Source organism: Xenorhabdus hominickii (assembly GCF_002632725.1).
Classification (GTDB): Bacteria; Pseudomonadota; Gammaproteobacteria; order Enterobacterales; family Enterobacteriaceae; genus Xenorhabdus; species Xenorhabdus hominickii.
Genome location: NZ_NJAI01000001.1, coordinates 230,687 through 340,932 on the forward strand (window position 1 = coordinate 230,687; position 110,246 = coordinate 340,932).

91 protein-coding genes and 3 pseudogenes (1 of these 94 cut by a window edge) are annotated in these 110,246 nt (G+C 45.6%); 35 read left to right on the top strand and 59 right to left on the bottom strand.

All coding sequences use genetic code 11. From position 1 onward, the window contains the following. From Xhom_RS48305 to Xhom_RS48315, 3 genes are all read right to left on the bottom strand, one after another. Positions 1–266: the 5' portion of a TIGR03745 family integrating conjugative element membrane protein gene (locus Xhom_RS48305; RefSeq protein WP_232326369.1), read on the bottom strand. 67 nt of this gene lie to the left of the window's left edge; only the first 266 of its 333 coding nucleotides appear in the window; its start codon is at positions 264–266; the stop codon falls past the left edge of the window. A gap of 79 nt (positions 267–345) precedes the next feature. Then, positions 346–582 carry a TIGR03758 family integrating conjugative element protein gene (locus tag Xhom_RS48310; protein WP_069317018.1) on the bottom strand — a complete coding sequence of 79 codons (237 nt, stop codon included), beginning with the start codon at positions 580–582 and terminating at the stop codon, positions 346–348. Continuing rightward, the gene (locus tag Xhom_RS48315) at positions 579–908 is read right to left on the bottom strand and encodes an integrative conjugative element protein, RAQPRD family (RefSeq protein ID WP_069317019.1); all 330 of its coding nucleotides are present in this window, start codon (positions 906–908) and stop codon (positions 579–581) included. The genes Xhom_RS48310 and Xhom_RS48315 overlap by 4 nt, the downstream gene beginning before the upstream one ends. Positions 909–1,194: 286 nt before the next feature. On the opposite strand from Xhom_RS48315, the gene Xhom_RS48320 reads away from it, so the two are divergent. Further along, entirely contained in the window at positions 1,195–4,797 is a 3,603-nt protein-coding gene (locus tag Xhom_RS48320) for an AAA domain-containing protein (protein ID WP_069317020.1), read from the top strand. A 17-nt stretch (positions 4,798–4,814) separates the two neighbouring features. Beyond that, complete coding sequence (locus Xhom_RS48325) at positions 4,815–4,952, top strand: hypothetical protein (protein WP_157104623.1); 138 nt, start codon at positions 4,815–4,817, stop codon at positions 4,950–4,952. On the opposite strand, the gene Xhom_RS48330 is transcribed toward Xhom_RS48325, so the two are convergent. The 6 genes from Xhom_RS48330 to Xhom_RS48355 all read right to left on the bottom strand — a co-directional run bounded on the left by Xhom_RS48330 (position 4,949) and on the right by Xhom_RS48355 (position 9,967). Continuing rightward, positions 4,949–5,707 carry a TIGR03747 family integrating conjugative element membrane protein gene (locus Xhom_RS48330; RefSeq protein ID WP_069317021.1) on the bottom strand — a complete coding sequence of 253 codons (759 nt, stop codon included), beginning with the start codon at positions 5,705–5,707 and terminating at the stop codon, positions 4,949–4,951. The genes Xhom_RS48325 and Xhom_RS48330 overlap by 4 nt on opposite strands. A gap of 9 nt (positions 5,708–5,716) precedes the next feature. Continuing rightward, positions 5,717–7,780, bottom strand: coding sequence for a type IV conjugative transfer system coupling protein TraD (gene traD, locus Xhom_RS48335; protein ID WP_069317022.1), 2,064 nt, complete (start codon positions 7,778–7,780; stop codon positions 5,717–5,719). Then, positions 7,777–8,316 carry an integrating conjugative element protein gene (locus Xhom_RS48340; RefSeq protein WP_069317023.1) on the bottom strand — a complete coding sequence of 180 codons (540 nt, stop codon included), beginning with the start codon at positions 8,314–8,316 and terminating at the stop codon, positions 7,777–7,779. Before Xhom_RS48340 ends, traD begins: the two co-directional genes overlap by 4 nt. Next, the gene (locus Xhom_RS48345) at positions 8,292–8,990 is read right to left on the bottom strand and encodes a TIGR03759 family integrating conjugative element protein (RefSeq protein WP_069317024.1); all 699 of its coding nucleotides are present in this window, start codon (positions 8,988–8,990) and stop codon (positions 8,292–8,294) included. The genes Xhom_RS48340 and Xhom_RS48345 overlap by 25 nt, the downstream gene beginning before the upstream one ends. After that, positions 8,990–9,535, bottom strand: coding sequence for a PFGI-1 class ICE element type IV pilus protein PilL2 (gene pilL2 / locus Xhom_RS48350; protein ID WP_069317025.1), 546 nt, complete (start codon positions 9,533–9,535; stop codon positions 8,990–8,992). The genes Xhom_RS48345 and pilL2 overlap by 1 nt, the downstream gene beginning before the upstream one ends. A gap of 150 nt (positions 9,536–9,685) precedes the next feature. Beyond that, positions 9,686–9,967: a helix-turn-helix domain-containing protein gene (locus Xhom_RS48355; protein WP_069317026.1), complete on the bottom strand. Its 282-nt coding sequence runs from the start codon at positions 9,965–9,967 to the stop codon at positions 9,686–9,688. A gap of 452 nt (positions 9,968–10,419) precedes the next feature. Between Xhom_RS48355 and Xhom_RS48360 the strand changes: the two genes are divergently transcribed. Together Xhom_RS48360 and Xhom_RS48365 are read left to right on the top strand one after the other, a co-directional pair. After that, on the top strand, positions 10,420–11,511 hold the full coding sequence (locus Xhom_RS48360) for an AAA family ATPase (protein ID WP_069317027.1): 1,092 nt from the start codon (positions 10,420–10,422) through the stop codon (positions 11,509–11,511). Beyond that, a complete protein-coding gene (locus tag Xhom_RS48365; RefSeq protein ID WP_232326116.1) occupies positions 11,472–12,161 on the top strand; it encodes a DUF4276 family protein in 690 nt (229 codons plus the stop codon). The genes Xhom_RS48360 and Xhom_RS48365 overlap by 40 nt, the downstream gene beginning before the upstream one ends. A 68-nt stretch (positions 12,162–12,229) precedes the next feature. Here the strand turns inward: Xhom_RS48365 and ssb are convergent, their stop codons facing one another. The 16 genes and pseudogenes from ssb to Xhom_RS48445 form a co-directional block, all read right to left on the bottom strand. Beyond that, complete coding sequence (gene ssb, locus Xhom_RS48370) at positions 12,230–12,742, bottom strand: single-stranded DNA-binding protein (RefSeq protein ID WP_069317029.1); 513 nt, start codon at positions 12,740–12,742, stop codon at positions 12,230–12,232. A 16-nt stretch (positions 12,743–12,758) separates the two neighbouring features. Then, positions 12,759–13,064, bottom strand: a complete 306-nt coding sequence (locus Xhom_RS48375) for a hypothetical protein (protein ID WP_418384607.1) — start codon at positions 13,062–13,064, stop codon at positions 12,759–12,761. Continuing rightward, complete coding sequence (locus tag Xhom_RS48380) at positions 13,045–13,509, bottom strand: STY4534 family ICE replication protein (protein ID WP_069317030.1); 465 nt, start codon at positions 13,507–13,509, stop codon at positions 13,045–13,047. Before Xhom_RS48380 ends, Xhom_RS48375 begins: the two co-directional genes overlap by 20 nt. 312 nt (positions 13,510–13,821) lie before the next feature. Then, positions 13,822–15,809: pseudogene (locus tag Xhom_RS48385) on the bottom strand (DNA topoisomerase III). A 14-nt stretch (positions 15,810–15,823) separates the two neighbouring features. After that, a complete protein-coding gene (locus tag Xhom_RS48390; protein WP_069317031.1) occupies positions 15,824–16,537 on the bottom strand; it encodes a PFL_4669 family integrating conjugative element protein in 714 nt (237 codons plus the stop codon). Between the two features lie 378 nt (positions 16,538–16,915). Then, positions 16,916–17,638 (bottom strand): arsenical resistance protein ArsH, encoded by a 723-nt coding sequence (gene arsH / locus Xhom_RS48395; protein WP_069317032.1) that lies wholly within the window; start codon positions 17,636–17,638, stop codon positions 16,916–16,918. A 6-nt stretch (positions 17,639–17,644) separates the two neighbouring features. Next, positions 17,645–18,079 carry an arsenate reductase (glutaredoxin) gene (gene arsC / locus Xhom_RS48400; RefSeq protein ID WP_069317033.1) on the bottom strand — a complete coding sequence of 145 codons (435 nt, stop codon included), beginning with the start codon at positions 18,077–18,079 and terminating at the stop codon, positions 17,645–17,647. A gap of 52 nt (positions 18,080–18,131) precedes the next feature. After that, entirely contained in the window at positions 18,132–19,415 is a 1,284-nt protein-coding gene (locus Xhom_RS48405; protein WP_069317034.1) for an arsenic transporter, read from the bottom strand. 60 nt (positions 19,416–19,475) lie between these two features. After that, on the bottom strand, positions 19,476–19,829 hold the full coding sequence (locus Xhom_RS48410) for a metalloregulator ArsR/SmtB family transcription factor (protein ID WP_069317035.1): 354 nt from the start codon (positions 19,827–19,829) through the stop codon (positions 19,476–19,478). 196 nt (positions 19,830–20,025) lie between these two features. Further along, positions 20,026–21,249 carry an STY4528 family pathogenicity island replication protein gene (locus Xhom_RS48415; RefSeq protein ID WP_069317036.1) on the bottom strand — a complete coding sequence of 408 codons (1,224 nt, stop codon included), beginning with the start codon at positions 21,247–21,249 and terminating at the stop codon, positions 20,026–20,028. A 108-nt stretch (positions 21,250–21,357) separates the two neighbouring features. Next, a complete protein-coding gene (locus tag Xhom_RS48420) occupies positions 21,358–21,612 on the bottom strand; it encodes a ParE family toxin-like protein (protein WP_069317037.1) in 255 nt (84 codons plus the stop codon). A 35-nt stretch (positions 21,613–21,647) separates the two neighbouring features. Then, positions 21,648–22,223, bottom strand: a complete 576-nt coding sequence (locus Xhom_RS48425; RefSeq protein WP_069317038.1) for a DUF2857 domain-containing protein — start codon at positions 22,221–22,223, stop codon at positions 21,648–21,650. Between the two features lie 76 nt (positions 22,224–22,299). Then, complete coding sequence (locus Xhom_RS48430) at positions 22,300–23,874, bottom strand: ParB family protein (RefSeq protein ID WP_069317039.1); 1,575 nt, start codon at positions 23,872–23,874, stop codon at positions 22,300–22,302. A 3-nt stretch (positions 23,875–23,877) separates the two neighbouring features. After that, positions 23,878–25,242 carry an SPI-7-type island replicative DNA helicase gene (gene dnaB-PI / locus Xhom_RS48435; RefSeq protein WP_069317040.1) on the bottom strand — a complete coding sequence of 455 codons (1,365 nt, stop codon included), beginning with the start codon at positions 25,240–25,242 and terminating at the stop codon, positions 23,878–23,880. Next, positions 25,226–25,615: a hypothetical protein gene (locus Xhom_RS48440; RefSeq protein WP_069317041.1), complete on the bottom strand. Its 390-nt coding sequence runs from the start codon at positions 25,613–25,615 to the stop codon at positions 25,226–25,228. Before Xhom_RS48440 ends, dnaB-PI begins: the two co-directional genes overlap by 17 nt. Continuing rightward, the gene (locus tag Xhom_RS48445; RefSeq protein ID WP_069317042.1) at positions 25,612–26,499 is read right to left on the bottom strand and encodes a ParA family protein; all 888 of its coding nucleotides are present in this window, start codon (positions 26,497–26,499) and stop codon (positions 25,612–25,614) included. The genes Xhom_RS48440 and Xhom_RS48445 overlap by 4 nt, the downstream gene beginning before the upstream one ends. Positions 26,500–26,784: 285 nt before the next feature. Here Xhom_RS48445 and Xhom_RS48450 point away from each other — a divergent pair, with 285 nt between their 5' ends. The 3 genes from Xhom_RS48450 to Xhom_RS48460 all read left to right on the top strand — a co-directional run bounded on the left by Xhom_RS48450 (position 26,785) and on the right by Xhom_RS48460 (position 30,611). Continuing rightward, positions 26,785–28,056, top strand: a complete 1,272-nt coding sequence (locus tag Xhom_RS48450) for a tyrosine-type recombinase/integrase (protein WP_069317043.1) — start codon at positions 26,785–26,787, stop codon at positions 28,054–28,056. A gap of 136 nt (positions 28,057–28,192) precedes the next feature. Beyond that, positions 28,193–28,399, top strand: coding sequence for a helix-turn-helix transcriptional regulator (locus tag Xhom_RS48455; protein WP_069317044.1), 207 nt, complete (start codon positions 28,193–28,195; stop codon positions 28,397–28,399). Positions 28,400–28,505: 106 nt separating this feature from the next. Beyond that, positions 28,506–30,611, top strand: a complete 2,106-nt coding sequence (locus tag Xhom_RS48460; protein ID WP_084023153.1) for an AAA family ATPase — start codon at positions 28,506–28,508, stop codon at positions 30,609–30,611. A 357-nt stretch (positions 30,612–30,968) separates the two neighbouring features. Here Xhom_RS48460 and Xhom_RS48465 read toward each other — a convergent pair whose 3' ends face one another. The 6 genes from Xhom_RS48465 to Xhom_RS48490 all read right to left on the bottom strand — a co-directional run bounded on the left by Xhom_RS48465 (position 30,969) and on the right by Xhom_RS48490 (position 38,063). Next, positions 30,969–31,163 carry a CPCC family cysteine-rich protein gene (locus tag Xhom_RS48465; protein ID WP_069317045.1) on the bottom strand — a complete coding sequence of 65 codons (195 nt, stop codon included), beginning with the start codon at positions 31,161–31,163 and terminating at the stop codon, positions 30,969–30,971. Positions 31,164–31,262: 99 nt separating this feature from the next. Beyond that, entirely contained in the window at positions 31,263–31,532 is a 270-nt protein-coding gene (locus Xhom_RS48470; protein ID WP_069317046.1) for an immunity protein, read from the bottom strand. 12 nt (positions 31,533–31,544) lie between these two features. Continuing rightward, positions 31,545–33,467: an S-type pyocin domain-containing protein gene (locus Xhom_RS48475; RefSeq protein ID WP_069317047.1), complete on the bottom strand. Its 1,923-nt coding sequence runs from the start codon at positions 33,465–33,467 to the stop codon at positions 31,545–31,547. Positions 33,468–33,487: 20 nt separating this feature from the next. Next, on the bottom strand, positions 33,488–34,258 hold the full coding sequence (locus tag Xhom_RS48480; RefSeq protein ID WP_069317048.1) for a DUF4123 domain-containing protein: 771 nt from the start codon (positions 34,256–34,258) through the stop codon (positions 33,488–33,490). After that, entirely contained in the window at positions 34,255–36,261 is a 2,007-nt protein-coding gene (locus Xhom_RS48485; protein ID WP_069317049.1) for a type VI secretion system Vgr family protein, read from the bottom strand. Before Xhom_RS48485 ends, Xhom_RS48480 begins: the two co-directional genes overlap by 4 nt. Positions 36,262–36,305: 44 nt before the next feature. Next, positions 36,306–38,063 carry a type VI secretion system baseplate subunit TssF gene (locus tag Xhom_RS48490; protein WP_069317050.1) on the bottom strand — a complete coding sequence of 586 codons (1,758 nt, stop codon included), beginning with the start codon at positions 38,061–38,063 and terminating at the stop codon, positions 36,306–36,308. A 149-nt stretch (positions 38,064–38,212) separates the two neighbouring features. Between Xhom_RS48490 and Xhom_RS48495 the strand changes: the two genes are divergently transcribed. Then, the gene (locus tag Xhom_RS48495; RefSeq protein ID WP_145957421.1) at positions 38,213–38,578 is read left to right on the top strand and encodes a hypothetical protein; all 366 of its coding nucleotides are present in this window, start codon (positions 38,213–38,215) and stop codon (positions 38,576–38,578) included. 836 nt (positions 38,579–39,414) lie between these two features. Then, positions 39,415–39,684 (top strand): helix-turn-helix domain-containing protein, encoded by a 270-nt coding sequence (locus Xhom_RS48500; protein ID WP_069317051.1) that lies wholly within the window; start codon positions 39,415–39,417, stop codon positions 39,682–39,684. A gap of 364 nt (positions 39,685–40,048) precedes the next feature. On the opposite strand, the gene Xhom_RS48505 is transcribed toward Xhom_RS48500, so the two are convergent. Further along, positions 40,049–40,291, bottom strand: coding sequence for a hypothetical protein (locus Xhom_RS48505; RefSeq protein WP_069317052.1), 243 nt, complete (start codon positions 40,289–40,291; stop codon positions 40,049–40,051). 38 nt (positions 40,292–40,329) lie between these two features. After that, positions 40,330–40,503 (bottom strand): annotated as a pseudogene (locus Xhom_RS48510) (site-specific integrase); the annotation flags it as partial. Between the two features lie 464 nt (positions 40,504–40,967). On the opposite strand from Xhom_RS48510, the gene Xhom_RS48515 reads away from it, so the two are divergent. Together Xhom_RS48515 and tssI are read left to right on the top strand one after the other, a co-directional pair. Then, the gene (locus Xhom_RS48515) at positions 40,968–42,710 is read left to right on the top strand and encodes a type VI secretion system baseplate subunit TssF (RefSeq protein ID WP_069317053.1); all 1,743 of its coding nucleotides are present in this window, start codon (positions 40,968–40,970) and stop codon (positions 42,708–42,710) included. A 12-nt stretch (positions 42,711–42,722) separates the two neighbouring features. Next, positions 42,723–44,732, top strand: a complete 2,010-nt coding sequence (gene tssI, locus Xhom_RS48520; protein ID WP_069317054.1) for a type VI secretion system tip protein TssI/VgrG — start codon at positions 42,723–42,725, stop codon at positions 44,730–44,732. Here tssI and Xhom_RS48525 read toward each other — a convergent pair. Next, positions 44,721–44,999, bottom strand: coding sequence for a hypothetical protein (locus Xhom_RS48525; RefSeq protein ID WP_169928387.1), 279 nt, complete (start codon positions 44,997–44,999; stop codon positions 44,721–44,723). The genes tssI and Xhom_RS48525 overlap by 12 nt on opposite strands. Here Xhom_RS48525 and Xhom_RS48530 point away from each other — a divergent pair. The 5 genes from Xhom_RS48530 to Xhom_RS48550 all read left to right on the top strand — a co-directional run bounded on the left by Xhom_RS48530 (position 44,984) and on the right by Xhom_RS48550 (position 52,303). Continuing rightward, entirely contained in the window at positions 44,984–45,943 is a 960-nt protein-coding gene (locus Xhom_RS48530) for a DUF4123 domain-containing protein (protein ID WP_169928390.1), read from the top strand. The genes Xhom_RS48525 and Xhom_RS48530 overlap by 16 nt on opposite strands. Positions 45,944–45,961: 18 nt before the next feature. Beyond that, positions 45,962–49,087, top strand: a complete 3,126-nt coding sequence (locus Xhom_RS48535) for a toxin VasX (RefSeq protein WP_069317056.1) — start codon at positions 45,962–45,964, stop codon at positions 49,085–49,087. Then, entirely contained in the window at positions 49,088–50,038 is a 951-nt protein-coding gene (locus Xhom_RS48540) for a hypothetical protein (RefSeq protein WP_069317057.1), read from the top strand. Positions 50,039–50,239: 201 nt separating this feature from the next. Next, a complete protein-coding gene (locus Xhom_RS48545) occupies positions 50,240–51,220 on the top strand; it encodes a hypothetical protein (protein WP_069317058.1) in 981 nt (326 codons plus the stop codon). 385 nt (positions 51,221–51,605) lie between these two features. Continuing rightward, positions 51,606–52,303 (top strand): IS1 family transposase gene (locus tag Xhom_RS48550; protein ID WP_232326118.1). Its coding sequence is split into 2 segments (ribosomal slippage): positions 51,606–51,855 and positions 51,855–52,303, totalling 699 coding nucleotides; the frame shifts between segments, so codons are not numbered across the junction. A 165-nt stretch (positions 52,304–52,468) separates the two neighbouring features. On the opposite strand, the gene Xhom_RS48555 is transcribed toward Xhom_RS48550, so the two are convergent. The 5 genes from Xhom_RS48555 to fes form a co-directional block, all read right to left on the bottom strand. Further along, entirely contained in the window at positions 52,469–55,606 is a 3,138-nt protein-coding gene (locus Xhom_RS48555) for an autotransporter domain-containing protein (RefSeq protein ID WP_069317061.1), read from the bottom strand. Between the two features lie 444 nt (positions 55,607–56,050). Continuing rightward, positions 56,051–57,322, bottom strand: a complete 1,272-nt coding sequence (entS, locus tag Xhom_RS48560) for an enterobactin transporter EntS (protein ID WP_069317062.1) — start codon at positions 57,320–57,322, stop codon at positions 56,051–56,053. A gap of 38 nt (positions 57,323–57,360) precedes the next feature. After that, positions 57,361–65,937, bottom strand: a complete 8,577-nt coding sequence (locus Xhom_RS48565) for an amino acid adenylation domain-containing protein (RefSeq protein WP_069317063.1) — start codon at positions 65,935–65,937, stop codon at positions 57,361–57,363. A gap of 159 nt (positions 65,938–66,096) precedes the next feature. Then, on the bottom strand, positions 66,097–66,309 hold the full coding sequence (locus Xhom_RS48570; RefSeq protein WP_069317064.1) for an MbtH family protein: 213 nt from the start codon (positions 66,307–66,309) through the stop codon (positions 66,097–66,099). A 45-nt stretch (positions 66,310–66,354) separates the two neighbouring features. Next, positions 66,355–67,656: an enterochelin esterase gene (fes, locus tag Xhom_RS48575; protein WP_069317065.1), complete on the bottom strand. Its 1,302-nt coding sequence runs from the start codon at positions 67,654–67,656 to the stop codon at positions 66,355–66,357. A gap of 308 nt (positions 67,657–67,964) precedes the next feature. Between fes and Xhom_RS48580 the strand changes: the two genes are divergently transcribed. From Xhom_RS48580 to Xhom_RS48605, 6 genes are all read left to right on the top strand, one after another. After that, positions 67,965–70,154: a TonB-dependent siderophore receptor gene (locus tag Xhom_RS48580; RefSeq protein WP_099139631.1), complete on the top strand. Its 2,190-nt coding sequence runs from the start codon at positions 67,965–67,967 to the stop codon at positions 70,152–70,154. Positions 70,155–70,319: 165 nt separating this feature from the next. Further along, the gene (locus tag Xhom_RS48585) at positions 70,320–71,510 is read left to right on the top strand and encodes an isochorismate synthase (protein ID WP_069317066.1); all 1,191 of its coding nucleotides are present in this window, start codon (positions 70,320–70,322) and stop codon (positions 71,508–71,510) included. Further along, complete coding sequence (locus tag Xhom_RS48590; protein WP_069317067.1) at positions 71,507–73,135, top strand: (2,3-dihydroxybenzoyl)adenylate synthase; 1,629 nt, start codon at positions 71,507–71,509, stop codon at positions 73,133–73,135. Before Xhom_RS48585 ends, Xhom_RS48590 begins: the two co-directional genes overlap by 4 nt. Then, the gene (locus tag Xhom_RS48595; RefSeq protein ID WP_069317068.1) at positions 73,132–74,007 is read left to right on the top strand and encodes an isochorismatase family protein; all 876 of its coding nucleotides are present in this window, start codon (positions 73,132–73,134) and stop codon (positions 74,005–74,007) included. Before Xhom_RS48590 ends, Xhom_RS48595 begins: the two co-directional genes overlap by 4 nt. Further along, positions 74,007–74,765: a 2,3-dihydro-2,3-dihydroxybenzoate dehydrogenase gene (gene dhbA, locus Xhom_RS48600; RefSeq protein WP_069317069.1), complete on the top strand. Its 759-nt coding sequence runs from the start codon at positions 74,007–74,009 to the stop codon at positions 74,763–74,765. The genes Xhom_RS48595 and dhbA overlap by 1 nt, the downstream gene beginning before the upstream one ends. A gap of 266 nt (positions 74,766–75,031) precedes the next feature. After that, the gene (locus Xhom_RS48605) at positions 75,032–75,526 is read left to right on the top strand and encodes a TIGR00645 family protein (protein ID WP_069318492.1); all 495 of its coding nucleotides are present in this window, start codon (positions 75,032–75,034) and stop codon (positions 75,524–75,526) included. Positions 75,527–75,588: 62 nt separating this feature from the next. Here the strand turns inward: Xhom_RS48605 and Xhom_RS48610 are convergent, their stop codons facing one another. From Xhom_RS48610 to Xhom_RS48630, 5 genes are all read right to left on the bottom strand, one after another. Then, positions 75,589–76,074 carry a tellurium resistance protein TerW gene (locus Xhom_RS48610; protein WP_069317070.1) on the bottom strand — a complete coding sequence of 162 codons (486 nt, stop codon included), beginning with the start codon at positions 76,072–76,074 and terminating at the stop codon, positions 75,589–75,591. A gap of 160 nt (positions 76,075–76,234) precedes the next feature. Next, positions 76,235–77,173 (bottom strand): HpcH/HpaI aldolase/citrate lyase family protein, encoded by a 939-nt coding sequence (locus Xhom_RS48615; RefSeq protein ID WP_069317071.1) that lies wholly within the window; start codon positions 77,171–77,173, stop codon positions 76,235–76,237. After that, a complete protein-coding gene (locus Xhom_RS48620; protein ID WP_069317072.1) occupies positions 77,173–78,264 on the bottom strand; it encodes a cysteine protease StiP family protein in 1,092 nt (363 codons plus the stop codon). The genes Xhom_RS48615 and Xhom_RS48620 overlap by 1 nt, the downstream gene beginning before the upstream one ends. Further along, positions 78,257–79,057 (bottom strand): hypothetical protein, encoded by an 801-nt coding sequence (locus Xhom_RS48625; RefSeq protein WP_069317073.1) that lies wholly within the window; start codon positions 79,055–79,057, stop codon positions 78,257–78,259. The genes Xhom_RS48620 and Xhom_RS48625 overlap by 8 nt, the downstream gene beginning before the upstream one ends. After that, the gene (locus Xhom_RS48630) at positions 79,050–80,189 is read right to left on the bottom strand and encodes a phosphoribosyltransferase domain-containing protein (protein WP_069317074.1); all 1,140 of its coding nucleotides are present in this window, start codon (positions 80,187–80,189) and stop codon (positions 79,050–79,052) included. Before Xhom_RS48630 ends, Xhom_RS48625 begins: the two co-directional genes overlap by 8 nt. Positions 80,190–80,614: 425 nt before the next feature. Between Xhom_RS48630 and Xhom_RS48635 the strand changes: the two genes are divergently transcribed. The 5 genes from Xhom_RS48635 (at position 80,615) to Xhom_RS48655 (ending at position 84,619) form a co-directional block, all read left to right on the top strand. Further along, complete coding sequence (locus Xhom_RS48635; protein ID WP_069317075.1) at positions 80,615–81,202, top strand: TerD family protein; 588 nt, start codon at positions 80,615–80,617, stop codon at positions 81,200–81,202. Continuing rightward, the gene (locus Xhom_RS48640) at positions 81,202–82,368 is read left to right on the top strand and encodes a TerD family protein (RefSeq protein ID WP_069317076.1); all 1,167 of its coding nucleotides are present in this window, start codon (positions 81,202–81,204) and stop codon (positions 82,366–82,368) included. Before Xhom_RS48635 ends, Xhom_RS48640 begins: the two co-directional genes overlap by 1 nt. 105 nt (positions 82,369–82,473) lie before the next feature. Beyond that, entirely contained in the window at positions 82,474–82,929 is a 456-nt protein-coding gene (locus Xhom_RS48645) for a tellurite resistance TerB family protein (RefSeq protein WP_069317077.1), read from the top strand. Between the two features lie 27 nt (positions 82,930–82,956). Further along, positions 82,957–83,985, top strand: a complete 1,029-nt coding sequence (locus tag Xhom_RS48650) for a TerC/Alx family metal homeostasis membrane protein (protein ID WP_069317078.1) — start codon at positions 82,957–82,959, stop codon at positions 83,983–83,985. A 55-nt stretch (positions 83,986–84,040) separates the two neighbouring features. Then, positions 84,041–84,619, top strand: a complete 579-nt coding sequence (locus Xhom_RS48655; RefSeq protein WP_069317079.1) for a TerD family protein — start codon at positions 84,041–84,043, stop codon at positions 84,617–84,619. Positions 84,620–85,128: 509 nt separating this feature from the next. Here the strand turns inward: Xhom_RS48655 and Xhom_RS48660 are convergent. Both Xhom_RS48660 and tnaA read right to left on the bottom strand, forming a co-directional pair. After that, positions 85,129–85,755: a tyrosine-type DNA invertase gene (locus Xhom_RS48660; RefSeq protein WP_069317080.1), complete on the bottom strand. Its 627-nt coding sequence runs from the start codon at positions 85,753–85,755 to the stop codon at positions 85,129–85,131. A gap of 761 nt (positions 85,756–86,516) precedes the next feature. Continuing rightward, positions 86,517–87,923: a tryptophanase gene (tnaA, locus tag Xhom_RS48665; RefSeq protein WP_069317081.1), complete on the bottom strand. Its 1,407-nt coding sequence runs from the start codon at positions 87,921–87,923 to the stop codon at positions 86,517–86,519. Between the two features lie 687 nt (positions 87,924–88,610). Between tnaA and Xhom_RS48670 the strand changes: the two genes are divergently transcribed. Next, the gene (locus Xhom_RS48670; RefSeq protein WP_069317082.1) at positions 88,611–88,961 is read left to right on the top strand and encodes a SymE family type I addiction module toxin; all 351 of its coding nucleotides are present in this window, start codon (positions 88,611–88,613) and stop codon (positions 88,959–88,961) included. 175 nt (positions 88,962–89,136) lie between these two features. Here Xhom_RS48670 and Xhom_RS48675 read toward each other — a convergent pair. The 3 genes and pseudogenes from Xhom_RS48675 to Xhom_RS48685 form a co-directional block, all read right to left on the bottom strand. Next, a pseudogene (locus tag Xhom_RS48675) lies at positions 89,137–89,792 on the bottom strand (SDR family oxidoreductase). A 106-nt stretch (positions 89,793–89,898) separates the two neighbouring features. Further along, positions 89,899–90,918 (bottom strand): 5-bromo-4-chloroindolyl phosphate hydrolysis family protein, encoded by a 1,020-nt coding sequence (locus tag Xhom_RS48680; RefSeq protein ID WP_232326372.1) that lies wholly within the window; start codon positions 90,916–90,918, stop codon positions 89,899–89,901. 101 nt (positions 90,919–91,019) lie between these two features. Continuing rightward, complete coding sequence (locus tag Xhom_RS48685) at positions 91,020–92,123, bottom strand: toxic anion resistance protein (RefSeq protein WP_069317084.1); 1,104 nt, start codon at positions 92,121–92,123, stop codon at positions 91,020–91,022. 354 nt (positions 92,124–92,477) lie between these two features. Here Xhom_RS48685 and Xhom_RS48690 point away from each other — a divergent pair, with 354 nt between their 5' ends. From Xhom_RS48690 to Xhom_RS48715, 6 genes are all read left to right on the top strand, one after another. Then, entirely contained in the window at positions 92,478–92,951 is a 474-nt protein-coding gene (locus Xhom_RS48690) for a DUF3761 domain-containing protein (protein ID WP_232326120.1), read from the top strand. Between the two features lie 193 nt (positions 92,952–93,144). Then, entirely contained in the window at positions 93,145–93,963 is an 819-nt protein-coding gene (locus tag Xhom_RS48695; RefSeq protein ID WP_069317086.1) for a hypothetical protein, read from the top strand. Between the two features lie 428 nt (positions 93,964–94,391). Further along, the gene (locus tag Xhom_RS48700) at positions 94,392–95,165 is read left to right on the top strand and encodes a protein bax (RefSeq protein ID WP_069317087.1); all 774 of its coding nucleotides are present in this window, start codon (positions 94,392–94,394) and stop codon (positions 95,163–95,165) included. A 407-nt stretch (positions 95,166–95,572) separates the two neighbouring features. Continuing rightward, complete coding sequence (locus Xhom_RS48705; protein ID WP_069317088.1) at positions 95,573–96,994, top strand: MBOAT family O-acyltransferase; 1,422 nt, start codon at positions 95,573–95,575, stop codon at positions 96,992–96,994. Beyond that, a complete protein-coding gene (locus tag Xhom_RS48710; RefSeq protein ID WP_069317089.1) occupies positions 96,981–98,120 on the top strand; it encodes an SGNH/GDSL hydrolase family protein in 1,140 nt (379 codons plus the stop codon). Before Xhom_RS48705 ends, Xhom_RS48710 begins: the two co-directional genes overlap by 14 nt. After that, a complete protein-coding gene (locus Xhom_RS48715) occupies positions 98,107–99,330 on the top strand; it encodes an SGNH/GDSL hydrolase family protein (protein WP_069317090.1) in 1,224 nt (407 codons plus the stop codon). Before Xhom_RS48710 ends, Xhom_RS48715 begins: the two co-directional genes overlap by 14 nt. A gap of 230 nt (positions 99,331–99,560) precedes the next feature. Here the strand turns inward: Xhom_RS48715 and gntU are convergent, their stop codons facing one another. The 8 genes from gntU to Xhom_RS48755 form a co-directional block, all read right to left on the bottom strand. Beyond that, the gene (gene gntU, locus Xhom_RS48720; protein ID WP_069317091.1) at positions 99,561–100,898 is read right to left on the bottom strand and encodes a gluconate transporter; all 1,338 of its coding nucleotides are present in this window, start codon (positions 100,896–100,898) and stop codon (positions 99,561–99,563) included. Next, complete coding sequence (gntK, locus tag Xhom_RS48725) at positions 100,895–101,452, bottom strand: gluconokinase (protein ID WP_069317092.1); 558 nt, start codon at positions 101,450–101,452, stop codon at positions 100,895–100,897. The genes gntU and gntK overlap by 4 nt, the downstream gene beginning before the upstream one ends. Positions 101,453–101,712: 260 nt before the next feature. Further along, positions 101,713–102,708 (bottom strand): gluconate operon transcriptional repressor GntR, encoded by a 996-nt coding sequence (gntR, locus tag Xhom_RS48730; protein ID WP_069317093.1) that lies wholly within the window; start codon positions 102,706–102,708, stop codon positions 101,713–101,715. Between the two features lie 147 nt (positions 102,709–102,855). Beyond that, positions 102,856–103,827 carry a LacI family DNA-binding transcriptional regulator gene (locus tag Xhom_RS48735; protein ID WP_069317094.1) on the bottom strand — a complete coding sequence of 324 codons (972 nt, stop codon included), beginning with the start codon at positions 103,825–103,827 and terminating at the stop codon, positions 102,856–102,858. Positions 103,828–103,864: 37 nt separating this feature from the next. Continuing rightward, positions 103,865–105,172: a 6-phospho-beta-glucosidase gene (locus Xhom_RS48740; protein WP_069317095.1), complete on the bottom strand. Its 1,308-nt coding sequence runs from the start codon at positions 105,170–105,172 to the stop codon at positions 103,865–103,867. Beyond that, positions 105,159–105,518, bottom strand: a complete 360-nt coding sequence (locus Xhom_RS48745; protein ID WP_084023161.1) for a PTS lactose/cellobiose transporter subunit IIA — start codon at positions 105,516–105,518, stop codon at positions 105,159–105,161. The genes Xhom_RS48740 and Xhom_RS48745 overlap by 14 nt, the downstream gene beginning before the upstream one ends. 16 nt (positions 105,519–105,534) lie before the next feature. After that, a complete protein-coding gene (locus Xhom_RS48750; RefSeq protein WP_069317096.1) occupies positions 105,535–106,833 on the bottom strand; it encodes a PTS sugar transporter subunit IIC in 1,299 nt (432 codons plus the stop codon). Positions 106,834–106,856: 23 nt separating this feature from the next. Beyond that, the gene (locus Xhom_RS48755) at positions 106,857–107,162 is read right to left on the bottom strand and encodes a PTS sugar transporter subunit IIB (RefSeq protein ID WP_069317097.1); all 306 of its coding nucleotides are present in this window, start codon (positions 107,160–107,162) and stop codon (positions 106,857–106,859) included. A 585-nt stretch (positions 107,163–107,747) separates the two neighbouring features. Here Xhom_RS48755 and Xhom_RS48760 point away from each other — a divergent pair. Further along, positions 107,748–108,194 (top strand): GNAT family N-acetyltransferase, encoded by a 447-nt coding sequence (locus Xhom_RS48760; protein ID WP_069317098.1) that lies wholly within the window; start codon positions 107,748–107,750, stop codon positions 108,192–108,194. Between the two features lie 170 nt (positions 108,195–108,364). Here the strand turns inward: Xhom_RS48760 and ghoS are convergent, their stop codons facing one another. Beyond that, positions 108,365–108,682, bottom strand: coding sequence for a type V toxin-antitoxin system endoribonuclease antitoxin GhoS (ghoS, locus tag Xhom_RS48765; protein ID WP_069317099.1), 318 nt, complete (start codon positions 108,680–108,682; stop codon positions 108,365–108,367). A 480-nt stretch (positions 108,683–109,162) separates the two neighbouring features. Continuing rightward, complete coding sequence (locus tag Xhom_RS48770; protein ID WP_099139632.1) at positions 109,163–109,615, bottom strand: hypothetical protein; 453 nt, start codon at positions 109,613–109,615, stop codon at positions 109,163–109,165. Between the last annotated feature and the right edge of the window lie 631 nt (positions 109,616–110,246).

The following is a 110,246-nucleotide window of genomic DNA, read 5'->3' on the forward strand; positions in this document are numbered from 1 at the left end:
ACAATAATCGAGCCAAACTGGGTCCACGTGGCTTTGCCATCGCGCACTTCGGAGAAGGTTTCCACCGCAGCCGAGGCCACTTTAAAGAACGCCACTGCGGAGAGGATAAGCCCGCCAATCACAATGCCATCCTGCGCATACCCTTTTACCTGCCCCATTAATCCGCCACGGCCCCCACTTGTGGGCGGTTCAATCGAAGGCAAATCGGCCCAGGCCGATTCACAGGAAAAACCCAGCAGCAACAGAAAAGTGCTGACCCGGGTCATCAGGTTTGTGCTGAACTGACGGCAAGTGGTAAAAATTCGTTTCATAGTGATTCAGTTCCTTTTTGTTATGTTCATTGACTCAACTGGCAAACATCCAGACCGCCACGACCAGCAATACTGCGGTTCGAAGAGCAAACTGACTGAGGGTCTGATTACGCACTTTTTCATTCGCCCAGCCGTTCCAGACCTCCACCGCCGCCCAGGCCGCCCACAAAAACAACGTGGCCAGAAAAAAGCCGACACACACCAGAGACAGAAAATAAATATCAAAGTGTCCTGAAGCCGCTTCAAAGGCATGGCGCTGGGCAGGGGTCATTGCGGATGTTCCTGGCGGTAATCGCCGGAGAGGGGGACGGGAACACGGGGCTGATCGCGGGAAGGACTCAGGTAGCGGTCGATACCGGCTTTGAGGGTATGGAGGTCGGCCCTGATGCGTGAATAATCAAAGTTATAACGAGGATGTTCTGACATGTCAGACTGCTTTTCGGCGATGTTTGCGCGTTCCAGTGCCATCTGAACCTGATCAATCAGACGTTTGGCACTGGCCAGCTCATCTTTCTCAGCCGCATAAGCCAGTGGCATACACAATACAGTCAATCCCAGCAAACAGACAGAACCGGATATCGAAAAGCAACAACGCATAAAGACTCACCTCATCATAGACTCCGAGTGCGAGGATGCGGTGTTTTCTAAATCAGATCAGCAATAAACTCTTTATTCTTGGGTGAGAATTAGGTAAGTGGCCTGACTAATTTATTGGGTTAATGGTTTCATTATGTAGGAATAGACATGCTGCGGATTAATTTGAACGTTTCATCTATACACTTTGGTTAAGTTGACAAGAATCACAGACCCGCCTTATCCCTTCTATGTTATTCTATTTACATAAATTTAAAGGAAAATGGATTGACAAGGCATATCCAGTATAATGAAAAATTCTTCGAAAGTTATCCTTACAGCATGGCAAGATTATCTAAAATGCAGTGGCGCAGAGAAGAGTAAAATATCGGCCAGTTTAGTGCATGAAGATCACCAGCTCGTACTCAATAAAGACAATTGTAAGGAGACGCCAAACGGCGTGCTCCTCCACATATCGCCTGAAATGTATGAAAACTGGCGCAGGCATTTTGTTAAATATGGCAACAAGGGTGAGATTACCCATATTGAGCCGGTCAACCTGCTATTTCCACTGTTGCGCTGTATCGAGTATGACCGTGATAAAGCTAACGTTAAGTACCTGCCATTATTTTCTTTCCCTCTGCCAAAATCGTTTTTTGAACAAAATAGCCATTCTCTATTGCTACCGGTTAAAGACGGACAGCAGGTCAGCGCGTTACCCTCTGCCTTCCGTGACATGTTTGGCATTCAACTGGCTGAGTTGGGTGAAAATCGCCATATGATGAGTCTGGTCAGCGCTCTGACTGGTTGTAAATATGACACCTTCCTTGAAGCGTTTGAGGCACTTCAATGCTGGGTCACCACGCAGCCTGACGGTAAAAATAGAGAACTGGAAACCGCATTCAACGCCCTCGTGGCTCCGCTACATAATGAAGATTACAACCTGAAACGTGATATCGAAGATTTCAGTTGGTTATGTGGCAATACCAACGATGCGTTTCCTCTGCTGGAACAATACCTCAATCATGCTCACAGTGAGGAAGAACCTCCAGAGCAATATGAGCGAGTAACCGGAGGATTGTTTGAAACACACTATCCGCTTGGGCATGGGCAGATGGAAGCAATACAAGCGATTAATCAGGATGAGCCCCTGATTGCCGTACAGGGTGCCCCGGGAACAGGCAAAACTACACTGTTTAAATCGCTGATTGCCCAGCAACTGGTCGCCCGGGCATTACTCATTGCTGACGGCAATGACCGCAATTTAGGTATGCTGGTGACATCTACCGCAATAAAAGCGGTGGAAAATATTATTGATGATCTTCGTAATGACCCGCTGACTCAACAGCTTGACTGGCTCTGGTTTCACGGTGGCTCTAAGAAGAAGATACAAAATGAGCTTGTACGGCTAGAGAAACTCATTAGCCGCTGGCGACAAGAACGTTATGAGGAACACATTCAGCGTGACTATTTAGCGATTTTGCATCGGCATTACAATGAGCTGAATATTTGCTATCAGACATACTTGAATGATAAAGCCGCCGCTCTACAATCTGTTACCGACTGCAAGCTGGATACAACAAGCGTACAGGAGCTTCCCCGACGTTTCGCGGAAAAACTCACTGCATTTGCTGCTCATGCACAACATCAGGGTATTGATGCTTCGTTTAGTCATCCTGACGATCTTAATGATTTTTCCTGTCAGCTAGTCCAACGTCTTCAGGTATTACGCCAGAAAAAGGCATTATATCAGCAGGCAGGAAAAGTTTATCAAATCCTGCAAGCGACTTGGCCTCAACCCTATAACGTAAAACAAATTCTCCGCTGGATGGATTCACCACTGCGTCCAGCGCTTGAGCTACATTACCGTGACTATCCACGCACAGGTATCTGGCGGCATCTCACTCGTCTGTTTGAAGGAAAATACCGGGCACGATTACAGCAAATGTATACTGCCGCTTCAGAGGATTTTCAATATTTCAATCTGACTGAACTTTCCCATCAACAGTTAGCCGCATTGGCAGATGCGAGCGAATCTCTGTCGCAACAGATAGAAAATCTCCGGCTTCTGAAACTGCTCCTACAACCTGAGCCTGATGTGCAGCAAGAAGATAATTTGCTCAGCCTGAGTGTCGAAGTGGCAGATTTGCAGACTCAATGGAATAAAGTCGTATATGCGCAACAAATGGTGACTCAGTATCAGCAGCGTTATCCTGAAGGTAACTGGAATGACATACTGCGCAAACGCTTTGTGCGTCAGCATCGGGAAATGTTTGAAGCGGCTATTGGCTATCTTTGGCAGGAACAATTAAAACGGAAAACCGAACTGGAAGAGGTGCTAACACTCTGGCAGACTATGTTCAGTAAACGCTATCCCCCAGGCTTTCTTCGCTGGTTGGATAAGTTGGATGAATTCTACTGTGCATTGTCGCTGGTATATCCGGTAATGGCGACGACACTGGTATCCGCCAGGAAGATGGCCGGATATTGTAAGCTTAGTGACCTAAAGGGCCATAAACCTTGGCATCTGGCACTTTGCGATGAGGCAGGCATGGTTTCAGTTGAGTCGCTGGTCCCACTATTAAGCCGCAGTGAGAAAGCTATGATTGTCGGCGATCCGTTGCAGATTGAACCGATCCGTAATCTCTCTGAAAATCTGAAGACACAACTGCGTGAACGTCACTTTACAGATAACAACACGCTGTATGAGCGGGTTTCGCCGGCAACCGTCACAGGCTGGCATCGAGCCGCTGGCTCTCTTTCAGGCCGGGTAAATGATATCGGCCGCGGTATTATTCTTGATGAACACCGTCGATGTCAGAAACCGATTGCTGACCTCTTTATCCGGCTGGCAGGTTACCGTGGTGTCACGGTGGAAACTACACCGCCCTCTGAACGTATCAATAGCGCCTTTGAAAAATCAGGCGGTCACCATTTAATGTTCTATAGCATAGAAGGTCAGAAAGGCAATCTCGTTAATACTAACATTGATGAGGTTAACGCTATTGAAGAGTTATTGGATAAGCTGGAAGAGTCGGGTTATGATCTGACCGCAGATATCGGTATTGTCACGCCTTATACAAATCAAAAGTCATTGCTGATTAAGCGCCTCGCTCAACGTATGAATCACGAACAGAAGAACTGTATCGGTACCGTGCATCAGTTCCAGGGTGTCGGATTTGAGGTTATTATTTACAGTCCGGTGATTTTTCATCCTCTTGACACCTCGGGTTTTCAAAATGATGCACCTAATATGCTCAACGTCGCGGTCTCACGTGCCAAACAGCAATTTATCGTTGTCGGCAATTATCGCCGTCTGCGACAAGCGGGTGGATATCTCAAGGTGCTTGCCGATAGCGTTGCGGAAGATTTTCTTCTTGAGCAAGGAAGTCAGCCTCCTCAATTTACAACCCTGAGCAAAACACCATGCTTACAGCGTTATTATCGTGACTGTGAACATATTACCGCATTCAGTGCGCTGGCTGCACGGAGTGAAAAGGAAATGATTGTGATCGCACCGTGGATAAGACGAAGCGGTAAAGAATATCAGAGACCTGAATTGGCACAGCTTGTAGCAACACAGCAACGGGGTGTTAAAGTAAAAGTTTATTATGGTTATTATCATCAACGTTTTGAGCAAGCTGATGATAATGATGCGTCTTTGGTTGCCGAGTACCGTGACAAGCTTGGAAAAGAGAATGTGATACGCCTGATAGAAGGTACCCATGAAAAAGTGGTCATGATTGATGGTCGTTATATCGTTTTAGGTAGCTGGAATTGGCTATCTCATGGTTACCACTATAGCTGCCAGCGCAGTGAGAAGTTCAGTCATGCCATTCGTCATGAGATAAGTGCTGAACTTGATGATACTTCGTTGATTAAGGAAATGAGAGCTCGCCTGAGTCTGGAATAACTATCACAGACGCCATATTGTGTTCAGCATCTAAACTGGCAAAAAACAGCCTCAAAGACGGAGAGCAATCACTGACGCGCCGCCGTGCGGCTTGTCTGCTGACGATGGCCTATAAAACAAACAACCGTTTTGTAGGCCATCGTCCAGCAATTTAAAGGTATTTCTTAAACATCGATGTCGTGATCACCACCGCCATTCCCAGCAAGAGTGCCGCAGGCAACAATATCACCGTGGGATACACCACATCCGGCCAGGATAAATACAGTACACAGGGAATGGTGCAGGCGGGTTTAATCCCCCGTTTGGCATGATGATACACAAAACTCGATTCATAGCCTGCGCCGTACCGGCGTAAATCCCGCCGTCCCAGTCCGTCAACCAACGCGACCAACACCACCATCACAAACAGCGGAACAGACAGCGCCAGAATAGCCAACCTGATTAACGTGACCATCGTGATAAATACCGTCGCCAGCGCATATTCCCGCAAATAACCCGATATGCTATGTAATACTGTATTGAATTCACGCAGAAAGTCATTGCGGCTATTAAGCTGAGAGTGCGATTTCTCCTGTATCCAGTGCAGAAAACCACTGTCAACAAACAGCCATTGATACGCCTGCATCAACCACTCAGAGACCGTCTGTGAAGGTTCTGACAACAACAGACTCCGGGTAAATTCCGAGGATAAAAATTGCAGCTCGGTTTTCATCATCGTCTGGCTGTGAGCCGCGCCCTCGTCCGGCCAGAAAAAAATCATCCCAAGATATTCCAGTAACAGACTGAATAGCCAAGACATCACAACAAACCCGATAAGTTGCCACGGCCATTCCCATAACACACGATACAGCAACCCATGCTTACGGGATGGTTGGGAAGGCTGACGGGATGGGTTTTCTGACGGTGCCATGACGTGAAATTACCCCTTCTCTTCCCACCAGTTTTCACTGGTGCGGTAGTGCCGTCGCATCTGCTCGGCGATGTTCTGCAAACTCGCCGGCATCAGGGCATCATCGTCATCACCGGTGGGCAAAGGCATGCGAATTTTCCACAACTGCCCGCCCTCCAATAAGGCGAATGCCTGTCCTTTCGGCAGGTTAATCATCTCAGCCGGCGTCACCAGCGGTGTTTTGACCGTGCCGACCCTGTCCTGTGTAGACGAGGTAAAATCCTGTCCCTGTTCAACATCGGCAATATCCGAATGCCCTGAGACCAATGTCTTGCTGTAGATTTCCACTTCCGGCAGCTGGCTGGTGAGTAACTCGGCTGTCCGGTTATCCCGTACCCGCAGCATAATCAGGGTGTTGAAGTTACCAATCACCTGCGCGGTTTTGGCCGGGCTGCCGATACGGGCTTCAATATCCGAGGAGGTCTGGGTATAGGCGGTAACCTGCATACCGGCACCACCGCCCTTATTAATCAGCGGAATAAACTCATCCCCCATCAGTTCATTGAATTCGTCACAATGCAGGTTAATTGCCAGCTTCCCGTCCTGCCTAACCGGCAACCCCGCATTCATGCCATATTTATAGATTTGCCCGGCCACACTGACCAAATCCGCAAACATGCTGTTGCCCACTGCCGAAGCCACATCGCTGTCAGACAGTGCATCCAGCCCGATATAGACAATGCCATTCTTGCGGATCACCTGCTCCCAGTCGAAAATGGGGCGTAAATCGGCCATATTGAGATAATCCGGTGATAACAGTTCTGCGATTTTTCCCGTGGTCAGTTTTTCCAGTAGAGGCAGCAGGGACGCAACAATTTTATCAAAATAGGTACGGTCATAACGCACGGCAGAGCGTAACCCATCCAGAATAGGGTCATAGAGCTGTTTACCGGCCTCAGAACTGAGCGTCATTTCCATTGCCCAGAGCCGGAGCCCATCCGGCTGACCCTGCATATTGCGCGGAATATCTTTTTCTTTCAGCTTGCCGAGGGTTTGATTGATTTGTTCCAGCAGCACAGGCTGCCTGTCTACCATCACTTTAGTGGCATAGAGCTGATACAGTTCGCTGATATTATTGACGTAACGCGTGATAAGCGTGTAATCCGGCCGATGCCCCAGTGCCACCAACGCACGGGCGACAATATTGACAAACCGCCAGGCAAACTCCCGGAACGCGGCACTGTTGCCTTCGCCATTCAATTGCCCCGCCAGACGGGAAGCGACTTCGGAGACCCGGCCAAACCGCCCGACCGCATTATAACGGGCTGAAATCTCCGGCCAGCCCAGATGAAAGAGAGACAGTTCACTGCCACGCCCGGCCCTGTGCGCTTCTGCCCAGATGCGCCTTAATAAATCAGCATCCCCTTTGGGATCGAAGACAATCACCACCTCTCCCCGCCGGATATCCTGCGTTATCAGCAGTTCAGCCAGCCGGGTTTTTCCCACGCGAGTCGTGCCCATAACTAAGGTATGTCCGACCCGTTCACGCAGATCCATAAACACTTCCGCTTCCTGGGGTTCAATACCGTGGATCATGGAATTGCCCCCAACCGGAGGCAATGGTCGCACCGGATTAAAGGGCGAATCCCGGCGTAACAACGCAGATAACTGAGGCCAGCGGTATTCGGTTCGATGCTCCAGTAAACGGGTAAGCTGATAAACCTGAGAGGGTTGCACAAATCGTTCGACTTCCGGTCGTCGCGTATCCTGCAAACGCTGGGTATGCTTCTGCTGCCAGCGAAAACCCCGGCCCAGAAACAAGCGCTGATGACTGACGGGAATGTGTTTTGTGCTCATCTGGTAACGCGGTAAACGGCTCAGATTTCGGCGATAGCGGATAACCTGAATGCCCTGCCATGTGCGTATTATCGCTAATACAGTAAAACTCCCTGCCATCACATAGCTGACGGAGGGTGCCAGTGCAATCGCCCAGGGTGCCCGAATGCAGATAAATGCGGCCACCGCTGAAACCACAGCGGTATTCAGCTCGACAGCCGGACGCAGCAAGGCTTCAACCACATAACGACGGCTCATAGTGAGGGCTGCTGCGTAAGTGCATTTTCAGTGATCAACACCGGATAATGCTGTAACTGCAAACGACGCGCCAGCTCTGTGCCGGAAGCCGCTGACAAGTGTAAACTCGGAGCCAACGCACGCAGCGTCTGTAAGTCCGCCATTTCCCTGACATTGACGACCAACCCCACCGCATGCAATTTTGCCAATGTAGTAGCATGCTGGCTTAACCACTGGCGTGATTCAGGATCATCCCCAATCAGAAATAACGCCCCAATGCCGGGTAATTGCAATGGGCGGCTTATGACTGTTCCCGGAGTCAATTCCGGTGTGTTAACCGGTAACATGGCTGCTTCACCCAATTTTTCGGGTAAAGAAGAAGGTGGTAATGCAGAAACAGCATCCGGTTGAGCATGAATACCTTCATAAAAAGGCGAAGCATCTTTGCCGCCCAAATCGGCAATCACATTCAGTTCGGCCTGGCAGGGAGTCATCCATAACAGGCCGATAATGGGGAATACGCTCAACCGTTTCATTGTAATGACGTGACCTGCCATCCCTGCTCCCCCTGTCGTAATAATACCGGCATCAGTCCTTTACCAAACCGGAACCAGTATCCCGCATCATGATTCAGGGTGATTTGCCGGTTACGAACCTGTTCAACAGGAATATGATGCATTTTAGCCCACTGCCGTAAGGTGTCATCATTACGTTGGCTGTCGACCAGATAGATATCAACCGGCTGCTTTGCCGCCAGGACTTCAGCCAAACGGATGTCACATTGTGGGCAATCTTTGGCTCTGACAAACAATACCAGGCGACCGTTTGCTTCACGAGATTTTTCCATATTGACCGGCAAGACATCTGGAAACAACCGCTGCCAGGCCGCATTCACTTCCCGCTGGAAACGCAGCTCTTTTTCAGTGCGGGCAAACTCGGCCTTCACCCACTGTTCAGCATAACGACGGCGTTCGGCCTCGCTTTCGGCTTCAATACCTAATGCGGTCAACGGATCAAGTCCCTGCGATTGGATACCCCGCGGCCCGTTCATCAGGTGCTGATAACGCTGATATTCACCGGTACTTAGCTGCCACTGCTCAGCCTGACTTTTCAGGGATTGTGGCTGGCTTTCTGTCGTTCGTGTCTGCTGTGAAGCTAACGGTGTCGGTGTTACTGCCCAGACCGAACTGCTCAGCAGCCATACCAACACACCGAGCTGGTGTAATTTCATCAACGTCCGCCTCCCTGCTGCGGTTGTTTAGCCGGAACCGGTAACTGATAGCCCTGGCGTAAATGATGGCAAACTTTGCGCTGCACCTCATCCACCTCCAGTTGCCAGGCCGGGCCTGCCATCATCTGCAATGCTGTGCGTAACCGAATCGGACCCAACTGCGCGTGTACGGATGGCAGCGGTTGGCGATATAAAATATCATTCGTCTTGTCAGGCACACAGAGGGCGTAGCCGGATTGGCGCAATGCATAACGCATGGCATCAGCCACAGTGGGGCTCTGGGATGTGGGAAGCTGAATATCAATCAACTGGGAAAGTGGATCACGCTGCACTGCTGTCGGGTCGGTACTGACCAGCACATAGCGCCCGTAGCGGACGACTTCGGGTGTTTGCTGATAAATATCCGGTGAAACCGACTGCACATTTTGTGTCAGCGTCACGGAAGAAAAGCTATTTTGGGAAGGCTGAGGGAGCGGTTGTTTCACGGGAGTCGTGCATCCCGTCAGTATGACCGCGATTAAGCCGATTAACACCGTTATTTTCATGCCAAATAGGTTCCTGCTCAGTCGTAAAATAATCCTGACTATGCAAGGAACCCGGTAATGTATTCAATGAACAACTCAACTGTGTTTGCTGAAAATTAATATGCCGAAAAAACGTTATTGTGTGTCAATGTTAGTTTTTTTATCCGTGCGTTATTCAGCCGCTGCCTGATTTTCATCAACCGACTGACGGATTTTTCGTTCAATAAAATTGCCGTAGTCATCGAAATAACGGCTGGGCCAGATTTCAGCGGGTTCCATTCCCAAACGGGTCGCGATGATAAGTTCTCCTTTCGGCCACGAGCGGGATAAGGTATTTGCCAGAGTGGAAGAACTGAGTCCCGATTCACGGGATAAAGCAGCGAGTGTGGTACCACGTTTGCGTAATGCACAAATAACTTCGGCTGGGTGCCAGTCTTGTTGAGTGTTAATCATACCTGCTTCCCCTTCTGTTGATTATTGGTGGTGGTTCAGACAGGGTTTCCAATACCGGAGGTCAATCGATCCGGCGAGACGTGAGTCTCCCCTGCCTGAACCGCCATTGAAAGGGCGATAACAGGCACACTGGTAGAAACTACCTACCAGTGGATTGACCTTTCAGGGTTGGAAATCCCTGACTATCGGATTTTGCCGATAGCGTTTCTACTTTAACGAATTACGTTATCTAATTCAATAATCGAACGTGTAAGTTTAACAAGTAAATAAAATGACAGGGTTATACCTTCTGCTCAGATTTAAAGAACAAAAAACTGCCTATTTGCGCATTATCTAAAATAAGAGACTCAGCGTGGCAGGTGTACTTGCCCAAGCTAATATCCATCAGACCACCGTCAGAAAAGTGTATAATAAGGCACAATTGAGTCACATGATGCTGAAAAGGCAAAATTATGAAACCAATAACGAATAATGACCACTTAAGCAGAATTAAGATAACAGGCTACAAATCTATCGCAGAATGTGATTTACCAATGGGAAGCCTGAATGTCCTTATTGGGGCCAATGGCGCCGGAAAATCCAATTTCATCAGTTTCTTTCGTTTATCCTCCGTACTACTCGATCAGCGCTTACAATCCCTTGTTGGCAAAATGGGGGGACCCGACACGTTATTGCACTTTGGTCGTAAAAAAACCGAGTGTATGAGTGCCGCGCTTTCTTTTGGTCATAATGGTTATAAATTTGAGCTGGAACCCACTAATGATAACCGTATGATGTTCCGCCATGAATCACTCTTTGGCGACAGCAAGAGAGAGTATGATATTGGAGCCGGACATTTTGAATCTCAGGTCAATCAGCATCATGCGAATCTCGAAAATGACACCTTGCCGATCACACCTTGTTGGCGGGTATACCATTTTCATGACACGAGTGACAGTGCCAAAGTCAAACAAACCCACCGTATTAATGACAATGATTATCTGCGGGAAGATGGGGCTAATTTAGCGGCGTTTTTGTATCGCCTGCAAAAACACCATCAGCAGCATTACACCCGCATTATCAAAACCATCCAGATGGTTGCCCCTTTTTTTGGTGATTTTTACCTGCGGCCTACGCCGGATAATGCCGACTATATTCAACTTGAATGGACAGAAAAAGAGCAGGATATTCCTTTTAAAGCCAGTGAATTATCTGATGGTACACTGCGTTTTATTTTATTAACAACGGTGCTGTTACAACCCGAAGACTACATGCCCTACTCGATTATTATTGATGAACCTGAGCTCGGACTCCATCCTTATGCAATCAATGTACTGGCTGGTCTGATTAAAAATGCCAGTAATCAACACCAACTGATTATTTCTACTCAGTCGGTTGAGTTGGTTAATCAGTTTAATGCTGATGACCTGATTGTGGTCGACAAACAACAAGGCGCTTCCACTTTTAAGCGACTGGATAATGAAACGCTGTCCGAATGGCTTGAAGACTATAGCCTGGGTGAATTATGGAAGAAAAACTTACTCGGCGGGAGACCACAGCGATGATCCGTATTCATGTTTTTGTAGAAGGACAGACGGAAGAAACGTTCGTTCGGGATGTACTGGCGCCTTATTTCTTCGCACAACAGATCTATCTGACTCCCATATTAGCTCAGACAAGTTCCAGCCAGAAAGGTGGGATCACGAGTTATGGCAAAGTAAAACACCAAATTACCCGCTTATGCCGACAAGATCCCGGGGCATTCGTCACGACACTTATCGATTACTACGGTTTGCCTACCGATTTCCCTGACTATAATGCCCAACGGGATAATGCAGGCAACGAACGGGTCGTACAGTTGGAGCAGGCTTTTGCTCATGATATCGGACAGGCTAATTTTATTCCCAATCTGTTATTACATGAATTTGAAGCCTTACTGTTCTGCCAACCCGAAAAATTTGCTGACTGGCTTGATGACAATGCGCCGATTGCCGCACTACAGGCCATCAAAGATAAATTTGATACGCCTGAAGATATCAACAACAGCCCACAAACAGCGCCATCTAAACGCATTTTGGCCATCATTCCCAATTATCATAAAACCTTACATGGCCCATTGATTGTCGGTGATATTGGCTTAGATACCATTCGTTCCCAATGCCCACATTTCAGTCAGTGGCTAAATAAGCTGACCACACTGATCGCTCGTATGTAAATAAACCACATAGTGTTACTCAAAAATAAGAATAGGCCCTGTGATAACAGGGCAATAGGTTAAACCACTCAGAACGGGATCTCATCCCACTCCATTTCCTCCGTTTTTTCCGGCAACGTTGAAAGCTGTGCCATTTGTGTTGGCGCACTGTCCTTTTTAGTTGGCTGAGAGGGCTGGGGCTTCTGAACGGGTTTCGGTGCACTCTGCTGCTTAGCCACTGGCTTTGCCTCACCACGGCTGCCCAGCATCTGCATGGTGCCGTTCACATTGACTACCACTTCGGTTGAATAGCGATCCTGCCCTTGTTGGTCCTTCCACTTGCGAGTCTGCAACTGGCCTTCAATGTAGACCTGAGCCCCTTTTTGCAGATACTCCGCCGCAATTTCGGCTAATTTTCCGAAGATCACTACCCGGTGCCATTCGGTTTTCTCCCGGATGTCGCCGGTTTGTTTATCCCGCCAACTGTCTGAAGTCGCCAGTGACAGCGTTGTCACCGTGCCGCCCGTTGGCAGGTAACGGATTTCCGGTTCTTGTCCCAGATGACCCACTAAAATCACTTTGTTAATGCCGCGCGAAGACATGCTGATTTCCTCTCGGTTATGCTGACTGGCGTTGTGTCCAGCGCCCTTGTTGCAGCGCCAGCTCTGCCTGCTCACGGCTGGCAAAATATTCGGTTGATTCACGGGAGCACGGAACGCCCGCCTCCATGGTGCCGATATAAAATCCCGCACGGCTTTGTAACACAGCTAACGGTAACTGTTTATGGCAGTATTGCAGTGCCAGAACACCAATCGGGGCAATATTCATCTCTGCTTCCTGTTGTCTTTGAGAATAAAAGAACTGCCCTGAAATATCAGGGCAAGTCAGTGGGGTAAAAGGAATATCAGAATGAATTTTCTGCATATTCAGTTTGCGCAACGCCGTTCTGGGGAGGAGCCGAATCAGACTGTTCAGCCTGATAGACTTTGTCCTGACCGATTTTGATCCAGTCCACTTTAATCAGGCGGGCTTTCAGGCTGACACGCTGTTCGCCGGCATGATCACCGCGTTTCAGGGTGAAAATATCAGTGGACGGGTTACTTAATGTGAAGCCCAGCAACACTTTCTTATCCTCATCCACCGATTTCTGGCAACGACCGATCAGACTGGTCGCTTCCTTACCAACCACGGTGATATCAAAACGGACATAGACCGGGTTATCACCCGGGCCATTTAATGCATTGATCACACAGCTCAGGAACGTGCCGCTGGCGGTGCTGACATGGCGGATATTATTCAGATAACCCAGTCCTTTAATATTCAGGTTGAAATAGTCGTTTTTGGTTAAGGTTGTGGTGTTCTCAGACATACGATGTTCTCCATGGAAGTAAAAATACAATGTGACGGAGAAAACCCGACTCCCTGACGGGAATGGTTTTCCCCGCCGGGCGTCAGGCATAGACGTTGCTGACGTGCTGATAAAGAATATGAACCTTCATTGCCGTTGAACCGACAATATCTGCTTCCAAAGGGGGGCAGATGTACCGCGTTGAGGCACTCCCTTTCAGGCTACGGGAATTTTACAGCCACCCAAAGGCGATCGTTGCAGGCTCACCGATCATTTAAGAAACAGGGTGATTCTTAAAGCATCCCGTCCACACGTCAATCAACAACCAAATCGTCAGACTTTTTGATTTGCCCGCCTGACCTTGCGCGATTGGGTAACCGCTTTGTCATTCAGCATTCCTTTACAGCCCAGGTAGTTCACGCAGCCCCAGAACGGCGAGGTTTTTCCCTGCCGCTGCCGCATCCGGCTGCCACAGTTCGGGCAGTCCGGGGTTTTCGGTAACGTCAGATGTAGCGACTGGGCCTTGCCGCGTTCGACTAAATGCAACAGCCACTGCGCCTGTTTCTGCATAAAAACAGCCAACGACGTTTTACCCTGCGCAATATCCTCCAGCGACTGCTCCCATAACGCCGTCATGCCCGGACTGGTCAGGACCTCCGGCAACCCGGCAATCAGTTCGCGTGCCAGTGGTGTTGACTGAATCGCTTTCTTTTTCCGCTCAATCAGCCGGCGTTTAAACAAGGTGTCCAGAATGCCGGCACGGGTCGCCTCCGTGCCTAGTCCGGCATTCTCACGCAAGACCTGCTTTAATTGCGGATCACTGACCAGACTGGCCGCATTTTTCATCGCGGCAATCAGAGTACCTTCAGTAAATGGGGCCGGCGGTTTGGTGTGCAGCGGCTAAATGCTGGCTTCAATAATCTGGCAGAGCTCGCCCTGATGAAAGCACGGGAGCCGGGGATCAACGTCTGACTTTTCCTGATTTTCAGTAAACAGTGCTTTCCAGCCCGTGGTCACATTGACCCGCCCTTTCGCCCGGAAGCGTTGCCCGCCGATATCCAGTGTCACTTCAGTCACATCCGTTTCCTGCGGGGGCAGAAACTGAGCCAGATAATGCTGACGAATAAGCTGATAAACCTGTAACTCGTCGGTCGTTAACCGGGTGAGATCAAAAGCGTGACGGGTGGGGATAATGGCATGGTGGGCCGTGATTTTTTGTCATTCCAGACCCGGGAAACCTGTTGTTTGTCCAGTTGGTTGATAATATCAGCTATCGCCGGATCGGTTCGTGCCAGTGCGGTCAATACCACCGGAATATCTACCTGCATGGACACAGGCAGATACCCGCAATCCGTACGTGGATAGGTCGTGGCTTTATGGGTTTCATACAGGGACTGAGCAATCGTCAGCACCTGACTGGCGCCCATCCCCCAGAGACGGGATGCCGTCTGCTGCAACGTGCCCAAATCAAAGCAGAGAGGTGGCGGAGTTTTCTCCCGTTTTTTGCTGACGGTCATCACTGTAGCCTGTGTGGCCTGCTGACAACTCTGTTGCACGGCCTGTGCCACGGTCTCCCGGATACAGCGGTTTTCTTCATCGCCATCCTCGGCGGCAGGCAGCCATTTCGCCTGAAAGCGGATAGTGTCTTTTTCCAGTGTCGCCACCACCTGCCAGTAGGATTTCGGCACAAAATTCGCAATGTCCTTATCCCGGCTCACCACCAGTGCCAGTGTCGGGGTCTGAACCCGTCCGATGGATAAGACCTCCCCGAACCCCAGGGCCTGCGCTTTCAGGGTATACAAACGGGTCAGGTTGATGCCCGTTAACCAGTCGGCTCTCGCCCGCCCCAGCCCGGCCTGATAAAGTGCTTCCGTCTGTTCCCCCGGCAAAATGGCCGACAGTGCCTGCCGGATGCTGGTTTCATCCAGTGCCGACAGCCACAACCGCCGGACTGCACCCGTGAAATGGCAATATTCCAATAACTCACGGGCAATCATTTCCCCTTCCCGATCGGCATCGGTGGCAATAATCACCTCATCAGCCTGTTTTAACAGGTGTTCGATGACAGCAAACTGCCCCGCCGTGGCTTCCTTCACCGACCATTGCCATTGCACGGGCAGCACCGGCAATACCTCCATCCGCCACGGCGGGCCGAATTGTTCACCATACTGTTCAGGTGCCGCCACCTCCAGCAAATGCCCGATGGCCCAGGTGACAATGATACGGGCACTGAAGAGAAATCCCTGTCCGCGCTGTTTAACTCCCAGAACGCGGGCAATATCTTTCGCCTGAGAGGGCTTTTCACATAAATAAAGCTGCATCTTTTTCCCCTCCGTTAATCGTGTGCGGTGGAACGTAACGGGGAGGCGAACGCGGAACGCTGCTTGCCTGACAGAATATCGGGATGCGGTTCGCCCAGCACTTTAATGGCATCCAGCCCGGCCGGGGTTTTCTCTGCAATATCCTGCCGGGTGACCGCCAGTGAACGGTAAGAGCGCACCAGGCCGTAAATCTGGCGGATGGCTCGGCTGCCGTTGTGCAGAAAGGCATCCCGCTCCGCGCGTGAAATCAGCCCATAATGAAAAGCCTGAAACGTTTTCATCGCGATCTGGTCGTAACCAACCAGCAGCCAGACACAGCGATAGCCTAATGGCGAGTGACTGTAGACGCCGATATTCAGAGGTTCGACAGAGGAAACGGCGGATAGGGTAATCTGCTTTGGCACCGCATTCAGGATATCCTGCAAAATCACAAGGCTCTGTTGGAGACTGGCGGACGCGGCTTCCAGTTTCTGCTCCAGCTTCACCAGCCAGGTATCGGCATACGGATTATCGGCAGCGGCATCCACACTGATATGACCAGCCCGTTTGATCACCTGCGGCATCCCCAGGATCTCCGTCACCGGATGTGTCTTACTGATCTCTTCCCGTCGACGCCCTGCCCACAGCCGGATGGCATAGTGGGTATGCAGTTCAATCGTTAATGAAGAGGTTAAGACACCAGCACGCTGCGGCGGCCGGGATGCGGTTTTTTCTTCTGCATCAGACATACACAAAAACTCCTGTTTAGCCTTGATAAGTCAGTCAAACTATCAGGGCAAAGGAGGTTGTGACTCAATGGATAACCAGTTATGGGACAAGAAGAAAAGTCGGCAGAATTAACCTGACGTTAAAAATTGATCATTTTTAAATCACTGCTGGCAGTGCCAGCAGTGTATGATATTTATACAACAGAAAGGCAAAAGTCCCAGAACAAAGATTGAATCTCTGAATGTACCGGATTGTTGCTGTTTGCCATCAAAAGGAGATAGCTATTCAGTCTCCGGAAAATAGCCTAAACACCGAAGGAAAAATGGCGATTCAGAGCATCGTAGTTGTCGCTGAGGCTGAGCGTGAACGCATTCTTGAGCGTACCAATAACGGCTGCCCTAAATCTCCTGCTGATTCACTCTGGCTGAAAGCTGTGCTGCACTTTCTTTGCGTTCACTGTAACGATCAGCAAGATAATCACTGTTACCCCGGATAAGCAAAGTGAACTTCATCATTTCCTCCATAACATCCACAATACGGTCGTAATAGGAAGAAGGTTTCATTCGTCCTGTATCATCAAATTGCTGCCATGCTTTGGCGATGGATGATTGATTCGGAATGGTAAACATACGCATCCAACGCCCCAGAATACGCATTTGGTTGAGTGCATTGAAGGATTGTAAGCCGCCACTGACCTGCATAATTGCGAGTGTTTTCCCCTGTGAAGGCCGTATCGCCCCTTCAGAGAGGGGTATCCAGTCTATCTGCGCTTTCATAATCCCCGTCATAGCACCGTGGCGTTCGGGAGAACACCATACCATCCCCTCTGCCCAGCGTACCCATTCTCTAAGTTCCTGCACTTTAGGATGGGTGTCTGGTGCATCGTCAGGCAACGGCAATCCTGAGGGATCGAATATATGTATCTCTGCCCCCATCGCCTCCAGCAAACGAGCCGCTTCTTCTGTTGCCAGTCGGCTATATGAACGCTCTCGTACTGAGCCATAGAGCATCAGAATTTTTGGTGGATGATTAAGTTGATTCGCATTAAACCATTGCTCTGAAATTTCCGTATCAAATATTTCTGGTTTAATATTGTCTAGCTCATTTTTAAATATTTTCATTGTTCCTCACGGGCATTCTGCTATTCGACAACCCTGCTCATCAATAATTTTTTCACCGTCTTCTTTAATGAATGTGCCTTTCTGTGGTTTCGGTAAAATATCCAATACAACTTCAAACGGACGGTACAGTCGGGTATGTGTTGGTGTGATAACGATCGACCGGTTAATCAGGATAGGATTCGTTAGCATAGTATCAATCAACTGATCATCGCTGAATTTATCTTCGATCAGACTCTGTTCTTCATACGGTTCGACATTTTTGCGTAACAGTGCACGAGGAGTCATGCTCATATCTGCCATCAGTCTGATCAGAATCTCACGGGAAGGCGGGGTTTCTAGGTACAAAATGACTTCAGGTTCAACGCCACTGTTACGGATCAGTCCCAGTGTATTGCGCGAAGTGTCACAGGTCGGATTATGATAAATAGTGATATCTGTCATTATTCATTCTCTTTCTGTTTATCCGGTGATCCAGTCCATAATTAAAGGTTTATTAAAACGATAGGCGCAGTGCCAGTGCAGACAACGTCACGAAAAGAACCGGAATGGTCATTACTATCCCGACACGGAAATAATAGCCCCATGAGATGATGATATTTTTCTGCGCGAGAACATGCAGCCAAAGTAACGTCGCCAGGCTGCCAATAGGAGTGATTTTAGGTCCCAGATCACTGCCAATAATATTGGCGTAAATCATGGCTTCTTTGATAACGCCCGTTGCCGTACTGGATTCAACAGAAAGTGCACCAACCAGAACGGTAGGCATGTTGTTCATCACCGATGACAGAATTGCTGTCAGGAAACCCGTGCCCAACGTAGCTGCCCAGAGACCATAATCAGTTAGGATATTCAGTATGCCAGACAGGGCATCGGTGAGACCAACATTACGCAGGCCGTACACCACCAGATACATCCCAAGTGAGAAAATAACGATTTGCCAGGGTGCCTTTTTCAGTACGTTACCCGTATTAATCACATGACTTCGGCGAGCAACCAGCCAGAGGACAAGAGCGGCGACAGCAGCAACCAAACTTACAGGGACGCCTAAAGGCTCAAGAGCAAAGAAACCTGTCAACAACAAGACAAGCACAATCCAACCGGTTTTAAATGTGTGCACATCACGAATAGCCTCATGCGGTAATTTCAATTTCGCAACGTCATAGCTCTTCGGAATATCTTTGCGGAAAAACCAATGTAACATGGCAAGCGTAGCGGTAATAGCAGCGATATCAACCGGTACCATTACTGAGGCATAATTATGAAATCCCAGTTTGAAGAAGTCAGCAGAGACGATATTCACCAGATTGGAAACGATTAACGGTAAACTGGCCGTATCGGCAATAAATCCTGCTGCCATGACGAACGCCAGCGTGGCTCCCCTGCTGAAACCGAGCGCCAGAAGCATAGCAATCACTATCGGAGTCAGAATCAACGCCGCACCATCGTTTGCGAACAGCGCGGAAACACTGGCTCCGAGCAAGATAATATAGGTGAACAGCCAACGGCCTTTGCCACCTCCCCAGCGTGCAACATGCAGAGCTGCCCATTCAAAAAAGCCCGATTCATCAAGCAACAGACTAATGATAATAACAGCGATAAAGGCTGCCGTTGCGTTCCAGACAATTTGCCACACCACTTGAATATCACTGATATGGACAACACCTGTAATCAAGGCAAGTGTGGCACCAATGACGGCACTCCAGCCAATACCAAGCCCCTTTGGTTGCCATATCACCAGAATCAGAGTCAGAATAAAAATTGCTCCTGCAAGCCACATGGTTTTCTCCTAAATATACATATGTGAAAAATCGAATGTGTTTGAATAAATTTTTTCTTGTTACTGACAGACGGATTTACCACTTGTTGTCGAGTTAATCTTCTGAAGTCGCGTACTCAACTGAGCTATCTCAACCTGCTGACATTGAAAAGCCTGTTCAAGCACATTGGCTGCCCAGACCGGTATATGTGGAGACAAACGATAGTAAATCCACTTGCCTTCACGTCGATCTAAAAGCAACCCAGCTTCGCGAAGCATGGCCAGATGGCGCGAAGTTTTAGACTGCTGTTCCTGAAGTGCCGTTGAGATGTCGCAAACACACAGCTCGCCAGTCTCACGTAGCAACAGCATGATGCGAAGGCGCGTCTCATCTGAAAGATATTTGAAAAAATGAAGCGGGATAAGCTGAGTCATAAACACTCCTATTGCTGAATTGAATATCATACTCAGGGGTAACGGCTCGTCAATAATACATTTGCTTAAGTGAATATGTTTTTAAGGAGAACGTTAAAAATCCAATGGCTCAATATGATGTATTCCACGGAAAATCAGCTGATCATAAACAGGCGATCTTTTAAGCATTGCTGGCAGTGCCAGCGGTGCTCATTTTTCAATCAATTACATTATAATGATATTTTGCCTGTGTCAGTCGCTGGCGAATCTCTTTCACCATACTGCGGACATGGGTTTGTGAGGAGGGTGACGTAGGGCGTTCAGTTTCTTGTACGCATCTCACCGGCATTTTTTCAGGGACAGAAATAGCGACGGTGGTTTCAGCCTGTGCATACAGTTGCCCGTCCCGTGCCCGTTTCATCATCGTCAGCAGCCAGCCGACCGGATTACCGATTTTCCCTGCCCGTAGCGCCTTGTCCAGACAACTCAGCACGGTCTGCGCCTGTTCAGCGGGCAGCGCCTGCAACTGGCTGGTCAGCATCGTCACATCTTCCGGTTCCAGTTGCCGGCACAATCCTTCCGGCAGACAAACAGCAGTTTGGGGTTCTACGTATGTTTTTTTATTCACACTTTGTGTGAAAGAACGTACATAACAGTTCGGTTTAGCTGAAACCCTATAAGACGTTGATTTTAGGCTGAGTTCGGTTCCCGAATTCAGTTCAACCTGCGCCTCTTGTTGACTCAGTCCGGTTTCCGAACCCGGCCTGATTTCCCTGAGTTCGGTTTGATTGTCCTCTTGTTGAAGAGACTGGCGAATCACCCTTTGCTGAGGCGTCTGAACGGCACTTAACCTCTCTTCCAGCAAGCGAATATGACTATGGCCATGTCGCATCAGCGGGTCTTCTTTGATGTCGGTCATGACGTCCCAAGCCGTCTGGCTGATAGTGCGGTTTTTGCTGCGACAGGCTTCGGCGATGGTATCCAGCCAGTGGGGATCGAGTATTTCGGCATCACGGCAGGTCAGCGGCTCATCGTGTTGCGCATAGATGTTGCCCCGTACCCGCCCGTGCTCATCCCGGATACGTTTGCATAAACTCAGCCAGCCGGTTATTCGCAGCATCAGTAACACCCGGCTGACGGTTTCACGCGAGGCCTTACCTTTATAAGGCGAGGCCAACAGCACCTGCAATTCGTCATAACTGGGAAACACCGCACCTTCATTATTCAACGCATACAGCCGGATCATCATCCAGCCCGTTTTATCCAGCGGCGACAAGCGATCATCCAGTAACAGGCGGCGGGGATAGGCATCCTGAATATTACCCATAAACAGCAGACCACTACGAAGTTGTGAAATGTCATCGTCTGCGCGATGTTCCAGACGCATTTTCATCTTAGCAATTGTGTGAGCAATTATGCTGTCTGCTGACAGGTTTATCATGATCCTTGATCTCCGGCCTTGGCTTTTAAATTGAGTCGGTAAAAATAATGTCAGGGCTGCACCCTGTGACGTTGAACAGGATGCAGAATGACACGACTTCAATACGGACTATTTACGAATTTCATTGTTGTAACGTTCATGGAGCATCAGCTCCCACGATTGTCCGTCATCCCGGCTTAACAACCGCCAGAACAACCCCACATTGATTTTCAGATACCCGGTGCCTTTTTCTTTCAGCCGGACGTAATTGCGCTCGCCCCGCTGGTAGCTGCTCACCTGATGTTGCGCCTTGCGGCGCAGTGACAATGGCGTCGTCAGAGGCACATTCAGGCCGGGCATGATTTCTGTTAATTTTGCTGACATCGTTTCCTGTTCTGTTGAGAGTTAACGGAGGGCTTTCAGGCCTGTTTTTTGACCGGTTCCGGTGCATCGCCCTGCTGCCACTCCTTCACCGCGTGCCAGACGGCCGTTAGTGAAATCTGGTGATCCGTGGCCATCTCCAGCATCATATCCAGCCCTTCGGCGCTGTCCGCATCGGCAATCTTTGCCGATTGCCAGCGCTGCCACAGGTCATGGTTTTCGTCTTCCGTCAGGGGCGAGCCCCGCCCCGGCCGCACGGTCATGCCGGCAATGCGGCGTCGGGCAGCAACTTCCAGACTCGACAGGCCGAAAAAATAGTGCATCAGTTCAATCGAGCCGCCTAATTCCAGTGCCCGGTCAATACGTTGCATCCGCTGCTGTTCAATCCGCGCCTGATGTAAGATGCGGGCCAGATTGGCGTGATGAATATGAACGCTCAGCACCGACACCGGGCTGTTGCCCAGATAATGCAAATCCTCAATCGTCAGGCGCTGCAACATCAGCATTTCAGCGGGTGCCAGCCCCAGTGCCTCACACCGGCGGATATAGCCGTTCTTCAAATCCATCACCAACTGCATCAGCAGGCTGTTGGTTGCTTGCGATAAATGATTCATCTACTTCCTCCACTATCAGGCCAGTCAAAACACAATGAATGAACAACACACGGAAAGCAGGCACCTTATACGGGTATCACGACATCGTTATATTCTCCCGCGTTATCTGGCGTTGAAGTTCACGCAAACGCCGGAGTACTCGGATAAGACGCAGGAACTTCACCGTCTGGGCATCATCCAGTAACGGCGCGTTTCCCCGTCCCGCAGTGCCGAGCAGAACGGCTGTCAGCATCAATTCCGTGGGCGCAGCCACTTCTTCGCCGATCAGCGACAGTAATAAACGTGAAAAAGCCCGTGCTTCCTGCGCATTCCCCAGACAAAAGCCTGCCGACCCTTCATCCGACACGGGCAGCAAGTCGCTGTCACAGCCCATCACTTCCGCCAGTTCAAATGCCAGCCGGAACGCCATGCTTTGCAGATGTTCGATATCGTCCTGCATCGGGGAAATGTCCCAGACGGAACTGACCGGCTCCAGACCAGTCTGAGCAAAATGCAGGCATTCAACCTCAGGAGCTGGCAGGGCAGGTTCAGGTGAATTCTCCTCGCTCTCCGACTGATAAGGTGGGAGCACAGGGTTATTTTTTCGGGGAGAGGGAGCAGGCGTTCGTGCCTTATCGGCCGGGGCGTGTATTGTCCCAGAGTCGGGTTGAGAAATTATTCTCGGATTCGGTTCCTTGTTTTGTACCCGAATCCGATCCGCTTTATTCGTCTCAGGTTCTTCCGGCATAGAGCCAAACGCTGTAGCCTGTTCGCCAAAAAGTTGTCGACGGTTACTTTCTTTCGGATCTAGCTCCAATATCCAGCGGTCATAATTCAATAATGGATGTGGCAATGCTTGTAATAAATCACCGATCAGTTCATCGCGGAACATCTCCGGTGACCAGTCTTCCAATGCATCAAACTTACGGCAACAGAGACCAAAAACCTCATCAAAGGTTACGGTAGGTTCCTGGTTTATACTGAAAACATGTTGTTGCCAGATGTTATCTGCATTCTGACGCAACACCAATAAAGGACGTATTTGTGGTGTTCCCAGCCCGGACGCCAGCAGATTAGGCATCCACGGGTAGAGGTACTTCACGGTATGTTCCATTCGACTGATGTGACCATCGCTAACAGGAAAACCTGCTTCACTGAGCAACGCTGAAAATTCACGCAAACTGATTTTTTTCTGTTTCTGCGTTTCATAAATCGTTCTGGCTTTGCAGATACCCAGCGCTTTTTCAATAAAGCTGAGATCGCCCCGCAATTCGTTTTCCGCCAGATGCCCGATGACACACTGCAACCGTCCCGGCCACGGCTTAAACAAACAATGCACCCGATAGAAGCGCTCATCCCCGGTTTCCTGCCACAGCTCGGACAGTATTTGATAGCGCGTATTCCCGCCATCACTGAAGATATAAACCTCATCGCCCTTCGGATCGCGGGTGACTTTCGGCACCGCATCCAGTCCACGGGCTTTGATTGACGCTTTGATATCGTCATAGCGCGGATTGCGGCTGGTCCGGGGGTTATCCGGATTGGGGCGTAGCTGATCTAATGTCAGGACCATCGGTATTTCTGCCATCGGCGGGCTGTCATTGAGCGTGGCCACGGCCTGCCGCCCCTGCTGTAACAAGGCATGGCCTAAATTCTGCGTATTACGTCCCATCCGTTACCTCCCGCTGTCATCGAAATCCGAAAAACGGGTATATTGCGCCTCAAACCGCACACGCACCGTGCCTGTCGGTCCCTGTCGCTGCTTGCCAATAATGATTTCGGCAATACCCGCATCCGGCGTGTTCTCGTGATAGACCTCATCGCGGTAAAGGTGCAATATCAAATCGGCATCCTGCTCCAGTGAGCCTGAATCACGCAGGTCACCATTATTGGGCCGTTTCTCGGGGCGGGCTTCAACTTGTCGGTTAAGCTGAGACAGCGCCAGCACCGGGCAATCCAGCTCTTTGCCTAACGCTTTCAGGCTGCGGGAGATATCGGCAATTTCCTGTGTGCGGTTTTCCTGTCCCGGCGCACACATCAGCTGGAGGTAATCCACCATAATCAGGGCCGGTTTACCGTATTTACGGGTATAACGGCGGGCGCGGGCACGCAGTAACGCAGGCGTCTGGTGGCTGCAATCATCGATAATCAGGCGCTGATCCCACTGGCTGAACTGTTCCAGACTCTGGCTGATACGCCCCCACTGCTCGTCATCCAATATCCCGTTGCGCAGGGCACTTAAAGCCACGCCGCCTTCCATTGAAGAGAGGCGCAGCATCAGTTGGGCCGTCGGCATTTCCAGACTGAAAATCTGCACCACCGCCTCATCCCGCTGTCTCAGGGCACCAAGGCAACAGGCCAGCCCCAGTGCGGTTTTGCCCATCGAAGGACGCGCGGCCAGCAGAATAAGGTCGCCAGCCTGTAAGCCACAGGTCATTTCATCCAGCACCTGAAACCCGGTCGGCGTGCCGGTGATCCCGTTACTGCCCTGAATGCGCTCCAGATGAGAAATCAATGCCTCGGCTCCCTGCAACAGGGTGACTTCCTGCTGCTGCCGGGCAGCGCCTTTTTCGGCCAGACTGAACAACTGACTTTCCGCCTGCGCAATCAGGGTACCTGACTGAACATTCGATTGAAAAACATCAGCGCTGAGGGATTTTCCCAGTGCCAGTAACTGACGTAACCGGCTTTTTTCCGCCACAATACGGGCGTACTCCTCAATATTGGCGGCACTCGGTGTGTTCTTACACACTTCCGCCACATAGGCAAAACCGCCTGCCCGGTCGATTTGTCCACGCTGGGTCAGCATATCGGTCAGGGTGATCAGGTCGAATGGGCAGTTTTTTTCGCTCAGTTCAGCAATGGCCTGAAACAGTATCCGGTGTGCCGGAAAGAAAAAATCGTCGGCAACCAGTAACAGCACCACCCCATCCCAGCGATCATTCTCCAGTATCAGGCCGCCCAGTACCCCCACTTCGGCATACGCATAACAGGGCGCTTCTTCACTGATGAGCTTTAAATGATCATGCACCATATCCATCGTCTGCCTCCCTACTAACCGCATTCAGGGCAGCGATTAAACGCTGTTGCAGACAGGGCGCAGAAACCCAGAACAGCACCTCTTTATTGGTCAGATATTGCGGCTGGTTATTTTCCCAGCCACATTCCAGCAGCGCTAAATCCGGAGACGCATCGGGATGCATGGCCTGCCTGCGCAGCTCCTCTTCATTGCGGGGATAATAGTGTTCAACCTCATTCGGAGAAACGTCGAGAATAGCCGGCAACAAAACCTGGAGTTTTGCCTGCGCGGTTTCGCGATCCGGCGCATCCACAAAAACAAACCACTCATCATCACTGAACAGTAATTCAACATGCTCATAACGAAAGCAGACGACTCGCCAGATAACATTCATTGTGTATCTCCCGCCGGTTGTTCAGTCAGTACCGCATCGAATTTTTCCGCCCATAGGGGCACTAACTCACAGGCGAGACTGTGTATGGTGTGTGTGGCCGCCGGACTTTTCCGGGTGGTTTTATATTCAAGGCGATGCACGGGCTGGGCACGGACATGTCCCAGTTTGTAGATATCCAACAGGTCTATCCGGGTTTTCAGCAGCTGATAAATCTGCCTACCACCCAGTGCCGACGCGTCATACCGTCTGTTATTGATAATGTCAGTCAGTTCACTCAGTGTATCCCGGTCAATATTCGTCCCTTCAATCCCATTGACCAGTATCTGGATAGCAGGCAACCGAATACCGTAGTTTTCAAAGGGTCGGAGCCGGGTCAGCATCCGCAGGGTTCCACGCAGGAACTCGCGGACATCGGGCAGAATCGGTTTGATTATCCCCAGAACGCCCTGTGTGGCCGCCAGTACAACCAGCTCGCTCATCACACCTGTCGCACCTTTGGAATCAATGAAAATGATATCGTACTGACTGAAGAGCGGATGTTGCAGAATGTTGCGCAAACGTAAACGCCCGTCGGGGGCATGCAGCATCGCGGTTGGCAGGAGTTCATCGGGATCGTTGGAGATCAGAACATCCAGATTTTTGATTATCGAGCGGGAAATGATCTGCTCAGGCTGGTTCAGATCCACCGTCTGCATCAGTAATTCATACAAACCCGTCGGGGCTTCATAGTGCAGGGGAAAAATACTGCTGGCCGTGGGCTGTGAGTAATCGGCGTCAATCAGGAGAGTATTTAAACCAGCATCGGCAAAAAAGCCGGCCAGATTCGCGGCATGGGTGGATTTACCTTCGCCACCTTTGGGGGAAATTATCGGAAGTATTTTCATGTTGTACACTCAGTAGTTTGAGCGTACAAACCAATGCAAAAATCAACTGGTTACATTTTCTTAACTTAGGAGGGGATTGAAAATCCCCGTGTCCTTGGTTCGATTCCGAGTCCGGCACCACTTCAACTTCCAGTGAAGTCCAGCCCAGTCAAACAATTCTTAGCAAGTCCTGCAAAATCAATACCATTTCCTATTTCTACGTCCAGTTTCGTCTGTTGCAATCAAGATGCAGCGAAGGGCATAATTCGGGGCACTTACCGTTCGATTAAAGGAATGCCCTTAATAATGAAACTAAACGCCCGGCAAATCGAAACTGCAAAGCCCAAAGAAAAAACCTACAAACTCGCCGATGGCGGGGGCCTTTATTTAGAAGTCTCGTCACGCGGTTCAAAATACTGGCGCATGAAGTATTACCGCCCGACCGATAAGAAAGAAGATCGTCTGGCATTTGGTGTTTATCCGGCAGTATCGTTAGCCGATGCCCGCGCCAGACGGGATGAAGCCAAAAAGCTGATGGCACAGGGCATCGATCCCAAAGCCGAAAAGAAAAGCACCCCCTCACCCGCCAAAGTGAACTCGTTTGAAGAAGTCGCCCGTGCATGGCACGCCAGTAACAAACGCTGGAGCGACAGCCACCGTCAAAAAGTGCTGCGCAGCCTTGAGCAGTCTATTTTCCCGCATATCGGCGTACGCAATATTACCACATTACGCACCAGCCAGCTTTTAGCCCCCGTCAAGGCCATTGATGAACAGGGCAAACACGATATCGCCCAGCGTCTGCGCCAACGTGTTACCGCCATCATGCGTTATGCCGTCCAGAATGATATTCTGGAAACCAACCCGGCCAATGATATGACCGGCGCACTCACCACCGCCAAATCCCGTCACCATCCCGCCCTGCCCCACGAATGTTTACCGGATTTCCTGAACCGCTTGTCTACTTATCGCGGGCGCTTACTGACCAAGATCGCCGTCGAGCTGGCGCTGCTGACGTTTGTCCGTTCCAGTGAACTGAGATTTGCCCGCTGGCAGGAAATCGACCTTGAAAACGCGGTGTGGAAAATTCCGGCCACAAGGCAACCCATCAAAGGCGTTCGCTTTTCTGAGCGTGGCATGAAAATGAAAACGGATCACCTTGTCCCGTTGAGCCGTCAGGCAGTTTCGCTATTCAAAGCATTGCACGCACTGAGCGGCAATTGCGACGTGATGTTCCCCAGCGATCACGACTCCGCGAAAGTCATGAGCGAAAACACGGTTAACAAGGCATTACGGACGATGGGCTACGACACTCAAACCGACGTCTGCGGGCACGGATTCCGCACAATGGCGCGTGGTGCGATGGGCGAATCCGGCCTGTGGAGTGATGACGCCATTGAACGCCAGCTCAGCCATATCGAACGCAACAACGTTAGAGCAGCCTATATTCACACCTCCAAACATCTGGACGAACGGCGACTGATGGTGCAGTGGTGGGCGGATTATCTGGATGCGAACCGGGAAAAATCCATTACACCGTATGACTTCGCCAAACCGCTGCGCGACAGAAAAAACCGTTAATGCAACATAAAAATTAATTCTTATCGGGAGAAAAAGAGTTAACGCTGTTCATTAAGTCTTGTTTTTTAAATAATCCGCCTGTCATCAGATAACGTCCACGGTGAGCGCTCAAGGACTCGGTAACAGGAGAATGAATATGACAATGACAGCAATGAAAATACACTTGATTCGTTTGCCGGAAGTGCAGCGCAGGACGGGTTACAGCAAAGCGTGGATCTACAAACTGATTAGCGATGGCGCATTTCCGCAACAGGTCAAAATCGGACCTCGCTCAGTGGCTTTTATTGAGGCAGAGATTGATGACTGGATTGCGCAGCGTATTGCAGAATCACGAGCGGCATAACACAGAAAATATGATGACATAATAAACAGACTATAAAACACAACGCCCCGAAGTGCGCTAACACTGCGAGGCGTTTCACCAACAATCATTAAGAAAGGTAAAAATGATGGCTGATACACAGCATACCCAAACTCGCCCTAAATTTACAGCTCAAAAAACAACAAGCAACCACAAACCGCTTGATCTTATCCAAACCGTCAAAACTTCAGCTATGTACTCATGGCAAAACCTGCTACCAGCTTGTGGTATCACTGTTCCGGCAAAAGGTAAACATGGTGCCTGTCCGGTTTGTGGCGGCACTGACCGCTTTCACTTTATCGACGACCATCATCACGGCAACTGGCACTGCCGCCAGTGTGATACCCCGAACTATGGCGATGGACTGGATTTAGTGGCAAAAACCAATCGGATCACGATTATTGAAGCAGCCAAAGTTGTCGCGGATGCACTGGCATTGCCTTTGCCCGAACCTAAGCCCGCCAAAAAAACCACTTATCCCACACAGCCCATTGCCGAAAGCGTCGCGGCACTGATGAAGCAGACTATCGCCGGACAATCGCCCTATTTGATTGCAAAAGGGCTGCACTGCCCAAATCAGCGGTTACTGTTCGATAATTCGGTTTTATTGCCGCTGACAACACTGGATAAAAAAATCACCGGTGCACAAATCATCAAACCCAATGGCGAGAAAAAATTACTGTCAGGCAGCCAGAAGAAAGGCGCGTTTATTGCCGTATCAAAGCTGGAAGAATCCCCCGACACGGTAATCATTACAGAGGGTTACGCCACAGCACTGACCGTTAACCAGTTACATCAAGGAAGCGTTCTGGCAGCACTGGATGCAGGCAATTTATCTTCCTTTGCCAAAGTCGTTCGGGAACGCTGGCCGGACGTAAAAATCATTATTGCCGCAGATAATGACTGGCATAGCCCCGACGAGCTGGATAAAAACGGCAAACCGAAAGTGAATACCGGCAGGATCTCAGCAGAGAAAGCAGCGCTGGCGGTTAACGGTTGGGTTACGTTACCACCGACAAAACATAAAGCTGATTGGGATGATTATCGCCAACAACATGGCACTGAGGCAGCACAGCAGGCATTCAGTAAGGCGTTATATCAGGTGAGGGAACCGATGACCAGTGATGCAATAGAAACCCGTCGTTATGACAATGTTGAAAGTATCTACCCAAATCGCCAAACAAAATTACCACTGTCAGTCGGCTCTGAAGGCTTTGACGCACAGTTAGACTACGTGGTTAAGGGCATTATTCCGGCGCATTCCCTGTGCAGCATTTACGGGGCAAGCGGTTCATACAAAAGTTTTCTGGCGGGAGCGTGGGGTTGTCATATTGCCACAGGTAAGGCATGGGCAGGAAAACAGGTTGCTCTGGGTGCTGTACTGTACGTGGTTGGTGAAGGTGGGATTGGTGTGCCCCGGCGCATCAAAGCATGGGAAATCGTCAACGGTCAAACGGTTGAAAATATGTACCTGATCAATACGCCGGTATTTCCGGCCTCGCCTGCCGAAGTGCATGAGCTGGTGATTGCCGCCCGGCAAGTTGAAGCTGAAACAGGCCAGCCGGTGCGCCTGATTATTCTGGATACCCTCGCCCGCTGTTTTGGTGGTGCGGATGAAAATGATTCAAAAGATATGGGCGCGTTTGTCCGGGGCTGTGATGAACTGAAAGCTAAAACAGGGGCAAGCATTCTCGTGGTTCACCACTCCGGCAAAGACGAAAGCAAAGGCGCGAGAGGCTCCAGTGCCCTTCGCGCCGCGTTGGATGTTGAATACAAGATCAGCCGGGAAGGGAAAAAAGGCGGCTCACTGGTTATCACCTGTACCAAAATGAAAGATGCCGAAGAACCGGAAACCAAAGCCTATGATATGCGCGTGGTGGAGCTTTTTACCGATAAAGACGGTGAAGAGATTACGTCACTGGCGCTGATTGACAGGCCGCGTGATCCGGTTGAAGAGGAAGACATCGATCATATCGCCAATAAAACTGATAACCACACAGCCTTGTGGCAGTGTATCCGCTCGCGTACGGCCCTGAAAGAACCTTGCAGCATTGCCCTTGTGCGTGATGATTTAAAATCGATGGGCGTGAATGTGAAGAATTTCAGCCGTTGGTTAACCAAGTTAGAACAGGACGGGATGATTACCCGCCACGGGCAGGAACTCACGATTATTAACCAGAACAATAAAGATTAAAAAGTGAGTCAGAAAGTGAGGAACGGTGAGGAGAGGAATTTTACTGCTCACCGTTTTCCTCACTTTTTTCGCATATATATGGAAAAAGTGAGGAGCACAAAACACGTTGATTTTTAAGGATAAAAAATTATCGATTCCTCACCTGTTTTCACAGTGAGGAAAATAAAAAGTGAGGAGAAAAATGAGGAGCAGGTGAGGAAATATTTTTTCTGGCAGGTGTTTTTCAGCTCTCCGTGCTACCGGGTTAATGTATTAGCCCGGTAGCACGGAGATGACAAGCGCAGCGCGTCAGTCAAGGATGTAACATAACTTAATATGAGATAAATAATTTACGGACACTTTTTAGTGTAGGTAAAGTTAGATTACTTTCTTACCTTCTGAAAATGCTTTTCTGGCTTCATTTAAACTCATCTCATTAGCCCCTCCTTGAAAGTCGGCATTTTTAGACTGTATAGAGTCATCTTCCCATCCACAAATGTCACAAATAAGGTATTCGCCAAGTTCATCAAGGGAAATGTGGTCACAACATGGACAATGATATTTATCATTCATTGGCTACTCTAATATTTTGGTATTAACCTTTTAAAATAAAAGCTATCTGTTTAAACAAATAGCTTTTAACAATCATTTTTTAAAAACTATTTTTTAATATCATTCAATTAAATTACTATATTTCTTTGTTCTAGAAAACTCAGGCTCTTTCCAATTAGGACCTTTAATTGTCTTCCCTTTATTATCTTTAGTTAATTTCCCCTCGTCTAGTAGTCTTTTGTATGTTGTCCATAGTTCGTTTTTTTCAATGACTTCAAAGTTAAATCTTACATACATACGATCTATAGATGGATAGGAGCTTTTAAGAGAAAACACTAAAAGTATATCTTCGACAGATTCATTTTTTATCATTTGCTCTAATGGACGCATATTATTATCTCTCTATTTATATTTAGCTTCTTCTGCAAGATCAGCAGCATGAATAGCTTCAGGTGTATATAGAGGATACGTTCTTTCATGAATTTTGTAATCCTCTAGAGTTGCAGCGTGGGCATGATTCCAAATATCCTCATCATGAACACCATCGGGAACACCTACAACACGATAACGTTCTAATTCCCTTATTTCATGTGTGTAGTATCGCCTATCATAATCGGTCGTAGGTATCTCTCCTGACAGAATTTTCTCTAAACGTTCAATCATCATTGTATTATCAATACTTTCTTCAAATCTGCTGGTATGTAGTTTAACTTTATCTAATCCTTCTTGTGTAATTTCAACATTTCTCCAGTCTAAATCCTGAATAGGTCCACCCGCTTTATCTGGATCATAGGTACGACCACTGTATTTACCTTTTTCCGTTCCACCATAAGGATCGCTCAAATAAACATAAATCGCCGGTATATTTGAGATTGGGAAAATCAGAATATAATCCCGGAAATTACGCTCCTGTATGGGTGTGGTCGTCTTCGTCGGCCCGTGGTCTGTTCCATCTGTTATTGGCGTTTCCGTTTTGTTCCCTGCGATTTCATTCGGATCTTGCTGTGGGTTGACCAGAATTCCGTCCCGCCATGTTCGCTGTTCCGGGATCGGTAAGCCGGGCGTTTGGCTGGTGATCGTTGGATCAAGCGGGATGACTTTGACATTTATTGAAGTATCATGCTGCCCATACTGACCACTAATTTCATTTTGCGATATTCCGCCTTTTTGTGGATCCGCATACCAGACCAATGCCGGCGAATCTGCATCATCTTCCCAAAACTCATATTGGTTGAGTGAACTATTGTATTGTACATGGCGAACTTTGACCTGTTCTAACCCGCTTTCTTCATTGGTATGGTATCCCACGGGGATTGATTGCCCGGTTTTTACATCTTCGACAAACCGGTAACGGACACGTGTTGGCGCAGTGCCCTTTTCATCGGCAATTTTTATCAGATTTTTATGGCTCTCTAAATCACTGTCGCTGCCATTCCACCAACTTCGCATCATCACGCCTAATATTGCCACGGATGTCGCGGCGAGATAAGCATCACGGGATAACTCAAACTGGGCATCCTTCAGCTTTTGTTGCTCACTTTGAGAGAGCAGCGGACTCTCTTTATCGGTATCGCCATAATTTGTCTGAACTGCCGCCGCATTGGCTGCCATCTGCCGCATCATCTGCTGCCGCATTAGTTCAGGAAAGATAAATGGATTGGCTTCTGCCTTCGGAAATATCTGATTCCCTACCCAGGCAATGGCCTTGAGAATAAATGGCTCAGAGGTTTCCTGTCTGTTTGGGGGGCGTTGGTGTGTCGGTTCGGCCCGATAAATCTGCATCTCACCAAAGTGCGTATGTGGTTCCATTCCAGTCCCTGCCTCTGTGCAACCCGCAGGTTGCAGGCAGGATTTTGCAAATACCGGCTTCGCAATACGTTCGACTACTATTACATGCCGGCGGTTATGTTCGGGTATCACCGTGATGCCCGCATATTCGCGGTCAGCATAATACTTTGTTTGCAGGGCTTCTTCTGTCCAGCCTTTGATCTTCGGCAACCCATCACTGAGTTCACCCGGCATAATCGCGGGTGAGGAACCCGATGCTTTTTCAGTTTTCACCGCTGAAACAGAGGGTCTTTCAACCAATTGGTCTGCCAGTTTCTGCGCATCCACATGCAGGGTCACGGGCAGCGGCGATAAATTTTCTTCCCGCAGTAGTCCCTGACCATCCGTTACGCCATTAGCCTTGATCACTCCATCCCGGCTTTTCAGGGTATAGGGAATACCGATTAATGGCTTACCCTGATTATCCAGTAACTGAAATTCCAGCCAGTGTTTGAATGTATTGCAGGGCACACAATCTAATCTTCCTGTGTCACTCATTTGATTAAATCCTTTTGTGATTAAGTACGTTGTACATAAATACCGCTATCGGCCAGAAAATCATGGATGGTCAGCGCCTGTAAACGTGAACCCTGTTGGCGGTGCTGGCGCAGCCATTTTTCAAGGTCACGGATCAAAGTACCTTCGGGAGTATCCCGTTTCAGTGCCAGTTCACCTTGTGCTTCCCACAGTTCATACATTAACGTCTTGGCAAGACCTTCCAGTGCGAAATCTGATTGCTCCCATGCTGCAATCAGATGCGGCTCCAGTACAAAGGGGCGTTCAATCTGGCTGAACGGGCATTGTGCCGGACGAAGAAAAACCGTCAGCTCAGGCATATCCACCATCAATTCAGTGACCGGATTAAGCAAGGATGTCCAATCCGTAGGTTGCATCGCGGGCATCAATACCCGCAGAATGCGCGTATCCATGAGCCGGAAGACGACCTGTTCATCCCGCAGGGTCACGAGCTGGTGACGTTGCCAGTGATCCAATTGTGCCTGCCAGTTCGTATCGCTACGGTATGCCCAGCCCCAACTGCCGTCACTGAACGCGCGGCAGTCAAGCAGACGAGCAAGGGTAGGCAGGCAATCCACTTTCGGCTGAATAAGCCACGGCCCCTGCTCCATCAGGTGAGCGAGTGGTGTACCGCTATAAAGGGGAAAAGCCTGTTCAACCCAGTTGTTCACATAGAGCGTGTTGACAGGATTGGGCGCTGCAAGCGGGTTGATAATCAGGTAAGCCGGTGATTTGTCAGATCCGCCCAGCCAGATTGTCCAGTTTGTTTTCATGACTGTCCTCCCTGCGGGGCTTTAATCACCCACGCAGCATTTTCCTGTGCTTGCAATGCACAATATTTTTTGACCGGAAATTCCACCTCCGGCAACGGTGCCACGCCTTCCGGTAATTGCAGTGAAACCCCGCGTCCGCTGCCGCCTGAACCTTGCCCGACATTAATCGGTGAACAGAGAATGCCGCCCGGTGTAACTTTCAGAAAACTACCACCCACTTTCAGCGTGATTTCGGCTGCCGCTTCCAACACTACCTTGCCGCCGCTTTTCAGGTGGATTTCCTGTCCGCTGTCAATCACAGTCGCATCCCCAGTCTGAATATGCTGGCTACCGGCAATCCGGTGGGACACATCGCCTTCGGTGGTGATTTTGCGCGAACCGGCAACCTGATGATGATCATCGGCGCGGATATCGTGGTAACGGTTGTTATCGATGCGGCTCTTCTGATCATGTTTGATATACCAGTAAGCATCGTTTTCGATATGTGCAGTCAGGTCTTTCTGACCGTGGAGATAAATTTCCTCACTGTCTTTCGCATCCTCAAAGCGCAGTTCGTTAAAGCCTTTGCCTTTGTGGGTCTTGGTTTTAAAGGTGGTGCGGGTTTTTTGAGCCGGTAAATCCAGTGGCGGGCGGTTCAGGCCATTATAAACACAGCCGGTGACAATCGGTCGGTCAATATCACCATTGAGATAGGAGATAATCACTTCCTGCCCGATACGGGGTATCGCCATAAAACCAAAGCCGTTACCGTTCCAGCCCTGCGCAACGCGAACCCAGCACGATGCCCCATCATCCGGCTGGTCGTAGCGGTTCCAGTGAAAATGGACTTTAATCGCCCCGTCTTTATTGACGAAGATTTCTTCCCCTTTCGGGCCGACCACGAGGGCAGTTTCATCCCCGTCTGCCAGCGGTTTATAGTGGAAAGGCGGACGCCAGTCGGCAAGGCCGTCGATAAAACTGAAATGATTACTGAGCGTGGTGCCTTCACCGCCACTGTCGCCCAGTGCCTGCGGGCAGCGTCCGTGGTGGCTGATGCCGACCACCTGCCAGCGCACATTCAGTGGTTTATGGGGATGATTTTTTATCTCAAAGATTTTACCCGGCATCAGTTTGATGCAGTTGCTGCTGCCACTGCCCGTCTGTTTCTGGTTGTCCAGTGCTTCCTGCCGGTATTTTAAAAACGGGATAGCAGCCGCATCTTTCTGAAAACGCCCGTAACTTTCAAATACGGTATAGGGAGTCTGGCTACCGAAATCACGGAAGCCTTCGCTGCTGTGCATATGGGAGAGGTGATAACGCGGCTCTGCCGGGTTGAAATCCTTGTGCAGGCTGCGCTGCGGACTCATACCGACACCCAGCCTAACCTGATAAATCGTATCGGTTCCGTAGGCTGTTTCTGGCTGCGGCTGGTATTGCAACGGCAGCCCGGCGGTCATACCGAGGTGACTGTCGCTGAAAAACAGGGTTTCATCCTCAAACCAAAAGCTGATGCCTTCTTCCGCTGCCAGACGGCTGAAAAACGCATAATCGGATTCGCGTTTCTGGGTCACATATTCCCGGTCCTGATGCGCATCGTAGAGCTTCGAATCGGCCTGTACCCGGTGTTTTTTCAGCAGACTGGTTAAAATCGCGGGGACATTCTGCCGATGGTAAATCCGGCTGTCCTGATTGAGCGTTAGCCGCCAGCAGGCAGGGCGCACCGTCAGAGTATAGAGTGTCTTATTGCCATCTGTACCGGCCCAGTCAGCATGGGAAACAATGCCGGTGATTTTACGTTGCAGCATGTCCCCGTTAAACACCTGTAACACCGCTTCCTGCATCAACAGTGAGGCCAAATCAATGTCAGCCTGTGGCCTGAATGGGTTTGCGTTACCGGCTCTGACCAGCGTCAGGTTCAGGGTAAAAAGTTCTGATAATCCCTCTTGCAGGGAAAATTCGCCTACGGCAAAGGTTTCTGTCGGCACACCGGCAATGTGACAGACAAAGCGTAACCCACTTTTCATATTGATTTTTTCCTTATGGTTTCTGTCATGTGTTCCTTAATCCATTACATTTCCGGACGTAGTCCATCGACATGCCAGAACTGCCACAGCGCCTTGTGACTGTCCGGCGTAAAAATCTCCAGCATGACAAACGCAGACTGGGTAATAAAACACGCCAGCGCCTGATTAATTAACCGACAAAACCGATACATCTCCCCCGGATTACGGTAGCAGTCGGGATCCAGCGTCAGCGAGAGTAAATGTCCGCGGATAGAACGCCCCAGTCGCATCCGGTCGGTCAGGCGCTCTTCGACCTGCACAATACCGTCAATGTGTTGGCGGAACTGGCGGCTCAGGGGACGATGCGTGTCGGCATACGGGTCAAACAACCGGAGAAACTGTTTCAGGCTGTCGGTGGCAAACAGCATCATTGGTGGGCTGGAGAGGCAGGACAGCAGCGGCCAGCCGCTCTTTTCCTGCAACAGGGGCGGGTAATCGGTCATGACCGGCGTAATATTGTGGACGCTGAGATGAGACGGTGCGCCTTCCTGTGTCACGCTAATCGTGCCTTGCATCAATGCCGGTGCCTGTTCATGGTAGCCGATGAAATAACACAAAATCGCAATGGCAGGTAAGTCGTTGGCCGGTTTGCCCGTCAAATCAAAAAAGTGTAGTCGGTGCTGGGTTCTGCCGAGAAAATCCTGTTCGGTCTGGAGCTGGTAATAAAACGTGTCGGGTTGCGGGTCGTCATCCCGAAAACGCCCGGCGGGAGTAAACTGTTCAATCGGCAGCCAGTGATACGGTGTCCCGCGTTGCTCACTGTCACCGGGCTGTTCCACAACCTCAATATCACCCAGCCGGAACAACCGCACCGATTCTCCCAACGGCAGAGGATAACGGTGATTACCGGCTTCCAGCTCAATGGGCAGGCTTACCCGATTTTCCAGATGAATGGCCGGTACACAGCCCAGCAAAAATGCCTCATCGACATCCGCCAACGGCAATTCGCCCTCGAAACGAAAAATCAGCTCAAACGTGCCGTCCGCATTCAGGGGGACTGTTGTACAACTGTTGCGGATATCCAGCATGACAAAGTTATACAGTGGGGACAGGGCATAATACTCCACCAACGGTTGCAGGCCAGAATACGTATTTTTGGGCACAGGCAGCACCGGACTATCAAGCAGATCATGCCAGCCATAAGGGAAACCGCGCAGCTTTCGCTGCTTGCCCTGCGTGTTCAGGCTGACATCACAGATATGTTGATCCAGCCACAGACTGAGCTGGGCGGCCTTTTCGGTGTCAGTGCCGAGGAAAAAAATTAGTTCTCCACTTTGCCAGACCGAAGATGCCGTGCCGGTCTGACACAGGGTCAGAATAATTTCACTGTGGGTGCCGGTCTTTTTCACCACGCGTTGTTGCACGACCAGAGGTTCAATATGCAGCGGACGGCGGGTTTTAAACGTCATTAACTGCCCGTTGTGATGAGTGGAAACAGCGGTATTCACCGGAATATCCGTGCAGCCCTGATATTCATCATCGGCGGGAGAAAATTGCAGTATCGTGGTGGGTGGAAGGGGACACAAGGCCAGCGGCCAGATGCGAGACAGAATACCGTGGGTGATTTCGGGGAGTTCGTCCTCCAGTTTAGACCGGACATTGGCAATTAACAGCGCAAAGGCTTCAAAAAGGCGCGTAATATCGGGATCATGGGAGGAAATCAGAAAATCCGCCAGATGCGGCGAGTCTTTCGCCACACGTTGCGCCAGTTCCCGTAGATAGGCACGTTCTCGCAAGTACAGTGATTCCTTGTTGTTTTTCATTGAATTTCACTTATGTTTTATCTGTCAGGGAACGGTTCTGTGCTGAATTAAAAATAGGTATCCAGTCTGTAAAGGTGGTTTATTTTACACATTCACCAATAAAATTAATTAACCAATTAAATCCAATTTTTGTCTGATGTTGGCCGAATATGGGGAGATTTGCGGAATTTGTACGGGAATTCAGGCAAAAATCAGGCAAAAATCAGGATGACAGGAAAAACGGTCGTTTGACTCCCTTCTGGCTAACCGTTAATATCTTTTCTTACAAAAATGATCCATTGCCTGTCAGGATCGCCTTCGGGTGGCGAAAAAACTCCCGTAGCCTGCAAGGGAGAGCTAAATTGCGGTACATCTGCACACTTTTGGAAGCAGATATCGCCAGACACCTAACCCATCGTCTGGCGGTCAAAGTTTCCCGGTCTTGTTATGCACCGGCTTATCATTCAGGCAGAGCAATAATCCCTGCCACGTCCACAATCACAATGTGTTCTGTACGATTTTTACCTATGTTTTGATTTACGCACAATAAACGTCCCGAAAACTGCGCGGCGTCACTTGCGTTGAAGCAAAGCGATTACCAAGTGACGCCGCTGGGCGGCCAACGTCCAGAGCACGTTCGGTCTGGCTTTACGACCGATTTGAACCCCGTATTACTCAGTGTCACCACTTTTCATTGGCATTTTTCTGCCTTAATTCACTTATTTCGTTTGTTTTTCACTCACCGCCTTGTAATAGGCCGATGCAGTAAAGAAAGGAGATATCACACGTCACGAATAATGAGGCGTTCATCCTGATCTAATCAGGCGCTGAACGGGGAGTAAACCATCGCCGTGCTTGGCATGCACGTAGCGAACTCCTGCAAAAACTCAACACAATGCCTCTCTGCTACACATTATCTGACGTACCACGGAACGGTGAACCTAACCGACACGCAGGGAAAATGTTTCGAAATGCATAAAAGTAGTCTAAAAATCACAGGGGAAATACGGATAGCGAAGCAATCACGAACGAGAACAAACAACAAAGATTGATTAGGCGTCCGTATTATCCCCTGAGTTTATGCGCTCTGAGAGGAGGAATAACCGTTAAACTTAGCCGTTCGATTATTGTGTTAGGTAAAACAATCAGTTAAAGTATTCCCGCCATTGGCAAAATCCGATGGTCGGGGATTCGCAACCCTGTAATGATCAACCCACTGGTAGGATGTTTCTGCCAGTGCGCCTGCGTTCGCCTTTTCTATGGCGGTTCAGGTGGGGGAGGCTTCGGCCTCGCCGGATTGGTTGATCTCCGGTATTGCGAACCCTGCTTGAATCGCCACCATCAATATTAATTAATGGAAGGGGTAGCAGGAATGAATAACAACGTTAGGAATGATTGGCATCAGGCCGATATCATCGCCGCATTGCGCAAACGCGGGACAACCTTAGCAGCGGTTTCTCGTGAGGCAGGACTCAGTTCATCGACATTGGCAAATGCATTCAGCAGACCGTGGCCGAAAGGTGAATGGATCATTGCAGATTATCTTGGCATCCATCCCTCAGAGATCTGGCCCAGCCGTTATTTCGATTCTTATACTGGTGAATTATTAGAGAGGAAAGCCCGCTCTAAGCCACAGGAATAATCCGCTTCAATTTGTGATCGATGTCGTAAAAATGAACATTTTTTATCTTAAGCCCTGAGCGTAAAATGGCAGCCCAATTTGACCATTTTTAACCCTCACGGCTTTTTTGCTTTAAGCTAATTAAAAAAACACGCAATAAGTGATATAAATAATTAAAATCAGTTAGATACAAAAGAAAAAGTAAGCAAAAAAATCTGGGGGCATTAAAAGGGGCATAAACGGAATGAAAGAGAATAGACTTTATATATTCAACGAGTTATAATGCTTTCCGCCTCCGGCACCAAATTTTAAGAGCTCATTTGTTGAAGGTTATCAGATAATTAACAAGTGAGTTAAAATTTACGGCTGTTAAGAACAATGTTAATCAATTTGTAATTCTGATTTGCGTAATAATGTTTAAAAAGCCGTAAATAAAAAATACAGAGTGCCTGCATAAGCAAGCACTCTTTTTTTCGTTCAAGGTAATGATTCCAGTACTTGATTCTGATATCAAGTAAGGTAAAAACTTCACTTGAATGGAAGATAGGACGATGACATATTTTCCTTTTTTCACCCCCTCCATGTGATACAGGGCAGAACCACCTCTTTTCTCCACGCCATCCAACATGGTGTCCCTCCCTGTTTTTTATACTTCTTTATAAATAACTACACGGATAGATCCATAGACAACGACAGCTCACTCTCCAGCGTTTTGCTCGCTATCTCCATATCAATATATTCCATCGTTGCAGACACACGGCTATGCCCCAGTAACCCTTTAACCAGTTGCAGGTTACGCCCCGGCGCTTTTATCAGTTCCGTTGCCAATGTATGACGAAAACTCAGACGGGACTCCCTTACCCAGATGTGTTCAGCTTTATTCCTGTCTAGTCAATAGAGGGCTGGTGAAAGGTTACTTGATATAATGGTAATGCCTCCAATAGTTAGATTCCCCTATCGTGTATTTTAAGCTTTTAATGGCGAATGCATCAGTTCATCAAATTGATTTATTAATTTTGAATAATAATATTTAGAGATTCTAATATTTTTTAGATGAATAAATGGGAATAAAGGAACAATATGTTCGCTATTTTTTGTTTTGACATACACCCGACAGCGTATATATTAAGCAGTTATTTTTAATTAATAAGAATTAATAAAGATTCTGCACTTACCTGAAATTAATAAACTAAACATATACCCTATGTATTTCAGGATGCCAACAACGCTGTAACTTGAAGGACGGGTATAAATGCAAAGTGGTCACTCTCACAACATACCACTTTAAGGAAAAGGAGTCAGTTGTGAAATCGTTTGAATATTATTATCAGTGGGAAATTGATTACCTAAGGCAACTTGCAAAATCTGCGTGTAAAGAGAAGTCACATCTTGAAGATGTACTTAGTGGCAGGGATCCTGATGCTGAAAAGGTTAATGAGGGCTTTGCTGCTTTAATGGCTCGTTTGAATCAGAAGGTGGATGATGCCTTCCCTGAGTTGACTCAGCCGTTACTGCAAAAATTACGGGCACAGACGATCAAAGGTATTCCTGCGACCAGCATTATTCAGTTTGATAGTATCATGCAGGGGGATTTTGCTTTTTCCATACCGGCAGGAACAGAAGTTCATACTCATCATCAACAGCCATTTGTCACTTGCCGAGAATGTCCTATTGAGCCTTTGATATTAGTGTCACGTGACATAACTCATCAAGTACAGACAACTAAAGTCACCTTAAAATTTCACTATACTGGTAAGGAAGAAGAGTGGCTAACTCAGCCGATTAATTTGTTCCTGAGCAGTGATGAGCAAGTTGCTAATGCTCTGATGCTGGGACTGACTCAATATTATGATGGTGCTGAACTGTATCATGACGGGCAAGTTTATAAAGCACACGGAGATCGGTTTGAACCGCGCTCAGGCGCTTCCCGATTGGTTCTGTCATCTGCGGTAGGGGATAACTGGGCACCACAATTGTTAGTTGAGTCTCTTTATCTGCCACATGTTAACCAATTTCTGAATTTACCTCTGCCGACAATGGCAAAGCGATTGAAACTGACAAAACAGCGTGAATTCAGTATCGTTCTGACTTTGAATACAGTATTGCCGTTGTCAGCAGCTCAAATAAAGTCTGCATTCCAGCTTAATTGCGCACCTGTGGTTAATATGGCGCGTAACAGCCAAGTGACACTTCCTTTTACACCAGAAACAGCGCGCTATCGCTTACCTCTCATGCCGACTCAGGGTGTTTTGCATATTTCAGGTATTGAACTGAAAAATGAGCCAAACACAGAAGAGGAAAGACGCGGGGATGAATACCTGTTTTATCCGGTCAGCCTCCTGACAGGTATGGAACGTTATCACCCAGAGTATGACAAAGCTTGGTTCTATGCGCTTGAAGTCAGTAAAGATGCACTGGGCAGAATACAGTACGAGCTGATTTTCTATGACAGCAAAGCGGAGTTGATGCGTAAACCACCTGAGCGTGAATTCACTTGCCATTTTTATGGCTTTGAACAATATCAAGCACCTCTTGTACTGGGCGAGATCTGTCAGGCGGGAGAAAATGTTCCCGACATTTTTCAATTAAAAAATATCACTCCAACTTCACAAACTTATCCTCCGATTGTTGATAGCCATCGTCATTGGGATTTGTTATCGCATTATTCTGTCGGCAGCCATTTATTGGAGATGAGCACGTCAGTCAAACAGCTACTACAGGATTTTGATCTGTATGCAGATATCGATCGCTTAACCAGCCGAAATATCCGGCGCATGATCGGGGGGATCACCAATATAGAGGCAAAATGGGGTGACAGAATAATCCGGGACAGACCCGTTCGCTGTCTGCTGGTTACCCTGATGCTGGATGAAACCGCTTATATCGATGCCGGCGAAATATATCGATTCGCCAATTCACTATACCAATTCTTCCCGTTCTGCCTTGCCCAGGGGACATGGCTGCGAATGTGCGTGCTCAGCCAACCTTCAGGGACGGAATGGTATCTGGCACCTTCAATGATTCAAGGTTATCGCTCAATTATGTAAGGAGTTTCTACAATGGATGGATTAGTTTTCACTTGCCAGATAGGTGCATTGCCGCAGACAACGTTTCAGGTAGTGAATTTCAGCTTACAGGAAGGGCTGTCACAACTGTTTCACCTTTCTATCACAGCCGTCAGCGCTTTTAACAACGTGGCACTCAATGAACAATTGGGTTCCAGCGCTTCTCTGACGGTTATCAGGGATGGCATCATCGAGCGAACCGTTAATGGCGTTGTGGCAGGGGCAGAGCAGGGAAATACCAATGGGCGACAAACCTATTACACTTTTATTATTCGCCCGGAAATGTGGTTAATGACGCTCAATCAGGATAGCCGGATTTTCCATCATCAATCTGTACCCGATATTCTTGGGCAGTTGCTTAAAGAGCATCGCATCAAGGCTGATAACAAGTTTTACAAAGATCATCAGCAGCATTCGATACGGGAATATACCACCCAGAAACGCGAATCTTCCTATGAATTCTGGTGCCGGCTGGCGGCGGAAGAAGGCATTATATTCTGGTTCGAAGAGGACAAACTGTTTTACAGCAATTCCCACCTCGGCATGTTGGCGGCATTAACGTTGACCTACAACGTACAGGCAAACACGGATAACAGTGATTTGACGGCATGGCAGTGGAATTACGGCGAATATCTGTGCCCGGATGAAACGATCCATAAAGATAATAATTTCCTTCGGCCTTCCTATCCTCTGCAACATCTGGCTGCATCAGATAATGGCGGGAACCATTCTGTATTTGAAAGTTATGGCCGTTTTCAGATGGATGCAGAAGGCCGCCCTTTCACCCAATTGCGTTTGGAGCAGTTGCAGAACCAGAGCAAAATCGGTAAAGCGAGTACCAACTGTATCAAATTAAGACCGGGTCGGATCTTCGTTCTACAATCCCATCCGATTGTGACAATGAATGATCGCTGGCAGGTTATTACTGTCACGCATCATGGACATCAACCACAAGCTTCCAGAGATGCGGGAGAAGGGACAACGTTAACTAATCACGTTACCTTTATTCCGGGCAGGCAGGATTGGCGTCCGCCTTTCCGATATAAGCCGCTGGCGGATGGAGATGAAGTTGCAACCGTCGTAGGGCCGGAAGGTGAGGAGATCTACGTTGATAAACATGGTGCTATCAAAGTTCATTTCCATTGGAACCGTTATGATGAAGCGGATGACCGTGCTTCCTGCTGGATACGTGTAGCACAGGGATGGAATGGTGATGGCTACGGTTTTATGGCCATTCCGCGCATTGGTCAGGAAGTGATTATTTCCTACCTGAATGGCGATATTGATCGCCCGATAGTGACGGGCTGTACCTACAACGGGCGCAACCGCCCACCGTTGGATCTGCCGGCGGAAAAAACGCGCACCACCTTCAAGACCCACACCCACAAAGGTGAGGGATTTAACGAATTGCGCTTTGAAGATGCGAAAGGCAGTGAAGAGATCTATATCCACGCCCAGAAAGATCAGCTTATCCAGATAAACCACGATAAAACCCAACGGGTTGGTCACGATGAAAGCCACCATGTCCTGAACAACCGTAAACATGAAATCGGCAACGATGAATTCATCAGGATTATGCATGAACAGCACATCCAGATTGACCTGAACCAGTTTGAAACTATCACCAAAGATCGCAAAACCCGCATCAATAACAACTGGCAAGAAAATATCTTTGCCGATCACTTGCAAGAAGTGGGGCGGGACAAAACCGCCAGAATCAACAACAACTATACCCTGAATGTGGTCAACAACATCCAGAGCCTGACGAAAGTCCATACCCTACAGGCCAGCGAAACCGTACTGATCAAAGGCAAGGCAGGATCGATTAAGCTGGATGGTTCAGGAGTAACGATCACCGGCAAAATCACCCTGCAAGGGGATGTGTCGGTAACGGGGGGCAGCCCGGGCACCGTGCCGTCACTCAGCGGCTCAGCCAATGAAGGGTTGGTCATGGCAGAGGATTGCCGGGAAAAAGCCCGTAAGCCGCAGGAGTCATCGGAATAATGTCCTGGATACCCGATTATGCCGAACATTGGGTGGTGGATTATGCCTATACCACGCCACAAGGCGAGCACTACTCTGCCCAGTCGATTGTCCGTGCAACGAGCAAGCCGCAGGCTCTGTCGGCACTGGCGGAATATGTCCTGCAGGCGGGACATTCACCGGGGCAATATCAAAGTATTCAGCCGTTGCCTGAATACCTTGCCGCCAGCCCTTATGTCGAATTGCCGCTATTGCGGCAGTTCCGGCAGGGGGTGGAGAGGAATGCACAGGTGATCCCGCTGAACGAACACAATATCAACGCCCCCTTGCCTGCCGAGCGGGGCATATTGCAGTTCACTGTAACGGAAACCATGCCCTCCAGAGCATGCGGGCAGTACCGCTATATGGTGATTGATGCCACGGTTTACCGTCGGGTCATGGGCAGTTTTATCGTGCCTGACCTGATGGTCTCCAACCTGCGATGGGAAAGCTTGTTTCAGGGGGAAACCCAAATCACGCTCGAAGACAGCGCCCCTTATCTGGTGGAATTAACGGATGACACTACGGTGTACTCTGCTTTTCAGCAAAAGATTACTCAGCCGACCACTCCAGAATCAGGCATTTTTATCGACAGTGACCAGCCATTTCCTGTGATCCGTAATCACCTGCGTAAATTCACCTATCTGAGAAATGAACAACACCAATCCTGGGTGTTTTACCGCTTCTATGTGCCACAAGGCTTGCTCCCGCTACTGAAAAGCCTGCCGGATGAACAACTGATGCACTTTATGCGCCCGATAATGCGGATCGGTTACTTCGACAGCCAGACGGGGCAGTACTACGCCCTTTCTGTGGCTGAAAACAGCCTGGATCAGGAAAAAACGGCTCCCGTGGCCATCAACCGCTCTCTGGTGGGCATATTGGCGGGGCAGACCCAAGCGCGGGCGGTGGCGCAGATAGTGAAATTTATTGCAGAGACCCAGCCTGAACTGTCGCCCGAACAGCAAGAACACCTGCCCGCCTTTGTGGTGCAACAGGCCAATCTTGCCTGTCTGGCGGGATTCGCCCATCAGCGTTCGATTCTGTATCTGGTGGCGGGCAGAAGTCTGGCGCGGGATAACGAAGCGCTCTGGCAGCGGGCATGGCAGCATGCCTGTGCCGAAGCACAGGCGCAAGAGGTGCGGGCGCTGGCTTGTTATGAGTATTGTTTTAAAAACCGGGCATTAAGTTAACACAAGGAGAGAAGAGAAATGGAAAAATCGATATTAACGAGCGCGGGTGACGCTCTTGAGACCGCCGCGAAAAAAGCGGCAAAAACGTTTGAAAAAATGGTCGATGAGGCGAAGGCACGCATACCTCATGAGTTGGATATGGATACCGTTGTCAGGCCCTGTGACGCCAATATCCGGCCGGTTTATCCTGTCAGATATGCCTATATGAATTTTTTTGGTGACACATGGATAGATGCTCAATTACCGCCGCCAATAAGTACGTTTATTGATCCTGATGATGATTCATTAAGTGCCAGCGTTCTGGGGGGCTATAGCATTCGAATGCCAAGACCGGGTTGGATCTATGTCAAAGAAGAAGAGGCGATTAAAACCCGTGGCTCCCAACAGAATGGCAAATTACTGATTTTCAAATTCAGCCCTGAAATTGTCACCTTAGAGGGCAAAAGGGGGATGGTCACAAAATACACCAAATATGAGCAAACAGCCGGAAGCTCATCGTGGGAAGAAATCCACCCTGCCAGCGGTACAGCCGGATTAGGCTATCCTTTTTTGGCGATGGATAAAGATGTGACCCAAATCAGTATCGTTTACAGTGAAGTCGAGCTGGCTAAATCTGTCCTGAATAAGATGGATAACGATAAAACCTTCCGCAAGAGTGCGATGCAATTTGTGGATTTAGACAGTGAGGCATCAGATTATGCTATTGATGCCAGACAAGAACATTTCGACAGATTAGTGGAAGATTTCAAAGATCCTGAAAAACAATTTCAGGCATACAAAAATCAATTATCCGATCCGCTTTTACACGCTGCTGATTTGGGGGATATCACGACGGAAGGCAGTTTTTTCATGGATGCCGAGATGGAAATGCGTTATATCGACAGTCTTATCTGCCCTTATTACAAAGATAAAGCGAAGATTGTGGTCTTGCATGATCCGGTGGGATATCAGCGTGATATTTTAATGGCGTATATGTTACTTAATCTTTGGGAGCTAAGCTATAGTGCAACTAATATGTATCCTCTTACGATAGGGAATTTTGTTGAGATATTAGCGGCATCAAAAAATAAAGAAATTAAAAAATGTGTTGAGGAGTGTATTCACCAAGAAAATTGGAAAACTTGGTGGCCTAAATTAACTACGCCGATTAAGAGTGTAAAAGATAGAAAGAAAGAAATTCTTGAATTTTATAAATGTTTTTTTGAAAGTGAAATGATTGCAGGTAAATTAGGTGGGCTTACACACTATTTTAAGAATTTTTTCTCCGTATCTGATAAAAAGGACATTTATACCGAAGATGATGCAAAAGAATTTGAACGATTCTGTATTTTACACGCTGAATTAATGGAGCCGCTAAAGCATTCAGAAGAGGGGCTGTTGGCGATGGAAAGTATTATTGCGGGTCCATTGGCCATAGACGGAAATAATGCGTGGGAAGTTGCCCTCAATGGAATAGTGAATTCACTGGGCCATGATGGCGTTGATAAAGGTTCCATTGCAAGGTTCCTCAATCGGGGAATAGATATAATACTCAGTGTCGTTGGCAATTTATTGGCTAGACTGTATGTATTTACAACAGAGTTATCATATAAAGGGATATTACATTTACATGTGTTGAGTGTTAAACAGGTAACGCATAAACTTGTGCCTAAAATCTTAGATTATTTGGGGCTTGAAATAAAGCAAGGACAATATCTCGAATTAACCGAGAAAGAATATTATAAGTTTCTAAAAAAAATTGAAGAATATGAAAATCAAGGAGTATCAGGTAAAATTAAGAAAGGCATGGCTCATGCTGAGTCTGGCTTGAAAAGGTTTGTAGGAAAAAAAGTGTTTGACTGGTCTAACAGGTTGGATAATTACAATAATAATATAAAGATAAAAATACCGCTGATTAAATTTAAAAGGCCTGAGTTAAATCCTAAGTTTAAGTTTTTTTATAATGCAAATAAGTCTGCTGGCTACTTATTGAGCTCAGGATTAAGTGGTTTGGATTTATTTATGAAGAGTTATATGTTATATAAATTGACATCAATGTCTCGTTTCGAAAAGAATGCGCCATTTAATGCAAACAAACTTCCTTATTATTATGTTTCAAGTTATGCGAATACTATATTAGGCGGATTAATTGCTGCTAAAGGTGTTTCCGCTATTGGTGGAGATGCTATTAAAGTTGCAGCTAGCCTGGCGGGTAAATTGAATAGCCCCACAGCAAAAGCGTTATTGGATTCTGCATCACGCAGGCTTCTGTTAGAAAGTGCTTTAATAACAAAATGGGTAAACGGTGGATTAATTACTACAGGGTTTGTGAGTGGGGCACTTTCTTATTACGATGCCTACAACTCTTTTGGTTTTGGTAATGATAAAGAAGCTTATTCTCATATTTCAATAGGTACAGGATCAATAATAATGGCTGTAGGATGGTCTATGGCGGTAGCCGCGTCGGAAGTGACTTTTGGCGTCAGTCTTCTGATTGCGCTAGGCGCTTCACTAATGCTTGGTGGAACATTCGCAGCTATATACTTCAATTGGGTAGATTTGGAAACGTTGTTAAGTAACTGCTTTTGGGGGAATGGGAGTAAGTATGCTTTTTGGAGTACGAGTGAAGATCGCCCGAGATTAAGTTCTCAATTTAAGACAATAATGCGTAATGAGAAAAATACTAGAGATGCATATCGGGTTGAGTTTCAAGAATTTTTAAATATTTTTATTAAACCAACTTTGAAAATTGAAAGCAATAAAAAAGGGAAGATGATTTATAAATTTATACTGCCTAGTTTCAAATGGGGAGAATCAGATATATATCATGAAGTCATGCCATCTGGTTTGTCAGATGGCTACAGTGATCCTGATGCTTCAATAATTGAACGTAGTTATAGCAGACATCATTATTCTGTGGCAAAAGATAAGTTTGATAAAGCAATAAATACTGCTCGTGAAAATCGTGAAAATCTAATTTTTGATGAGGAAAGTGGTTTAACTACACTAACCGTAGAGGTAGATAAGCAATATTCTGAGTATATGAAAATTTTTTGGTATTATAAGCCAACAGAAGATATTATTTCTCCTCTTCACTATAAATGGAGAAAAGAGCCAACGTTGGAAAATGCGGTTTATGGATATGAAGATGAGGTATTACGTTAAATGAGTATATTAATTAAAAAAATATTCAAGAAAATTTTTAGAGTGAAGGCACCTCCAACAGAGCCATTATCTACATTTGGTGATCCTGTTCTGGAGGAAAAGCTAATTCTGTTGGATAATAAAACCGTAAAACGTGCAGGATTTTTGGATGCAATAAATAGCAAGGAGTGTCATTTCCGTCATAATCTTATTAGAGCAAGAAAAGAAGTTATAGTACCTGTGATGATTGGATTTATGTTAGGTTTTGGATTTTTTATTAATGATTTTGTTCAGGGGTGGAGAGCTAACGAAAGAGCCCTTCTTAGATATGTTAGTGATGCCAAGATACTTTATGGAGAACAAATTTTTTTAAGTTATGAGTTGTCGGAAGATCTTGAATCATTAAAAATAATATCTGATGAAAAAGAAGTATCATTACCTAAATATCTATATATGCGTTATTCTAAAGATGGCTATTATGGTGAAGAAAGGGCTAGGCGATATCTAATTATAGATGCAAGTTTCGGGTTGTTTTTCCTTAGTGCCAATATTCTTATTATCAGCATTTTTTTAAGATTACGTAAGCCTGCAAATTTCATCATTGATCATGAAAGACAACTTTTTTATACTTGGAAAAAAGGGAAGGTGTATGTATCTCGCTATAAAGAATTAGGCGTAGCATTTGCTAATAATATTTTGCATTTCAAATGTTATGGGCTGAACGAAAAGAATGAACTGACATATCAGTTTTTTATCCCTTATCTTAGTCTTTTCAACTCAGACGAGGATAAAGTTTATATTTTGGCATTTATGTCAAAATATTTATTACAAGGAAAAGAGGCTGTCAGTTCAGTTGATTTTAAACGTCAAGAGCGATTACCGTGGTTTCGTAAGCAAATAAAACCAACGGATTGGGAACAACAGATTTCAGCAACTTTAGCTGAATTGGATAGACTTGGTCCACCGAAATAGACTACTTCCTCTAAATAAGAGTTGGAAAAAATATCAATTTAGTGAGTTATGTCTTTACTCTATAAAAAATAGCACTGAAGAATATTATAATTATCTCGGTGCTATACACCAACTGAGGACTCTATTTTTCCTATACGTTATAAATTGGAATCATGACCCGAAAATGCGATTTATGGATATTTTGATGAGAAGGTACGTTAAATGATAAACTCAATAATAAAATGGCTAGCCAAAAAAAATGAGGGTAAAGTAAATCATGATACCAGAATTAACCGACTCTCAACAGAGTGCGATCCTTTCTTGGATGAAGATATTGGCATGCTGGATAAAGAGAAAATAAAAACAGAGGGGTTTATTGAGTTAATTGATGATAAAAAGTGTAAAATACGATATGGCAGGAGTAATTATCGTGAAAATATTTTACTTTCTTCTTTAGCCGGTTTTTTATTAGGTTTTTGTTTTTTTATTAATGATTTTGTTAATACATGGAAAGTCAATGAGGGATTTTATTTAAGAGCCGTTACTTATGCTAAGAGGGATTATGGGGAGGAATTTTATTTAAATCCTAACATTCCTGATTATGTTGAAAAATATAAATATATTGCTGATGCAAAGAGCATTTCTTTTTCTCAATATTTTCATATTCGTTATATGGATAATGATTTTTATGAAAAATCTAGAGTGCGAAAAAATTTATTACTAGATGGTGGTTTTTTTCTATTTTCTATTACCATAATTTTAATTCATTTATGGGTATTATCTTTACTTCGTAAAATATCCCCTCTTGTTATTGATCGGAAAAAACAACTGTTTTATACCTGGTGTAGGGGAAGAATGTATGTTGCGCGTTATTCTCAAGTCGATGTTGTTAATCTATATGATGTTCTATATTTAAGAGTTTATGGATTTGACAAAAACAACAAACTGATGATTTATGCTTTTGAACCCCGTATCCCTAACCTAATAGACGACATAATAAGCAAAAAGTATTTATTGGCTTTTGTCGCAAAATATCTGATACAAGGAAAAGAATCCGTCAGCTCAGTGGATTTTAAACGCCAATCATCAATATTTCCTTTACATAAAAACTCAAAACCAACTGATTGGGAAACTCAGATTACGGCAATCTTAGCTGAATTGGATAGGCTTGGGCCACCGAAAGGGGCGACTGATCCTAAATAATAGCTGGAAAAAATATTAATACAGTAAGTTATATTTTTATGCCAGAAAAAATAGCACCGAAAAATATTATAATTATCTCGGTGCTAATTTTAAAGTTTAAAAAATTATATTTTAAATCGTTACTTTATTATCATTTATATTAATTTTTTATATGGAATTGTTTTGTATGGATAAAAATAATGAAATTAAATTAGCACGAATGTCAACTATTTTCGATCCTCTTTTGAAGGAAGATATTGGAATATTAGATAACTTGAGATTTGTTTAAGAAGGGAATTCAAGTGCCTGAGGCACGATCAAAGTTTTTGCTAAAGAAAACAAAATCGTGGGTCATGACATCAATTTATTGAATCATGTATAGTCTGTCTATTTGGAGAACATTCAGATGACAAAGATTGATGTGACCTGCCCATCTTGTTGTGCAGTCAAAGGGATCCATCGTAATGGGCGCTCTCGTTCCGGTCATCAACGTTACCTTTGCCAATCCTGTCGTCATTCCTGGCCACTTGAATTCACTTATACCGCATGTCGTCCCGGTACACATGAGCAAATCGTTGATATGACCCTGAATGGAATGGGATGTCGGGCGACTGCGCGTGTTATGGATATTGGTCTTAATACGGTCCTTCGTCACTTAAAAAGCTCAGGCCCAAACACGTCACTGAAGCCATTGCTCCCAGCACCGAAGTGATTGTTTGTTACAAAATGGATGAGCCGTGGTCATACGTGAAGTCAAAGAACAAACCTCATTGGCTCTTTTATGCTTACGACAGGATTAGGCGAAAAGTCATCGCCCACGTTTTTGGCCCAAGAACAAAGAAGACCTTGATGCGTTTGAGGGCGTTATTGTCTCCTTTCAACATTGTGGTCTATATGACCGATGACTGGAGAGGGTATGAAAAAACGCGGGCAGGGAAACGGTATGTGGTCAGCAAGCGTTATACACAACGCATAGAGAGACATAACCTGAATCTTCGTCAGCATTTGGCAAGACTGACTCGCAAAACACTGGCTTTTTCAAAATCCGTAGAAATGCATGACAGAGTCATTGGATATTATCTGAACATTCAGCATTATCAATAAATTAGAGTCATGACCAAAATAAGGCATTATAAATATCCATACAACTGGCGTTTAGCTGTCATGGCAAAATTGTATTGCGGAGCCAGCATTGCCAACTCCACATGTTTTATCAGGTACGACTTTTATCAAGTACTACACCCTATCTTTACCACCAGAGTGTTACCATCAGAATTGCCATCTAAAACCCGCGTTCACACTATTGTCTTGATGACTACTGGATAGCACCCCACTATAACCGAGTGTTAATGACACATTATCACTTGCGATCATTTCTGCGTTAGCCTTCAATACCATACCATCACGGGAAACAGGAACACTGCGGGTCACAAAAGTTGTATCGCTGCCGCGGAACGCCAAACCTACAGCACGATCACGCTCACCATATTGGTGCTGCCAACCCAATTCTCCATTCAAGGAAACCTCAGAGCCCCATGAGGTCTGCCAGCGATGATTGGCACGTAATCCCAGTGTGGAAAGTTTAGCTTCAGTGTGCTGGCTATCGCCGTGGAGTGCGGCGGCAGCACCATTCTCGTTAATGCCGTCATTACGAAAATCGACATAAGCGAAGTTCACGAATGGTTCTAAATTGACTGACCCGACGGGCAGATGGTAAGCCGCTTCAGCAGACAACTGCGCAGTACGGCCACCATATTTCGCGTTTTCACGATCAAACTGGCTGTTGTAGTTAACAAAGCGATGAGTATCAATTCGGTGCCACGTAAATCCACCGTTGGTACGCAGAGTCAAATCACCAAACTGACGGTCACCATAAAGCGCAAGGTGATAGTTATTGCTGTCCGCAGTGGCACTGTTACCGCCATCAAGGGAAGTACGGGTGTAGCCGGTAGCGATACCAAGACGGCTGTATTCATCAATAAGAGCATCTGCACCAAGGAATACGCCGTAGTTGGAAGCCTGATAGCCTGTCGCATTCTGTGTACCGGAGGCATGGCTCCATGCCCCCAGCAGTCGTACCCATGCACCATTATCATCCCCGCGGATATCAGGTGATGATGAACGGCCTTCGGCCTGACTCAAACGCATATTCAGCGTATCACGCAGGTAGCGGCTGTCATTGACTAACAAAGAGGCGATATCTGCATGGATCTGCCCATCAAGCTGGCGGAATGCGTATCGGGCTTGTTCCGCAGAAGCGCTGCTGAGGATGCTTTCGTAAACCGGATGACCGGCACTGAGGGTATCAGCAGCAACAGCCACTGTACGCTCATTCTGTGTCTTAGCAATATCAGCGAAAGCGGTAGTATTACGTCCGACCTGAAGAGTGACGCTGTCCGGCTGATAAGATAAACGAGTACCAAGAAAGAGATAATTAGTGACGGCGCGCTCAAAGCGACCATTGATATTCTGCTTCGCATTCAGAATATTGTACTGCTGCCCCATCAAGCTTCGCACTTCTTTAAGGGAAAGCAAATTACGCGTATTTTCAAGGGAAATAGCAACCTCTCCGCCATTGAGCTGTACACTTTTTTCAGCCTGAATATGATCACTACGTCCGTCGGAAGCGATTTCAACAACATAACGAGAACCAGATTCAAAAGAAAGTTCGTCAGAAACATGAAGAGTACCGATCGCGCTACTAGGAGAAATATTACCCGGTGAAACACTCCCCCCACGCTGTACATTGAGCACTCCAACCGTACCACTGCCTCCAAGAGTACCACTTTCCATTACCGAAACAGGGGAGACGATACTCTTTTCAACGCTTAGTAATCCTTGTTTGATTAGCGTTGGACCAGAATAAGTATTCAGCCCACTGAGGATCAGCGTACCATTGCCCTGTTTGGTAAGCCCACCATGACCGCTGATATCGTTGCTCCATTTATCCTGAGTACACAGACCATCATTGCAGACTCGTTCTGTGGGTTTGCCTTTATCAAGCACAGTACCGCCCCCCGGAATATCCGCAATAAACTGACCGTTACCGTAAGCTACTCCATGGGAATCAGGAATGCGGAATTTTTCTGGAATATCTTCTACGGTATAGAACATACCAGGGCCATTAATGGCTTTACCAAGGTTAATCATCCCCCAACCGTAAAGTTCATCAATCCCCTTTTCTCCCATATCTGTCGCGGTGGTGCGAAGTACAGAAGCGACTTGATCACCCGTCATGTACGGAAAACGTTCCATCAATATAGCAGCGCTGCCGGCAACATGCGGAGCAGCCATAGAAGTACCGCTGGAATTCTTATACCCGGTGGTAATGTTATCTACTGTTCCCGCAATGATCGAGCTATAGATCGCACTGCCGGGTGCACTGACACAGAGGCTGGCTGTATAGCCACAGCGGGAAGAAAAATTGCTGATGGAATAGGGGACCGCATTCGTACTATTTTCATCTTTCGCCACACTAGCCACCGTCAGCCAATTTGGTGCAATATCGGGGACAAACCAAGCCAGACTGCCAATGGCATCTGGATGATTATAGTTGTAGCTATTACCCGCAGCAAAAATCGTCACAATACCGCTGCGTGCAGCGTCAATCGCACCTTGATACGCACCACCGGGTGGTGTCCCTAAAATCGACCTGATTTCATCAAACTGTTTTTGAGCCTCTGCCAAGGTAAAGTGTGCAGCATTTGGATCCATTTTTCCATTTTCAAACTCCTTATCAATCCCAATAGCCCAACTGTTATTGATAATACGGGCACCACTATCTATCAGTGCATGCCAGCCAGCTTGGTAAACCCCGCCGTCATTACCTAATATGATGCCATCTTCAGGGCCGGGATCGCCGTTGTCAGCACTGATGATTTGAGCGTTATAAGCCACTCCATGCATTTCTCCACCATCCCGGCTACCTGCCGCAATACCTGCAACATGGACACCGTGATTCCCTAATACTTTTCTGTAATCAACGGACGGTGTTCCATCGTAGCGGAATGAACTACCTTTTTTCGCATCATTAATATAGGGATCGGTATATTCACGTATCCCTGACGTGATCAGATTGATGACCTTATCCTTTCCTACAAATTCAGGGTGTTTGGCATACACTGACTGATCGAAGATGCCCAGTTTAATTCCTTTACCGGTATAGCCTCTGGAATAAGCTTCATCAGCATGAATAGCACCAAGCCCCCACTCCTTTTTAAACTCATTAGTACGCCAGCTTGTGCTATCGCCCCACTTCCCCTTTTCAACATAATTTTCTGCATAAGCCCCTGCGCTGACAGCCATCAAACAGCAGGCTATTGCATGGTAAAGTACACGTGGCTGGGTTTTGACTGACAAGCGCTCAGCAGTCAGAGTGCTCTGAGGTATTCTGTGAAGCTTCTTCATCTCAATAATCATCCATTGTTGGTTTGCAAAAATACCCGTTCTTATGTTTTTTTGTGTTGGTGGGTATCGTATTGGTGGGTTGAAACCATCAAGGTAATCGTTTCCTGAGAGCAGAAATAAACTAAAAAGGAGTGCTGATTTTTAGATTTCCCCTCCCAAAAAAACGTGTTTAATCAACGCCATCCTCTGAACCCACCTAAACAACTCATAAAATGCCATAATTAATTAACTTTTATTTACATATATTTTAAACAAAACAAACAAATAATATTATTTTGAAACATCTGAGTGGGGTGTTTTTGTGTTCAGCGTGATATCGATACCACGCTGTGATTTATTTAAATGCAAAGTATTTTTGCCAATGGTGATAGTCGGCCTCACTTCCACCAACTATCATTTTCTGAAGTTTATTTTTTAATGCTTTGTTTATGAAGACGTTATTTATTAATGCTTTGTTTCTTGAGGTTTTGTTTCTGATAATTGAGCGTTGCCACGCAGTGTGGCATGACGCAGGGGTTTTATTATTGCCGCCAGCAACAAACAGGCAAGTGCGGCAAAAGTTCCAAATGAAAAGACAGTCATTACCGGGGATAATAAGCGTCCCATAAAACCTAATCCCAACGCTCCCAAAGAGTCACCAGTAACATCTTGAGCAGTAACAAAACTGTTCACACGTCCCAATAAATGATCCGGTGTATGACTCTGAATAAGGGTAAATTGCAGTAAGGATGCAAATGCATTCAAATATCCATAACAAACCAATACAAGTAATGCCAGAACGATGTTTGTTACTACTCCCAGCATGGATAACGTGATGAAGGAACACAGGGCGCATATAACCAGTAAAATTCCTGGCCGGGCACTTCGCCCTATCCAACCACTGGTGAAAGCACCGAGCATAGCTCCCAGCGGAACAGCGGAGTACATCAACCCAGTCGCTGATGGCCCTTGATGGTAAACTTCCTGAGATAACGCAGGAAACAGAATACGAACCGCCCCTGCAATACTTATCATCATCCCCACCAATATGACACTGCCCACAATGTTATGCTGCAAAACAAATTTCACACCACTTATCAGCGCACTGATCGGATGCTCTTGTTTGCTTGGCTGAGGTTTCATTTTAGGAAGTCTCATCAGAGGTAACAGTGTTGCTAATGTACCGATTGCTGCAACGGCAAAATTCCAGCCCGGCCCACCAACAACAATAATAATACCCGCCAGTGCAGGAGAAATAATGGCTCCTATACGAACAGTGACCATGCTCAAGGCACCTGCTGACGCCAAGTTTTCCCGTCCTACTAAGTTTGGGATTGCCGCCATTAACGCCGTCATACCCAACGCACCAAAAAAGCCATCCCAAATAGAAAGAAAATAGAGCATATACAGTGATGGCGAGTCTAAAAAGGCGTTAAAGCTCAGTGCCACAAAACCAATACCGCAGGTACCACGGGCAAACAAAATGAGTTTGCGTCTATCATAGCGGTCAGCCAGTACCCCTCCCAGAAGTAACCCGATAAACATACCGACCCCATCCAGTGCAACCACAATTCCCACCTGTAAAGTAGAACCCGTCAGAAATTGCATTTGGACAGGGACACCAACGGTCAACATCCCCAATGCAAAGACAGATAACATGCGGGCAATGAAGATAGCTCGGAAATGTGAGTTATTTCTGAGCAAACTAAAATCCAAGAAGATTGATGACTTAGCCATGATGTTCCATACGATCCGATAACGTTAAACGCATAAAGTTAATGACGGCATTGTTTCAACAAATTGTTGAGCAATGGCCCCCACTGTTCCAGTGAAACAGGAGAAAGGATATCTGCATGTTCGCAATCTTGCCGATAAACCTTCAACTGGCGAATCCAAGGCGCCCACGTTCCCTCGACATCCAGCTCAGAAGGCAAAGTCCGTGTTGCCACAAACAGTGTGGCTTCGCCATCATATTTCTGGTTAACGGCAGATAATAAACTACGGACAGCATCTCGATAGTTAGCCACGATATCTTCAAACATCGCCTGTTTTTCCATGCGTAACTGCGGATCACGTTCATCTTCTGTCGTCGCCATAAACTCTGCCTGTTCACGGGCAATTTCCTGTTTGGCTTCTTCCTCACTTAGCCCTCCCCAATCTTGTCCTTCTGGAGGATAAGCATCCAGTAATCCCAAGAAAGCCACTTCCTCTCCTTCTTGCTGCAAACGAATTGCCATTCCCTGTGCCAGCATTCCCCCCAGAGAATAACCCAACAAATAATAAGGCCCATGAGGCTGGATACTCCGCAAAGTTGCCAAATGGCGTGTACACATTGCGTCGAGGCTGTCACAGTCAGCAATCACCCCTCTAGGACGAGGAGACTGTAATCCGATAATCGGCCAATTCCCCTCTAAATAACGCAACAGTCCGCTGTATTGCCAAGCAAAACCCGATGCAGGGTGTACACAAAACAGTGCTGGCCCAATGCCTTCTCTCAGCGGCAGGACTTCCCCCGCACCACGGTTTTCTGCCGAATTCTGCCTTTGATCATCAACCAATAACGCACTCAATTTTTCTACACTTCGGGTGACCATGATATGACCGACTGAAACAGAGTGATTAAAACGGCGGCGTATTTCGGCTGCCAACCGCATTGCCAGCAGAGAATGTCCCCCCAAAGCAAAGAAGTCATCATCAGCCCAAACGGTGTCACACGCTAAAATTTCGGCGAACAACCCAGCCATTTGGCTTTCCAAACCCGCTCTCGGCAACCTGCCCGTGGTCAATTTTTCTGGTATCGGGAGTGCCTTGCGGTTCAATTTCCCATTGGCGCTCAACGGGAAACTTTCCTGTATTACATAGCTGACCGGCAACATATAAACCGGCAATCGTTTAGTCATCGTTTGGTGTAGTGCTTCTATATCCAGAACCACACCAGATTGAGGAATTAACCAAGCAATTAACTGACGGGCATCAGCACTATTAATTGCTGGGCCAGTAATTGCCTGACCGATAATTGCTTGGCCTGCTTTCCCTAGTTCACGCGCTGCAACCGCAGCCTGAGCCACTCCTGGCTGTTCCAGTAAAACCTGTTCAATTTCACCCAACTCAATACGCTGACCCCGTATTTTTAGCTGATCATCACTGCGTCCAAGGTATTCAACTTCACCGTCTGCTGACCAACAGGCAATGTCACCCGTTCGGTACATCCGTTTACCTGATACGAACGGATCGGCCACAAAACGGCTAGCGGTCAGATCGGCTCGGTTCAGGTAGTTTGTGGCTAACTGAATACCACTGAGATAGAGATCACCAGCCACACCAATAGGAACAGGACGCAACCAAGTGTCTAAAATACGTAATTGGGTATTCCATACCGGTCGGCCAATAGGAACACCAGCACTGGTACAACGTTCCAATGCATCACCAGATGCTGGTTGCCATGTCACATCCACCGCCGCTTCCGTTGGCCCATAAAGATTATGTAAAGGTGCTGCTACCAGCGTTTGATAGCGACGCGCCAATTCACATGACAAAGCTTCGCCACTACAGAAAACCCGTCTCAGACTGTGGCAGAAAGGAGCGTCTTGCTCTCGTAACACTAATGAATCCATTAAGGTTGCCAGCATTGATGGAACAAAATGCAACGTAGTCACACGGTAATCATCAATAAGCTGAAGAAGCGTTGCGGGATCGCGATGTGCTTCTGGTGGCGCCATCATTAACTGAGCTCCCGTCATCAGCGGCCAGAAAAATTCCCATACAGAAACATCAAAGCTACATGGAGTTTTCTGCAATACCACATCATCCGCAGTCAGTTGGTAAGTATCCTGCATCCACAACAGGCGGTTAACAATGGCTTGGTGACTCACCATTACCCCTTTAGGCTGTCCTGTGGAACCCGAGGTATAGATAATGTACGCCGTATGTTCAGGAGTCACATTGGCGGCAAGATGGATGGGCTGCTGTGTTTCATCTGCCAGTTTATCCAGTAACAACAAAAGTGCCTGATTGGCAAAACGTGCCTGAAACTCACTTTCTGTTATCACTAATCGAGGTTGGGCATCTTTCAGTATGATGGTCAAGCGCTCATCAGGATAAGCGGTATCAAGAGGCAACCATGCCGCCCCTGCTTCCAGAATCGCTTGTAACGCCAAACTCAGCCGTACTGAACGTGCTAATGCAACCCCGACAATATCTCCCGGCTGCACCCCCGCTTCAATTAAACGATCGACTAACAAGCGAGTTTGAAGACGCATTTGCTGGTAAGTCAGGCGATGATGACAATCCAATAACGCCAAATCGTCAGGCCTTTTTCTTGCCTGCTCGATCACGGTCTGATGAAGTGTTTTTGAAGGGATATCACGATAGGTGTTATTGACTTCCTCAATCAACGCCGCTTCATCAACCGTTTGCAAAACCCAATCCCGCAGGGCGATCTCCGGTTGTTCAATTAATTGCTGGATCAAAAGAAGTATGCGTTGTGCCAAGCGTTCAGGCTGTTTAACACTTGGTCTATATTCCATCAATAAACGCAGACGCTTACCTGGTAACACCAATAACGTCAAAGGGTAGTGGGTATAACCGCAGTTATTGATGCCCTGACAGACGATGCCTTCGTCATTCCCTTGATTTTGCTCCACTACAGGGTAGTTTTCAACCACCAGCAAGGTATCAAAAAGCGTGCTGGTGCCTGCAATTTGCTGGATCTCACCAAGACCAATATTGTCATGTTCAATCAATTGGATCTGCTGCGCTTGTAACTGCTCTAATTGAGGCAATAGTGGCTGCGCCATATCCAGAATAACTCTAACCGGTAAAGTGTTACTAAATAGCCCAATATGCTGATCTAACCCTTCAGTCTGCCCAAACCGCCCCGACACGGGGGAACCGAAAACGACATCAGATGAGCCACTGTGTATACTCAGCAACAGAGACCAAACGCCTTGCATCAATGTATTGATTGTCAAACCACGTTGCTGACATAACCCGATTAACGCCTGTTCCATCGCAGGTTCAAGTAATATCTCAAGCGCCTTAACCTCGCCAGTATGAGGATGTTCACCGAACAAACAGGTTGGTTGAACCCCTTTCAAGAGCTGTTTCCAGCACTGGCGAGTAGGCTCCGCCTCACGTGCCAATAATTGATGGACGACTTCTTGATAACGAATTTCAGGTCTATGCAAGGCTTGAGCGCCTTGATTCAGCAACGTCAAAAGATCTTGCACCAGAATAGGGGTTGACCAGCCATCGACGACCAGATGATGAGCATTCAGCAATAGCGTGTAGCGTAGACTTTTACCATGGCGCACGAGCAATGCGTGCAACATCGCTACTGGCTGTTGGAAAAGATCTCGCATAAGCTCTGCTTTTTCCAGTTCTCGTAATGCTATATCTTCCTCTTCCAGCGTCAGTTCAGGTAGTTGATGGAAATCAAATGCCCAATAATCTTTATCATCGGATATGATCGGTATCAGTTGCAGTGGAGCGGCATTTTGTTCTGTGTCAAATTGCGCAGCAAGCTGAGGATGATGCCGAATTAAAGCCAACAGCGCCCGGCGTAACTCAGTAACCGTCAATGGCCCAGACAGGGAAAGGCGTGTCAATGAGTTATAGCTGCCATGCTCGGTGGCTGTCTGAGCATGGAATAATAATCCTTGTTGCAGAGGAAGCAGCGGCAATACCGCAGATAATGACCCATAACGCTCGCTTAGTTGGGTGAGATCGCTCTCCTCCACACCTGACAACCCCACTTCTGCGGCGACTAAAGTTGCAACAGCCTGCTCAGGCTGTTGCCTGGCGAATTGTATTAAGCTGTCGGCCGCCCATGCCATACCACGATGTAATTCGGCAATATCCCGGTGGCTGAAAATACCATCGACCCATTGCCAGTTAATCACCAATTGCGGAGTGTTCCCCTGTTCATCAACGAACAAATTGATTTCCAAACTGTGGTTCAGGAACATTTCGGGATCTTGATAAACAGCAAAAGCATCCCGGAAAAGATTTCTAGTCCGTTGTGGCGCCCATAAGTTATCTGTCTCGATAAAACGTCCCAGATAATTAAATAAGATTTCCGGCGTTTCTTGCGGTGCAAATATTTCCCGCCCTGTCTGATCGAGGTAACGCAGCAAGCCATAGCCTATACCACGATCGGGTACAGCACGTAGAACGCTTTTCACCGCCCGCACCACCTCAACCGGCTGACATTCCCCTTTCTGTAGTAAATCGACCACTATCGGATATTCAGCCGTCATCCAGCCAACCGTCCGAGCCAAATCGCCTGTTTGATCTAATTCAATACGGCCATGAGACTCTAACTGAAAGCGTAATTTACTGGCATGAAAGTGACGATAACAAGCCATTGCCAATATCGTTAATAAAATCTCTTCAACATTAGCGTGGTACTGATTTGGCAATATTCCTAATAATGCTGCCGTTTGTTCACAGCTCAATAATGTTCGTTCCTCGCGGGCGTTTATTCGGCGATCCCGCTGTACATTCAACGGACGCAGCCCTAAAAGAGGTGTTCTTTCATCCAGCATACTTTGCCAAAAAGGCAATTCTGCTGCACGTTGTGGCAGATTTTGGCGCAGGTAATCATTCCAATCGTATAGGGTGTACTCTTCTGCGGGTAAAGTCATGGACTTACCGGTAATTGCCGCTTCCACTCCCTGACGTAACTCATCCAAGAGTATTCGCCATGAAACCCCATCTGTAGCCAGATGGTGAATAACGAACACTAGTCCCTTTGACACACCACTATTTTGTAATAAACAGAGATAGAATAACTGACCCCGCGCGGGATCCAGACGCATTACTGCATCATGGAAGGCTTGCTCTGCACAAGTTTCAATATCTTCACAATTTTGCCATGTACTGCAATAAGTTCCTTCAGGCACAGCTATCGATTCCCCCACAATAAGTTGATTATCGCGGGTAGATGCACGCAGTACAGGATGTGCCTGCACTAAGGCAGTCAATGCCTGTGATAAGTGTTGCGGCTGTAATTCTGCGGGCACGCGTATAAATACACCATGAGCGAAACGGGTATTGATTCCATGAGATTCAGCAAACCAATGCAAAATAGGCAGGCTATCGATTGCCCCTTTCTGAATGCGCGCAGGAGTCTGCTTCACGATAGCGACAGGCATCATTTTCAATGCCATGCGCGCGGGTGTACGTTCACTAAAAATATCCCGTGGACGTAACTGCCAGCCAAGGCGACGTAATTGTGTTCCCAGCGCCATTGCGGAAATACTGTCACCTCCCAGTACAAAAAAATCATCATCTGCACAGGCTTCTTGCACACCTAATAGACTGACGAATGCTTCACAGATAGATTTTTCCTGCTCACTTTTCGCTTTTCTCCCCACAGGTAATTGGAGTTTCTGCGATTTAGGCAACGCACCGCGATCAATTTTGCCATTGACTGTGAGAGGTAAGGTTTCCAACACCATTAATCGGGAAGGAACCATATAATCAGGCAGTTTCTTGGCCAGTTCAGCCAATAGTTGAGCAGAGAGATCAGGCAGGGCGCGTCGTTGCCCATCGGGTACAGCACAATAACCCAGCAGTCGGTACGTTGCGCCGATAGGCTCGGCAATCACGACAGCAGAACTGACCTCCGGCAAATCAGCCAGAGCATTTTCCACTTCACCCAGTTCAACGCGAAAACCACGTACTTTGATCTGATGATCCACACGGCCAATAAATGCAAGCTGTCCGTCAGACTGCCAACGCATGAGATCACCACTGCGATACATAACTTCGCCATGACGGAATGGATTGGCGATAAAGCGTGTAGCCGTCAGCCCTGGACGGTGCAAATAACCGCGCGCGATACCCGCTCCAGAGAGATACAGTTCTCCCACGGCACCTGTTGGCACAGGTTGTAAACAGCTATCCAAAAGCCAGATATCCGTATTGGCAACCGGGCGCCCAATCACAGGCTGCTCGGACACCTGAATACTGGCGCCCAGCGTATCGATAGTGTATTCGGAAGGGCCATAATAATTGTGGATATCAATTTGTGGCTGCTGTTTAAGCAATTCCCACAACCGTGGCGTGGCGGCCTCACCACCTATCATAATAAACGCAGGCTGGTGGTTACCTTTCTCCAACAGCCCACTATCGATGAGCTGGGTCAAAAAGGAAGGGGTGATATCCATGATATCAACCGGCAACAGGTTCATTTGCTGTATCACGCCCCACGCATCCCGCCTTAGCTCCTCATCAAAGATATAAAGCTCACTGCCCAAAATCATACAAAACAGTGGCTCCCAAGAGGAATCAAATGAGAAAGAGGCGGTATGCCCTGCACGTGCCCGCCGACCATGCTGCCGATGAAAATTCTCAATGGCAGGCCCAAACAAATGTACTGCATGGGAAGTCAATAAATTCAGCAACCCGCCATGTGTACTCATGACGCCTTTTGGCTTACCTGTGGAACCAGAGGTGTAGATCATATAAGCCAAGTGTTCACTACGCAGTTTTTCGCGCCGTTCTTCGTCTGTGACAAATAACGAAGACAAGCTGGCACACTGCACCGCTATCTGATGATCATCAAGACAGATGGTCTTGGATATTTCAGGCATTTGTGCCCGCGTATTCAGGTGCGTGATCAGCAAGACTGGCTGAACATCGTCACACATTAACTGTAAACGTTCCTGCGGGTAATCGAGATCAAGCGGAATGTAAGCTGCACCACTGGCTAACACACCTAAAATAGCAACCACTGAATCCACCGAACGAGGAATGCCAATAGCAACTACATCTTCAGCCCCGATACCCTGAGACAGCAAGAAACGTGCAAACTGCATCACTTTTGCCATCAATTGGTGGTAACTAAGCTGTTCATTACCACAACGTATAGCGACGACATCAGGCTGCCGTTCGACCTGCTGCAAAAAGAGATCCAGCACAGAAACACTCGTTACAGGCATTTGGATTTTCGGCCCACATGACCATTCATCAAGCCGTTGCTGTTCCTGCGGCGGAATAATGGGTACGAACGCAATAGGCTGTTGCGGCTGTATCAACAATTGATTCAACAGATAGCTAATCCGCTCACCATGCCACTGTAAGGTTTGTTCACTATATTTTTTTCGATTGGCGATAAGTGTCAGATGAAGCTGGTCATCATAGCTACACAATTCAAATTCTAAATCATCCACAGGCCCCATCGCGAGTGTGTGTGTCTTGATGGGCTTACCGCCTAATTTCAACGTCTCGTTATAGATTTTATAGTTGAAAACCGGGCCATAAAGCGCGTTATTGCTGCCTGATAATCCCAAATCACAACGTAGCTGTTCGGCTTCATATCGCTGGTAACGACGCACTTGCTTTATTTCATCTACAAACGCTCTCGCTACTTCGGCAAGAGTCATACTGCTTTGCAGTTTTATTTGCAGAGGTAAAAGATTGACCACAGGCCCCATCGCACAAAGCGCTTGAGACCCCAGGCGCCGCATAAAAGGAAATCCAATCGATAGATGTTTTTCTCCACTCATACGATAGAAATAGATACAAAGTGCAGCCATCGCAATTTCAGCCGGTTGAAATTTCCGCAGTAAATCATCTTCACCTAATGAAGCAAACTGAGTAACCGGAAAATGGCAATCGTAATGTAGAGGTAAAGCGCTGCCCGTATTCACTATATCTTCAGTGGAAAGTGAAACGGAAACACCTCGTTCACGGGTATGTTGTTGCCAGAATGCTGCTGTCTCTGCTTTTGCGGGTGACTGATCCCAATCCTGATACTCTTTGACTACCTGCTCGAATGAGCAGAAAGGATTTTCAGCAGACTGGCGATCTGTGCTTAACGCATTATAAATATCAATAATGCGGCGGGTCAGTGCTTCAAAACTAAAGCCATCCAGCATGAGATGATGAAAGCGCTGATACCAGAACCATCGTTCAGGCTGAGCACCGACTTTCATGATTACCTGCCGGTAAAGCGGGCGTTCCCCGTCTGCGGGTAATTCAGCGGCCAGATCCGTCTGCATTAATTCCTGTGACGCGTTTTCCCCCTGTTCATGAGAGAAATCGAACCATTCAGGGGCAATAACCTGTTGTGCATCACGGAAGGTGGGAATTTGCTGTACAGGTATCCCCTCTTCATTGACAAAATATCGTGCATGAATGGTATCAGCTTCAGACAAACCTTGGCGGATAGCCGCATCAAATAAGGAACGATCCAGTTCTCCATTAATTTCAATATAATGCGCAATGGTAAATACATTGCGCTGGCTGGCGATTTGATCGGCCATCCAAATCCCGGGCTGAGCAGCCACTAGCGGTAATGTCAGATTTACCTGTTTAACTTCAGGCAGCGGTAATACATTAAGCACGTTTTATTTCCTTTCTTATCTATACCTGTCGTCTTTCAAGGTGCAGCTTTGTTGGCTACACTCACTCATCCCAGGAACTCGTTTCCAAGACATAAGCGCTGTATCTTGAAATCCATTGGGTATACAGATTAAACCGTCGGCATTATTATTTTGATTCACCTATGGTTTGCGCAGAATGGCCGGGCGCATATCCACCCAGTGCTCTTCTATGTATGCAATACATGCTGTCCGTGAATCTGGACCAATAGCTCTCTCCCAACCGGCTGGTTGTGCAGCAAAGGCTGGCCAAAGGCTATATTGCTGTTGATTATTTATCAGTACATAAAAAGAGATTTCATCATCATCAAAAGGATTTTTTTGTTCCAGATTCATCGTTTACTCTCATCATATTCGGGATTTCAATCATCATTTGCCATATCACTTTTCAGCCAGTAACCAGCTCAGTCCATCAATTAATCCACCGCGCCAACACAGCACATCATGACCACCATTAAACACGCGATAATTCACGCGATGCCCGGCCTCTTTTAACGCGGCATACATTTGATCATTCACAAAATGAATATCGGCTTCGTGGGAACCCGCTTCTTGAAAGATTTTCAATGATGACGGAACAACTTTTTGATCAGAAACCTGCTGTGTCAGCCAGCCAGGTTTCTGTTCAGAAGATGGCATAAACTGCCGGACAATTTTGCTATCTGGCCACCAGAAAGACCCCGATTGCGTGAGAACACAACCAAAGCGTTGCGGCCAATGGAGAGCGGCATACAATGCCGACAGACCACCATAGCTCTGCCCTGCGATAATAGTCTGTTCAGGATCATCACTGAAAACAGCATGCTGTGCGATAAGTGGTAATAGTTCATCCTGAATCGCTTGCCAAAAATCTTGATTACAGGGGAGTTCTTGCTCTCGGTGAGACATATCAATAACATCAATCAGAAGCCAGATTGCACCCGGTATCTGCTGTTTTTCAGTCGCCACGTCAATCACAGGAAAAATCGGCACTTTCTCTACCCAATTCAGCCCATCCAAGAGAATGATAAGAGGCCGTGGCAGCGCGGTTTCTTCCCCGCTGGAATAAAGCCAAATGCGCCTTTGATTGTTGAGCCGATCACTCTGCCAATGCAAAAGCAGAGGCTCTCGTTTGTCCGACCGCATGACATGATTTGAATTTACTTCGGTTAATGCCCATGCAGTCTGTTCAAGGGCATGGGGCATGTGAATCGCTGATAAAGGCACACCAACCCCATTACGGTGAGAATCTTGCCGATTCAAAGGATCAGGAATGGATAACGGAAAGAGTGAGATCCACCACTCACGTTGCTGTTGGTTACTTAGTTTTATTTTATCGGAAAATTCGGGGGGCAAATGTGCATCAGTGACAGGTATAAATCGATAACTCCCTCTCCAATCATCTTCGAGGCTCACTGACCAATACCAGATATCCGTTTCAGGCACTCGTTGCAAGCTCTGTGGCTGCGGGCAGTGATGATCAGTGACCCCATTGATATCGATATAGACTTGGCGAATATCTGAATTTTGTTCATCCCCACGAGGATCTCGCCAAAAGAATGTCGTTTGAACTTGGTGATTTATCGCAACTTCTATGATGGGCGTTCCCAAAATAGCAATATTTTCCCACCATAATTTACTACCAACATTAGGAGCGGATAACAAATTATCTACCACACCTGATGGCTGAAATACTAACCGCATTCCGTTATCCCCTCAAAAAAGTTCGCTCATAAATAACATACATATCTGATACACAGAGTGAACAATAACCCAAATAAACGAAAATCATTATCATCATCAAATGATATTGATAACGATTTTCGTTTGCAATATTATTCAACTTATTTTATTAATCATAACTACTGGTTAATAGAGTTAATGGACACTATTGGGGTAACGTGGCAGGAGGCCCTTGCTATTCAGCTCAACATCAATGAAATAATTAATTTATTATTTAATTGATTTTTAAAAACTATTTAAAAAAAAGTCTATTTTGAGAGATGAAATCCATGGTACTGCCTATCAAGAATAAAACGTTGAAAGCCGCAAATAAAACAAATAGAAACAATAACTATAATAAACTATTTTTAACGATTACTTCTGCCTTACTGTTATCTCCATATGCTTCAGCAAGCAATAACACGGCCAATAACAACGAAGACATCATAACCGTCACAAGCACAAATAAAGGTAACTCAGTAGAACACTTCGTAGAATCAGACAGTGCTGCTGGCACCAAAAGCACCACTCCCCTCATCAAAACACCCCAATCAATCAGCGTCATCAATCGCACACAAATGGAAGCACAAGGTGTAACGACTGTTGCTGACGCCCTGAATTATTCAAGTGGTGTAGTGACTAATTACCGTGGCTCTTCCAACCGTAACGATGAAGTAATCATACGTGGTTTCCGTTATGCGTCTAAATTCCTTGATGGCTTAAGCTATGCAACAGGAGGCCAAGTTGATCCTTGGTTATTGGAACGTGTGGAGCTGGTACATGGGCCTGCATCCGTGCTATATGGTCAGATCAGCCCTGGCGGGTTGATTAACATGACCAGCAAAAAGCCAACAGCACAACCTATTCATGAGGTACAGCTAAAAGCAGGTAGTCATAGCCTTGGTGAATTGGCCTTTGATTTCGGAGGAGCACTGAATGACGATATTTCCGTTCTCTATCGTTTAAATGGTATTCTCAGCACCCAAAAGCAGTTCGTCAAAGACTATAAAAAAGAGCGTATTGCCATCGCCCCGGCACTGACATGGATACCCAACAATAATACGACCTTTACGTTACTGACAAGTTATCAGTACGATCCTAAAGCGGGATACCGCAACTTCTATCCTAAAACCGGCACCGTAACACCCGTTCCCAATGTGGGCTATATTCCCTACGATATGAACCTCAGTGATCCTTCTTTTAATCAGGCCAGACGCGAACAGACCTCTATCGGCTACATGCTTGAACATGACATTGATGATATTTTCTCTTTCCAGCAAAATCTGCGTTATTCAAAGTTAGATGAGCGTTTTAAGCTTTTCGTTTATTCATCAGATACAAAAAAACCGACGACTATCCAACGCATTCCACAGAAGGAATACGGTGAAGCACAAACATTTAGCGTGGATAATCAACTGAAAGCACAATTCTCAACAGGTAACATTGAGCATAACGTCATCAGTGGTGTGGATTACAAATGGGTGGATAATCACAACAAAAGATGGAATAAAAAAGGTGACCAATACAATTTTGATTGGGCACATCCAACCCGGAGTATTCCCGTTAGTGAAAATTCTCTATCCCTTGCCTTAAATGATAAAAAGAAACTCCATCAGTTAGGTGCTTACGTACAGGATCAACTCGGTTGGGAAAACTGGAATTTAGTTCTGTCAGGGCGTTATGACTGGACCGAAACAAAGCAACATGATCTCATCAAAGATAAATCAACAACACAGAAAGACCGTGCTTTTACCGGACGTGCGGGGTTATTGTATGCCTTTGATAACGGCATTTCGCCTTATATCAGTTACAGCACTTCCTTTGAGCCCAATCTGTCTCAAGGTGCACCGGGTACACCGGCATTCAAACCCACAACAGGTGCGCAGACTGAGATAGGCATCAAATTCCAGCCCAAAGATCACAATACCTTGTTAACGCTTTCCTTATTCGATATCACCCAAAAAAATGTGACCAGCCGTAATCCAGTCACTCGCGTTAGCGAACAAATTGGCAAAATTGGCTCAAAAGGGGCGGAAGCCGAAATCCATTCACAAATCACACCTGAAATCAATCTGATAGCCACCTATACCTATACAGATACTAAAACCAAAGGTGATAGCAATGCCTCACGTATCGGCAAAAGAGTACCATCGATTCCTGAACATACGGCTTCTGCCTGGGGTAGCTATAGCTTCACACAGACGGCTCTGAAGGGCTTTACTCTGGGAGCAGGCGTACGCTATATCGGCACCACATCCGGCGATTATGAAGAAACATTCCATGTACAGCCCTACTCCCTCTACGACCTGATGGCGAAATACGATCTTGGCGAAGCATCACCTCAGTTAAAAGGTGCCAGCGTACAGCTAAACGTGAATAACCTGAGCAACAAACGTTATGTCGCCTCATGCTCGAATAAAGAAGCCTGCTTCTATGGTGGAGGACGCAGTATCTTTGCCACTGTGTCGTATAGCTGGTAAAGCAAAACTTACTTATCTCAGTGACAAAAAGTAATGCTATGTATGACAAAATCTTTTTGCCACTGTGAGCTTATTTTCATCAGCGCAAGCTTATACGTGTTGAGCCACTTTTTACGTCTAAGCCAATTTATTGAATCTATTATTTAAAAATAATAGGGAAACATCGTGCTTAAGTTAACTACTGAATATCACACATCCCAACTACTGGATTTTAGTTGTGATGATTTTGTGTTCCTGTCCTCAAATAAAAGCCTGCATGCACAAGGGTGTTTTACCAAAATAACAACTCCTGCCAGTCATCATGGTGATATTGACAATCCATTGCGTGATCATTTATCTCAATTATTCCATCAGGCTGAACAGGCCGGAATTAAAAATCCCATCGCAGTGGGAGCAATCCCTTTTGATAAACGCCAACCTTCTGCCCTTTACATTCCTTATGAGTACCATTGGCTAGAAAGAGAAACCTTGCGTTTTTCCGCTCCGTCTTCTTCACCAATGTTGCCATTACACAAGTGTCATTCATGGCCCGAAAAAGCAGAGTTTTGCCAGATGGTCTCTCAGGCCGTTGATGCCATACATCAGGGTCAGATTGATAAAGTCGTCCTTTCACGCCTGTTAGACATTGAATTTGAGCAAGAGCCTGACACTATCCAACTTTTTATGCAGCTTAACGCCCAAAATCCCTATAGCTATAACTTCCACCTTCCATTGGGCAACAGCACGTTAATTGGAGCCAGTCCAGAACTTATACTTCGCAAACAGGGCAATGCCATTACGTCTCAACCTCTGGCAGGTTCATCGCGCAGAAGCCGCAATATCGCAGAAGATAACGCCTTACGACAATCGCTGCTGCATTCGGCTAAAGATCACCATGAACATCAATTAGTGATTAACGCAATAAGAAGCGCACTTACTGAACATTGTACTGAACTGATGATCCCTGATTCTCCTTCAATATTCAGTACCCCTTTACTTTGGCACCTCGCCACAGAAATACGCAGCGAATTACGCAATAAACACGCCGATGCACTTTCAGTGGCCTGTCTGCTCCATCCGACTCCAGCACTTTGTGGTGCGCCAAGAGAACGGGCATACGAACTCATCGCTCAACTCGAACCCTTCGAACGTAACTATTTTGGCGGCATTGTCGGTTGGTGTGATGCCAGAGGCAATGGCGAATGGGTCATTGCTATTCGCTGTGGTGAATTATTTGCAAACCATGTTCGACTCTTCGCAGGAGCTGGCATCGTTGCTGACTCCCAACCCAATGCCGAATGGCAGGAAACGGGAGTAAAACTGGGCACCATGTTACAGGCGCTGGGATTATCCGCTAATAAGGAACATGTGTTATGAGTATTGAGTTCAATCGCTGGCCCGAAGAATTGTCACAGCGCTATCGTCAACGCGGCTACTGGCTTGACCTTACCCTTGACGACATACTCAGTCGTCAGGCTACCAATGAAAATACCGCGCTGATTTGCTCGGAGCGACAATATAGCTATCGCCAACTCAATCAACTCGCGGACAATCTGGCTGCCTCCCTCAAACGTCGTGGTGTTCAGCATAGGAAAACCGCCTTGGTGCAATTAGGCAATATTGCGGAATTTTATATCACCTTTTTTGCCCTACTGCGTTTAGGTGTAGTTCCCGTCAATGCCTTGTTCAGCCACCAGCGTAGTGAGCTATTGGCTTACGCCGAGCAGATTAAACCATCATTACTGATCGCAGATCGTAGCCATTCTCTATTTTCAGACAATACTTTTATTCACGAACTGCATACACGCCATCCTTCACTGACAAACGTATTCCTGCGGGGAGATAACTATAGCCCGATAGATTTAACGATACTGACTGATGAAAAAGTGAATGACTTTACCGCGACACCAACACCAGCGGATGAAGTCGCTTTTTTTCAGCTATCAGGTGGCAGTACTGGCATCCCGAAATTGATCCCGCGTACTCACAATGATTACTACTACAGTATTCGCACTAGCGTTGATATCTGCCATTTCAATGCGCAAACACGCTACTTATGCGCCCTTCCTGCCGCCCATAATTACCCGATGAGTTCGCCAGGCGCATTGGGCGTTTTTTATGCAGGAGGTCAAGTGATTATGGCCAACGATCCCAGTGCATCCAGTTGTTTTCCTTTGATTAAACAGCATCGGATCAATGTGGCTGCTTTAGTTCCTCCTGCGGTAAGCCTGTGGCTGGAAGCCATTACTCTGACAGCGGATAAGTCACCGCTTGATAGTCTGACCTTATTACAGGTAGGCGGTGCACACCTGAGTGAATCTCTGGCACGGAGAATCCCTTCGGAGCTGGGTTGCCAGTTACAACAGATATTTGGCATGGCAGAGGGATTGGTGAACTACACACGGCTAGATGATGACGAGCAAACAATTTTCACCACTCAAGGCCGTCCGATCAGTGATGATGATGAAGTATGGGTCGCCGACAATCTGGGCAATCAGCTACCATATGGTGTTCCCGGTAGGTTGATGACGCGCGGGCCTTATACTTTTCGTGGGTACTACCAAAGCCATCAATACAACAAACTCGTATTTGATAAAAATGGTTTTTACTGTTCGGGTGATTTAGTTATTCAAACAGAGAAAGGCTATCTAAAAGTTGTGGGCAGGGAAAAAGACCAAATTAATCGTGGTGGCGAAAAGATTGCAGCAGAAGAAATTGAAAATCTGCTGTTACGCCATCCGCAGGTGATCTATGCAGCATTGATCGCCATTCCTGACTCGCTGATGGGAGAAAAAAGCTGCGCCTATGTTGTTACCCGCGAAGAGATAAAATCAGTCATATTGCGTCGCTTTTTACGCGAGCAAGGTATCGCTGATTACAAACTTCCCGACCGCTTTGAAAACGTTCCATCCCTACCCATGACGCCTGTCGGCAAAATCGATAAACAAAAATTACGCCAAATTGCACAGAACATGTTAGTCCATGTCGGAGAAACAAAATGAGCATTCCCAAAATTAACGATTATATTCTGCCCGTAACTCAAGAATTACCGATCAATAAAGTGGATTGGCCATTTGATAGTCAGCGGGCCGCTTTACTGATCCATGACATGCAGAATTATTTCCTCAATTTCTGGGAAACCGATAGCCAGCTAGTAAAGCAAATGATCGACAATATCGTTCGTCTCAGAAAACAGTGCAAACAACTGGGGATTCCGGTTTTTTACACCGCCCAACCCAACCACCAAAGTGATGCAGACCGTGGGTTATTGAATGATATGTGGGGAGCAGGACTAAATCAGCATCCTGAGCAACAAAGTATCACTGACGCATTGGCGCCTGAAAGCGATGACACCATATTGATAAAATGGCGTTACAGTGCCTTTCAGCGCTCAGATTTAGAACAACAATTGAAAGTCATGGAGCGTGATCAATTAATCATCTGCGGTGTTTATGCTCATATTGGTTGCATGACAACAGCCACGGATGCCTTTATGCGCGACATCAAACCTTTTTTTGTCGCTGATGCACTGGCAGATTTCAGCCGCAACGAGCATATCATGGCATTACGTTATATTGCCGGCCGTTGTGGTCGCGTACTGACGACAGAAACTCTGCTCAACGAAATATCCCCGTCCCCAAAATGGACACGCGAACGTCTCCGTGCTGAAATTTTACCTCTGCTCGATGATGACTGCGGTGATATTGATGATCACGAAAACCTACTGGATTACGGCCTTGACTCTGTAAAAACAATGTCTCTGGTGACACGTTGGAACCATGAAAACCATGACATTAATTTTATCTCGCTAGTGAAAAAACCAACGTTGGCAAACTGGCTCACTCTGCTTAATGATAGACAAGAGTCCAAATAATGAACGCAACTTTCGATTTCAATAATAAACATGTTTGGGTGACAGGAGCAGGGCGTGGTATTGGCTATCACATTGCTAGTCGATTCAGTCAGGCTGGTGCGAAAGTCATCGGGTTGGATCTGGCGTTTCCCGATACTAACCTCCCTTTTACTGCTTATGAGTTAGATATCAGTGACCATGTAGCCGTGAGCCAGCGCTGTCGTGAATTACTCACAGAAGAATCCCGCTTGGATGTATTGGTCAATGGTGCGGGTATCCTGCGAACAGGACGAACAGAAACCCTGAGCTGGGAAGATTGGCAACAATGTTTCAACGTCAATGCCGGTGGAGCTTTTAATTTTTTTCAGGCTGTGATCCCACAATTTCAACGGCAACGCAGTGGAAACATCGTTTCTATCTGCTCTAATGCTGCTCACGTTCCACGGGTCGAAATGTCAGCTTATGGCGCTTCCAAAGCCGCCTTGCGTAGCTTGTGTCAAAGTGTCGGGCTTGAATTGGCTCCCTATGGTGTGCGTTGCAATCTGGTTTCCCCCGGTTCAACGGATACTCCCATGCTACGAGGTATGTGGCAAAATGCTGCATCCAGACAAAACACCATTGATGGTTTTCCTGACAAATTTAAGTTAGGTATCCCTTTGAAAAAAATTGCCTTGCCGGAAGAAATTGCGGATACCGTTCTTTTCCTTGCTTCAGATCTCGCCAGTCATATCACCATGCAGGATATTGTCGTTGATGGTGGAGCAACCTTGGGTAGCTGAGTGAAAAATCCATCTGTGCAATCTAAAAAGCTCAGACAGTGACAGGCGCCATCAGACACGTCAATATAAAGTGCAGACCATCCAAGATGATGGCCTGCACTATTAATAAATCTGTCAATATTCCAAGAGCATGAAATTACCAAATAAAAACAGCCTGAGTGTGCACCCTCTATGTAACAAGTGAGTACCTGATAGCGATATGTATTTCATCGCTTTCACATTCTTGATCTATACTATTGTCCCCTTTTTTATATATTAAAAATACCATGGAACGATTTCTAGAAAACACTATGTACGCCTCTCGCTGGCTACTTGCGCCAGTTTACTTTGGTTTATCATTGGCGCTATTTGCTCTCGCGGTTAAATTCTTTCAGGAAATCCTGCATATCCTGCCGTATATCTTTTCAGTTGCAGAATCCGATCTGATCCTGACGTTACTTTCTTTGATTGATATGACACTGGTTGGTGGGTTGCTGGTAATGGTGATGTTTTCCGGCTATGAAAACTTTGTCTCAAGCTTGGATATCGACGAAGATAAGGAAAAATTGAGTTGGCTAGGAAAAATGGATGCGACATCTCTCAAAAATAAAGTCGCAGCCTCGATTGTCGCTATTTCCTCCATCCATTTGCTGCGCATTTTTATGGATGCCAAAAATGTACCGGACAATAAACTGATGTGGTATGTCATTATCCATCTCACCTTTGTTTTATCCGCATTTGTGATGGGATATCTTGATAAACTTACTCGCCACGACCACTAAGCAATAACTTAACCTCACGCAAACACATTCCCTTGATGCCAGTTGATTCCAACCGGCTGGCATTACGGGCTCCGCTGCTTAGTGGGTTCACTGTTCAGGGTTTCTTTCAATAACGTCTCAATAAAACCGTCCACAACCATTTCAACCACTTCACTTCTGGTTGTTTCCAACCGATTGGCCAAACCGTCTATTTTCCTGATAACAGACATTCTCAGAGAGAGAGAAATCGATTTTTTCTTCTCTTTATCAAGGAAAACATGGCTGGTGACTTCTTCAGCATGGAGACTGAGATGCTGGGCAAGCAGTTCTTCGATCCTTCTCACATCTTTTTTGGTCAGCATCCCTTTATCAATTAACTGATAGGTGTTTCCTATTTTGCTAAATCGAATATCTGCGCAGTAGAGATCTCTCAACTCCCGCAATGCACGTGTTAATGTCGGCTCCGAACAATGGAGTTCCCTAATGATTTTAACCTTACTAACGGGTTTGCCATGTGAGAGCAATAAAGTTAATTTGAAATTTCTAAATTGTTTGGGACTAAGCAGCATTTTTTGATTACCAAATCAGGGATAACAAAAACAAAAAATCCCTACGGTTAACTGCGGGGATGGCCTATCAGCATAGCTTCTACAGCAGGTAAATCAATATTAAAACAGATTAAAGCCTTGCTAGCTCCTTCATTAGTCTTTATTTCTAGGCTGCCTCGTTCTATGCGACTTCTGCTTCTATGCCATAATACTCTGCTCGTTGCAGGATATTCATCGCCCAGTGTTGATGAGTCGCTGGTTCACACATCGCCCCTTGAGATTTGAAAACAGCCTGACTGGCGTTGAGGATATTTAACGCATCAGCATAATCATGGGCGCTGACCATAAACGCTCGCTGGATGCATTTAATCTGCCTCGGATGTATCGCGGTTTTTCCCACCAAACCGTGGGTAATATCTAATTCCAGCTCTTTCTCAAGTAGTTTCAAATCATCGATATGCTCGCAAACGGGCGCGGTCAGAGAGAACCCACGGGCCGCAAAAACAGCAATCAGCATTTTGATGACATATCCCATAGGCCCATCATAAAGCGTAAAAGTACGTGAGCGACGCAGAGATATCACATTCATCAAATCATTACCGCCGATACGCAGGGCAATAATACGTTCCTTGCAAGGATGATTTTTAAGGGTATCAGCAAGTTGATTCATTTGTTGAACATCAAACACTTCTCCCGTTTCCAGTGTAGGCATAATGCAAAGATGTGTTGAGCTAATAATGTCCCACCAATCGGATACCGAAGCGTGGGTAAATTTAGGCAGAACCAGCCCATCAACGGCACTGAGGTTAACATTAGCAACCAGATATCTCCCCATCATCACGTCACGCGGACGGATAAAAATCAGCGGACGTGGATGCTTGCTATCAGAAAAAAACATTTCAGCAGAAGCGGTATCGGATTCAGCCAGTACTTGCAGGGCATGCTTGAGATTTTCGATAGCAACAGGAATATCTTGTTCGTTGACCGCATCTTCCAGACAAATCACCAGAGAGCGCAGACCAGAAATTTTATTGTGTAACACGATTTCTGCAATATCTTGGCGAGTCGCTGGCATATACAGTGTTGCACCAAGTTGATATGGAGAAGGGATAGCTGTCATCACGCAACCTTCTTAATGATTGTCACAGCACGATATTGACCGATTAAGTCACCCACTTCCGTAATAGTGACCTGTTTTTGGCGTGCCAGATGAACCAGTAAAGCAACATCAGGGTCATTTTGAGAACGCACAAGCACGTGTTCCGGTACGCGACGCAATACAGCCCGGGTTGCCTCAGCAATGCCGGGTTTAATGCGATTAATGCTGTCAATCTGGTATTGTTCAGCCAAGTTGGAAATCACCGTTTTGCTCAATTGTAGCAAAGCTCGCTTTTCCTGTGGCTGCCAAATGGCTTCTGGTACAGTATCCAAATCCAGTCGATCACGGCAATCAGCAACGGTATCCACCAGCAATCTGCTGCACTCAAATTCAACCAGATGATCACACTGTACGCAACCATGCAGCCCCTCTTCACACCAGACAGAACGTGATATCAAGCCAGATACCGGCGCTCCCATAATACCAAAAGGAATCAACCAATCGTCGTCACTGGCTGCCAGCCACGAACAGCCACAGGGATCGGCCAATACCACTAAACGCGGAATACCCGAATAGCCAACCCGCCCTTCCAGAGAGTGTGACAGTTCCGCAGTAATGGCCCCTTTCCCCGTCCAACCATCGACAAACACGATCCCCTCTGTGCCATGTTGCTGCTCAATGTACGATAGTGCTGCATTGTCTATTCCGCGATCCCGAATAATACTGATGCCATAATGATAAGAACACTTACCCATCTTTCTGAGTGTCTGATGCAACATAACCCCCAAAGGCACGCCAGCTCTGACCAAACTGACCAGCACAATTGGTGTGTCATCCGGCGTATCACCAAAGCGGGATATCAATGCCTTGGCAAGCATCACGACTTCCGTTGCCAACCGGACAGCCCCTTGTTCCAGCGCCTTATCAAATAAATCGAGATGATAAAGCGTTGGTGCGGGTTCCTGACTCAACATATCCGAGTAGTGGCGCGTGCCCGATTGGATCAACTGTTCCTTAACATCGACAGGCGTCATCTCAATCTGAACTGGCTTTAACAGAAATTGAACATCATCAGAAGCATAACTCCCAGAGAAAGGGGGAAAGCTATTCATTATTTACAGCTCCAAATAAAGAATTCATTAATTTGTCAGCAAATTGGCTTTGCTGGGGCATACCAAACCAATCACAAAGTTGCATGAAACGATAGTCACTCAGACTATCCCCCAGACCAATAACAGGAAAAACACCCCTCTCAGCACGAAGCTTTTGCAAAAGGTGACGAGTTGCCAATCCCTTGTCAACACACTTTGGTAACAAAGTCAGATTGTTATTGTTTTGGTGAAAATAAAAATGAAAGTCACCAGAGTCAGACCACTCTGCTATTGCCTGAGTCAGTGCTTCAGCCAGCACATCAAGATCGTCCAGATTATCGCAATTCCGGTGCTTAATAATCAGGAAAACAGGCATATCACCATACTCATAATCGATACGTACCCATGCATCCATACCGTGTGATGCGATCAAACAATGAGCCAGGCGTTCCAACTCCCGCAATTTATCCCGATACGGCATCAATGCTGACAGCATATGTGATCGCCAGTGCTCATCAATTGAACCTTCCGGTGTCAGGATCACCGCGCCATGCGTGACAATACACCAAGAATGGAAAGGGAGCTGCACGCGATGAAACTGCTCTGTGTTTCTGGCCGTTACAGGGATAACCTCCGCATGAGCCAGCAACCAGTCAACCAACATGGACTGCTTTTCGATCAGATAACTCTGAGGAGAGCCTTTTCGATCCAAGGCTCCCACACGAAAAAGTGACATATCTGATGTGTTGTCCATCTTGCGGTACGATTGAAATAGCGTGTCATCAATATCGGTCAAAAAAACGGGCTTAATCATAGGCAACAAGCTCTACAATGGGAGACACACGGGTAAGCTGTGCGATTAACGCCGGATCAACGGCTGTTTTCGGCGTTTCAAGGCACAACAGTACACGGTCGAATTTCTGGTGCGCGACATTGTAGAGAAAATTGGATATGCCAAGTCCGTAATTATCGGTAAAAGCCATCACTGACTGAATAGCATGACCACAGGAGATTGGAGAGCGCGTTGTCGAACCAAACATCACTGATGCACCTTCTTGCTCAAGCCGCTCAGCAAGGAGAAATGGTTGCCAGACAAATTCACTCGACCCCAACACCAGCATTTTCTCACTCACTTTGGCATGAATATCTGTGCCGAGATCACATTGAATTTGATCCAGACCCAAACGTCCCCAATTCTGGTTGCCAATGATGTTGATTTTTCCCCGTGCCGTGACATTGACTTGAGGCATAACCGGAACAGGTGCAGAGGGATCCGCTTCCCATTGCCAATTGCCTTCAATCAGGGAAACCGCAGAAACCGGTAGTGGGCTGCGCTTCATCACCGATTCACCACTCCAATCCGTCAACGTGACAGTGACGATACGCTCAATATGCTTAAGCCCACTGTTGCGTAGTGCATCCAACAGATTAAGGAATGTATTACCGGTAGTCGCCTCATCATCAATCAAAACCAGAGTACGCGCACTCATCACCCGCTGACGCAACCGGTTTTCGGCTGGCCAGTAAATCAGATGATCGGTTGCGTGACTGTGATTCTCCTTAAACTCACACAATAGATCGCCATCAACGGGATGGCGTGTCGAGGTCAGAAAGACAGGAGCATCAACCTTATCCCGTGTTTCCTGAAATACCCCAGCCGCCAGCCCGACAGCCGTTTCCGCCATGCCAATATACAGGACCGGGCCGGGAATATTAGCGGGAAACTGCTCAGATAATTTCCGATAGACCGAACGCATGGTTGATGGGCAGACAGGAATATGCCGTCCCAATACTTTACTGACAAATAAGAATGCCCTTTTGGGGTTACGTCGTTCAGCAACATCAAATAGCGCTTCCAAAGATGTGGTGCCGCGAGATGCCGTTACCGTCAACGTTCCACTGTTTAATTTTTTCTGATAAACCTGAGTATCATTTAATGCTGTCATGATGGTGCCTTTTTAAAAAAATTTCAGTCCGTTTTGGATCGCAGATGGAAACGGCAAGAATCCTCTCATAAACTAAATTCCGCTATTCAGGCAAAAACTATTGTTAAATTGCCAAGAGTCAACATGGTAACACTCAGCAATCTTTCCTAATTCGGTGAAAGATACGTCGCAGTCTAGGGTTGAGAACAAGCACATGTCAATCATATTATGATTTTTTAGTTTAAAATTTATTTGACTTTTTTGCACGAAAAAGAAATCATAAAAAATGAAGCCAGATTGTTCTCTATCACGCAGTTAACAACCAAACATACTGTTTATGGGAATCATAATATGACAGATTTTTGGCTACCTATTTGTCATATTATGATTTTTTAATACGTGAAATTAACGTGATTCACCGACAAACAGCATATGAGGTGTCATTAATGGTTTCGTTAAACAAAAATCAGTCAGTTTCGCTCGCCAAACAGAGCGCTTCACTGGCTAAAGTTGATTTTGGTCTGGGATGGGATCCCGTCGCTAAAAAGAAAGGCTTTTTAGCAAGTTTATTCAGTGGTAGCAGCGATGAAATTGATCTAGATGCAAGCTGCATACTGCTTGATGGAGCTGGCAATACCATCGATACAGTGTGGTTCGGGCAACTGAAATCAAAATGCGGTTCCATACTACACACCGGCGATAGTCTGACAGGTGAAGGTGACGGCGATGATGAAGTTATCCGTGTCGACCTGATCAAACTGCCCGCCAAGGTCGAATACCTCGCTTTTACCGTTAACAGTTTCCGTGGCCAAACCTTCAATGACGTTGAAAACGCCTTCTGTCGTGTGGTTGACCAAAGTGGTAAAGAACTGGCTCGCTATCAGTTGAATGAGCAAGGTGCTCATACTGGCATTATCATCTCTTCTCTGCGCCGTAACGGGGGTCAATGGGATTTCACAGCACATGGCGTTCCTTGCCATGGTCAGACTATTGACACTATGTATCCTCAGATCGTTGAGACGGTGGTACGCTAATGAATCTGATGCCCGGGGGAAATGCCCCCGTTTCCAACCAGACCGTCACCGTACGGGTTCTGTCAGGTGCAGCCATTGATGTCTCAGCTTTCCGTCTGTATGCCGATGGCAAAGTTAAAGGCGATCCAGATATGGTATTTTATGGTCAGCCCGTTAGTGATGACAACACCATTCGTCTGGCTGGCGACAATATCAATACCTCATTCAGCGTCAACTTGCCCGCCTTAGGGCGGGATGTCCAGAAAGTGGCGTTCACCGCAACCTGCGACGGCAATCAAACCATCTCTAACCTGCATAGCCTTACCATTCAGGTCGAGCTGAACAGCAGCGTGATTTTGCAGGGGAATGTTGAAGTGCAAGGGCGCTCGGAAGCCGCCTTGATCCTTGGTGAACTGTATCGCCGCAATGGAGAGTGGAAATTCCGCTTTATTGCTCAAGGCTTTAATGGCGGTCTTAAACCTCTGGCAGAGCATTTTGGCGTGGATATCATTGATGATGCACCAAAATCAACACCCGCTCCAGCTCCAGCATCAACTGCACCAAGCAGCATTAGTCTCAGCAAGGTTTCGCTGACAAAAGAAAAACCGGCTATCAGTCTGAGTAAACGCGATAACTTCGGCGAAATTCGCGTGAATCTGAACTGGAACCAAACGCCCTCCTCTTCCTCCTCAAAAGGTCTATTTCAGGGCATGTTTGGTTCAAACAAAGGCGTGGATCTGGATCTCGGGGCCTTCGTCCGGCTGCGGGATGGAGAGCGCGACGTTATCCAAGCATTAGGAAATGGCTTTGGTGATTACCATCATGAACCCTATGTACAGTTACAGGGAGATGATCGCACCGGAAGTGTGAGTGACGGTGAATGGCTTCACATCAATGGTCGTGAATGGAAAAACATCAATGAGGTTTTGATCTACGCCTTTATCTACGAAGGGGCACCCAGCTGGGACAAGACTGATGGCGTCGTCACGATCTATGTCCCTGATCAACCCCCCATAGAAACTCGTATGACGGAAGGTTATAACCACAAAAACATGTGTGCTATTGCCCGCCTTGTCAATGAAAACGGTGCCATCAAAGTAGAACGCATCAATCAATACTTCAGTGGGCACAAAGAAATGGACAGAGCATTTGGATGGGGCTTCAGCTGGTCAGCCGGCAAAAAATAGCAGCCTGTTTTTACACAACTATGTCTTACACAATGATGTCTTATACAGAGAGTTCTTATACAAGGGATTCTTACACAACGAGTTCTTACACCAACGGAGGGACTTATGTCCTTTTTAAATAAAATCAAGTCTGCATTCAATGCAGGCCGCGAAGAGTTAACCAACCAAGTTGGCCGCTTCAAGAACAAAAAATTCATGGAAGGCACAGTAGCCGTATGTGCACACGTTGCAATGGCGAGCAACGGTGTCAGCTCAGAAGAAAAGCAGAAAATGATAGGGTTTATCAAAAGTTCTCCTGAGCTGAAAGTTTTCGATACCACTGAAATTATCGAATTCTTCAACAAGCTGGTCAGCAGCTATGAATTTGATGCTGACATTGGCAAAGGTGAAGCCATGAAATTCATTATGGCACTGAAACAACAGCCGGAAGCGGCGCAGCTTGCTTTGCGTGTCGGTATTGCGGTCGCCAAAAGTGATGGTGACTTTGATAACAACGAAAAAAATGCTGCCCGCGAAATATGCATAGCCCTGGGCTTTGCTCCGGCTGATTTCGAACTGTAATCGCAGATAATTTAAGAGGCTTACTTCATGGTATCCACGCACATTGGTTTTCCGATAGAAACCGTTGCTGTATTCATTATTCTGTCGGTGGGTGCGCTCCTTATCGATCTCTTTATGCATCGTCATGATAAGCCGATTTCGCTGCGCAGCGCTGCCCTTTGGTCTGTTTTCTGGATCGCAATTGCATTTGTTTTCGCAGGTTTCCTGTATGCTCGTCATGGCGAAGAAACCGCCAGCCTGTTTATAACGGGCTATGCACTGGAAAAAGTCCTTTCCGTCGATAATCTGTTCGTCATCATGGCGATTTTCTCTTGGTTCGCCGTGCCTGACCGCTATCGCCACCGTGTTCTGTATTGGGGAATTATCGGCGCGATCGTCTTCCGTGGGATTTTCGTCGCCATCGGGACAAGCCTGTTAGCTTTGGGACCATGGGTTGAAGTGGTGTTTGCGGTTATTGTCGGCTGGACAGCGGTGATGATGCTGAAAAGCGGTGATGATGACGATGAAATCGAAGATTATTCGCAGCACCTTGCCTACCGTCTGGTGAAGCGTTTCTTCCCGATTTGGCCGAAACTGCGCGGTCATGATTTTATGCTGAACCAAAAGGAAGTAGATGCAGAGCTGGCTAAACCAGAAAATGCAGATGTGAAAGCGGGTCGAGCAGGCAAAGCAGCGCTTTATGCTACACCACTGATGCTGTGTCTGGCTGTGGTTGAACTGTCTGACGTGATGTTTGCCTTTGACTCTGTACCTGCGGTTATTGCTGTCAGCCGAGAGCCTTTGATTGTGTACAGCGCCATGATGTTTGCTATCTTGGGCCTGCGTACACTCTACTTCGTGCTTGAAGCACTGAAAAAGTATCTGGTGCATTTGGAAAAAGCGGTAATTGTTCTGCTGTTCTTTATTGCCATTAAATTAGGTTTGAACGCTTCAGAACACATATTCCACCATGGTTATTCCATTTCGGCGACAAGCAGCCTATTTGTGGTCATCGGGGTATTGGTTGTCGGTATTATTGCCAGCCTGCTGTTCCCACAAAAAGAAAATGCAAGTTAAATCCGGTAAGTTAAATCTAGCTAAGTAAAATAACGTAACAAATGAGGAAATAAAAATGGGTGTATCTCTTTCTAAAGGCGGTAACGTTTCTCTGAGCAAAGAAGCGCCAACCATGAAAAACGTTCTGGTCGGTCTTGGCTGGGATGCCCGCGCAACTGACGGACAGGACTTTGACCTTGATGCATCTGCCTTCTTGCTGGCAGCTAACGGCAAAGTACGTGGTGATGCAGATTTCATTTTCTACAACAATCTGAAATCTGCTGACGGTTCCATCATGCACACAGGCGACAACCGTACCGGTGAAGGCGATGGCGATGACGAATCACTTAAAATCAAACTGGATCAGATCCCTGCTGACGTAGAAAAAGTCGTGTTTGTTGTCACTATCCATGACGCACAGGCTCGTCACCAGAGCTTCGGCCAAGTTTCCGGTGCATTCATTCGTCTGGTTAACGATGACTCTCAAGTTGAAGTGGCTCGCTATGACCTGACAGAAGATGCATCTACTGAAACTGCCATGCTGTTCGGTGAACTATACCGCCACAATGGTGAGTGGAAATTCCGCGCAGTAGGTCAGGGTTATGCGGGTGGCCTGGCTTCTGTTTGTGCGCAATATGGAATTAACGCTGCTTAATTGATACCGAATAGATTTCTTATTGCATCAAAAGGCAGCAAAGAAACGAACCCTTAAGAACATAAATAACGATGTGACGGGGTAAGTGATCGTAGCCAACAAAGCTGCAATTTGAAAGATAAAGGGTATAACTATACAGTGATGAAAAGCCCTGCTCGACCCTATAAGCAGGGCTTTTATTTTATCGACATTACAATCGACTGACTGCTGATGTTTCATATTTAAAGCCAATAATCAGCCTCTAATTAGTTAACATTTAGTACCAAACTGTCAACCTCGATAGATTAATCTACATAAATTCATTTTTATTTTATGTTTTATTTTAAAATTCATACATTCTGGATTTTTATTCTTTCGATGGCGAAATAAGCACTATAACAGGAGAATTTAGGTGGAGGGAGAATGGTCAGATATATTGACTTTTCTTAATGTTAAAAAATTTAAGCCAACTTATTTAGTTTTATTCATCAAGGCGTTGAAAAAACACTTTGTAAAATATAAAAAAACGATTAGCTTGCAAACGGAGAAACATCATCAGTTAACAGTTTGGTACTAAATGTAACCCTTTTTCGCTTCCCTCTTGCTCGCCAAATTCCATCAAAGCGACCAGCATTACTCGCGGTGTACCTGACGGTATGACGAATATTGCGATGGCCTAAATAGTCTTGAATCAATCGAGTATCGACACCATTATCCGCTAACGCATAACCACACGAATGACGCAACATGTGCGGATTCGCGCAAATCGCAATTTCTGCCTTGATGCTGGTGCTCCTGATAATTTTATAAAATTGCTGCCGTGACAAAGGTTCCCCGGATCGGGAGATAAACAGCCATTCACTTTTACCAAATTTTTCAAATTTTTTACGTATAGTCATCCACTTACGCAATAATTGAATTTCACGTAAAACCATAGGGTGAATAGTCGAAAAACCATTTTTCAAACGATTAACACTCAAACTCCGGTCACGCAGATCCACATCAGACATCCGTAACCTCAATAGCTCAGAAACACGAAAACCGTGAATAAAGCCCATAAAAAGCATACAGATATTACGTTCTGCATTGGCACCATTTTCTAATTCAGCCAATAGTTGCTCAATCTCAGAATTAGTTAAATATTTACGTTTTAGCATAATGAATTACTCTCTGTGGTAGTTGGTTATTGTCTCTTATAATTAAAATCATTCATGGATAGGAAACTTTTTGAATAAATCATTCCCGTAAAAAATGAAAATATTTCCAACCGGATCACCAATAACATTTTTCTTAATATAACCAATTGATACAAATAACAAATTATAAAATTATTTTTACACAAACTAAAAATCATCTTAATTTTCCAATAACAAAAAAATACAAAAACCTTATATAAATAGAATGCGCTATACAGAAAAACTATCTTTTTTATTGTCAGACAACAAGTCCAAACACTGTGAAAACACATTCCACCTCATGAGATAATGCGATAAATAATATAAGCAATCAATTGTTTTTGGTTACCAAGATACTATTTTTAGTTACCAATATACTAAGAAGTAAAAAATTTAATTTTTATATCGCACGACACATTGATAATGAATAAAATGTAATATTAGATAAATGGCGAATAATAATTGCATGACAGATTTATGTCATAAATATGACAATCTATTTGATACATACCCAATAGATTTCGAGTTGCAGCGCTTATGTCTTGAGAACGAATTCCCCAGTCATATAGCTAACTATTATGACTGGGGTGAAAGAAGTGGTGCGATCTCTTTCTATCGAAGAAGCCATATCTATCTGTTAGATATAGCTTTATTAGTGGCATTCCATTTTATAAGATGCTGATAATCTTCACTTCTGACTTAGTGAAAGTGGGAATAGAATCAAAAAACTCACTCTCTGATTATCACTTCTCTGTGATGGGTTTTAGTTTAGCCATAAAATGGCGTAATATCGGTGGTTCATAAGTAAAAGTTAAGCCCTTGATATCAGCCACGCGCTGCTTTAAGGCAATAAAAGCATCGACGATATAATCCATATGATCATTGGTATACACACGACGAGGGATCGCCAGTCTCAATAGCTCCATCGGTGATTCTTTTTGTTGGCCTGTCAGTGGATCACGCCCCAATAATAAAGAGCCAATTTCCACACTTCTGATACCCGCTTCCAAGTATAATTCATTATTCAACGCATGCGCTGGAAATTGATCACTGGGAATATGGGGCAGGAACAATTTAGCATCAACAAAGACAGCATGTCCCCCGATCGGGTACTGAATAGGTATTCCCGCTTGCTTAAGTTGTTCCCCTAAATAGGTCACCTGATTAATGCGGTAAGATAAAAAGTCTTCATCCATCCCTTCTTCGAGACCAATCGCCAGTGCCTCCATATCACGCCCAGCAAGCCCGCCATAAGTCACGAACCCTTCGAGAGGAATGCAGCGGATCCGTGTTTCATTAAACAACTCCTCATCATCACGAAAACAGCAAAGACCACCGATATTCACCATTGGATCTTTTTTTGCAGACATCGTCAGCATATCGCCATATTGGTACATTTCTTTGACGATCTCTTTGATAGATTTATCTGCGTAACCCTTTTCTCTCTGCTTAATAAACCAGGCATTTTCACAAAAACGTGCTGAATCAATCACGACGGGAATATCATGTTGCTTCGCTATTTCATATACCGCTTTCATATTAGCAAGCGAAACCGGCTGCCCTCCCGTACTATTGCAAGTGACTGTCGTTATAATGGCAACAACATTATCCGCACCATTTTCTTTAATCGTCTTGTTAAGGACTTCAATATCAAAGTTACCTTTCCAATCGTAATAATGGCCCGTATCAAAGGCTTTATTTGTGACGACATTGATAGCCTTGGCACCGTTTAATTCCACATGTGCCATTGTTGTATCAAAGTGAAAATTAGAAATGAATACGGGGTTTTTAGCTCCGCCTTTTAGTTTTTTTCTGGCAATCAGGGTAGGAAATAAAATCTGCTCTGCACCACGGCCTTGATGAGTAGGGATCGTGTATTCGTATCCGATCAACTCCTTAACTTTATCCACCAAATTATAATAATTGCGAGATCCCGCATAAGCTTCATCTCCCATCATCATACCTGCCCACTGTTGATTACTCATAGCCCCAGTGCCAGAGTCAGTTAGCAGGTCAATATAAACCATATCAGAAGAGAGCAAAAATGGATTATACCCCGCAGTTTCCAATGCTGTTTCACGTTCAGCACGGTTTGTCATACGAATATTTTCTACCATTTTAATGCGGAAGGGTTCTGGAATACGCTTCATCTTAATATTCCTATTTAGAGATAAAAAATAAAATGATCCACACAGCATTAAGAAAAAACGCTTAAATGCCAGACTTTAAAAAATAGTTTTTTTCAAAATGGAAATCTGTGATTAGATAGGAGCAGGCTTCAATATTCGATTGATAAGATTAGAATGCACTTGAAAAAAGCATTTGTACAACATTAACTCAAGACTCATACATTAAACCCATACGATATTAATACCTAAAGGAATACTTATACAATAATAAAATATTTCTGTCTATGTAATTTTTAAATAATAGTAAACCATAAAAAACAATATCTATAAAATAATAAGATAAAGGTACAATTAAATATAATGCTTATTTAATTAAACTTGTAATAAACTACTATAACGAATACTAAATAAAAATAACCATCAATCTTAGGGTAGCCATTTACATTTATCATCGCTATTTACAAAACTATTATGTGATCGAATTTTAACAAGCTATTTCAAAATGGAAATATCCAGTAATTTTTTGCGCGTCGCTTCGCAAAGAGCAACATTGTCGATAGCATGTTAGTCAACTAAACGCTAGGGTGGATGCCGATTATTAAGCAATGAATGCGGTACAAATGAAAACACGTATAAATTCGCGGTGCAGTACGGGCAAAGTGCTGATAAAGTATCGCCGTATCCCCCAATAACACAAGGAACGTACAAATGAGCCTTCATGTTTCATTTCGCCATACTGACATTGATATCCCAGAATTAATACTAAATGGCAGCACACTCAGCGATGCTGGATTTACCGCGAATGAGTTATTTCATATCTCACAATTTTCCAATGGCGTCATTATATCTCTCATTGATCCCAACACAGATCTGGTCAGCTTGATCAATGAAATCGAAAATAATCCATACGAAGGGATCGACAACATTCGCGAAAATGGCGAACTTTATATTGCAGGGGATTGGCTAACGAGCAGTAATTTGGTGGAACAGCCTATTAACATTGAAATGGAGCCAGGCAAGATTATCCTTAAACCCAAATTAATGGAATTACTGGCCTGAACCGATAATCTAATACTTTGCCCAAAATCATATATTGTTTAAAAAAAACACATTGACCAAAAATTCGTGTTCATTAATGAGCCGGCAAAATCTTGAAAGGAATTCCGGCTTTTAGTGTTTCCAAAGATTTCGGATCATTTCATTAAACGTAGCCGATTAAAACTCATCATCGCATTTACTTTCCTCCTGCCAAGTCAATAAAATTACCCGTAACATAAGACGATTCATCAGACAGCAGCCACGCAATAGCCTGAGCCACTTCTTCCGGCTGGCCACCCCGTTTCATTGGCAGAGAATCTTTGATTCGGTCAACCCGTTCAGGCTCTCCACCAGCAGCGTGCATTTCAGTATAAATAAATCCAGGGCGCACAGCATTTACCCGAATTCCTTGTGCAGCCACTTCTTGTGCCAGCCCGATTGTCATCGTATCAATGGCACCTTTCGATGCCGCATAGTCAACATATTCATGGGGAGAGCCCAATCTGGCTGCGGCTGACGAAACATTGACGATCCCTCCGCCTTGCCCGCCATGACGAAAAGCCATTCTTTTGACAGCTTCACGCGCACAGAGAAAATATCCCGTGACATTCGTTGCGAAAATTTCGTTTAGCCGTTCTGCCGTCAACTGCTCGATAGTGGCTTGGGGTTTTAATATTCCGGCATTGTTCACTAATCCAGAAACATACCCCAATTCTTGTTCCGTCCGCTGGAACAAAGCCACTACCTGTTTTCATCCGCGATATCCACCTGAATCGCAATGGCAGACCGCCCAAAAGATCGGATTATATTCACAACTTCATCAACTTTATCTTTACGGCTACGATAGCCAATGCAGATATGATGCCCTTATTTTGCCAAGCAAAGCGCCGTGGCTTTACCTATGCCACGGGAACCGCCTGTAATGATCGTCACTTTTTGCACAACCGCATTCTCCGAATCATTGTTTCACATCAAAACCCTGAGCACGCACTAACTGAGTCATCGATTTCAAATCAGCCACCAAATCATCAAAATTGTTATCCAACAACTTCTGGTGCATTTCACTGAATGCCAAGCCCATATCCTGCAAACTCTGAACGGTTAACAATTTGGCTTCCTGAAATTGCGAACTGCTGGCTTGATGCTGTTTCAGTAATGCCAAAGATTCCAGCGCACTTTTAATCATCGGCAAATAACGGCTCAAGAACGCAGTCCCATGCGGAACGTCTCTTTCATCCTCTTTCATACAAGCGATAATAGCACGGGTTTTTTCTTCAATTTTGTTCAGATGAGGCCAAATATCCCGTGGAACAGCAGACTGATATGCCATAATCGTGGTTAGTTGCTGATAATATTCGCTGAAAGCACCCGATGTCACTTCCTCTTCGCTCGGCATTTTAACTGTCTCCGATGCATTTTTATTTCTACTTGCGTCCTTGAATCCTGCTCCACTTTTATCAGGTGTTTTACCTGCCAGCTTTTCCTCTTTCTGTTTATCTTCACTGGATTCTGTACGTTCAGCACAGCCCAACAAGATGACTAACACGACATAAGTGATACAGAACCACGTGGGAAATGGCTTGAGGTCATATGCCAGTAGGGAGACAACATGAATACAGACTATCACCAGCAGAAGGAATCGCCCACCAGTCACCTTCCGTTGCCCAATCACCTTGATAAGCAACATTGCAAACCCTGCCAGTAGAACAAATACAGGCAACAAGTCTGCAAACCAGCACAATATCAGCATCAATACGACGACAAAATATTGCATAGCTCTTGTGCATTTCTCTCTCTGGGGAGCCCAAAGTGCCACCATACCAACATAGTTAGAAAAGAATATCAGTGATTCAGCTATAGGGGAGTGATCGCTTCCCCAAGGTTTCCATTGAAGGTTAATGGTCAGGGCACAGACAATAAACCCCGTAAAAATCCCTATACCATGAAATAACAGGCGCCAAAAAAATGCTTTTATCATATCCACAATAAAGCTCATTCCTTATAAGCAGTATAATCAGCAAATCATAGACACATCCCACGGAATAGGATGTGTCTATACACAACAGATGAAACAGCAGATTACTGATATTTCGTCACTGCGGCACTCAAGCGCTGACGCAGGTTTTCTTCCATATTAGCCAATTCAACTTCAACCTGAGCACGTTTCGTTTTCGCGTCAGAAGCAATGCGCATGGTGTCTTCAATCGTGCTGACCAGACGGTTCTGCACATCACGCAATGTTTCCACGTCAATAATGGAACGTTCAACTTCTGTTGCTGTTGCGATGCTATTTTGCTGCAACATTTCCGCATTTCTGCGCAACAATTCATTTGTGGTATCACTAACTTCTTTCTGTAATTTAGCCGCCTTGCCTTGTGCTTCTAACGACGATTGCAGTACCAGCTGACTCTTCCAGATAGGCAAAGTTGTCATAATGCTGCTTTGGATCTTTTCCACAAGCTGCTGGTTATTGCTCTGCACGATACGAATTTGCGGCGCCGTTTGAATGGCTACGGCTTTTGATAATTCCAGATCATGGATACGGCGTTCAAAACGAGTGATATTTTCCACCAGATCCTTCACACTCTGGGCATCCATCATGTCCTTAGACATTTCAGCTTTCATGCTCAGTTCAGGCAGAAGCTCGTTTTTTACTTGCTCAAGTTTTTGCTTGCCCGCCTCAACATACAGCGTGATATCTTTATAAAAACTAAGGTTGCGTGTATAGAGCTGATCTAAAATATTAATATCACGAACCAAATTGGTCATCGCCCGATCAAGGTGAGAGCCGATAGTATCCACCTGCTGCGTCAATGTTTTTCTGTCAACGACAGCCCGCTCAGCTTTCTTAAACAAGCCACCGATCAAAGGCAGGTTACGCAAAAAACCACTGGTTTTCTCTTCGTCAGTCAGCACGCCATTTTCACGCACGAACATAACCAGATCGGACAGTTTCTTACCCACCTCTCCCGCTTCTTTTGAACGAACATTCTCTAACAGAGAATCAGCAAAACGAGCAATTTCGCCCATCGGCTTCGCGCCATAACTAATCACTGCGGCAGGCTGAAAAATATCAATTTTATCTACCAGTGCATTGACTTTTTCTTGCTCAACGCGTTCAGCTAATTGGGTGGTGCCAACCTGACGTTCAAATGATGGTATAGGCATAGATTCCGTATTCATTAAGTAGTCCCATTGTTAAATTAAAATACACCCTTTATCTTTCAAGTTGCCTTTTTGTTAACTGCAATGCAATTTGAAATTTATTGGGCATAACAGAATGGAAAATAACAAATATTATACGATTTTCAGTATTTATTTAAAACCTATTCATCTCAAGATAAGCGTGATCCCATGCTGCGAAAAGCCATAATATTCGTTTGATTTTCTTTGTATTTTTTAAAAAGTTTCTCTAATACTCTTGGCAGTTCATCTTTTAAGTTGCCACTTTATTGGTTGCACTGAGATTTAATATCTACATAGCAAAACTCATTAAAAATAAACATATTTTAACATATATCCTTAATGTCACCCAAAATGCAATTATTTGTTCTGAAAAGAAAATATAAAATAACCAAATATCAAAACATAAATATTACCTATGTTAAATTTGCAATCAGAACATTCAAAACTATACTCCAAACTGCAAGAGTAGATTTCGGGTTTAAGTACTCTAATCAGAGGACATATATGATGAAAAGCTTGAAGTTATCAGTTGCAGCATTACTGGTGTTGTTTTCAAGTACAGCACTTGCAGCACCTGCGGTATCAACCGAAACCGCGTCAAAAACAGCAACAGCAGTAGAACACAATGTCCAAAAGGTAAAAAATAAAGCAGGCTCATTAGAGAAAAAAGTCACCAAAGGAGCCAAAAAACAAAAATCATCTGGAAAAAAAGCTATCAAGAAAAAAGGGGCAAACACCGCTCAATGTAAAGATGGTACTTATAGTAAGAGCAAATCCCATAAAGGGGCCTGTTCTCGCCACGGTGGCGTTGCTAAATGGCTATAATTTTCCGGTGATTTTTCATCATACATAATTAGGGAGCTTCGGCTCTCTAATTCTTTTCTGATAATAGTCACATTTTTTTATCTAATTTAATAGTATACTTTCATTAGCATCAGCCTGCATTCATCGAGTGATTCAGTTGCAATAGGATGAATAAAGAATAAATTACCAAACAACCAAAAAAATTGGAATAATAATGCGATTTACTGACGATAAAAAAATAAGAAAATCGATAATCAGGTTATTCACCTACACTGAGCAAATTATCCTGCTCAAGAGTTTTACATTAATTCAGAATGAAACCAGAGATAATTTCACCAACTGGTTAAAGGGGATAGCCTATGAATTTATAGACTCGGTAAAAAATGTAACAATACTTCCTATTATTATGGCTACATTTTATTTTTTCGATCCACCGAAATCACAAATCTATAACTACATCGCCAATTATGCTGTTTTAATCTATCTTGCTTTTTCTCTTTTAGCAATTTTAAATAAAGCCAGAATTATTGGATGTGGATATGTCATTGGTTTAAAACTATTTTTATTTTGCATAAGTAACAGAATATTTTTTGAACCAAAATCAGAAAATAAAGCATATCCCCCACTAAATACACAGAGCATTAAGGTTTATATTGACAATGATGCCAAAAAAAGAAAGCTCATTACAAAGACATTTACATTTAAAGAACAGTTAACGTTATTACGCCTTTTTTCTATACAAAGGAAAGAGACTAATGGTGATTTTTGGGGATGGCTTAAAAAAGAAGCTGATGCTTCTTTTTCCTCAATCAAAGTTGTATTGATCATTATTTTTACTATGTTCATTTTTATCTTAATAAAACAACCTGACGCATGGAATTATATACTTATTCTCTTCTTTATTATGATATCTATTATGACATTAGTTTGCATATTTTCGTTATCACACTTTATGGGCTGTAAACTGACGACAAGCATAAAATTACTTTACTTTCATATTAAAAGCAAAGGCACGGAATTAGATAAAAAATGAAATATCGTCCAAATTTATAGATTTAAAAATTCCATTACCACTATTTTTAGTATAAAATATAAAAATAAATCACAAATAATGATATTAAAGAAAATAACACTCAAATAAAAAATAATAACAATAAAACAAGATAAGAAATTAATCTTTAATAACATTACGTTAAACCATCAGCCATTAACACAAACTATGAATTGATAACAATATCAAGAATAAATATTTTATTAATAACGCAATGCACAAAATAAAATCCTAATAATCATTACATTAATTTACCATACAAAATAAAAACTATAGGTATTTATCAGTAGGGTGCTATGCTTCATCACAGAAATGAATCTTATCAATGACGGATAATAGTAGCCACATAGGTTTTGTTCTGCTAATATTCGTGTGTTTTTTATCCAGATTAATAAAACGAGGAGAAGCAAATGCCCTCTCGAATGATGAGGACAACTGCGGTCTTCGCTTTCTTTATCTCATTAATTTTTACCGGTCTGAGCTATGCTTCGACCAGTACCTCACAAATGAAAGAGTACTATCACAATGGCATTCAAATAAATTTGCCTGACTTGCGAAAATACCCTTCAGGTACACCTCGGAAGAAAGCGTTTTTAAATATTATTGTCCCTGTAATTGATCAGCATAATCAAAAGATTATGCAAGACCGCAAATGGCTCCTGTCACACCAGAAAAAACATAACTGGTCTGCACAGGATATCAATCAATTGAAAAAGATCTGCATGGATTACAAAATGACCTGCCATTCACCAAAACAGGTCAATTGGAACAAAGTGCTAAGCCGGGTTGACATTATACCAACCCACTTTGTTGCCACTCAGGCAGCCGCAGAATCCGGCTGGGGAACCTCAACGCTGGCCCAGAAAAATAATAACCTGTTTGGTATGCGTTGCGCTTCTTGTGGCAAAGCGAAAGGAAAAATCAAAGGTTATTCTGTTTACAGCAACATCAATGATTCTGTCGTTGCTTATATGAAAAATATGAATACGCACCGTGCCTATGAGTCACTGCGTTCGTCACGTGCAAAACAGAGGACGGCCCAGAAACCACTGAATACCAGTAAACTGATCGATAACCTCAACGGTTATTCCGAACTGGGTACGGCTTATAATCGCTATTTGCATCAGGTATTTAATGGTAACAAGAGTCTGATTTCACAGGTACAGGAATTTACTCTCGAATAAATTCGGGTAATGTACCAGAAATAATCTTTAAAAGAGATTATGTTAAGGATAACATGCTAAAAATTATGTTTTGTTTAATATTATACCCAATGAATTTCAAGTTTAAGCGCAGCATGAATCACGAGTCACATCTATCGGGTCACATAGTTGATTTATGACTGGAAAATAAGCGCAACCACCCCAGAGACAACTTGAAAGATGAAAGATATAGCCCATTATTAAACAATAAAGACATCAGATCACCTGTATACTCGCCCAAAAATCCACTTTGTATTAATTACAAGGTGGATTATTTTTATAACTATTCCTCTCTATTACCTGTTGTAGATACATGTAATTTCCATACTATAATATCCCCCATAATTACACGACTTGTCCCAACGATAAATGGTTAACCAGAGCCTAATATGAATTTCTTTTCTTTTGAGTTTCTTGGAACGTTTGTTATTCTGCTTGTTGTCTATTGGCTTTTACAAAAAGCCCCAAAGATACAGAATGGCTTATTAATTTTAGTTAGTTATTTATTTATATTCTCTTTTTCAGCAAATTTCGCCTACATTTTATTCGCCTATACCCTATTTATTTACTTTTTGGCGAATATTTTCAGCCGTTATTTATCCAATAAAATCATATTCACTCTACTGACATTCGGTATTCTCGGCTGTTTCACCGCCTTCAAATATTACTCTTTCTTCCAAGAAGCTATCCAACAATCACTTGCTAATATTGGCTTCACTGTGGAATTACCTGTACTTGAATTGTTGATGCCGTTAGGGCTGTCATTCTATGCCTTCCATTCGGTCAGCTATGTCGTATCAGTCTGCAAGAAAGAACTCACACCCGCTCCACTACCCGATGTTATTTTGTATCTTTGTTTTTTCCCCAGCATCGTCGCGGGGCCAATCAATCGGGCTAAAGATTTTCTGCCACAGATTCAGGCTCCATCCAGAATATTGTTTGAGCCATTCAAAGCCCTGTTATTGATCGCATTTGCTATTACAAAACTTTTTTTACTCAGCTCGACACTCTCTGAAAATTTTGTTAATCCCGTTTTTGAAGACCCAACCAGCCACCATGCCGGACAAGTCCTCGTAGCAATTTATGCTTACGCTTGGAATATCTACTTTAACTTTTCTGGCTATACCGATCTCGTCACCGGTATTGCCCTGCTATTAGGCTTCCGTGTACCACGTAATTTCGATGCTCCTTATCTTGCCGAAAATTTACAGGTATTTTGGCGACGCTGGCATATCAGCCTGTCAACGTTTATCCGTGACTATGTTTACATTCCACTCGGCGGCAACAAAAAAGGCGTATTTCGCAAGAACCTGAATATGTTCGCAGCCATGGTAATTTCAGGTCTGTGGCACGGGGCAGGTCTCACCTTTATCATTTGGGGAGCTATTCATGGCTTAGGATTAATTCTCCAAAATATTAAAAATGCCCTGTTATCTGCCTCCAAAACACAAAATAAGTCACAGGTAATGGCTTCCATATCGTTATTTTTATCCCGTGTGGTGACATTCCATTTTGTCTGTTTTGCATGGGTGTTTTTCCGTAGTCCAACCTTTAATGACGCTCTTGCCGTATTAAATCAATTGTTCTCTGGGGATATTTTCATGGCGCTGCTCTCCAGTGGATCACTGTTAATGGCTTTCTGGGGGTTCTTTATTGTCTACCCGTGGCTGGTGAGTCTCAGAAGCAAAATGGAAAAGAATCACAATATGATCGCTTGGGTTTATTATCCAATTCCTCTAGTCCTGATCCTTACTTTGGTATTTATGCTGTCACCTTCTGGAATGCCGGGATTTATCTATGCCAATTTCTGAATCTACATCTAATCTTAAGAAAGTCGGACAAGTGATTTTTGTTATTACTTTGACTTGTTTGCTGCTGATCTGGTTGAATCAAAGTTCGTTGGATAATTTCTGGCAACAGAAATATCACCGCAATAGCCCTTGGACATCCCTCAAAGGGGAGCCTTGGTGGGATTTAGGCAGTAATATGCAACAAGGTACCATTTCTGCCAGTGAGACGTTTATTGCATATGCAAGAGGTAAATATCAGAATAATCAATCTCAGCAACCGATGAACAGTCATCAAACCCGAGAGATATTTCCTCCTGAATTTCAGGTTGGGTTGCGCTTTCTGGAAGGTTATGTGCATCCCATTGAAAATATCTCTTTTACATTTCCTGAATTACTGAAAAAGGATATTAGACTCGTTCAGTCTCCCTTGCGCCAAAATGGATCAGAACACAATCCCGTCATTAAAATTGTCCAGAAAACTCACGTCAGCTTGGGAGTAAAAGATAAAGCGTTATTTGTCGGTGATTCAATGATGCAGGGCGTTGCCCCACACTTAAAACGTCGTCTTTACCAGGAATATGGGATTTCCAGTATTAATTTAAGTAAGCAAAGTACAGGGTTGTCTTATCCCGGATTCTTTGATTGGCCGAAAACGATCAGTAATGCGTTAAGAGACAATCCTGATGTTAAATTGGTCGTGGTATTTTTAGGCCCGAATGATCCGTGGGATATACCATCAAAACGTGGAAGCGCTTATTTGAAATTCGCAAGTGAAGACTGGGAAAATCTGTATCGCCAAAGAGTCGAAACCATTTTAAATAACGCGCAACAGTATCAAGTGAATGTCATTTGGGTTGGCCCTCCGAATATGCGCCAAAAGAAACTATCTAACAACATGATTTACCTAAATAAATTATATCAGTCAGAGGTAACCAAAATAGGCGAGATCTATGTTGCTGCTAATGATATGTTCAAATATAAATCAGATAATTATTCAGATTATATCGGTGATGGCAGCAGTACGATCAAACTCCGAAGCGGTGACGGTATTCATTTCAGTTTGACTGGACAACAGACCATCGCTAACTATTTATTTTCATTAATCACATTTATTCAGGAGCCAGCGAAAGAAGATGAAACCATTTAAATTGTTCCGCGGGTTTTATCGGGTAGTGGGTGCTGGTCTCGTTATCGCGCTCTCTATAAGCCTGTTATCATGCCAAGGGAATAAATCGACTCTCTCATCAGATCGCCAAATCACGCAAATGCACCGTCAGCAACAACTGACGGATTTTGGCGATCCTAATCTCATATTGCTGGCAGACAAATTGCGTCATAGCGACTCTCGACAGCTTCATTTTGCGCAGCTGGGTGATTCACACACTGCTGCCGATTTCTTTACCGGCAAGCTACGCAGTTTATTGCAGAATCGTTACGGTGATGCAGGGCCGGGTTTTATCAGCCCCATGAATATTCCCGGCCAGCGTAACGCCACCGTGCAATTTAGTGGCGATAAAACTGGCTGGTGGCTTTCAAGCAGCCGGAAAGACAATCGCGCAGATTATCCGCTGGGTGGATTTATTGCCGTTCCAGAGAATACCAACAGTACATTACGGATGGATTTATCGCCCTCCAGCCTTGATAAATACTGGGTCAGTGCGCTCTATCAATCCCATGAGGCAACACAAATCAAGGCCCAAACTACGTCAATGCGATTATGGAATCTACCTGCCACGCAAAGTGAATGGCGTTTCTCGCCAGAAAAAAGTGTCACATTCCCAATCAATCTCTACCCGCAGGATACTCAATTAAAAATCGGTGGATGGCTGATAAAACGTCAAAGCCCCGGCATCATGCTATCTGCACTGGGAATTAATGGGGCCACCATTAATATGCTGGATAAATGGCAGTCGCAGTGGATCGATACGCTGGCTCAGATGAAGCCGGATTTGGTGATCTTCGCTTATGGCACTAATGAAGCCTTTAATGATTCTCTCGATTTAGCTGCTTATCAGAACGATCTGACATCCAAAGTGCAAGATATTCGCAGAACAATACCGCAAGCCGTTATCTTGCTGATTGGGCCGAATGACTCACTGAAAAATAAAACGGCAGCAAACTGTAGCGAACAGCAACCAGCCTTGCTCAATAATGTGATTCAAATTCAGCAAGACGTTGCCAGAAAACAGCGCACCTTGTTCTGGGATTGGCGGGAATACATGGGTGGGCCATGTTCAGTCAGAGGCTGGGAACAGCAAAACCTAGCACGCTCTGACTACGTTCACCTTTCTGCCGCCGGTTATGAACGCAGTGCGGAAGCGCTTTATCAGCAGTTTATGGGTTTGGTTGGGCAATAAATTAAAACGACAAGAAGCATGTTGGACATTTTCTACATGCTTCTTTGTACTAATTTGTAGTAATAAATGACTCTCACGCCATCGCGTTTTCCTAACTATAAATCAATGACTGATAATCTGATTATAGGAACAACAACAATGATGCCGAGAACTGAGAAGAATTAATAAAAAAACGGCACCTTAATCAATCATAAGGTGCCGTTAGCAATCGCTCAAAAAGACTTAGCACATCACAGCATTGCGAAGTAGATCATGCCCACAATTGCGCCGGTTGTACCCAGAATGGTTTCCATCATCGTCCAGGTTTTCAGCGTCTGTGCTTCTGTCGCGCCGGTAAATTTACCGAACAACCAGAAACCCGAGTCATTTACATGGCTCAGTACCAAAGAGCCACCAGCAATACACACTGATAATGCAGCCATTTGCGCACCGGAATAACCCAGTTCACCAATCACCGGCAGAACCAGTCCCACCGTGGTCAGGCAAGCCACCGTCGCCGAACCTTGGATCACGCGAACCGCACCCGACAGAATAAAACAGGCCACTGCAATGGGCAGGCCGGCACCAACCAACGCATTACCCAATGCAGGCCCAACACCGGAGTCAATCAACACTTGTTTGAAGACACCACCAGCGCCGGTTACCAATAGGATAATCCCCGCAGGTTGGATCGCCGAAGAGCAGACATCCATCACTTTCTCTTTGCTCATGCCACGACGAATGGCCAGACCATAAATCGCTACCAGACACGCAATCAAAATCGCGCTGAAAGGATGACCGATGAATTCCAGCCAATGGTATAGCGTCGATTGTTGATCAACAAAACGCGCCCCAATGGTTTTCAACCCCACCAACACCAGCGGGAACAGCACCAGCGCCAAGCTGAATCCAAAAGAAGGCATCTGGCTTTTGCCAAGGCTCGGCATACTTAAATCTTTAGGTAAATCCAGCGTCACATATTTGCTGATAAAGTTACCGTAGATCGGGCCAGCCAGTAACATGCTGGGGATCGCTGCGCTCAGTCCAATCAGGATCATCCAACCAAAATCAGCCCCCATTTGAGATGCCAGCATCATGGGAGTCGGCCCCGGAACCAGAAACGCGGCCGCTGCTGCAACCCCTGCAAACAGTGGGAGCGCCAATTTCACAACATTACCACTGGTACGACGTGCAACGGCAAATACCACACCAATCAACAATACAACTGCAACATCAAAAAATAGTGGTAATGCGCAGATCAGCCCTGCGACGCCCAATGCGTAGTTCGCCCGTTTTTCCCCAAAACTGCCCAGCAGCTTCACAGCAATCTGGTCGAGCGCTCCTGTTTCATGCAAAATTTTGCCAAACATTGCCCCCAACGCCACAACAACTGCGAGAAATCCCAAGGTGCCAGCCATACCGTTTTGCATGGTCTGAGTGATTTTTTCCAGTGGCATACCAGAAAAAACTCCTGCACCAATTGAAACCAACATTAAGGCAATAAAAGCGTGCATCCGGACTTTCATCACCAAAAATAATAATAAGAGAACAGAGCCGACAGCCGTCAGAACCAGAGTGAATGTACTCATTGATGCCCCTCGCTAATACGGTCAATGGATTGGATACGATCAATCGTTTTTATTGTGTTTTTAATCACGTCATCAAGAGCAGGCCCGATATCAATACGATGGACATCTTTTTCATCGCTGGTCGGCTCTTCCAGCGTCTCAAATTGCGAGATCAACATTTGTGGTTTGAAAAAGTGCCCCTTACGCGCTTTCAGACGGCTTTCAATTAAATCAAAGTCACCTTTCATATAGAGAAATGACAGATTTTTATTGCCATCGCGCAGCATATCCCGATAGTTTTTTTTCAATGCGGAGCACACAAGAAGGGAGACATGATTAGTACGCTGCATAGCGAAAATGGCATCGTTGAGCGCTTTCAGCCAAGGCTGACGGTCATCATCATTTAAGGCATGGCCTTGTGCCATTTTCGTAATATTGGTACGAGGGTGAAGAAAATCCCCATCCAGAAATGCGGCACCAAGTTTTCGGGCCACACCATTGGCAACCGCAGACTTACCGCTGCCTGATACCCCCATCAATACAAAAACATGGTTAAGCTGCTGGGTATCGCTCATATAAAACTCCTTTGCGCAGAGCTTGCTGCTATGTCTGTGACTTACCTGCAAAATTTTAACGATGAAGTATTACCTTCTGAGCATTAACTTCTAAGCATTACATTCGAAGTATTACCCACAAAAAATGTTACCGGTAACTTATTACCGGTAACATTAACAGTCGCGCAGGATGATGAGCAATCAATCAAGATTGCCAAAAAAGGAAAATGTGAGGCTTATCGCAATTGAAGATGGGGAAGCAGCATTTTGGGCTACAAAAATTAAACACTTTCACCCAATGAAAGGGTAAATCCAACATCAATCAGAGTTTGTTCCAATTTTTCATCTTTCAAACGGCTAAGCAAAGCTTCTGCTGCCTTGCGCCCCATCTGATCACGAGGGGTCAGTACACTGGCAAGTTTTGGTGTCATTACCTGACCAATATCATGGCCATGAAAACCCGCTACCGCAATCTCTTCCGGTACTTTGATCCCCTGACGCTGACACTCAAAAACTGCACCAATGGCGATATCATCATTCGTGCAAAACAGGCCATCAACCTCGGGATATTTCTGGCGGGTTTCCTGCAAAAGCTGAGCACCGAGAGAATAGGATGAACTGGCTGGCGTCATGACTTTTCTCGGCTGAAGCCCAGCGCTGCGCATCGCCATTTCAAACCCTTGCAAACGGATCAATGTTCGCTCATCCTGCCGCGCACCGAGATAAATCACGTTATGGCAGCCGCGTTCGATCATCGCCACCGTCATCTGGCGAGCTGCTTCAAAATTATCGATCCCGACCGCGATATCAAGGCAAGGTGATACACTGTCCATCAGTTCCACCACAGGAATACCGGCGGTCTGCAATAACTTCAACGTTTTTGGCGTATGTGTTCGTTCTGCCAGAATCAGGCCATCAATATTGTAAGAAAGCAGGGAAAGTAAACGCTCTTCTTCTTTCTGGGGAGAATAACCATAGTGAGCAAGCATGGTCTGATAGCCGTTGCGATCAGTGACATGTTCGATCCCACGGATAACCTCAGCAAAGACCTGATTAGTCAATGAAGGAAGCAAAACACCTATCGCACGACTGGTAGAATTAGAAAGAATATCCGGTACGCGATTCGGAATGTAACCCAATTTATCCAGTGCCTCAGCGATCCGTTTTCCCAACGCTTCAGAAACCTGATCAGGATTACGCAGAAAACGGCTGACCGTCATTTTTGTGACCCCAACGAGGTCTGCAACATCTTGTAAAACAGGGCGTTTCTTCTTCATTTTCAATGTAATGCAATCAGTTATCGGTAGCGACGAATAAATAGCTGGCGGTTTTAACACATTTATATACCATCACAACATATTTTTTAGCAGAAAATGCGACATACTTTCACTTCATGCTGCAACAATTTCTGAAACTGTGACGACTTACGCATGCCTGAGTGAATCCCGGTAAATAATCTTAGGAGCAAATACGGGATGTTGCATATCGGGTTCAAGCAATAAACGAGCCGCGAAACGGGCCATATCTGTGATAGGAAAATGAACACTGGTTAATGCAGGGTGAATAAAGGCTGCACGTTCACCGCTGTCATAACAGATAATGGAAATATCCTCCGGGACACTCAACCCCTGTTCAGTAATCGCCAGCAACGCACCAAGTGCCATCTCTTCACTACAGAAAAACAGGGCATCGGGCCGCGATAACGTCAAAATTGTACAGGTCTGCCGATAGCCACTTTGCAGATCGTACTCCCCTTCCAGGCAAGCAACGGGGTGTAATCCCGCTTTCTGCATGGCATCCAAAAACCCCTGACGGCGCTGTTGGCTTGGATTGCGGGAAACAGGGCCACTAACGCAGGCAATGCGAGTATGACCATGCTCAATCAATGCCTGCGTTGCAAGATAGCTGGCCTTATGATGATCAAAGACAACACAGCGCTGCTCCAAGCCTGTCACCCACCGATCCAATAACACGAAAGAATGCGCGCCCTGCGCAAGCTGTCGCAATTTATTATCGCTGATGGCACGTACGTGCAAAATCATTCTATTGCAGCGCAAGCTATTTAAATGAAGGATGGCCTGCCATTCATTTTCAGCACTATTTCTGCCCTGAGTAACCAGAAGCTGCCTGCCGTGCAATTCCACTTCTGTCTGGATGCTGTCCATCAAGGCCCCGAAAAAACCCCCACGGTAAGAGGTTGTCACCAAGCCCAGCGTATTGCTCTGACTGGATGCCAATTCACGCGCTGCCAGATTGGGGCTGTACCCCAATTTCACAATGGCATTCTCTATTTTGGCGCGAGTTGTCGCTTTCACATTTTTATTGCCATTGACCACCCGTGATACCGTGGCGCGGGAAACACCAGAATACTTCGCCACATCTTCCAGAGTTACCATATACTTTCCTTATCATTCCAATGAGCCCATTTTTGTTTTATTGGAATTGTGGCAAATACTTTCGATTGATATCCAACAGCTCATTTAATAATGCCGAATCCAAAGCGGCATCAGCAACCAAAGGATGAGTCACCAACGCCAGTAGCGCCGCCTTGCGATCCCCATGGACTGCCGCTTCAATCGTCAACCGCTCAAAGGCTTTCACTTGCTGCGTCAGGGCAAACATACTGTCCGGCAGATGACCAAATGCCAGAGGGTGTGCCCCTTGCGCATCAACAATACAGTTAGTTTCAATAACTGCATCATCGGGCAGCCCCTGAATGGCTCCCCGATTCATCGTATTCACAACCAATTGTGTGCCGAGATTATTGTGGATAGTGGCGATCAATTCCAATGCAACTTCAGAATAGAACGATCCTCCACGAAAACTTAATTGCTCTGGTTTGTGATCAAGCGTTGGATCAGCGTACAATTCAAATAACTCCTGCTCTACCCGCATTACCTGCTCTGCCCGAGTGCCCTTGCTTGCTGCACCCTCTTGTTCTTCCCGCAACATTTTACCGATCTGATAGAAATAACGATGATAAGGACAGGGAATCGCTCCCAATGCCCGCAAAAACTCCGGCGGCCACGGTGCTTCCTTGATATTGTTCATCGTCAATTCAGCCCCATTACACAGCAATTCCAGCACCCGATCCGTTTCATCCTTCCCCTCCACCAGCACCTGATGCGCCCAAACCATATGATTAAGCCCCGCAAAGCGCAATTGGACATCTTGATAAGGACGTTGCAGCATATTGGCGATCATATGGTGCATCGAAATAGGCACATTGCACAGCCCGATGATTTTGGCTTTGCTATAGCGGGAAACCGCTTCCGTCACAATACCTGCTGGATTGCTGAAATTGATGATCCACGCCTCCGGAGCGAGGCGCTCAACTTTACGGGCAATCTCCAGCAAAACCGGAATGGTGCGCAACGCCTTGGCAAACCCACCAACGCCTGTCGTCTCTTGCCCAAGCAGACCATATTTCAACCCCAGACGCTCATCAGCAGCACGAGCCGGAAGCTGACCAACACGCAGTTGAGTAAGAACAAAACTAGCCCCGATGATCGCCTCATCTGGGGAATAATGCACACTGACAACCACATGCTGCAAACCATGACGATCCAGCATACGGCGCGTCAGTCCCGCAATAACCTCCAATTTTTGCCGCCCGGCTTCCACATCCACCAGTGCCAATTCAGAAAGTGGGATCGTTTGACTACGCTGAATAATGCCTTCCACCAATTCCGGTGTATAACTACTACCCCCTCCCATCACGGCAATTTTAATCGGTTTCATATGATCCTCTGCTTATACTGTCTGGCAATCGTTGATAAAGATCGATAATGTGACTGGCGAGATCCTGGATCACCATCGCATTCATCAAATGATCCTGCGCATGAACTGTGATCAAATTGATGGGTAATTTTCCACAGCCTTCATCCAGCCCAATCAGTTTCGTTTGGATAACATGAGCGATACGCGTTTCCTGTCGGGACTCCTCCATCAGCCCTTCTGCTTGCTGAAAATTACCCTCTTTCGCCTGTTGCAAAGCCATTAATACGCTGCTGCGTGCGCTGCCGGCATGTACCAGCAATTCGATAATCTGCTGTTCAAAATCCTGTGATTCAACATCAATAGACACGCTTCAATCCCCCTGATTATTTCGCCAAAACCTCTGGTTGCTGCTCTTCGGCCAAAAGCTGTTTTTCATACACCTTGAAGAAGGGATACCAAATCAGCAAATCAATCACCATCAACACCCCGACCAGCACAAAAGCACGATAATCCCAAGCGGCAGAAATCAACGCCCCAATCGGCGCCGGAGTCGTCCACGGGGCGATGGCAATCATCTTCTGCACCAAATCCAGATGCAGGGCACCGTAGGCCAACACGGCATTCACCAACGGCACGAGCAGCAATGGGACCAATAAAGTGGGGTTCATCACGACGGGAGAGCCAAACAACAGTGGCTCATTGATATTAAACATGGCCGGGACAACACTCAGCTTGCCAATGGTTTTCAAGTGAATTGAACGGCTACGCAGATAGAGGAAAGCCAGTACCAATGTCGAACCAGACCCTCCGATACAGACGTAAAACGCCCAATAAGGAGCAGTCAGAATTTGAGTGGTTGCCATTCCCTGCGTTATTAACGCGGCGTTTGCAGCAATGTTGGCCATAAAAATGGGGTTCAGCAGCCCAGTGACAATATTGTCGCCATGAATACCGGCGAACCACAACAAATTGGCCAACAATACCAACAACATGACAGCGGGTAACGTATCCCCGACAGTAATCAGCGGCTGAAATACCTGCATAATCGCAGCAGGCAGCAGCAGATTAAATTCACTTTGCAGCCATAAACTAATGGGATAGACCGTCAGAAGAATACCTATAACGGGGTACAATAATTCAAAAGAACGGGCAATGGCGGGTGGAACCTGAGAGGGCATACGTATGGCGATATTATATTTTTTCAGTAACCGGATTAACTCAACCGACCAAATCGCGCAAATCAATGCGGTAAATACTCCCGCACCTCCCAGAAAATCCAGCGGCATTTTATTTTCAACCTGCGGTGCCGAAGCCAGCAAAAATGCCATCAAAGACAACAAAGCAGACGTCAATCCATCCAACCCATAAGACTTTGCCAAACTATAAGCCGTCCCGATGGAGACAAAAATGCTCATCACCCCCATTGTCATAAAAAAAGGCATCGTAATGGTTGTCCAATGGGTTTTAGCAAACGTCAGCCATGCCTGACCGAAAGAAGATGAAGTTTGAGTATCAAATGGCGGATTTGCCACAATCAGCATAATACTGCCGATAATCAGAAAGGGCATGGCTGAAATAAAGCCATCACGTATCGCAATAATATGTCGCTGACTACCGATTTTACCGGCAATGGGAGCAAGATGGTTTTCTACTATGCGGGTCAAAGAAGCATAAATACTCATAATCCACTCCATTTAGTGAAAAATTATTCCAGCAGGCTTAAGGCATGATCCAACACCTTATCTCCCCGAAGCGCACCGTAGTCCAACATATCAATCAAACTGATGGGCTTATCCAATGGCTCAGCAAGCTCGGTAAAGCGGGCAAGCTCATAGCGAATTTGCGGCCCGAGTAAAATCACATCCGCCTCGTGGATACACGTTTCCAGCTCCACCGCTGGCACAGCCTTGATCGCTACATCCAACTGCCGTTTTTCCGCCTCCGCCTGCATCCTCTGTACCAACAGGCTGGTGGACATCCCAGCCGCACAACACAATAGAATCGTTTTCATAGTTTTGTTCTCTTTGTAGTTGTCTCATGATTATTTCGCTTAAGTTAAAATGAAAGCGCTCTCATTTTGGTTAAGGCTAACAGGTTATTTTTCCATTGCTGCGATGGGGTTCGCATAATTTGATAAGAGAAAAGTAAGGAAATGGATGAAATGAGATCGATATTACAGAGAATAATCAGAAGAAAATAAAAGAGACTATTTGTCTATTTTATAAGCTATAAAAATGGTAGAATTTTCCCGTTCATAAAAAATGATTATAAAACAGATGGATAAGTTTAGGGTGTTCCCCGTGCTTACGGGGATAAACCACCGCCTTGAAATGTTTTTGTCAATGGATTTATTATGTGCTCCCCGTACTTACGGGGAACAAGGGCAGGGGGCGAAATGGCACTCTAAGCTTTTCTTCCACATGACCACAGATATTCTCCTGTTAGGAACGGCTGAAGTCAGATCGACTCACACCCAGAGTTATGACTTTAATTGCAGAAGGGAGAAGTTATCGCTGGACTGCCAGAGATCTCGGTATAAACAAAAACACAGTGGCAGATATTGTCGTTCGTAACAGTCAGAAAGAAAGGAATATACATGTCGATAATTATTAGAAAGATGGATAAATCGGACAGAATAATTTGGGCGGATATGCGTCTCAGACTTTGGGACAGCCATTCTCAAGATGAACATCTCAGTGAGATAGACAAGCTACTAATTAGCAACAATAATGTCAGTTATATTGCTTTTATGGATGAAAACCTACCTGTTGGTTTCGCTGAGGTTAGTATGCGTGAATATGCAAATGGTTGCACCGGACAACCCGTTCCATTTCTGGAGGGGATCTGGGTTAACTCAACACATCGCCGGAAGGGTATTGGTCAAGCACTCGTAAATAAAATAAGCAGCGAACTCATCAATAAAGGGTTTTATGAACTCTGTTCAGATGCAGAAATCAGAAATAAGCAGTCACATCAGGCCCATGAGAATTGGGGATTTGACGAAACAGAACGTGTCATTTGTTATCGAAAAAAACTAATTTAGTCCAGGTCATCATGTGCTTAGGGTGTCATTTTATCCCTTGCGGTTTAGCTCAGTATTTCCCGTACTTACGGAGATAAACCGCTGTCGCCCACCATGTGAATGACGTAGGAATAAACCACAAAAAGCTAGTCGCCAAACTACTTGTTGGCAACCAGCCTGCTAAACGTTATCTATTCGGATTCAGATGCGAATGCCGATGTGGATGCAGATGCCGGATATAAGTGAGCAGCCCATTCACCATACTGACAAACAAACACCGCAGCAGTTTTTGATGATAATGGATCCGCTAATTTCCTAACCTTCTCCCTGATCTGTGCAGCAGAATTTAATGAAACCCCAACATAAGTTCCGGTAGGTAAAGCCATCACCTCACCATTGGGGTATCTGACTGTTCTACTGAAGTCAATTAACTTCATTGCTTCATGAAGTGCATCATATTCTCTTAAGCCTGCACCAAAAATTTCAACACGAACCATGTAAGTAGCCATTTTTAGCCCTCTCTATTTATTTAACCATTTACTTGATTACAGTAAGTTAAAGCCACATCCCACTATTTCCAGAGGTATTGTGGTTCGTTGGTGAATTTAGCAGTTATTAACTCGGTCACACCATATCAATAAATCACAGTTATTTGAGGAACTGCTTCCCCATCACTTGTAGCTTAGTTCCCCATAAGTTCTGAAATAACTGGGTTAGATATCAATCAAAAGTGTACTTAATTTTATAGCCACAAAATTTGTCAATTCTGATTATTTTGAAAGGAATTTTTTTGAAATACCATCCTGTGAAAAACAGTTTAATCACATCAAACACATTGATAAATTTAAACATAGAAATCCTAGGAGATAGAAAATGTCTAATAATTTCTTATAAGTGTTTTCAGTAGTATAAACTGGCTATTTTTTACTATCTATAAACTTGGTAATTTAATATAAATTAGAACTATTTCTAAAGGGATTAAAACGGACTCAGATATCGTTAATAACTGCTCCATTTTTTATCTCAAAACCGTTATAACCATTATTTCTGGCGTATAAAAGACTAATTAAATCTTTATCATTTTTTTCAAAGTAGAACTCATGATACATAATTGTTTCATGTTGTATTTTTTTATTAAAACCTGATTGCCATATTTTTTCGCCATTTTTATCTAAAGTTAGATAATATTGGTATCCATTCATATAGCGAATTATCCAGTAAGGAGAAATAGGTACATACTTGTAAACAGAGACCTTATATACCACACCGTTATCATTAACCTCACTAACTATTTTTGGTTCCATTTTGATGGAGTCAGATGAGAAAAAAAAGTACCATAAAAACAATGTTGCTATTATTATATCTCTAAAAAAATGGTTAAATTTTCTACGGACAAGTATGTTATTCATTATATTAGCTGCCATTCCCATTCTATCTATCACTAATCTCTTTTTAGTGCTGTATATATTTTTTGGTGAAAGAAATAAATATGAGAACTACTCCATATGGCTACCTGCATTATGTATATCATTCGTCACAGTTTTGTTCCCATTGTTTTACGGTACTAGAAATACAAGTTTTGTAAATTTTTTTCTGATGATTGTTGCATTTCCTTCATCATATTTCACCTTAAAAATACTCAAATTAACAAAAATCAATACGGTTTTAGCTATCGTATTATCGTGGGTATTTTTTCTTTCTATCGGCTTTTTTACGCAATAAAGACATTTGATTGATGAGAAAGTTTATTTTGACTATATATTTTCTGCATTCCAGATATTCTTTCCACACGACGTATCCCCGTAGGTACGGGGAACACGTTCAGCCAGTCCATTATCCAACCGAATTTAAACGCGCTATCCAGGATAAAATCCTACCACCTCATAGCGTTACGATGGGAATCTCTAGGAGTACGCTATATAGATGGCTCAGAGAGGCTATGGGAAAAATTAAACGTCCAAAACAAACAATGCCGGTCATGTATTAAATAGTTAGTTGTTGTGATATGCTTCCCGCCTTTTAAGGGTAAAGCATGGCCAAAGCTGACGTCTATTGCCGTTATTGTCACAAATC

Bases quoted from the DNA above. Each gene is read 5' to 3' on its own strand.
- Xhom_RS48310 (WP_069317018.1), bottom strand. From the start codon at position 582: ATGACCCCTGCCCAGCGCCATGCCTTTGAAGCGGCTTCAGGACACTTT.
- Xhom_RS48315 (WP_069317019.1), bottom strand. From the start codon at position 908: ATGCGTTGTTGCTTTTCGATATCCGGTTCTGTCTGTTTGCTGGGATTG.
- Xhom_RS48320 (WP_069317020.1), top strand. From the start codon at position 1,195: ATGAAAAATTCTTCGAAAGTTATCCTTACAGCATGGCAAGATTATCTA.
- Xhom_RS48330 (WP_069317021.1), bottom strand. From the start codon at position 5,707: ATGGCACCGTCAGAAAACCCATCCCGTCAGCCTTCCCAACCATCCCGT.
- traD (WP_069317022.1), bottom strand. From the start codon at position 7,780: ATGAGCCGTCGTTATGTGGTTGAAGCCTTGCTGCGTCCGGCTGTCGAG.
- Xhom_RS48340 (WP_069317023.1), bottom strand. From the start codon at position 8,316: ATGGCAGGTCACGTCATTACAATGAAACGGTTGAGCGTATTCCCCATT.
- Xhom_RS48345 (WP_069317024.1), bottom strand. From the start codon at position 8,990: ATGAAATTACACCAGCTCGGTGTGTTGGTATGGCTGCTGAGCAGTTCG.
- pilL2 (WP_069317025.1), bottom strand. From the start codon at position 9,535: ATGAAAATAACGGTGTTAATCGGCTTAATCGCGGTCATACTGACGGGA.
- Xhom_RS48355 (WP_069317026.1), bottom strand. From the start codon at position 9,967: ATGATTAACACTCAACAAGACTGGCACCCAGCCGAAGTTATTTGTGCA.
- Xhom_RS48360 (WP_069317027.1), top strand. From the start codon at position 10,420: ATGAAACCAATAACGAATAATGACCACTTAAGCAGAATTAAGATAACA.
- Xhom_RS48365 (WP_232326116.1), top strand. From the start codon at position 11,472: ATGGAAGAAAAACTTACTCGGCGGGAGACCACAGCGATGATCCGTATT.
- ssb (WP_069317029.1), bottom strand. From the start codon at position 12,742: ATGTCTTCGCGCGGCATTAACAAAGTGATTTTAGTGGGTCATCTGGGA.
- Xhom_RS48375 (WP_418384607.1), bottom strand. From the start codon at position 13,064: ATGCAGAAAATTCATTCTGATATTCCTTTTACCCCACTGACTTGCCCT.
- Xhom_RS48380 (WP_069317030.1), bottom strand. From the start codon at position 13,509: ATGTCTGAGAACACCACAACCTTAACCAAAAACGACTATTTCAACCTG.
- Xhom_RS48390 (WP_069317031.1), bottom strand. From the start codon at position 16,537: ATGTCTGATGCAGAAGAAAAAACCGCATCCCGGCCGCCGCAGCGTGCT.
- arsH (WP_069317032.1), bottom strand. From the start codon at position 17,638: ATGAAAATATTTAAAAATGAGCTAGACAATATTAAACCAGAAATATTT.
- arsC (WP_069317033.1), bottom strand. From the start codon at position 18,079: ATGACAGATATCACTATTTATCATAATCCGACCTGTGACACTTCGCGC.
- Xhom_RS48405 (WP_069317034.1), bottom strand. From the start codon at position 19,415: ATGTGGCTTGCAGGAGCAATTTTTATTCTGACTCTGATTCTGGTGATA.
- Xhom_RS48410 (WP_069317035.1), bottom strand. From the start codon at position 19,829: ATGACTCAGCTTATCCCGCTTCATTTTTTCAAATATCTTTCAGATGAG.
- Xhom_RS48415 (WP_069317036.1), bottom strand. From the start codon at position 21,249: ATGATAAACCTGTCAGCAGACAGCATAATTGCTCACACAATTGCTAAG.
- Xhom_RS48420 (WP_069317037.1), bottom strand. From the start codon at position 21,612: ATGTCAGCAAAATTAACAGAAATCATGCCCGGCCTGAATGTGCCTCTG.
- Xhom_RS48425 (WP_069317038.1), bottom strand. From the start codon at position 22,223: ATGAATCATTTATCGCAAGCAACCAACAGCCTGCTGATGCAGTTGGTG.
- Xhom_RS48430 (WP_069317039.1), bottom strand. From the start codon at position 23,874: ATGGGACGTAATACGCAGAATTTAGGCCATGCCTTGTTACAGCAGGGG.
- dnaB-PI (WP_069317040.1), bottom strand. From the start codon at position 25,242: ATGGATATGGTGCATGATCATTTAAAGCTCATCAGTGAAGAAGCGCCC.
- Xhom_RS48440 (WP_069317041.1), bottom strand. From the start codon at position 25,615: ATGAATGTTATCTGGCGAGTCGTCTGCTTTCGTTATGAGCATGTTGAA.
- Xhom_RS48445 (WP_069317042.1), bottom strand. From the start codon at position 26,499: ATGAAAATACTTCCGATAATTTCCCCCAAAGGTGGCGAAGGTAAATCC.
- Xhom_RS48450 (WP_069317043.1), top strand. From the start codon at position 26,785: ATGAAACTAAACGCCCGGCAAATCGAAACTGCAAAGCCCAAAGAAAAA.
- Xhom_RS48455 (WP_069317044.1), top strand. From the start codon at position 28,193: ATGACAATGACAGCAATGAAAATACACTTGATTCGTTTGCCGGAAGTG.
- Xhom_RS48460 (WP_084023153.1), top strand. From the start codon at position 28,506: ATGGCTGATACACAGCATACCCAAACTCGCCCTAAATTTACAGCTCAA.
- Xhom_RS48465 (WP_069317045.1), bottom strand. From the start codon at position 31,163: ATGAATGATAAATATCATTGTCCATGTTGTGACCACATTTCCCTTGAT.
- Xhom_RS48470 (WP_069317046.1), bottom strand. From the start codon at position 31,532: ATGCGTCCATTAGAGCAAATGATAAAAAATGAATCTGTCGAAGATATA.
- Xhom_RS48475 (WP_069317047.1), bottom strand. From the start codon at position 33,467: ATGAGTGACACAGGAAGATTAGATTGTGTGCCCTGCAATACATTCAAA.
- Xhom_RS48480 (WP_069317048.1), bottom strand. From the start codon at position 34,258: ATGAAAACAAACTGGACAATCTGGCTGGGCGGATCTGACAAATCACCG.
- Xhom_RS48485 (WP_069317049.1), bottom strand. From the start codon at position 36,261: ATGAAAAGTGGGTTACGCTTTGTCTGTCACATTGCCGGTGTGCCGACA.
- Xhom_RS48490 (WP_069317050.1), bottom strand. From the start codon at position 38,063: ATGAAAAACAACAAGGAATCACTGTACTTGCGAGAACGTGCCTATCTA.
- Xhom_RS48495 (WP_145957421.1), top strand. From the start codon at position 38,213: ATGGGGAGATTTGCGGAATTTGTACGGGAATTCAGGCAAAAATCAGGC.
- Xhom_RS48500 (WP_069317051.1), top strand. From the start codon at position 39,415: ATGAATAACAACGTTAGGAATGATTGGCATCAGGCCGATATCATCGCC.
- Xhom_RS48505 (WP_069317052.1), bottom strand. From the start codon at position 40,291: ATGTTGGATGGCGTGGAGAAAAGAGGTGGTTCTGCCCTGTATCACATG.
- tssI (WP_069317054.1), top strand. From the start codon at position 42,723: ATGGATGGATTAGTTTTCACTTGCCAGATAGGTGCATTGCCGCAGACA.
- Xhom_RS48535 (WP_069317056.1), top strand. From the start codon at position 45,962: ATGGAAAAATCGATATTAACGAGCGCGGGTGACGCTCTTGAGACCGCC.
- Xhom_RS48540 (WP_069317057.1), top strand. From the start codon at position 49,088: ATGAGTATATTAATTAAAAAAATATTCAAGAAAATTTTTAGAGTGAAG.
- Xhom_RS48545 (WP_069317058.1), top strand. From the start codon at position 50,240: ATGATAAACTCAATAATAAAATGGCTAGCCAAAAAAAATGAGGGTAAA.
- Xhom_RS48555 (WP_069317061.1), bottom strand. From the start codon at position 55,606: ATGAAGAAGCTTCACAGAATACCTCAGAGCACTCTGACTGCTGAGCGC.
- entS (WP_069317062.1), bottom strand. From the start codon at position 57,322: ATGGCTAAGTCATCAATCTTCTTGGATTTTAGTTTGCTCAGAAATAAC.
- Xhom_RS48570 (WP_069317064.1), bottom strand. From the start codon at position 66,309: ATGAATCTGGAACAAAAAAATCCTTTTGATGATGATGAAATCTCTTTT.
- fes (WP_069317065.1), bottom strand. From the start codon at position 67,656: ATGCGGTTAGTATTTCAGCCATCAGGTGTGGTAGATAATTTGTTATCC.
- Xhom_RS48580 (WP_099139631.1), top strand. From the start codon at position 67,965: ATGGTACTGCCTATCAAGAATAAAACGTTGAAAGCCGCAAATAAAACA.
- Xhom_RS48590 (WP_069317067.1), top strand. From the start codon at position 71,507: ATGAGTATTGAGTTCAATCGCTGGCCCGAAGAATTGTCACAGCGCTAT.
- Xhom_RS48595 (WP_069317068.1), top strand. From the start codon at position 73,132: ATGAGCATTCCCAAAATTAACGATTATATTCTGCCCGTAACTCAAGAA.
- dhbA (WP_069317069.1), top strand. From the start codon at position 74,007: ATGAACGCAACTTTCGATTTCAATAATAAACATGTTTGGGTGACAGGA.
- Xhom_RS48605 (WP_069318492.1), top strand. From the start codon at position 75,032: ATGGAACGATTTCTAGAAAACACTATGTACGCCTCTCGCTGGCTACTT.
- Xhom_RS48610 (WP_069317070.1), bottom strand. From the start codon at position 76,074: ATGCTGCTTAGTCCCAAACAATTTAGAAATTTCAAATTAACTTTATTG.
- Xhom_RS48615 (WP_069317071.1), bottom strand. From the start codon at position 77,173: ATGACAGCTATCCCTTCTCCATATCAACTTGGTGCAACACTGTATATG.
- Xhom_RS48620 (WP_069317072.1), bottom strand. From the start codon at position 78,264: ATGAATAGCTTTCCCCCTTTCTCTGGGAGTTATGCTTCTGATGATGTT.
- Xhom_RS48625 (WP_069317073.1), bottom strand. From the start codon at position 79,057: ATGATTAAGCCCGTTTTTTTGACCGATATTGATGACACGCTATTTCAA.
- Xhom_RS48630 (WP_069317074.1), bottom strand. From the start codon at position 80,189: ATGACAGCATTAAATGATACTCAGGTTTATCAGAAAAAATTAAACAGT.
- Xhom_RS48635 (WP_069317075.1), top strand. From the start codon at position 80,615: ATGGTTTCGTTAAACAAAAATCAGTCAGTTTCGCTCGCCAAACAGAGC.
- Xhom_RS48640 (WP_069317076.1), top strand. From the start codon at position 81,202: ATGAATCTGATGCCCGGGGGAAATGCCCCCGTTTCCAACCAGACCGTC.
- Xhom_RS48645 (WP_069317077.1), top strand. From the start codon at position 82,474: ATGTCCTTTTTAAATAAAATCAAGTCTGCATTCAATGCAGGCCGCGAA.
- Xhom_RS48650 (WP_069317078.1), top strand. From the start codon at position 82,957: ATGGTATCCACGCACATTGGTTTTCCGATAGAAACCGTTGCTGTATTC.
- Xhom_RS48655 (WP_069317079.1), top strand. From the start codon at position 84,041: ATGGGTGTATCTCTTTCTAAAGGCGGTAACGTTTCTCTGAGCAAAGAA.
- Xhom_RS48660 (WP_069317080.1), bottom strand. From the start codon at position 85,755: ATGCTAAAACGTAAATATTTAACTAATTCTGAGATTGAGCAACTATTG.
- tnaA (WP_069317081.1), bottom strand. From the start codon at position 87,923: ATGAAGCGTATTCCAGAACCCTTCCGCATTAAAATGGTAGAAAATATT.
- Xhom_RS48670 (WP_069317082.1), top strand. From the start codon at position 88,611: ATGAGCCTTCATGTTTCATTTCGCCATACTGACATTGATATCCCAGAA.
- Xhom_RS48680 (WP_232326372.1), bottom strand. From the start codon at position 90,918: ATGATAAAAGCATTTTTTTGGCGCCTGTTATTTCATGGTATAGGGATT.
- Xhom_RS48685 (WP_069317084.1), bottom strand. From the start codon at position 92,123: ATGAATACGGAATCTATGCCTATACCATCATTTGAACGTCAGGTTGGC.
- Xhom_RS48690 (WP_232326120.1), top strand. From the start codon at position 92,478: ATGCAATTATTTGTTCTGAAAAGAAAATATAAAATAACCAAATATCAA.
- Xhom_RS48695 (WP_069317086.1), top strand. From the start codon at position 93,145: ATGCGATTTACTGACGATAAAAAAATAAGAAAATCGATAATCAGGTTA.
- Xhom_RS48700 (WP_069317087.1), top strand. From the start codon at position 94,392: ATGCCCTCTCGAATGATGAGGACAACTGCGGTCTTCGCTTTCTTTATC.
- Xhom_RS48705 (WP_069317088.1), top strand. From the start codon at position 95,573: ATGAATTTCTTTTCTTTTGAGTTTCTTGGAACGTTTGTTATTCTGCTT.
- Xhom_RS48710 (WP_069317089.1), top strand. From the start codon at position 96,981: ATGCCAATTTCTGAATCTACATCTAATCTTAAGAAAGTCGGACAAGTG.
- Xhom_RS48715 (WP_069317090.1), top strand. From the start codon at position 98,107: ATGAAACCATTTAAATTGTTCCGCGGGTTTTATCGGGTAGTGGGTGCT.
- gntU (WP_069317091.1), bottom strand. From the start codon at position 100,898: ATGAGTACATTCACTCTGGTTCTGACGGCTGTCGGCTCTGTTCTCTTA.
- gntK (WP_069317092.1), bottom strand. From the start codon at position 101,452: ATGAGCGATACCCAGCAGCTTAACCATGTTTTTGTATTGATGGGGGTA.
- gntR (WP_069317093.1), bottom strand. From the start codon at position 102,708: ATGAAGAAGAAACGCCCTGTTTTACAAGATGTTGCAGACCTCGTTGGG.
- Xhom_RS48735 (WP_069317094.1), bottom strand. From the start codon at position 103,827: ATGGTAACTCTGGAAGATGTGGCGAAGTATTCTGGTGTTTCCCGCGCC.
- Xhom_RS48740 (WP_069317095.1), bottom strand. From the start codon at position 105,172: ATGAAACCGATTAAAATTGCCGTGATGGGAGGGGGTAGTAGTTATACA.
- Xhom_RS48750 (WP_069317096.1), bottom strand. From the start codon at position 106,833: ATGAGTATTTATGCTTCTTTGACCCGCATAGTAGAAAACCATCTTGCT.
- Xhom_RS48755 (WP_069317097.1), bottom strand. From the start codon at position 107,162: ATGAAAACGATTCTATTGTGTTGTGCGGCTGGGATGTCCACCAGCCTG.
- Xhom_RS48760 (WP_069317098.1), top strand. From the start codon at position 107,748: ATGTCGATAATTATTAGAAAGATGGATAAATCGGACAGAATAATTTGG.
- ghoS (WP_069317099.1), bottom strand. From the start codon at position 108,682: ATGGCTACTTACATGGTTCGTGTTGAAATTTTTGGTGCAGGCTTAAGA.